This is a genomic window from Micromonospora nigra (assembly GCF_900091585.1).
GTDB lineage: Bacteria > Actinomycetota > Actinomycetes > Mycobacteriales > Micromonosporaceae > Micromonospora > Micromonospora nigra.
In genome coordinates, this window is record NZ_FMHT01000003.1 from 2,456,172 (window position 1) to 2,571,514 (window position 115,343).

Sequence of the window (115,343 nt, forward strand, 5' to 3'; positions counted from 1 at the left end):
CTACGAGGCCCGGCGCGGCTCCGGCATCGAGCAGGGCTCGATCTCGCTGCACCCGTCCGGCTTTACGCACGGCCCGCAGCCGGGCGCGGCGGAGCGTTCCATCGGGGCGGACTTCTTCGACGAACTGGCCGTCATGGTCGACACGTTCCGCCCGCTCGACCTGTGCGACGCGGCCGGAGAGTGCGAGGACGACGGCTACGCCTGGACGTGGTCCCGCCGCCCCTGACCGCGCCGCCGCCCCTGACCAGGCTGCCGCGCCGACGTCGTCCCGGTCAGCGGGAATCGAGGGCGCGGGAGAAGACGGCCAGCTCGGCGACGGTGGCCGCCGCGATGGCCAGGACCAGCGGCCACGGCGTGCCGACCAGCGCGTAGAGCAGGATCAACGCGGGAGCGGCGGCCGTGGCGTAGACCGCCACCGCCAGGGTGCGGTCGGAGCGCAGCAGGCTCGGCAGGACGGTCCGGGCCAGGCCCGGCAGTTTCGCCGCGGACCGCCACACCACCAGGCCGCCGATGCCGGCCGCCAGCACCGCCACCACCCGGGAGGTCCCCCACCCGTGGCGGCGGCGCAGGCCACCACCACGGCGGCGATCAGCGACCAGCCCGCGCCGTACAACACGAGCTGGCGGATGCCGGCGGAGATGGTACGGCCCGAATCCACCCGCCCCGGGCTCATCGCCGCCGCCTCGGCCAGGTGTTCCAGCGCCTCGCTCCAGCGCCGCTGCTCCATCCGCAGCACGCCGATGTCGTGTCGCGCCTCGGCGAGCTGCGGGTCCAGCCGCAGCGCCTCCCGGTAGGCCCGCTCGGCCAGGTCGAACAGCTGCATGTTGGCGGCGACCAGTCCGAGGACCAGGTGCGCCTGTGGCTCCTCGGGGGCCAGTTCCACCCCGCGCCAGGCCGCGTTCAGCGCCGGCTGCCCGTTGCGGGAGCCGGCCAGGATCGCCGCCGCGCTGCGCTGGGCGTACGCGTCGTCGGGCCCGAGCGCCAGGATCTCGTCGGCCGTACGCGCGGCCTCGGCGTACCGCTCCAGGTCGCCGAGGGCCAGCCCTCGGGCCACCAGGGCGTACAACAGACCGGGGGCGGCGGCGCAGGCGGACTCGGCGGCGGTGAGCGCCTCCGTCGGGCGGCCGGCCGCCAGGTGCACCCGGGACAGCATGGTCAACGCGCCGGCGTCGGCCGGGTCGAGAGCGACCGCGTACCCGAGTTCCTCGGCGGCCTCGTCGTAGCGGCCGAGTTCGGCCAGGAGCTGGGCGCGTTGCAGGTAGCCCTCGGCGGAGGAGCGGTCGGAGTCGGCGTCGCTGGACATCGCGGCGAGCCTAGGCGGCCGGGGCGTCGTAGACCAGCGCCACCGCGATCCCGGTGAGCCCTTCGCCACGGCCGGGGAAGCCCAGTCCGTCGGTGGTGGCCGCGGAGACGGTGACCGGGGCGCCGACCGCCTCCGACAGCACTCGCTGCGCCTCCTCCCGGCGCGGGCCGATCTTCGGCCGGTTGCCGATCACCTGCACGGACACGTTGCCGATCGCGAACCCGGCCGCCCGCACCCGACGCGCGCTCTCCCGCAGCAGGGCCACCCCGCTCGCGCCGGCCCACTCCGGCTGACCCACCCCGAAGTTCGACCCGAGGTCACCCAGGCCGGCGGCGGAGAGCAGGGCGTTGCAGGCGGCGTGCGCGGCGACGTCGGCGTCGGAGTGGCCGGCCAGGCCGTCCTCGTCGGGCCAGTGCAGGCCCGCCACCCAGCACGGCCGGCCGGCCTCGAACGCGTGCACGTCGGTGCCGATGGCCACCCGAGGAACGATCATGGAATCGAGGGTACGCGTCAGGCGCCGGTCGCCAGCAGGTGCTCGGCCAGCGCCAGGTCGAACGGCCGGGTGATCTTCAGCGCGTGGTCGGAGCCGGGCACGCAGAAGACCGGCACGCCCTGCTTCTCGACCAGCCCCGCGTCGTCGGTCAGCGGATCACCGGCGGCGGCGTGCGCGGCGGCCAGCACGGCCCGACGGAAGCCCTGCGGGGTCTGCACGGCGCGCAGCGCGCAGCGGTCGACGGTGCCGAGGACCCGCTCAGCCGCGTCGACCTCCTTGATCGTGTCGACGACCGGCAGCACGGGGATCACCGCGTCGTGACCGGCGCGGACCGCCCCGGCGACGGACTCCACGAGCCCCGGCGGAGTCAGTGCACGGGCCGCGTCGTGCACCAGCACGATGTCGGGACCGGGCGGCACGACGGCCAGGGCGGCGGCCACGGACGCCTGGCGCTCCGCCCCGCCGGGCACCACGGTCACCGGGGCGACGGGAGCCAGCAGCTCGCGCACATCGTCGACGTCGGCCGCCGGAGCGGCCACCACGATCGTGTGCACCGAGGCCGCGGCAGCCAACCGCCGGACCGCGTGCACCAGCAGCGGCTCACCGCCGAGCAGGCGCAGGGCCTTGGGACGGCCGGGGCCGAGGCGTACGCCGGCACCGGCCGCAGGCACGAGGACCGCGACGTCACCGCGCGGATTGAGCTGCGCGGTCACGTCGCGGTCCTCGGTGGTTTCTTCGCCAGGAATCGGGTACGACGATGCTGTGCGGACTAGGCCTCGGTCAGCACCTTGTCGAGCAGCGTCTCCGCCTCGTCCTTGGTGCTCTTCTCCGCCAGCGCCACCTCGCCGACGAGGATGTCGCGGGCCTTGGCGAGCATGCGCTTCTCGCCCGCGGACAGGCCCCGCTCCCGCTCCCGGCGCCACAGGTCACGGACGACCTCGGCGACCTTCAGCGGGTTACCGGAGGCCAACTTCTCCAGATTCGCCTTGTAACGCCGCGACCAGTTGGTCGGCTCCTCGGTGTGCGGAGCCCGGAGAACGTCGAAGACCTTGCCCAGGCCCTCTTCGCCGACCACCTCGCGCACACCCACGATCTCGGCGTTCTCGGCGGGCACCCGGACCGTCAGGTCACCCTGCGCGACCCTCAGGACGAGGTACTGCTTGGGCTCGCCCTTGATCACCCGAGTCTCGATTGCCTCGATGAGTGCGGCCCCGTGGTGGGGGTAAACAACGGTCTCGCCGACACTGAAAACCATAGGTTCGAAACCCCTTTCGCTGTGTCTAGGGTAACACGCTCAGGCACCGATGTCTCACCGCTGTCCTGATCGTTGGCGCAGCTCAGGGGCCCTGTGAGAGGTATTTCTTCGGCTTGACAGGTCGCCAAACCAATGGTTCGAACACTCTCCGTAAGGAAGTTATGACACCCGGCACGGAGGGAAGAAACGTCGAGATCAAGGGCTATGCGCTCGTCCCATGGTAGCCCGCCCGTCGCGACCCCGCCGAGGTGTGGCGGGAGCAGGCCCGGTGCGGGACGCTGGAGGGCGACCGCTGTCGGCTCACCGAGACACTCCAGGGGGTCGGTATGGGCAAGGCGGACGCGGACGGCCCCGAGCTGCCCGACCTGCCCCCGGAATGGGGCCGGGTCGTCGTGCCGGACGATGCCGCCGCGCTGGCGGCGGAGGCCGCCCAGGTCCGCCGTGAGCTGCGCGGGGCGGCCCGCGGCCGCACCCGACGGCCCGCCCTCGCGTACCCCGCGCTCGTCATCGTGGTGGCACTGCTGACCACGATCGGCGGGCTGCTCGTCGCCACCTGGCCGCGCACCGGACGCTCCACGGGCCTGACCACCACGACCCCCGACCCGACACCCGCCGGGCTCGCCGGCCGGCCGCTGCCCGCCCTCGACCTGGTCGACGCCGGGCAGGCCCCGGTGCCCCTGCGCGGGCTGCTGCCCGCCGTCGTCCTCCTGGTCGACGGGTGCCCGTGCCCGGACCGGGTGGTCGAGGCCGCCGCCGCCGCACCGCCCGGCGTGACGGTGGTCACCGTCTCCGGTGGGCGCACCCCCACCGGCCCACCTCCGCCGGGGGTACGGGCGCTGGCCGACCCGGCCGGCGGGCTGCGGGCCTTCGTGAACCTGCCCGCCCGGCCGGACAGCGCGACCGTGCTGCTGGTGGACCGCGGTGGCCTGCTCGTGCGGGTCGTCCCGGCGGCGAGCACCGTCGAGGAGTACCGCGCCGACCTGACCCGCCTCGCCCCGGCCGCGACCCCGACCGGCTGACCGCCGGCGAACCGCTCAGGGCAGGGCGACCAGTTGGGCCTCGACCTCGACCCCGGCCGTCTCGGACGACAGACCCACCAGCACCCAGGTGCCGGCACCCACCACCTCCGCCCCCGTGACCCGCCCGTCACAGCTGACCCGGTGCTGCTCGCGAGCCGTACGCCCACCCTCGACCCGCACCGTCAGCCAGCCCCGCCCGGCGCAGCGGAACTCCAGCAGCAGCCGGTCGCCGTCCCGCGCCCGCACCTGCCGGGTGATCTCGTTGCGCGGCGTCAGCGGGGCCCGCTCCGTCCACAGGGTGTTCGGCAGCCGGGCCATGCCCAGCGTGCGCTCCAACGGGTCGGCCAGCAGGGCCTCACCCGTACGCGGATCCACCTGCCAGACCTCGCCGGAACGCGCCCCGGGCACCCCGGACCCGTCCGCCGCGTCCGGCTGCTCGTCACCGAACCCGGTGCGGGTCGTCTCGCCCGTCGCCGGATCGACCTCCCACACCTCCGAACGGTGCGGCCCGGCCGGCACCCCGCCGCCGGCCGGCCCACCGTCAGGTTCCACGGCGCTGCGCGGCACCGCCGGAACGAAGCGCAGCCCGGCGGTCGCGATGTCGACGGAGGACGCCGGGACCGGGGCGTTCGCCTGCCACCACGAGCCGCCGCCGGCCACCGCCAGCAGACCCGCCACGGTCAGCACGGCCCCCCGGGCCCGGCGGGCGACATCGACGTCCATATCTTCGAGCGTAGCCCGGAACTCGCACGTGGCCCCGGAGTCAGTCCTCGCGCTCCAGCAACGCCGCGTACAGGGTCAGGCCCGGACCGAAGGCCAGCATCACCACCTGCCGCGGCGGCACGTCGGCGCGCAGCAGCCGGTCCAGGATCAACAGCACCGTCGGCGACGAACAGTTGCCGTGCTCGTCGAGGGTGGCCCGCGAGGCGGCCAGCGCCGCCTCCGGCAGCCCCAGCTCCCGCTCCACCACGTTGAGGATGCGCGGGCCCCCCGGGTGCACCGCCCAGCCGTCCACCCCGGACAGGGCGTGGCCGTGCCGTGCCAGCAGCTCGTCGACCAGGGCGCGGACGTGCGTGGACAGCACCTGCGGCACCTTCGGCGACAACCCCATCCGGAAGCCCGTGTCGGTGACGTCCCACGTCATGTGGTCGGCCGTGGAGGTGTCCGTCACCGAGGTGACCTCGCGCACCGCGTACCCCCGGCCCCCCGGGACGAGCACGGCGGCGACCGCCGCGTCCGAGAAGAGCGCGTGGGAGATGATCTGCTGGGTGTCCACCCGCGCCGACGACGGCTGGATGTGCAGGCTGGTCAGCTCGGCGCAGAGCAGCAGCGCCGGACGCCCCCGGGCGGTCACGAAGTCGCCCGCCGCGCCCAGCCCCGGCAGCGCCGCGTAGCAGCCCATGTGGCCGACGAACATCCGCTGGGTGGCGGGCGCCATGCCCAGGTCACGGGCGAGCATGATGTCGAGCCCCGGGGTGGCGTACCCGGTGCAGGAGCACACCACGAACAACCCGACGTCCCCGGCGGAGAGCCCGGCGGCGGTCAACGCCCGCCCCACCGCCTCCTTGCCCAACGGCAGCGCCTCCACCTGGTAGCGGCGCATCCGCCGCTCGGTCGACCAGTCCGAGACGTCCTCCAGGAGCGGGTTCACCGCCGCCTGCCGCCGGCTCACCCCCGAGTTCGCGAAGATCCGCTCGGCGAGCGCTCTGGTGGTGCCGGAGAAGTGCCGGGAGAAGAAGCGGTCCCACAGCTCGCCCTGCGCGGCGGACGGCGGATGCGCCGTACCCAGACCCGCGATCACCGGTACGGACACGGCCCCACCTCTCCCTCTCGCCTACGTCCCACCGTCACCAACGAGGGGCCGTCCCGTCCCGGTCCGGGTCGCCGCCCAGAGCGGCCACCCCCAGCCAGTCGGCGCACACGTCGGACGTCGCCGGATGCAGTGAGCCGCACCGGGCGTCCCGGTAGAGCCGCTCCAGCGGGTGGCCCCGCCGGGTCGCCGACGTGCCCGCCGCCTCCAGCACCGACGCGGCCACCTCGGCGGCGGTCGTGCCGGCCAGCAGCTTGGCCCGCCACACCCAACGGTTGGTCTCCGCGTCGCCGGGGGCCTCGTCCACCCGGCGGGCCGCCTCCGCCACCGTCAGGTGCGCCGCCGCCACCGCCGCGTCGGCACGCCCCAGCCGGGCCCGCACCGCCGGCAGGCCGGCCAGGTTCCGGGTGTTGGCGTGCTCGGCCGCCGCGTCGACGGCCGCCCGCGCCACCCCGACGTAGACGGCCGCGTAACTGGCCACCAGCCAGTGCGGCATGAGCTGGGCGACCACCAGGGCCAGCCCCTCCACGCCGCCGAGCAGCCGGTCCGCCGGGACGGTGACGTCCAGGTGCAGGTCGTGCGAGGAGGTGGCCCGCATGCCCAGCGAGTCCCAGGTCGGCTCGACGGTCAGGCCGTCGCCCGCCGGCACCAGGAACTGGGAGACCAGCGACGGGTCGGCGGCGCTGCGTGCGGCGACCAGGTAGCCGTCGGCGTGCCCCGCGCCGGAACAGAACGTCTTGCTGCCCTTGACCCGCCAGCCCCCCTCCACCGGCTCGTAGACGGTGCTCAGCTGGGAGAGTCGGGCCCCCGCGCCGCGCTCGCTCATCGCCACCGCGTACCAGGATCCCTCGGCCGCCGCCCGCAGCAGCCGGTCGCGGGCGGCCAGCGCCTCGTCCGGTACGCCCAGAGCCTCGGCCAGTTCCTCGGTGACCGCGCCGAGGGCGCCGGTGACCGAGGCGTGCATGTTGAACACCAGCGCGGTCGCCCCGTTGCCCCGGGCCAGCTCGGTCGCCACCGCCGCGTACTCGGCGAACGTGGCACCCGCCCCGCCCAGTTCCCGGGGGACCATCAGCCCGAACAGGCCGGCCTCCCGCAGGTCGCGGAAGTCCTCGACCGGGAACGCGCCGTCGCGGTCGTACTGTCCGGCCCGGGCGGCCAGCCGCGGCGTCAGCCGGCGGGCCGCCTCCAGCGCGTGCACCGTCATGGAACCCCCTTCTCACCCAACCCTGTACCCCCGCGTCGGCCCGCTACCCGCCGCGGACCCCACGACCCTGGTAGAGCACCGCCGTCGACCACGTGGGCACCATGCGCGGCACCCGCCGGGCCGGTCGTGCGCCGCCACGTGCCCGCCGGACCAGCCAGCCCACCAACCCGCGGATCTCGGGCCGTACGCCGCGCACCCGCAGCGTCACCCCGTGCCGGGCGCACTCGGCGACCAGCTCACGGTCGTCCACGAACAACCGTGGATCGTGGATGCCACGCGGCACCGTCGGCAGCCGCTCGCCGACCTCCACCGCGACCAGCCGGGCCAGCAGGGTGTCGTTGAGGGTGTCCAGCACCAGCAGGCCGCCGGGACGCAGCAGGCGGCAGGCCTCGGCCACCGCGCTGCGCCAGTCCGGTACGTGCTCCAGGATCTCCCCGGCGGAGACCACGTCGGCGCAGCCGTCGGCCAGCGGCACCGCCGTGGCGTCGCCGTTGACCACCGTCACCCCGTGCGCGGCGGCCTGGGTCAGGGCCGAGCGGGTGAGGTCGACCCCCACGTGGGTGTAGCCCCTGCCGGACAGGTGCGGGGCGAGCAGACCGGCACCGCAGCCGAGGTCGACCAGCACCGCCCCGGGCCGGGTGGCCGGGGGGACCAGCGCCGCCCGCGCCGCCGCCAGCCAGTGCAGCATCGCGAACGCTCCGTCGGGACGCCACCACTCGCCGGCCAGGTCGTCGTACTGGCGCGGATCGTTGCGGGGCAGCGTACGACCTGCGATCGGCATGCCCCCGAGCGTGGCACGACTCCCCGGTAACGACCAGACTTCCGTTATGTCGTCGAGGGTGTTAGGGCTGGTCAGAGCAAGTCATCCGGAACCCGCCGCCGCGGTCACCACAGTGGCCGGACTCCTGGCCGTCGGGGTCGGACACTCCCCGCGGGGGGTCGTCACCGTGGTGGTGACGGTGGCGGCCAGTCAGCTGGCGGTGGGCTGGAGCAACGACGCCCTCGACGCGGGGCGGGACGCGACGGTGGGGCGTACCGACAAGCCGGTCGCGGCGGGTGTGGTCGGCCGCCGCGTCACGGCCCTGGCCGCGCTGGTGGCCGCGGTCACCACCGGCGCGGTCGCCCTCACCACGAACCCGGTGGCGGCGTCGTGGGCCATGGTCGGCCTCGTCTCGGCGCTGCTCTACAACTGGCCGCTGAAGTCCAGTCCCGTGTCGGTGCTGCCGTACGCGGTCTCGTTCGGCGCGCTGCCCGCCTTCGTGGTGCTCGCGCTGCCCGACGCCCCCGCGCCGCCGGCCTGGCTGGTGGCCGCCGCGGCGTGCCTGGGGGCCGGGGCGCACTTCGCCAACGTGCTGCCCGACCTGGCCGACGACGCCCGCACCGGGGTCCGTGGGCTGCCGCACCGGCTCGGCCCGGTGGGCAGCCGCGCCGCCGCCGCCGGGCTGCTGCTGGCCGCCACCGCCACGCTGGTCCTGGGGCCGCCGGGGCCACCGTCGGGCGTCGGCCTCGCCGCCGTCGCGGTCGCCGTCGTGGTGCCGCCCCTGAGCTGGTACGCCGGCCGTGCCGCCACCCGCCCCGTGGCCGCCTTCCGGGCGGTCATGCTGGTGGCGCTGATCGATGTCGTCCTGCTGGTGACGGCCGGCCGGGTGGGCTGAGCGTCACCGTGGCAGGTGGCTTCGCCGGGTCCGCGTGCGGGCCCCGATCAGGCCCCACTACCCTGGAGCGCGGTCTGCGCGGGCATGGCCATCGTGCCCGGCGGCGTACGACCGGGTGTGATCGTGACGAGGAGGACCGACGTGACGGGCTCGATCAGGGGGCGGGCGGCCCTGCTGCTGTCCGGGATGGCGGCGGCCGGTCTGCTGCTGTCCGGGTGCGGCGCGGGTCAGATCTCCGAGACCGCCCTCAAGGAGCCGTCCATCCAGGGCGTCAACCTTGAGGCCGAAGACGGCGAGTACGCCATCCGTGGCCTGCTGGTCGCGTTCCCCGGCATCGACGGCTACGAGGCCGGCGACAACGCCGTGCTCAACGCGGTGATCTACAACGACTCCCGGGATCCGGTCACGGTGACCATCACCACCGAGGACGCCCGCGACGTCGTGATCGTCGACACCGACACGGCCACCGCCAATCCGTCCGTCGTGCCGTCGCCCACCCCCACGGAGAGCGGGGCACCGTCGCCCACCCCGACGGAGCCGGGGGCGACCAGCCCCACGGCGACGCCGAGCCCGTCCGGGTCGCCCGCGGCCCCGGCCGGTCAGCCCGCCCGGATCGAGATCCCGCCGTTGAGCTTCGTCCAGCTCAACACCGAGGGCGAGCAGGTGCTCGGGCTCATCGGCCTGCGGGAGAGCCTGCGCTCCGGCCAGAACGTCATGATGACGTTCGACTTCGGCAACGGCGTCGTCATCACCGGCCCCGCCCCGGTCGCCGTGCCGCTGACCGCCCCGCCCGCACCGCCGCCGGTGATCGAGCGGCACACGGAGTTCGAGGGCGAGGACGGGCACTGAGCGCCACCCCCTGATCGTCCGACGCCGTCGGCGTGGTGAAGGCCACGTCGGCGGCGTCTTCGTCGTACCGGCGGGTTAGCGTCCGGGGGTGAGCACCTCCCGAGCGACCCCCGCGCGGGGCGCGGCCGGCGGGCGCGGCCGGGCCGCCGCCCGCGAGCCCCGTCCCGCCTACGAGTGCGACGCCTGCGGCCACCAGCCCCCCAAGTGGGTCGGCCGCTGCCCGGAGTGCGGCGAGTGGGGTTCGGTGGTCGAGTGCACCGTCACCGGCCCGACGGTGTCCGGCCGCGTGGTCAGCTCCCGGGTGCCCGCCGAGCCGGCCCGGCCGATCGCCACCATCAGCGCCGCGCCGGCCCGCGCCCGGCCGACCGGGGTCAGCGAACTCGACCGCGTGCTCGGCGGCGGTCTCGTGCCCGGCGCGGTGGTGCTGCTCGCCGGCGAGCCCGGGGTCGGCAAGTCCACCCTGCTGCTCGACGTGGCGCAGCAGTGGGCCGCCGGGGCGGGCAGCCCGTCGTTGGTGGTCAGCGGTGAGGAGTCGGTCAGCCAGGTGCGGCTGCGCGCCGAGCGGATGGGCACGCTGCACGACCAGCTCTACCTGGCCGCCGAGAGCGACCTGGCGGCCGTGCTGGGTCACCTCGACGCGGTCAAGCCCGGTCTGCTGGTGCTCGACTCGGTGCAGACCATCTCCACCACCGGCACGGAGGGCGTGCCCGGCGGGGTCACCCAGGTCCGCGCGGTCACCGCCGCGCTGGTCGCGGTCGCGAAGGAACGCGGCATCGCCACCGTGCTGGTCGGCCACGTCACCAAGGACGGCCAGGTCGCCGGTCCACGCGTGCTGGAGCACCTGGTCGACGTGGTGCTGCACTTCGAGGGCGACAAGCACTCCTCCCTGCGGATGGTGCGCGGGGTCAAGAACCGGTTCGGCGCGGCCGACGAGGTGGGCTGCTTCGAGATGCACGAGGGCGGCATCAGCAGCCTCGCCGACCCGTCCGGGCTGTTCCTCACCCGCTACTCCGAGCCGGTCCCCGGCACCTGCGTGACGGTGGCGATGGAGGGGCGTCGGGCGCTGGTGACCGAGGTGCAGGCGCTGATCGGAGCGACGGTGGCCGGGTCTCCCCGGCGCACGGTCTCCGGGCTCGACTCGGCCCGGCTGGCGATGGTCCTGGCCGTGCTGCAACGTCGCACCGAGCGGCTGACCCTGCACGACCGGGAGGTCTTCGCCGCCACCGTGGGCGGCATCCGGGTGGTCGAGCCGGCCGCCGACCTCGCCGTGGCCCTCGCGGTGGCGTCGGGCGGCCTCAACCTGGCCATCGCCCCACACCTCGTCGCGATCGGCGAGGTCGGGCTGACCGGTGAACTCCGGCGGGTGGGCGCGGTGCCCCGGCGGCTGGCGGAGGCGGCCCGGCTGGGCTTCCGGCTGGCCCTGGTGCCACCCGGTTGCGGCCCGGAGAGCACCGGCGCCGGCCCCGAGCAGATGCGCGTGATCGAGGTCACCGACGTGCGGGCGGCGTTGCAGGCGGCGGCCCGCGCCTCGGCGGAGTGACCGCGGTGACGACACACCCAGGTCAGGCCGGGACATCGTGACACATCACAGTAACCACGACAGCACCCACCGCAGGGCAGTCCGTAGACTGTGCCAGTGCCGATTGACCGCGACACCACCAAGCCTGCCGGCGCGACGCCCCACGCCCGCACCGGTGCTGTGGGCTCGCCGGCCCGTCCGATCAACGTGAGCGTGACCGGGGGCGGCGGCGCCGGCGACCCGCTGCGCGCGAACCTGGCCCTCATGGCGCCGGGCACGGCGCTGCGCGACGGGCTGGAACGCATCCTGCGCGGCCGGACGGGTGCCCTGATCGTGCTCGGCTACGACAAGGTGGTCGAAGGGCTGTGCACCGGCGGCTTCCCGCTGGACGTCGAGTTCTCCGCCACCCGCGTCCGCGAGCTGTGCAAGATGGACGGCGCGGTGGTGCTCTCCAGCGACGGCACCCGGATCGTCCGGGCCGCCGTGCACCTGATGCCCGACCCGACGATCCCCACCGAAGAGTCCGGCACCCGTCACCGGACCGCCGAACGGGTCGCCCGCCAGACCGGCTACCCCGTCATCTCGGTCAGCCAGTCGATGCGGATCATCAGTCTCTACGTCAACGGCCAGCGACACGTGCTGGACGACTCCGCAGCCATCCTGTCCCGCGCCAATCAGGCGCTGGCCACCCTGGAACGCTACAAGCTGCGGCTCGACGAGGTCTCCGGCACGCTGTCGGCGCTGGAGATCGAAGATCTGGTCACCGTCCGTGACGCGGTGGCGGTCGTGCAGCGGCTGGAGATGGTCCGCCGGATCGCCGACGAGATCGCCGGGTACGTGGTCGAGCTGGGCACCGACGGCCGGCTGCTCGCGTTGCAGCTCGACGAGCTGATGGCCGGCGTGGACGCCGACCGCACCCTGGTCATCCGCGACTACCTGCCCACCGGCCGGAAGCCCCGCACGCTGGACGAGGCGCTGGTCGAGCTGGATCTGCTCTCCGCCACCGAGCTGATCGACCTGGTCGCGGTGGCCAAGGCGATCGGCTACCCGGCCGCCTCCGACGCCCTGGACGCGGCGGTCAGCCCGCGCGGGTTCCGCCTTCTGGCCAAGGTGCCCCGACTGCCGGTGACGGTGGTGGACCGCCTCGTCGTGCACTTCGGCAGCCTCCAGCGGCTGCTCGGCGCGACCGTGGAGGATCTCCAGGCCGTCGACGGCGTCGGCGACGCCCGCGCCCGGGGCGTCCGCGAGGGCCTGTCGCGGCTCGCCGAGGCGTCCATCCTGGAGCGGTACGTCTGACCGGCGGCCCGCCCGCGTCGCTCAGCCGGTGAGGGTCAGCTTCACCGGAGCGCTGAGCTTGGTGCCGACCCGGGCGAAGACCTCGTAGCTGCCAGCCGGCGGGGTCGGCCCGTTGGCCACCCCGTCGGCGCACCGGGTGCTCGCCCGGCCGTTCCAGGTCACCTGGTACGAGCGTTCGAAGCCGGCGGTGAAGGACTGCACGTCCGACCCGTTGGCGGTGCCGCACGTGTCCGAGGACCAGACCTTCTCCGCGCCGGACTTGATGAACAGTTCCTGCTCGTCCGCGCCGACATCCCGGCTGCACGTCCGCTCCGCCCGGTTGCGGATCCTCAGTTTCAGGTCCACGGGCGCGCCCCGCACCACGGTCGCGGGCAACGGCACCGCCGTCACCGTCAGCTCGGCGTCCGCGCAGGCGCCCGCGTCGGCCACCGGGGCGACCGGGGCCGGGGGGTTGTCGGTCAGGCTGGGCTCGACCGACGGGTCGGTGCCCGGTTCGGCCGACCCGCCCGGCACCGGCAGACCGGTCTGCGGGGTGAGCGCCGAACCGGTGGCCTCCGGCGTCGTCCCGCCGGACGCGCCCGAGTTCGGCTGCCCGTCCTTCGCGTCGCGATCCGGATCCGGACCGTTACAGGAGTAGAGCAGAACAATCAGGAAGAGCAGACCTGCTCCGAGCACGACGGCACGACGCCGCCAGTACACGGCAGGGGGCAGGGGGCCGACCGTCAGACGCATGATGCCCCACCGTAGCGGCGTGGCGCGTCGCCGGCAGCAGCGACGCGCCGGGACGCGCCCGACCCGCTCCCGGCGACCATCCACATGCGACAGTCAGCCGGCCGAGTGGTCACCGGGAGTCACCACCGCAGCCTGACCGCCGCCCGGCCGTCATCAGAGGTAGACCTTGCGTTGGTAGACGGCGTGAGCCCCCGCCACCCGGTCGAGGAACAGCAGACCGGCACAGTGGTCGATCTCGTGCTGCAGCGCCCGCGCCTCGAACGCGTCCGTCGCCAGGCGCACCTTCTCTCCCGTGCCGGGCAGCATGCCCTCGACCACCAGCCGACCGGCCCGCTTCACGTCGCCGGTCAGGTCGGGCACCGACATGCAGCCCTCCCGCCCCGCCTTCCAGCGGGACGCCTCCACCACGCGGGCGTTGCACAGCACGAACGTCCCGTGCACCGTCACCGCCTTCGGGTGCCCGGTGACGTCCACCGCGAAGACCTGGGCCTCCACGCCCACCTGCGGGGCGGCCAGACCGACGCAGCCCGGCGACACCCGCATCGTGGCGATCAGGTCGGCCGCCAGCCGCACCGTCTCGTCGGCCGTCGGATCCACCTCGCCGGCCGCCCGGCTGAGCACCGGATTCGGCGCCGACACCACCGGCAGCACGCACCCCGGCACCGTCAGCGCCTCCGGCGTCCAACCGCCGAGCCCCACGTACCCCGTGGTCGTCTCCCCGCCGCTCACAGCAGGTCCGGATCGGCCGGTCGGAGGGTGACGTCGACACCCAGCTCGGCCGCAGCCGTCGCGAGTCGGGCGGCCAACCCGCCGGCCACCCCCGGCGGCAGGTCCACCTCGGCCACCACGACGTAGAGCGCCCCGGCCAGCCGGGTGCTCAGATCCGTCACGTTGCCGCCCTCGTCGGCCAGCACCCGGGTCATCGCCGCGACGATGCCCATCCGGTCCGCGCCGTGCACCGCCATCACGTACGGCTCGCCGGCCGACTCGGCAGCACCGTCCGGGGTGACCGCGCGTACGGTCGCCAGCAGCTGGCCGTCGGCGGCCAGCGGCACCAGCGCCGCCTCGACCTCGACGGCGGCCGGCCCGACACAGATCAGGGTCATCGCGAAGTGCCCCCGCAGCCGCGTCATCGTGCTGTCGGTGAGGTTCGCCCCGAGCCGGGCGAGCACCTCCGCGACGTCGGCCACGATGCCCGGCCGGTCCCGGCCGATGACAGTGATCGCAAGCTCGTTCATCCGGGCATTCTGCCCGATCGGGCCGGCACTCCCCGACACGCCCCGCCCGGACCGCCCACCCAGCGGGACCTGCACGCATGGGATCATGGACGACGCGATGACAGAACCCGATTTCGCCACCCTGGTCAGCCGGTGGTACGAGCGCAACGCCCGCGACCTGCCCTGGCGCAAGCCGGACGTCGGCGCCTGGGCCATCCTGGTCAGCGAGGTCATGCTCCAGCAGACCCCCGTCGTGCGGGTGGTGCCCGCCTGGGAGGCGTGGATGGCACGCTGGCCGGTGCCGGCCGCGCTGGCCGCGGACAGCCCGGCGGAGGCGATCCGGATGTGGGGCCGGCTCGGCTACCCCCGGCGCGCGGTCCGCCTGCGCGACTGCGCGGTGGCGATCGTGGAACGGCACGGCGGCGACGTCCCCGACCGGCTGGACCACCTGCTGGCCCTGCCCGGCGTCGGGACGTACACCGCGCGGGCGGTTGCCGCCTTCGCGTACGGGCAGCGTCATCCGGTGGTCGACACCAACGTTCGCCGGGTCGTCTGCCGGGCGGTGGCCGGTGAGCCCGACGCCGGACCGGCGACCCGCCCCGCCGACCTGGTGGCCACCGAGGAACTGCTCCCCGTCGAGCCGGCCGCCGCCGCCCTCACCAGCGCGGCCATCATGGAACTCGGTGCCGTGGTGTGCACCGCCCGCTCGCCCCGCTGCGCCGGGTGCCCCGTCGAGGGCATCTGTGCGTGGCGGGCCAGCGGTCGGGTCGCCCCCGAAGGCCCCAGCCGCCGCCCCCAGCGGTACGCCGGCACCGACCGGCAGGTCCGCGGCCTGCTGCTCGGCGTGCTCCGCGAGACGACGGGCCCGGTTCCGCGCCAACGTCTCGACCAGGTGTGGACCGACGACGTGCAACGATCCCGAGCCCTGGCCGGCCTCGTCACCGACGGACTCGTCGAACCGGTCGGCGAGGCGTCGTACCGCCTGGTCGGCGACGGTCCGCCGGCCGCCCCGGCGCTCGCCTGATCCCGAGGGCCCGCGCACCGGTGGGCGGGTGAGCGGCCCCAGGAACGGCGGTGGCCCGGTGGCTGCTGCCACCGGGCCACCGCACTTCTCGATCAGCCGGCTTGCTGCTCGTCCGCCCCTGCGGCGGTGCCGCTGAGGTCGGCGGGGACGGCGTCCGGTACGTCTACCGGACGGTCCGAACCCCGGAAGACGAGCTTCGACTTGTCGACGTCGTTCGGATCGCCCTCGCAGTCCACCACCACGATCTGACCCGGGGTCAGCTCGTTGAACAGGATCCGCTCGGACAGGTTGTCCTCGATGTCCCGCTGGATCGTGCGACGCAGCGGACGGGCACCGAGCACCGGGTCGAAGCCCTTGGTCGCCAGGTACTTCTTGGCGCTGTCGGTCAGCTCCAGGCCCATGTCCTTGTTGCGCAGCTGGGTCTCGATCCGCTGGATCATGATGTCGACGATCGACAGGATCTCGTTCTGGCGCAGCTGGTGGAAGACGATCGTGTCGTCGATCCGGTTCAGGAACTCGGGCCGGAAGTGCTGCTTCAGCTCGTCGTTGACCTTCTGCTTCATCCGGTCGTAGTTCGAGTCCGCGTCCTCCGACGCCTGGAAGCCCAGCGACACGGCCTTCGCCACGTCACGGGTGCCCAGGTTGGTGGTCAGGATGATGACCGTGTTCTTGAAGTCCACGATCCGGCCCTGACCGTCGGTGAGACGGCCGTCCTCCAGGATCTGGAGCAGCGTGTTGAACACGTCCGGGTGGGCCTTCTCGATCTCGTCGAAGAGGACCACCGAGAACGGCCGACGCCGCACCTTCTCGGTCAGCTGCCCACCCTCGTCGTAGCCGACGTAGCCGGGAGGGGCACCCACCAGCCGGGACACCGTGTAACGGTCGTGGAACTCGGACATGTCCAGCTGGATCAGCGCGTCCTCGCTGCCGAACAGGAACTCGGCGAGCGCCTTCGACAGCTCGGTCTTCCCGACGCCGGACGGGCCGGCGAAGATGAACGAGCCCGACGGGCGCTTCGGGTCCTTCAGGCCGGCCCGGGTACGCCGGATCGCCTTCGAGACCGCCTTGACCGCGTCCTCCTGGCCGATGACGCGCTTGTGCAGCTCGTCCTCCATGCGCAGCAGGCGGGAGGTCTCCTCCTCGGTCAGCTTGTAGACCGGGATGCCCGTCCAGTTGCCGAGGACCTCGGCGATCTGCTCGTCGTCGACCTCGCTGACGACGTCCAGGTCGCCGGCCTTCCACTCCTTCTCCCGCTGGGCCTTCTGGCCGAGCAGCTGCTTCTCCTTGTCGCGCAGCTGGGCGGCGCGCTCGAAGTCCTGCGCGTCGATCGCGGACTCCTTGTCGCGACGCACCTGGGCGATGCGCTCGTCGAAGTCCCGCAGGTCTGGCGGGGCGGTCATCCGGCGGATGCGCATCCGGGCACCGGCCTCGTCGATCAGGTCGATCGCCTTGTCCGGCAGGAAGCGGTCGGAGATGTACCGGTCGGCCAGCGTCGCGGCAGCCACCAGGGCGGCGTCGGTGATCGAGACGCGGTGGTGCGCCTCGTACCGGTCGCGCAGGCCCTTGAGGATCTCGATGGTGTGGGCCAGGGACGGCTCACCCACCTGGATCGGCTGGAAGCGGCGCTCCAGCGCGGCGTCCTTCTCCAGGTGCTTGCGGTATTCGTCCAGCGTGGTTGCGCCGATGGTCTGCAGCTCGCCGCGGGCCAGCATCGGCTTGAGGATGCTCGCCGCGTCGATCGCGCCCTCGGCGGCACCCGCGCCGACCAGGGTGTGGATCTCGTCGATGAACAGGATGATGTCGCCGCGGGTGCGGATCTCCTTGAGCACCTTCTTCAGGCGCTCCTCGAAGTCACCGCGGTAGCGGGAGCCGGCGACCAGGGCACCCAGGTCGAGGGTGTAGAGCTGCTTGTCCTTCAGCGTCTCGGGCACCTCGCCCTTGATGATCTTCTGGGACAGCCCCTCCACCACGGCCGTCTTCCCGACGCCGGGCTCACCGATCAGGACCGGGTTGTTCTTGGTGCGGCGGGAGAGCACCTGCATGACCCGCTCGATTTCCTTCTCGCGCCCGATGACCGGGTCGAGCTTGCCCTCGCGGGCGGCCTGGGTCAGGTTCCGGCCGAACTGGTCCAGCACCAGGCTGGTCGACGGCGCGGCCTCACCCGGTGCGGCGCCCGCCGCGGCGGGCTCCTTGCCCTGGTAGCCGGAGAGCAGCTGGATGACCTGCTGGCGGACCCGGTTGAGGTCGGCGCCGAGCTTGACCAGCACCTGGGCGGCGACGCCCTCGCCCTCGCGGATCAGGCCGAGCAGGATGTGCTCCGTGCCGATGTAGTTGTGGCCGAGCTGAAGCGCCTCGCGCAGCGACAGCTCGAGCACCTTCTTGGCTCGCGGCGTGAACGGGATGTGCCCGCTGGGCGCCTGCTGGCCCTGGCCGATGATCTCCTCGACCTGCTGGCGCACGCCCTCCAGGGAGATGCCGAGGCTCTCCAGAGCCTTGGCGGCGACACCCTCACCCTCGTGGATCAGGCCCAGCAGGATGTGTTCCGTACCGATGTAGTTGTGGTTGAGCATCCGGGCCTCTTCTTGGGCCAGGACGACAACCCGTCGCGCTCGGTCGGTGAACCGCTCGAACATGCCCTCGTGCTCCTCACGTGCCGTGCGCACTCGATCTTGATGGTCAAGACTCTCGGCGGGGCCGGGTGCGCGGACGTCCGGGACGGGCGTCCGTGCCTCATTACTCTATCGCCGCGAACCGACTCGGCTGACCTCGTGTGTCCGCGCCGGGGGCCTGGTACGCGCCGTTTTGCACAACCCTGCGCGCTCAGCGCATGTTCCGGGCCCCCCGCCTGTACGCGCAGAGCGAAATTCGCCGACCCCCGAAACCCCCCATCGACACCCTCGGCCGCCCCGGCGGACACCCCGACTCGTCCACAGCCTGTGGACAACTCGTCCACGGCCTGTGGACAACCGACTGGGCCTGTGGACGCCCCGGAGCGCCGGCCGCCACGAGGGCGAGTGACGGCAGGCACCGGAGGACGGTGCCACCGCGCGCGCCGGCACGTCGGCACGCACGGCCCGGCGACATGACAGGCGCGGGAGGTCCGGGTCGCGGCAGGGCGTCGCCGCACCGACGTGACAACGGCCACACGCGCGACCAAGGGCCCAGGCCCGCTGCCGGGCGGGGCCGCCGCCGGGCACGGGGGCCCGACGCCGGCACGGGAGCCGACGCCGGGGGCGCAGCCCCGCCGCCGGGCACGGGCCCGGGGCCGGCCACAGGTCCGAGGCAGGCCACAGGCACGAGGCAGGCCACAGGTCCGACGACGCCGGGCCCGGAGATCGTCTCCGGGCCCGGCGTCGAACACCCTCGGGTCGGTCTCAGTGACCGGCCTTGGAGTGGAACTCGTCGACGATCTCCTGCGGGATCCGCCCCCGGTCGGAGATGTCCTTGCCCGCCTTGCGGGCCCAGGCCCGGATGGCCTTGTTCTGCTCGCGGTCGGCGGTGGCGCCACCCCGACCCCGGGCCGCTCGACCGCCGACCACCACGCCGCCCCGACCCACCTTGGTGCCGTGGGCGACGTACGGCGCGAATACCTCGCGCAATTTATCGGCGTTGGAGTTCGACAGGTCGATCTCGTACTGAACACCATCGAGCGCGAACTTGACGGTCTCGTCAGCGTCCCCGCCGTCCAGGTCATCGACCAGCTTGTGAATGATCTGCTTGGCCACGTCCCACAATCCTTCCGAGCAGGGTGATCCTGCGAACTGGAAGCACAATAACCCGTCAGATGCTTGTCGCGTCAACAGGATGCCGTAACCAAGTGGTCGAAGGGCCCCAGGCGACTACTCCGGTCGGACCAACGGGAAGAGGATGGTTTCCCGAATTCCCAGGCCGGTCAACGCCATCAGCAGCCGGTCGATTCCCATTCCCATACCACCGGCGGGCGGCATTCCGTACTCCATCGCCCGGAGAAAGTCCTCGTCGAGCCGCATGGCCTCGTCGTCGCCGCGGGCCGCGAGCTGCGCCTGGGCCACCAGCCGCTCCCGCTGCACCACCGGGTCCACCAGCTCCGAGTACGCGGTGCCCAGCTCGAAGCCGAGGACGTAGAGGTCCCACTTCTCGGCCAGGCCGGGCTCGCTGCGGTGGGCCCGGGTCAGCGGGCTGGTCTCCTCCGGGTAGTCCCGGACGAAGGTCGGCGCCTGCAGGCCGGGGACGACCAGTTCCTCGAAGAGCTCCTCGGCCAGCTTGCCCGGACCCCACTTCGGGTCGACGGCCAGGCCGACCTTGTCGGCGTACTCCACCAGGCGGGCGCGCTCGGTGCGGACGGTGACCTCCTCGCCCAGCGCCTCCGAAAGCACCCCGAACAGGGTGACGGACCGCCACTCGCCACCCAGGTCGAACTCCCGGCCGTCGGCGTGAGTGACCACCGTCGAGCCGCCGACCGCGATGGCGGCCTGCTGCACGATATTCCGGGTCAGCTCGGCCATGGTGTCGTAGTCGCCATAGGCCTGGTAGGTCTCCAGCATCGCGAACTCGGGCGAGTGCGATGAGTCGACACCCTCATTACGGAAGTTGCGGTTGATCTCGAAGACCCGGTCGACCCCGCCGACCACGGCCCGCTTGAGAAATAGTTCGGGGGCGATTCGTAGATACAGATCGGTGCTGAGCGCATTGCTGTGGGTCACGAATGGCCGGGCGGTGGCCCCACCGTGTAGAAGTTGCAGCATCGGGGTCTCCACCTCGATGAAACCCCGACCGTGCAGGGAATCCCGCAGGCTGCGTACGGCCGTTGCCCGGGTGCGCACCATCTGCCGTGCCTGCGGACGCACGATCAGGTCGACGTAACGCTGCCGGACCCGGGCCTCCTCGCTGAGCGGCTTGTGGGCCACCGGCAGCGGGCGCAGCGCCTTCGCCGTCACCGCCCACTGCTCGGCCAGCACCGACAGCTCGCCCCGACGACTGGTGATCACCTCACCGGTGACCCCCACGTGGTCGCCGAGGTCGACCAGCCGCTTCCAGTCGTCCAGTCGCTCGGGGCCGACCCGGTCGAGCGAGAGCATCGCCTGGAGTTCGGTCCCGTCGCCGTCCCGCAGGGTGGCGAAGCAGAGCTTGCCGGTGTTGCGGACGAAGATCACCCGGCCGGTGACCGAGACCCGGTCGCCGGTGGCGGTGTCGGTGGGCAGTTCGGCGTACTTCCGGCGGATCTCCACGAGGGTGCTGGTGCGGGGGAAACCGACCGGGTACGGCTCGACGCCCTCGGCGAGCATCCGGTCCCGCTTCTCCCGGCGGACCTTCATCTGCTCCGGAAGGTCGTCGGCGGGGTCGACTGGCACGGGCGTCTGCTCGGTCACGGCACGCTTCCTCGGAGGGAGATATCGGGCGGGGTCAGAGCACGAGCGTACTCAAGCGGTTTGACCGGTGTTACGGGATAACCTGCCGCCATGACGGACCCCACTCAGGCCCTCTCCTTCGGCGCTGCCGCCGCCGAGTACGACCGGTACCGTCCCCGATATCCCGAGGCCGCGCTGCGCTGGGCGCTCGACGGGCTCGCGGCCTCCGCGCGGGTCGTCGACCTGGGCGCGGGCACCGGCATCCTGACCCGGGGCCTCCGCGACCTCGGGTACGACGAGGTGACCGCCGTCGAACCCGACCCGGGGATGCGGGCCCGGCTGGTCGAGTCCACCCCCGGCGTGACCGCCCTGGCCGGCAGCGCGGAGGAGATGCCACTGCCCGACGGGTACGCCGACGCGGTCGTCGTCGGCCAGGCGTACCACTGGTTCGACCGCGACCGGGCACACCCGGAGATCGCCCGGGTGCTGCGCCCCGGCGGTGTGCTCGCCCCGATCTGGAACCTCCGCGACGAGCGGGTCGCCTGGGTGACGGAGCTGAGTCGGATCGCCGAGGTCGGCGACACCGTCGACCACGTCCGGGCGTACGTGACCGGCTTCGGGGCGGCCTTCGACGCAGGCGAGTGGGCCGAGTTCGGCCACGCCACCACGCTGACGCCCGACGAGCTGCTCGGGATGGTCCGCACCCGCTCGCACTACCTGACGGCCTCCCCCGAGCAGCGGCAGAAGGTAGACCGGGAACTCCGCGACCTGCTGGCCGCCCACCCCGACCTCGCCGGGCGGGACACCCTCGACCTTCCCTACCGCACCCTGGCCCTGCGCGCCCGGCGCCGGTGACGCTCAGAGGTTGCGGTCGTAGACCATCCGCAGGCCGATCAGGGTGATCATCGGCTCGTGGGCGGTGATCGTGCGGCACTCGTTGACCACCAGCGAGGCCAGCCCACCGGTGGCGATCACCGCCTTGACCTCGCCCAACTCCTCGACCATCCGCTCGACGATGCGGTCCACCTGGCCGGCGAAGCCGAAGTAGAGGCCCGACTGGAGACACTCGACCGTGTTCTTGCCGATCACCGAGCGCGGCTTCGTCGCCTCCACCTTGCGCAGCTGCGCGGCTCGGGCGGCGAGCGCGTCGAAGGAGATCTCGATGCCCGGCGCGAACGCGCCGCCGAGGAACTCACCCCGGCCGCTGATCACGTCGAAGTTGGTGGTGGTGCCGAAGTCGACCACGATCGACGGCCCGCCGTAGAGGGTGTACGCGGCCAGGGTGTTCACCACCCGGTCCGCGCCCACCTCCTTCGGGTTGTCGATCGCCAGCTGCACACCGGTGCGGACGCCCGGCTCGACGATCACGCTGGGCAGGTCGGCGTAGTACCGCGACAGCATGGTGCGCAACGAACGCAGGGCCGCCGGCACGGTGGAGCACGCCGCCACCCCGGTGATCTCGACGGCGTCGCCCGCGAGCAGCCCCCGGAACATCAGGCCCAGCTCGTCGGCGGTCGACCGGGCATCCGTCTTGATCCGCCACGAGTGCACCAGCTTGTCGCCTTCGAAGGTCGCCAGCACGGTGTTCGTGTTTCCGATGTCGATGCAGAGCAGCACGCACGCAGCCTAGACGGCGCGGCGCGAAGGACCCACCGGCGTACGGAGGTCCAACGCGATGTCGAGGATCGGTGACGAGTGGGTCAGCGCACCCACCGACAGGAAGTCCACGCCGGTCGCCCCGACCTCCGCCGCCACCTCCAGGGTCAGTCCGCCCGTCGCCTCCAGCTCCGCGCGGCCCCCCACCGCCGCGACCACCTCCCGCAGCACCGCGGGGGGCATGTTGTCCAGCAGCAGGAACTCCGCACCGGCCGCCACGGCCTCCACCGCCTCGGCCACCGTGTCGACCTCCACCTGCACCGACACCTCGGGAAACGCCTCCCGGACCCGGCGGTAGGCCGCGGTGATCCCGCCGGCGGCGAACTTGTGGTTGTCCTTGACCATCGCGACGTCGTACAGACCCATCCGCTTGTTCGTGCCGCCGCCGGCCCGCACCGCGTACTTCTCCAGGGCTCGCAGGCCGGGCGTGGTCTTGCGGGTGTCGAGCACCATCGCCCTCGTGCCGGTCAGCGCGTCGGCCCAGGCCCGGGTGTGGGTCGCCACCCCGGACATCCGGCACAGCAGGTTGAGCGCCGTGCGCTCCGCGGTGAGCAGCAGCCGGGTCGGGCCGGTCACCGTGGCCAGCACGTCGCCGCGCGCCACCCGCTCGCCGTCGCGGGCCACCACCGACACCTCGACCGTACGCCCCGCCCCGGTCACCTCGCCGACCAGCTCGAACGCGGCGGCGGCCACCGCCAGCCCGGCCACCACGCCGTCGGCGCGGGCCACCAGGTCGGCGGTGTCGGTCTGGTCGGCGGGGATCGTGGCGACGCTGGTGACGTCGCGGAAGTCCGGGCCCAGGTCCTCCACGAAGGCGGTCTCCACCACCGCCCGCACGTACTCCGGGTCCAGCCCGCGCTCGCGCAGCGCCCGTTCCGTCGAAGGCGTCATGACCTCTCCCATCGTTGCGTCAGGCGTCCCTGGGGTCCGAGCGACGCCACGAGGTGACCGTGCCACCGCCCGTCGGCCGTCGGGAAGTCCTCCCGCCAGTGGCAGCCCCGCGTCTCCTGCCGGGCGTAGGCGGCAGCGACCAGCGCCGACGCCACGGTGACCAGGTTCGTGGCCTCCCAGTCCGCGGTACGCGGCACACCCCGGCCCGCTCCCACGTCGACCAGTGTCGCCGCCGCCTGCCGGAGGGTCGCCGCCGAGCGGAGCACTCCCGCACCCCGGGTCATCGCCCGTTGCAGCACCGGCGTCGTGCCCGCCGGCACCACCCGGCCCGCGCCGCCGCGCCAGGCCCCCGTGTCGGCCGGCTGCGCCTGTTCGGGCAGTCCGGCGGCGATGTCGTCGGCGATCCGGCGGGAGAAGACCAGCCCCTCCAGCAGCGAGTTGCTGGCCAGCCGGTTCGCGCCGTGCACGCCCGTGCAGGCGACCTCGCCGCAGGCGTACAGGCCGGGGATGGAGGTGCGGCCACGCAGGTCGGTGCGCACACCCCCCGAGGCGTAGTGGGCGGCCGGAGCGACCGGGATCAGGTCGGTGGCCGGATCCACGCCGATGGCCAGGCAGGACGCCACGATGGTGGGGAACCTCCCGGCCAGGAAGTCGCCGCCGAGGTGCCGGGCGTCGAGGAACACGTGGTCGGCGCCGGTGGCCAGCAGCACCCGGTGGATGCCCTTGGCGACGACGTCGCGGGGGGCCAGCTCGGCCAGCTCGTGTTGGCCGACCATGAACCGCTTGCCGTCGCCGTCGACCAGGTGGGCGCCTTCGCCGCGCAGCGCCTCGGAGACCAGGGGCTGCTGGGCGTGGCCCGCGCCGGGCAGCCGGGCGTGCTCGGGGACGATCAGTGCCGTCGGGTGGAACTGGACGAACTCCACGTCGGTGACGGCCGCGCCGGCCCGCATCGCCAGCGCCACCCCGTCGCCGGTGGACACCGCGGGGTTGGTGGTGGCCGCGAACACCTGGCCCAGACCGCCGGTGGCCAGCACCACCGCCCGGGACAGGATCGCGCCCACGCCGTCCTCGCTGCCCTCACCGAGCACGTGCAGGGTGATCCCGCAGGCCGGGCCGAGCCCTCCGGAGCCGTCACCGGGTGCCCGGAGCAGATCCAGCACCAGGGCATGCTCGACCAGCCGGATCCACGGATCGCGGCGGACGGCCGCGTGCAGGGCGCGCTGCACCTCCGCGCCGGTGGCGTCGCCGCCGGCGTGCACGATCCGGTCCGCCCGGTGCCCGCCCTCCCGGGTGAGCATCAACGAACCGTCCGGATGCCGGTCGAACTCGGCCCCGACCCGCATCAGCTCCCGCAGCCGGGTCGGGCCCTCCTCCACCAGCACCCGCACCGCCGCCGGGTCGCACAGCCCCACCCCGGCGACCTCCGTGTCCGAGGCGTGCGCGGCCGGGGTGTCGTGCGGGTCGAGCACCGCCGCGATGCCGCCCTGCGCCCAACGGGTCGACCCCTCGTCGATGTCGACCTTGGTGACGACGGTGACGTGCAGCCCCGCCTCACGAAGGTGCAACGCCGCGGTCAGGCCGGCCACGCCGGAACCCACCACGATCACGTCGGTGGTCTCCACCCAGCCGGGCGCGGGAGCGGCCAGCAGCGGGGGCGGCGTCGGCAGGTCGACGGTCGCAAGGTCCATGCCGACAGTCAACCCGAAGGAACCTCCCCCGGGGCGGCGGGGGCGGTACGAGTGGTTTCGGCTACGACGCCGGGCTACTTCGTCCGCACCGGCAGACCGGCCGGACCGGCACCCTTCAGCGAGGCGGTCACCGTGCGGTCGCTGAGCCAGAGGTAGCAGCGGACACCCCGGTCGCCGACCCGCCAACGGCCCGGCCCGGGCGGACGGATCACCACCCCGCTGCGGAAGGGCAGGTCGACGTCGTCGGGGACGCCCACGTACCGGCCGAGCACCGTGCGGCAGCCGGTGTACAGGGGAACCCAGTCCCCGTCCTTCGTCGGGTACGGACGGTCCGGCGCGGGCCACACGCCGACGAACTCGGCGTCGTGCCGGGTGCCGCAGTCCACCGGCACCAGGGTCTGCACGCCGCCGCCCCGCCCGGCGCGGGTCTGCTGGCAGCCGAGCCGTAGCGGGGAGGGTGCCTTCAGGGCGTCACGCAGGCTTCCGGTGCGGGTGACGACGGTCGCCGCCGCCTCGACGCCGGTCACCTCGGCCAGGTCGCAGCGGTACCAGCGGGCACCGGCCGCCCAGCCCGGCCCGGACGGCAGCGCGACGGCCAGCCGGAGCCGACCCGCGCGCCAGTTGTCCCCCACGTGACCGTTCGCCCGGGTGTCGCAGTCGGCGAAGGCCCCCCGCAGTTCCGTCGAGCCGGTGGCGGGCGGTGCGGCCCGCTCGGCCGGGAAGGAGCCCACGTGCACCGTCTCGATCCCGTGCGGGTCGGCGCAGTCGACCGGCTCGTACGCGTCGAGCGGCACCACGTCGGCGAACGTCGCGTGACAGACCCCCGCGGCCGGGGTGAACGGACCGGGCACGGGCAGCGCCCCCCAGTCGTCGACCAGGTCGCCGTCGGTGCCCGGCACCGAGCCGCACCCGACCAGGAGCGCGGTCGCGGCGACCGCCGCTACCAGGGCCCCGATGGCACGCTGCTGCCTCACCCGGCCTCCCCCAGCCAGCACCGTCACCCGACGGCGCCCCCAGGCTAACCGAACATCACCCTCCGGTGACAGACCGGAACAACCCTCCCCACCCGGGGTCAGACCGCCGCGAGGGGATTCGGGACGGGGGCTCCGGCGGTGCCGGGGGCGGCGACCGACGGGTCCGCGCCGAGGTCGACGACCCGGTTGTCGGCGTCGACGTGCACCACGACCGGTCGGTAGGTGCGCGCCTCGGCGGAGTCCATCTGCGCGTACGAGATGAGGATGACCAGGTCGCCCGGGTGCACCAGGTGCGCCGCGGCGCCGTTGATCCCGATCACGCCGCTGCCCCGTCTCCCCGGGATCACGTACGTCTCCAGCCGCGCGCCGTTGGTGATGTCGACGATCGCGACCTGCTCACCGGGGAGCAGATCGGCGGCGTCGAGCAGGTCCTCGTCCACGGTGACCGAGCCGACGTAGTGCAGGTCTGCCTGGGTCACCGTGGCCCGGTGGATCTTCGACTTCAGCATGGTCCGCAGCATCGGACAGCCTTTCCGCAGGTGGGGGTGTGTGAAGGTCAGGGACGGGGAGCGAGGTGAACCGCCGCGTTGTCGATCAGCCGGGTGCCGCCGACCCACGCCGCGACCAGCAGCCGCGCCGGGCCGGCGACCGGCCCCGGCTCCAGGTCGGGATCGGTGAGCACCAGGTAGTCCAGGTCGGCGCCGGGCGTACCCGCGCCGAAGGCCGCGTGCGCGGCGGCCAGCACCGCCCCCGCGTCGGCCCCGGCCTCGGCGGCGTCGACCCCGGCCCGCAGTGCCGCCGACAGAGTCAGCGCCGCCTCCCGCTCCCCGGCCGAGAGGTAACGGTTGCGGCTGGACAGCGCCAACCCGTCCGGCTCGCGCACGGTCGGCACCCCGACCACCTCGACCGGCACGTCCAGGTCCCGACACATCCGCCGCACCAGGGCCAGTTGCTGGTAGTCCTTCTCGCCGAAGAACGTCAGGTCGGGCCGGGTGAGCTGGAGCAGCTTCAGCACCACGGTGAGCACCCCGTGGAAGAAGCCGGGCCGGCTCAGGCCCTCCAGGTCCGCGCCGAGCGGGCCCGGGTCGATGCGCACCGAGGGTTGGCCGTCCGGGTACATCTGGGTCACCGAGGGCGCGAAGACCACGTCCGCGCCGGCCCGACGGCACACCTCCAGGTCGGCGTCGAGGGTGCGCGGATAGCGGTCGAAGTCCTCCGTCGGGCCGAACTGCAACGGGTTCACGAACACCGTGACGATCACGTGGTCGGCCCGTTCCCGGGCGGCCCGCAGCAGCGTCTCGTGCCCGGAGTGCAGGGCCCCCATGGTCATCACCACGCCGACCGTGCCCTTGCAGTCGGCCCGGGCCGTCGCCAGGTCCGCGCGGGTGTGCACCAGTTCCGTCATCAGGCTGCTCCCTTGGCTCGCGACTGCGGGGTCCGCAGGCCCGGCCCACGTTCCGTACCCGCCGCGACCCCGGTGCGGGTGGCGGCCAGGACGCCGAGCAGGGACTCCGCGTCGACCGGGCGCAGTCGGCCGGCGGCGATGGCCCGGTCGGCGGTACGGCGGGCCAGGGCCAGGTAGGGGGCGACCGACTCGGGGGCGGTCGCCGCGAGCCGGGTCAGGTGCCGCGCCACGGTGCCGGCGTCGCCCCGGGACACCGGGCCGGTCAGCGCGTCGTCGCCGAGTCGCAGCGCGTTCTCCAGGGCCGCGCGCAGCAGCGGGGCCAGCACCTTCTCCGGCTGTCGCACCCCGGCGTCACGCAGCCGGTCGGCCGCCTCGTTGACCAGGGTCACCAGGTGGTTGGCGCCGTGCGCCAGCGCCGCGTGGTAGAGCGGGCGGTCCGCCTCACCGATCCACTCCGGCACCCCACCCAGGTCGGCGACCAGTCGGGCGGCCAGCGGGCGCAGGTCCGCCGGGGCGGTCACCCCGTACGAGATGCCGGCGAGGCGGCCCAGGTCGTCGGGCGTACCGGTGAAGGTCATCGCCGGGTGCAGGGCGAGCGGCCGGGCACCGACGGCGGTGGCCGGATCGAGCACGGTCAGCCCGTGCGCGCCGGAGGTGTGCGCGACCACCTGACCGGGACGCAGCGCGCCCGCCTCGGCCAGCCCGGCGACCACGCCCGCCAGCGCGTCGTCGGGAACCGCCAGCAGCAGCAGGTCGGTGGCGGCCCGCGCGACCGAGGTGGCGGAGCGGCGGGGCACCCCCGGCAGCAGCAGGGCCAGCCGGGCGCGGGACGCGTCGGAGACCCCGGCGGCGGCGACCACCCGGTGTCCGGCCGCCGTGAGTGCGGCGCCCAGGGTGGCACCGACCCGCCCGGCACCGATCACGCCGACGGTGAGCAGACGGGAGGTGGTGGGCGGGGTGGCGGCCCGCGACGCCGTGGCAGGCCCCTGCGGGGCGGCCGGGCGCGGGCGCAGCGGTGCGCTCATTCGACGATCCAGTCCTCGAGAAGGGGTACCGGTCGAGGGCAAGTATGCGCCGTCTCGGCAGATCCGAAACAAGGATGTGTGAAAACGTTCACCGGCGGCGCGGGGTCGGCGGGCGCGGCGTCCGCCGGGGTTCCGGCCGGCGGCAGGGGTACGACCGCCGGGGATCCCTGACCGTAGGGTCGGCACGGTGACGGACCTGATCGAGGGATGACCTGATGTCGATGCGGTGGCGCGACGCCATGGACCGGGCACTCTACGGACCGGGCGGCTTCTTCGTGTCCGGGGCCGGGCCGGCGGCGCACTTTCGCACCAGCGTGCACGCCTCCCCCGCCTTCGCCTCCGCGGTGCTGCGCCTGCTCGCCGAGGTCGACGCCACCCTGGGGCATCCGCCGGTGCTCGACGTGGTCGACGTCGGGGCGGGCAGGGGGGAGCTGCTGCGGGCGCTCGCCGGGCAGATGTCGGCGGCACCCACCCACGCTGGGCGGTCGGGCCTGCTTCCCGCGGGTCCGGGCGGCCCGGACCCGACCACCGACCGCCCGTCCCGGTCGCCCGGCTCCCATCCCGCGGGACCACCGAACCAGGTATCCCTGGCCGACCGGGTACGCCTCACCGCCGTGGAGCGGGCCGCCCGCCCCGCCGACCTGCCGGCGGCGATCGGATGGCTGGACGAGATCCCGTCGGGCGTCTCCGGGCTGCTGATCGCCACCGAGTGGCTCGACAACGTGCCACTCGACGTGGCCGTACCCACCGGCGAAGGTTGGCGCTACGTGCTCGTCGACCCGACCACGGGCACGGAGACCGTCGGCCCCCCGCTCACCCCGCAGGACGCCGACTGGCTGCACCGGTGGTGGCCCGAGGCGGAGAACGGGGTCAGGGTGCGGGCCGAGATCGGGCGGGAACGGGACGAGGCGTGGGCGGATGCCGTCGGCAGGGTCGACCGGGGGCTGGCGGTGGCCGTGGACTACGGGCACCTCAGGGCGGGTCGACCGGTCGACGGGACGCTGACCGGTTACCGGGGTGGGCGGCAGGTGCCACCGGTGCCGGACGGGTCCCGGGATGTCACCGCGCACGTCGCCGTCGACTCGGTCGCCTCCTGCGGCGAGCGGGTCGCCCGGTGTGCGTACTCCCTGGTGTCGCAGCGGGAGGCGTTGCGGGCGCTCGGGGCCGACGGCGCACGACCGCCGCTGAGCCTGGCCGCCACCGACCCGACCGGATACGTGCGGGCGCTGGCCGCCGCGTCCACGGTGGCCGAGCTGACCGATCCGGCCGGGCTCGGCGGGCACTGGTGGCTCCTCCAGCCGGTCGGAAGCGCACCTGATCCGTGACCCGGCCGGTGCCCTTCCGCCCGGCCCGCGTGGACGGCGGCACGGGTTTCGCCCTCTCGCAGCGTCCGCGTCTCCTGACGGATCGGATCGCGGCATCTCGCGGTGAACCCACGCCGGGAGCCCGCGACCGTCGATGGCCCCGCGTGGCACGATGACGGGCATGACCACCGACGCCGACCTTCGCGAACTGACCGTCGGCACCGGAGCCGGCGGGGAGCAGCTCGGCACCGACATGGTGCTCAACATCGGCCCCCAGCACCCGTCGACGCACGGCGTGCTGCGGCTGAGACTGGTGCTCGACGGGGAGCGGGTGGTGGCCGCCGAGCCGATCGTCGGCTACATGCACCGGGGTGCGGAGAAGCTGTTCGAGGTACGCGACTACCGGCAGGTCATCGTGCTGGCCAACCGGCACGACTGGCTGTCGGCGTTCTCCAACGAGCTGGGCGTGGTGCTCGCCGTGGAGCGGCTGATGGGCATGGAGGTGCCCGAGCGGGCGACCTGGCTACGGATGGCGCTCGCCGAGCTGAACCGGGTGCTCAACCACCTGATGTTCCTCGGCTCGTACCCGTTGGAGATCGGCGCGATCACCCCGATGTTCTACGCCTTCCGCGAGCGGGAGACCATCCAGACGGTGCTGGAGGAGGTCTCCGGTGGCCGGATCCACTACATGTTCAACCGGGTCGGTGGGCTCAAGGAGGAGGTGCCCGCCGGCTGGACCGGCCGGGCCCGTGCCGCCATCGGCGAGGTGCGCCGCCGGATGCCCGACCTGGACAACCTGATCCGCCGTAACGAGATCTTCCTGGCCCGTACCGTCGGCGTGGGCGTGCTGTCCGCAGCCGACGCCGCCGCCTACGGGGCGTCCGGGCCGGTGGCCCGCGCCTCCGGGCTCGACCTCGACCTGCGCCGCGACGAGCCGTACCTGGCCTACGACCAGCTCGACGTGCCGGTGGTGACCCGCACGTCCGGGGACTGCCACGCCCGGTTCGAGGTGCTGCTCGACCAGGTGTACGCCTCGCTCGACCTCGCCGAACAGTGCCTGGACCGGGTGGACCGGCTCACCGGCCCGGTCAACACCCGACTGCCGAAGGTGCTCAAGGCCCCGGAGGGGCACACGTACGCGTGGACGGAGAACCCGCTCGGCATCAACGGCTACTACCTGGTGTCCCGCGGGGAGAAGACACCGTGGCGGCTCAAGCTGCGCACCGCGTCGTACGCGAACGTGCAGGCCCTGGCCACGTTGCTGCCCGGCTGCCTGGTGCCGGACCTGATCGCGATCCTCGGTTCGATGTTCTTCGTGGTCGGCGACATCGACAAGTGAGTCCGGCGCGGGCCCCGGTCAGCGCCAGCGCTCCGCGCCGGCCCGGGGACCGTCGTCCTGCGGCGGGTAGCCGTAGCGCGGCCCCTCGACGTGGCCGTGGCGCGGCTGCTCGCCGTGCCCGTATCGCGACCCCTCGGGGTGGCCGTAACGCTCGGTTTCCGGTTGGTACCCCCACTGCGGCTCGGGGGCAGGGCCCCACTGTGGCTCGGGCTGCCGGCCGCGCTGCTGCGGCACCCGCCACTCCTGCGGCACCGGTACCCCGCCGACGGGCAGCGCCGGGCGGTCCTCCGGTTCGTCCCAGCGACCGCGCCATTCCTCGCCACCGTCGTGGGCCTGCCAGGCTTCGTACCCCTCGGCGTCCCGCCGTGGCGCGGGCCCGTCGTCGTGGCGGCGAGGTCCGGGCCCCTCCTGGACGCGGCGGGGCTCGTCGTGCCGGACGGCAGCCCACCGGTCGGCCATCCGGTACTCGGTGCCGGAACCGTCGGCGTGCACCTCCGCACGTCGCTCCCCGACCCGCACCTCCCGCCCCCGGTCGTCCTCGCGTACCGCGGCCCACCGGTCGCCCGCGCGCAGCTGCGCCCAGTACTCCCCGGTGTCGTCCGGCCCGGCCGCCGGCGCCGGCCGACCCGCCGTGGCCTCCCAGTCCTGCGGACCGTCGCCCCGCTGGTCCGCCCCGGGCGACCAGGACCGGTCGTGCCGGGCGCTCCAGGTCTGTTCGTCCGCCGGGGCCGACCACGCCCGGTCGTCCCCGGTCCCGGCCCTGACCTGCGCCTCGCGGGGAGTCCAGCTCTCCTGGTGGGAAGCGGCCCGGCCGCCGGCGCGCGGGGCCGACCAACCGCGGTCCGCGTCGTGCGGCGACCCACCGGCGCCTGCTCCGGGTGCAGGGGCGCGGCCGTCGACACCGCTCCGGGCACCCCGGCGGCCGCGCTCCGGATCGTCGCCGGAAGCGCCGTCGTGCCCGGCCCACGGCCGGGCACCCTGCTCCGTCGACCAGCGGTCGTACCCGCCGTAGGCGCCACCCTGCTCACCCGACACCCCACCGTCCACGATGGTGTGGCGGGTGGTGACGTGCACCGTCTCGGTGTGCCGCACCACGCCCAGCGGACGCGGTGCCGGCTCGGTGCGCGGCTCCCGTTCCGGCCGCGCCGCGCCGTACACCCCGGCGGCGGCCCGTGCCGTGCCGTGGCCGCCCGGAGCGGGACGGTCCGCGCCGTGGCCGGCGGGGGTGAAGCGGTCCGCGCCGGGCCCGCTCGCGCCGTGGCGGCCAGGGGCGGAACGGTCGACCCCGGGCACCCCGACGGAACCGGCCGCCGGTCGATCCGGTGCCGGCGGGACGGCGCCGTGGCCGCCTGCCTGACCGGCCGGGCCTGCGCCGCCCTGACGCACCGCTGGCTCGGGTCGGCCAACAGCCCGGCCCGGCACAGCAGCAGGGTCATCCGGCACGGGCACCCGGGCCCGGCCCGGACCCGCGGGTTCCTCCGCCGGCACACCAGCGCCCTCCGCCGCCAGCCGCCGGTGCAGCCCAGCGACCGCGTCCTGAGCCCGCTGGGCCTGGTCGAGTGCCTGATTGCCGCGCTGGGCGGCGGCGACGATCTCGCTGCGCAACTCCCGACGGAGCTGCTCGACCTCGTCCGTCAACTCCTGGACGCGGGCCCGCCCGCCCTCGTCCGTCCGCAACGCGATCGACAACCCGATCAGCACGACGGCGACGATGGCCAGCACCGCGGCGAGCCGCAGCGGGCCGTTGCCGTCGGCGACCAGAAGGATCAGCGCCGCGATCGGGGCCAGCCCCACCCCGCCCCAGAAGAGCACGGTCAGCAGTTGCGGGGCACGGGTGTCGGCGGCGACGTCCGAGGCTGGCATGGCTGTGCAGCCTACCGAGAGTTGTCCCACCTGGGAACGGCCCCGGACGTACCGGGCGGGCGTCGGCCACGAGGGTCGACGCCCGCCCGGCTTCCGTGTCTCAGCCCGCCAACGCGCCGTCCGAGGAGAAGACCAGACCGACGCTGGCCGCCCCGGTGGTCAGCGCGTTCTTGGTCTGCGGGCCTCCCGCGTCGAGCGAACTGAACGAGCCGGCCCGGAAGTCGTAGACCTCGACCAGCCCGGCCTGGCACTTCGGCCGCTGCGGGCACTCCGGCGGACCGGCCAGCACCGTCTCCTGGCCCGAGCAGGTGGCGGCCAACTCGGACAGGGTCCGCACGCCGTACCTGTCGGCGAAGGCCCGGGTGACGGCGAACGCGTTCTGGTTCTGCGCGGCCGACGGGGACCCGAAGCTGATCCCCACCGTGGAACCGGCCTTTGTCAGCGCGGACATCGTCTTGTCCAGTGCGGACGAGGAGACCGGCTCGGCGTCCTTGCCGTTGATCTTCGTGTTGAGGAACTCGGCCATGGTGGCCGCGTACTCCGGGACGACCTGGATCTCGCCCTTCTCCAGCGCCGGCTCGTACAGCTCGCGGCTGCCGATCTGCTGGACCCTGACCTCGTAACCGGCGGCCGTCAGCACGATCCGGTACAACTCGCCCAGCGTCTGGCTCTCGCTGAAGTTGCCCGCCCCGACCACGATCTCGCCACCGGGGCCCTTGGTGATCCCGGCGGTCAGGTCGTTGGCGGCGGCGAACTCCGTCGCGGCCGCCTCCGGCGTCTTGCGATCCACGTCGACGGCCTTGTTGAGCGCGACCAGCTTCGGGGTGTCGAGCGCGGCGGAAACCTTGTTCAGCGCCGCGAAGACCTCCGGGGTGGCCGCCTTCGCGTTGACCGCCGGGACGATGTTGTCGGTGTTCTGGAGCTTCTTGTCGTCCTCGAGAACGACGAGCTGGTCGCCGGCCACCGGGGCGCAGCCCGCGCCGGTGGCACCCGCCTCGGGCGCCTCGGTGCCGGAGGAGCCGGCGTCGCCGCAGCCGGTCAGCAGCCCCGCAGCAGTGAGGGCACCGACCGCCCCGACGGCCAGCCGTGTACGTGTGCGCATCATGCCCGCCTTCCGTGTCCCGGCCCGACCCGTCCGGGTCGGCCGCGTGTCCGACGGGCGGGCCTGCACCGGCCGCCCGCGATCTCATAGCCAACATCTTCCGACAAGGCACCGACAACCCAGGGCGGCGTTCGTCACCGGATCGTCACCCGGCGTCGGCACCACCCGGGCGGTGTGCCCTGAGAACGCCGCCAGGTAGCGGCAGGTCAGCCGCCGATGACCGCGTCGGCGGCGCGGCGGTCGCCACGTCGCCGGCTGCGGCGCAGCGGGCGGGGGGTGGCGAACCGTTCCCCGTACGCCAGCACCAGCTCCACCGTCAGAGCCAGGCCCGCCACCAGCAGGCCGCCGGCCAGGATCTGCCCCTGGCCGGCAGCGATGTCGAGCCCGAAACCGGCCCGGATGATCTGCCCCAGACCGCCGCCGTTGACGAACGACGCCAGCGCGGCGGTCGCCACCACCTGCACGGCGGCCGTGCGGAACCCGGCCGCCAAGTAGGGCACCGCCAGTGGCAACTCGACCCGGCGCAGCACCTGCCCGCCGGAGAAACCCATCCCACGGGCCGCGTCCCGGGCCTCCGGATCGGCCTGCCGCACCCCCGTGTACGCGTTGGCCAGCAACGGTGGCACCGCGAAGACGGCCAACGCCACCACCACCGCCGGCCGGCCGAAGCCGAGGAAGGTCAGCGGCAGGATGGCCAGCAGCGCGAGCGTGGGAACGGCCAGCGTGAGGTTGGCGACGAGCACCACCAGCCCACCGCCACGGCCGGTGTGACCGAGCCACAGCCCGACCGGCCAGGCGACCAGGCAACCCAGCAGCACCGCCGCCGCCGACATCGACAGGTGCTCGCCGAGCCGGTCCAGCACGCCGCCCGGGTTGGTCCAGTTGAGCGGATCGTTGAGCCAGACGTACGCCGCCTCGACCGGGTTCACGCCGTCCTCCGACGCAGCCACGGGGTGAGCAGCCGGCCGACCCCGGCCAGCAGCAGGTCCAGCACCAGCGCGAGCAGCACACACAGCAGCGTGCCCGTCATGATCTGCGCCTTGTAGAAGTTGTTCTGCAGGCCGGCGAAGATGAGCTGCCCGAGGCCACCGCGACCGATGACCACACCCACCGTCACCAGAGCCACTGTGGAGACGGTGGCCAGCCGCAGCCCGGTGAGGATGCCCGGCAGCGCCAGCGGCAACTCGACACGGAACAGCCGCCCCCACCGGCCGTACCCCATCCCCTCGGCGGCCTCCCGCACCTCGGGTGGCACCTGGTTGAGCCCGGCGACGGCGTTGCGCACGATGACCAGCAGCGCGTACAACACCACGACGCTGAGCACGGTCACCGCCCCGATGCCCAGGTAGGGCGCGAGGAACGCGAACAGGGCCAGGGAGGGGATCGTGTAGAGCACCCCGGTGACGGCGAGCACCGGCCCGGCCAGTGGCCGGAACCAGTACGCCAGGACCGCCAACGGCAGCGCGACCAGCGCGGCGATCAGCACCGCCCGGAGGGTGAGCGTGGTGTGCTCGCGCACGGCGGCGAGGATCGTGTCAGAGTTGTCCCGCACGTACTGCCAGGAGAACCACGGATTGCCCGGGTCGGCCCGGTAGCTCAGGCGGAAGGACATACGTGGACGGTACCCCGACGGGCGGCGGTCAGCGCGCCGCGTCGATCACCCTCGACGGCATCGGCAAGCGTTACCCGGACGGCACGGTGGCCGTCGACGAACTCAGCCTGGACATCGCGGCCGGCGAACTGGTGGTGCTGATCGGCCCGTCCGGCTGCGGCAAGTCGACGGTGCTGCGGATGGTCAACCGGCTGGTCGAACCGACCGCCGGGCGGATCCTGCTCGACGACTCCGACGTCACCCGGGTCGACCCGGTGCGGCTGCGCCGCCGGATCGGGTACGTGATCCAGAACGTCGGGCTGTTCCCGCACCAGACGGTCGCCGCGAACGTGGGCACCGTGCCCGGCCTGCTCGGTTGGACCCGCGAGCGAACCCGGCAGCGGGTCGGTGAGCTGCTGGAACTGGTCGGCCTCGACCCGGCGCGCTACGGCCGGCGCTATCCGCACGAACTGTCGGGCGGCCAGCGGCAACGCGTGGGGGTGGCCCGCGCGCTGGCTGCCGACCCCGTGGTGCTGCTGATGGACGAGCCCTTCTCGGCCGTGGACCCGATCGCCCGCACCCGGTTGCAGGAGGAGTTCCTGCGCCTGCAGGCCGAGGTGCGCAAGACCATCGTGCTGGTCACCCACGATCTCGACGAGGCCGTCCGGCTCGGCGACCGGATCGCGGTGCTCTCCCAGGGCGGGCGGCTGGAACAGTACGACACCCCGGCGGTCCTGCTCGGCGCACCCGCCACGCCGTTCGTACGCGAGTTCGTCGGTGCCGACCGGGGCATCCGCCGGCTGGTGGTCACCCCGGTCACCCGGGACGTGGTGGAGCCGATGCCGGGGACCGGACACCAGCACCTGCCGACGGTGCCGCTGGGCGGCTCGGCGTACGACGCGCTCGCCGTCATGCTCACCTCGGCGGCGGACCGGGTGGCGGTGCTCGACGACGACCGGCCGGTGGGAGTGCTCACCCGGGCCGGGCTGCTCGACCTGGGCCGGCCCGGCGGCTGACGAATCCGCCCGGCCGACGCCGCCTGCTGCTCAGGCCCGGCCGCCGAGGCTGGCCAGACCCACGATCCAGCCGACGAGGAAGCCGTACGACGCGCCGGTCCCGGCGGCCTGGAGCGCGCCGAGCAGCGACGGGTCGGGGCCGAGGAACGCGGCGAGCAGCGAGGCCGTGCCGGCGGCCAGGGCGTAGGCGCCCCAACCGGAGCAGAACTGGTCGACCGACCCCTGCACCCGGGCCACCTGCGGCGTCGGCAGGAGGTAGAGCAGCAGGGCGGCGAATCCGACCAGCAGCACGGCCCGCAGGTTGGCGGCCAGCAGTCCGCCCTCCGGGCCGGCGTCGAGCTGCCAGGCCGGCCAGGCGAGCAGACGCAGGTACCAGCCGCCCGCCGAGTTGGGGTCGGTGCCGTCCTGGGCCCAGGCCACGTACGCGGGGCTACCACACACGGCGACCAGCACCAGCGCGGCGAGGGTGCCCGTGCCGGCCGCCGTGCCGTACCGGGCGGTGCTGCGCGGACGGTTCGAGATCGCCATGATCAACCTGTTTCCCGACGGGTCGCGGGAGGAAACCCTACGGGTGTTTCATCAGGTAGTCGATGAAGGCGGCCCGCAGCAGCGGCGCCGACTCCTCGTAGCCGTGGCCGGTCATCTCCCGCCACAGGGCGACCGCCTCGTCGACCGTCGGCCCGACGGAGTTGGGTGCCCCGTCGAGGGCCGCCGCCTCGTCCGCGTTGGGCAGGTGACGCAGCACCGACCAGAAGAACCCGACGTCGCGGCGTTCCCGGGCGCGGGCGAACGCCTGCTCCCGCAACTCCTCGGTGGTGAGTGCGTCGAGTTCGGCGAACGACCGGCCGGTTCCGGGTGAAGGTGTGTCGGTCATGCCGCCGAGCCTAACCGCAGAGATCACCGTCGGCGCGCCGGACGCGTCACCGGTCCTCGGCGTCCCACCGTCGCGGGCCGGTGTCCCAGCGCGGCGCCTGCCACGGGTCCGCCGGGCCCTCGAACGACCGGTCCGGCACGGCCGGTGCCCACGTGTCGACCGACTCGGCCCGGGGGATCGCCCAGCCGGCGCTGATCCGGCCGTCACCGGCCACTGACGGCCGCTCCGCCGTTGTCCCCGCCGCAGGCCGCCCCCATGTCTCCACCAGCCGGGTGACGGCGAGCCCGACGCCCAGCGCCGCTCCGCCCACCAGCCATCGACTCACCTCCCACCCCCGGGTCCGGGCGTACTCGAGGAACAGCACGACCAGGCAGACCACCAGCAAGGTGCCGAACACGCCGCCGCGTCGGCCGTAGCCGCTGGTGCCGGCCAGCAGCGCCATGCCCACCGCGAGCACCGTCCAGTCCATCCCGACGACGGGTGCGACCGTCGCGGCGCCGCCGGTCGCGACGATCGCCCCGGCCAGCACCGCCATCACCGTCGAGCAGACGAACGCCGCGGCCACCACGGCACCGGCCACCGCGCCGCGTCGGCGGGCCGGGTCGGCGACCGACCGGAAGCGGCCGACCAGCCGGCGCACCGGCCGGATCGCCCCGAACAGGCCGCCCAGCACGGCCACGGCGGCGAAGCCGGCGAACAGCTGCCCCGCCCCGGTACGCGGGTCGTAACCGGCCTGCACCAGAACCGGGGTGGCCCGCTGCTCGATGTAGACGACCACCCCCGCCGCGCCGCCGAGGCTCGCCGCCCAGGCCGGTACGTGCAGCGCCACCACGACCAGCGCCACGGCCAGACCACCGAGCGCGGCGACGGCGGCGGCCTGGCCGAGGGCCGTCGGCAGACCGTTGTCGCCCTGCTCGGCCACGTGCAGGGCGGCGGCGACAGCGACCGGACCGATCGCGAGGTTCACCGCGGCCGTCCGCAGGCTCAGTCCGGCGGCCAGCGCCAGCAGCCCCAGCGCCACCGCGTCTACCAGGAGGGTTCGCAGCCCGTCGCCGCGCAGGGTCGCCGGCGCCTCCCGCCACAGCAGGTACGCCACGACACCCACAGCGGCCAGCAGCACCGTCTCCCAGACGACGTGCACGCCGATCCGGTCCCGCCCCGGTTCGCCGTGCGCGGGGTCGTCGAACACGTTCTCCAGCACCGCGGCCGGCACCGTCGGGGCCGGTTCGGGCTGCCCCGCCCGGCCGGGTTCCTCGTACCCCATGCTGCCGCCCTCCAGGGCCGCCCCTGTCGACGCGCGGGCGGACCGGCGGCGGCCATTGCTGTCCGGTCGCTGCGCACCGTACCCGCGACCGCGACCCGGGCGGAACCCTCCCGGTCAGCGTCGAGGGGGGTGGTCGCCCCAGTCGTCGGGTTCGCGCTCGTCCTCCGGGCGCTCGGGCACCCGGCAGGACCGTTCCAGCCACAGTGCGGCGACGACGAGGGCGACGGAGGCCAGCAGGCCCGCGCCGGCGGCCGGTCGGTCCTCCGTGGCGGCCCGGGTGGTCTGCACGAACAACCAGCTCGTCAGGCCGGCGTAGAACCCGGTGAAGATGGCACCGACCAGTGCGGACGCCTTGGCCAGCACCACGAACCGGGCCACCACCAGCGGGTTGACCGGTTCCCGGCCGGGTTTCCGCTCGATCCGGCTCCGGGTGTTGATCGCGAAGTACGCCTCCAGCACGGCCAGCGCGGCCAGAGTCACCACCGGCAGCCAGGGCAGATCCGGCAGGTCGCGGTAGAAGCCACTGACCAGCAGCCAGGCGATCGCGGCGGCGGCGAGCGCGGCCACCACCAGAGTGGAGATGCGGGTGGGACCCATCCGCGGCCCGTCGGGGCCCGGTCCACCGGGCGGGCGGGACTGCGCCTGTGTCATGCCGGTCGCCGCCGTCCGGGCCCGGCGCCGGTCGTCGTCAGCTCGCTCGGCTCGGCCTGGCTCATGCCGTCGACTCTAACGCCAGATCCGGCCGGGGGCGCAGCTGCGGCGCGTCGGCGGCAGCCGGACCGGTGGTGAGCAGGTCGGTCAGCCAGCCGTGCCCCGGCAGTCGGCCGTAGGGCTGGATGTCGATCCACGGCCGGAGCACGAAGGCCCGCAGGTGGGCCCGCGGGTGCGGCAGGGTCAGCTCGGGGTCGTCGCGCAGCACCGGCTCGCCGTCGTCGGTCCACACGGCGATCACGTCGACGTCCAGGGTGCGGGGCCCGAAGCGCCGCGCCGGGTCGCGGGTGCGCCCCGCGAACCGCTCCGCCGCGCGGGCCCGCTCCAGCCAGTCGTGCGGGTCCGCCGTCGTGTCCTGCGCCAGCAGCGCCGCGTTGAGGTAAGCGGGCTGGTCGGCGTCACCCCACGGCGGGGTCTCGTACACCCCCGAGACGACCAGGACGCTCTCGCCCAGCGACGCCACGGCTGCGCGCAGGTGGGCGAGCCGGTCACCGAGGTTGCTGCCCAGCGACAGCACGGCCAGGGTCACCTGGCCCGCCGCCTGGTCATCGTGACGGCCACGTCGGAGAAGGTGTGCGGCACCGGCGCCTCCGGCTTGTGGACGGTGACGGTGGCGACGTCGACCCGGGGGTCGGCGAGGCAGACGGCCAGCAGCCGGTCGGCGAGGGTCTCGATGAGGTCGACCGGTTCCCCGGCGACCACGGCGACCAGCCGCTCGGCCAGTTCACCGTAGTGGACGGTGTCGGCCACGTCGTCGGTGCGGGCGGCGGGCGTCAGGTCCAGTTCGAGCACGGCGTCGACCACGAACTCCTGCCCCCGGGCGCGTTCGAAGTCGTACACGCCGTGCCGGCCCTGGGCCCGCAGGCCGGTCAACTGGATGCGGTCGGCCGGTGTCGCGCTCATCGGACGGCTCCGGGACGGGTCTCGTGGGCGGACATCCCGGCGGCAGTTCCGGGAACGGCGCCGCGGGGGGCGGGGTGCAGGTGGGGACTGCCGGTGGCCTGCCAGACGGCGAGAGCGTCCACGGTGGCCCGGACGTCGTGCACGCGTACCCCCCAGGCGCCCGCCGCCACCGCGAGCACGCTGGTGGCGACGGTGGCCGCCTCCCGACCGGCGGTGGGGCGGGGGTTCCCGTCGGGGTCGGCCAGCAACCGACCCAGGTAGGACTTGCGGCTGGCCCCGAACAGCACCGGGTAGCCGAGGTCGAGCAGTTCCGGCAGGCGGGCGCTGAGCTGCCAGTTGTGTTCGGCGGTCTTGGCGAAGCCGAGCCCCGGGTCGACCACGATGCGGTCGGCCGGCACGCCCGCACGCAGCGCCTCGTCGATCCGGCCGGCCAGTTCGGCGCGGACGTCGACCACCACGTCGGCGTAGCTGGCCAGTTCGCCCATCGCCCGGGAGTGGCCCCGCCAGTGCATCAGCACCCAGGGACAGCCGGCATCCCGGACCACCCGCGCCATGTCGGGGTCGGCCAGCCCACCCGACACGTCGTTGACCACGACCGCCCCGGCGGCCAGGGCGGCCTCGGCCACCCGGGCGCGGGTGGTGTCGATGCTGACCGGAACCCCGGCGGCGGTCAGCTCGCGGACCACGGGCAGCACGCGGGCGGCCTCCGTCTCCGCGTCGACCCGGTCGGCGCCGGGCCGGGTGGACTCTCCACCGACGTCCACCAGGTGGGCGCCGTCGGCGCGTAGCCGCACGCCGTGTGCGACCGCGGCGGAGAGGTCGGTGTAGCGTCCGCCGTCGGAGAAGGAGTCGGGCGTGACGTTGAGGACGCCCATCACCACCGGGGCCGGGGCCCGTACCAGATCGGTCACGACTAGACGGTACCGGTCGCACGGGAGGGCCGGGTCGGGCCGGGTCGGGGGTGCTGACATGCACATTCGTACACGTGTACGATCGGACGCCGAGGTCCTGTCGGGCACACTCCTCGCGGGTTGTCGCAAACAGGGCCGGCCCGTACGCTGTGGAATCGTCCAGCATCGAGATGGTGACGCCTGGAGGGAGGGCCTAAGCGGGGCAATTCGCCCAAAACTCGCCACCCTGAGTGGCGGGTGACGCACGCAGGGTCCGCAGCGCTGCGGAGAGTGAGCCCGTTCCCGCCCAGGCATTCCTATCTGCACCGCCGCGGTGACGCCGGCCGCGACTTGGGGAGGTTTCAGTGATCGCCATCGAGCTGATGGAGACGGCGTCGTCCGGCACCGCCCAGCTGTTCTCCACTCTGGCGTCCGCGATCCCGCTCGCCGCCGAGCCGGAGCCCAAGGGCATCGACACCGAGGGTGTCGTCACCTTCTTCGCCAGCAAGATCGCACCGATCCTGCTGGCCGTCCTCGGCGTCATCTTCATCGGCCGGGCCAGCCGGGGCGAAATCTCCAAAGTACTCACCAGCTCGGCCATCGCGATCGTCGGGCTGGCCTTCATCGCGGGAGCCGCCACCCTCTTCTTCATCGGCGACTTCCTGATCGACCTGATCTTCGAATAGGCGCGGGCAGAGATGCGACTGCGCACCGACGACGACATCTACCGGGCCCGCCTGGTCTATCTCGGGCCGCCCGGCTACACGCTTCCGGTCCACCTGCCCTACGCCCAGTACGGGCTGTTCATGGTGCTCGTCCCCCTCTACATGTTCATCCACTGGCTGTTCACGTTGCAGGTCGAGCTGTTCCCCGCCTGGGAGATCGCCCTCGCCATCGTGACCACCTCGTTCATCTTCCGGCACGTCGATCCGGACCGGCCGGCGCGCATGGTGATCCGCACCGCGCTGACCGACTGGCGGCGCACCCGGGAGCCGGCCGCCGAACAGCGCGATCCGCGTCTGGTCGGCAGCCGGATCAGGATCCGTGAGGAGCTGGCATGACCGGGCGTACGCCGAACGGGCAGAGCACCGACAAGGGCGAGGCAGTCGCATGAACCGCTCCTCCACGCCGGGTTCCCCGGCCGGGCGTCCGACCGCACCACACGGTAACCGTGCGCGGTCGTTCGACTACCCCGACCTGCCCGACCCGGACGACGAGACCGCGCTCGACCCCGCGCTGGCCACCAGCCCCGGGCACGGTGCGGTCGGCGTCTTCCAGGCACCCCGTCCCGCGCCCCTGCGGACTCCGCCCACCGAGCCGGCACCGCTCCCGCCGGCCACCCGGGACGGTGCCGACATCGACTCCCCCTTCCTCGACCTGTTCGGCGGCGCGTACGGCCGGCCGGCAGTCCCGCCCCGGCGGATCCGTGAACAGCCGGCGATTCCGGCGCAGCCACCCGGCCCCGGCGAACTCACCGCCGCCGCCGGGCCGGCTCCCACGACGCCCGTACCGACGGGCCACGAGCCGGACGCCGGCAGCCGGAACTTCGCCTCCCCTGTCGACGCGGTCTGGGTTGATCCGCCCATCGCCGCCCCACCCACCACCCGCCGGCTCGACCCGCCGCCCGTGCCGGCGCAGTCCCGGCCCGCCGACGCGGCGCCCACCGCCGAGCCGTCACCGGGCCGGCCCCGCACGCGGCAGGCCGGGCCGGCCGACGAGCCGTCCACCGCAGAGCCACCCCGGGCCCGCACCAGGCAGTTCCGGCCGGTCGACGAGCCGGCCGCCGTCGAGGTTCCCCCGACCCGGCCCCGGGTTCCGCATCAGCCCGTCGACGCGACCGGAGGGCTCGCGCCGGCCGCGCCCGTCGAGCGCCCCACCGATACGCCGCACAGCCCGCGCCACGACGCCCTGCCGGCCGAGCTGCCGGCGCGGAGCCCGCACCGGGAGGCGGAACCGCCGGCCACCCGGGCCCGGAAGCGGCCCGCCGAACGCCGCAACCAGCCCACCAAGCCGGTCAGGATCCGCCCACCGAAGATCAAGTTCGGGGACCGTGACCCGTCGATCGAGCTGGCCATCACCGAGATAGCCGGGCACCTGACCTTCACCCCGAACACCGTCACGGCCTGGTACTGGCTGCCCGAGGTGCGCTGGGCGTTCCGGCCGGACGCCGAACGCGAGGCGCTGCTCTCCGCGATCAGCGAACAGTACGCCGGTCTCGCCGGCTTCCGGCTACACCTGCGCCGCACCACCCGGCCCTTCCCCGCCGACGAGTGGGCGCGCACCATCGACGCGCACACCGCCGCCCCGCTGCCCGACGTACCCGGCACCCCGGCCTGGGCGGACCACCTGGTGGCCGCGCAACGGCACCTGCTGTCCGTCAACCACGCCGAGGGCCAGACCTACCTCGGCGTCACCTTCGCCCGTCGTTCCCTCGGCGACTCCTTCACCGAACGGCTGCTGCGCACCTTCGGCCGGGGGGTAGCCGAGGGCGAGCGACGCAAACTCGGCCGCACCGTCGAACAGTTCGACGAGGTGCTGGGGGCGTTCGGGATGCGCGGACGCCGCGTCACGGCCCAGGAACTGGAGTGGCTGCTCTACCGGTCGGTCGCCCTGTGCATGGCCCCGCCGGGCGCGCTCTCCCCCGTCACCGACGGGCGGTGGGAACGCGGCGACCTGCTCGCCCTCACCGAGCAGGTGGAGCGCTACCGCACCCCGTACGGCTCGACGGTGAAGCTGGTCAACCGGATGACCGGCGAGGAGCGGCACGTCGCCGTGCTCGCGGTGGGCCGGATGGAGCCGCTGGAGATTCCCGAACGACACGAGCCCTGGCTACACTTCCACGAGCGCCTGCCGTGGCCCATGGAGCTGTCCACCCGGGTCGACATCCTCGGCTCGAAGGACTCCTTCCGCAACCTCGAACACCGCCTGCGGATGATCCGCTCCCAGCAGCTCGACTACGCCGAGCACGGCATCGACGCCCCGCCGGAGCTGGAGCGGCTGGCCAAGCGGGCGCTGGTCATCGGCGACGAGATGACCACCGGCCTGCCGGTCGACTCGGCCCGGGCCCACGGCTGGCACCGCATCGCCGTCGGCGGGCGCACCCGCGAGGAGTGCCTCGAACGGGCCCGCCGGCTCATCCAGCTCTACTCCCGGGAGCTGCGCATCTCCCTGCAACACCCGAAGAACCAGGACTGGCTGGCCCGGGAGTTCATCCCCGGTGAGCCGATCGCCAACACCGGGTACGTCCGGCGGATGCCGGTCAACCTGCTCGCCGCCGCGCTGCCGCAGGCCGCCTCCACCGTCGGCGACCGGCGCGGCGACCTGATCGGCCGTACCGCCGGCACCTGCCGCCGGCCCGTCTTCCTCGACCTGCACTTCCCCATGGAGGTCCGGGAACGCTCCGGGTTGGCGGTCTTCGTCGCCGAGCCCGGCGGCGGCAAGTCGACCCTGCTCGGTGCCCTCGGCTACCTGGCCGCCCGGCGTGGCGTGCAGGTGACCCTGCTCGACCCGTCCGGCCCGCTGGCCCGGCTGTGCAACATGCCCGAGCTGCGGCCGTACTCGCGGGTGCTGAACCTGACCGGCTCCGAACACGGCACCCTGGCACCGTACTCGCTGATCCCGACACCACTGCGCAGCGAGTTCGGCAGCGGCGCGGCCGGCGACCGTGAGTTCGAGATCGCTGTCTCCAACGCCCGCGCCGAACGCCGGATGCTGGTGCAGGACATCTGCATGATGCTGGTGCCGCCGCAGGTGGCCCGGGAGGCGTCCACCGCCACTCTGTTCCGGCACGCCGTCCGCCGGGTGCCCGCCGAGGAGACCTCCACCCTGGACGACGTGGTCACCTGTCTCGCGCAACTCGACGACGACGCCGGCCGCGAGCTGGCCAACCTGCTGCTCGACACGGCCGAGATGCCGTTGGCCATGCTGTTCTTCGGCCGGCCGCCCGAAGGGTTGCTCGGTGCGGACGCGGCGCTCACCGTGATCACCATGGCCGGGTTGCGCCTGCCCGACCTCAAGATCGAACGTGAGTACTGGTCGGCCGAGGAGGCCCTCGCCCTACCCATGCTGCACACCGCCCACCGGCTCGCCGTCCGGCGCTGCTACGGCGGGTCGATGTCGTCCCGCAAGCTGGTCGGCCTGGACGAGGCGCACTTCATGGAGGGCTGGCGCTCCGGGCGCTCCTTCCTGGTACGCCTCGCCCGGGACTCCCGCAAGTGGAACCTCGCCGCGCTCGTCGCCTCGCAGAACCCACGCGACATCCTCGGACTCGACGTGCAGAACCTGGTCTCCACCGTCTTCGTCGGCCGGATCGCCGAGGACGCAGAGATCGCGTCCGAGGCACTGCGCCTGCTGCGCGTGCCGGTCGACGACGGCTACGAGGCCACCCTCGCCTCGCTCTCCACTGCTGACGCGACCTCCGCCAGCCGGCTCGGCTTCCGCGAGTTCGTCATGCGCGACGTCGACGGCCGGGTGCAGAAGGTCCGCGTCGACGTCTCCTACGTCGAGGGGCTGCTGGACCACCTCGACACCACCCCCGCCGCCATCGCCGCCGCCGCCGGGGTGCTGCCGACCGTCCTGCCGGATCTGGAGGCGTGACATGGCAAGGGCCCGGGCACGGATCACGGCGCTCCTGCTCGCGCTCGGCGTAATCGCCGGGGCCACGATCGGCTGGCCGGTGCTGCTCCCGACACCGGCGTACGCGGCCCCGGTCGAATACGCGGCCCAGAGCGACCTGTGCACCACCGCAGAGTGGCAGGCCGACTTCCGCGCCTGCGTCGCGAAGCTGAAGTCGGTCGCTGAGGACGACGTGAAGTGCCGGAACGCGCCCACCCCGGGTGCCCCGGACTCGGGCCTCGCAGGCTGGTTCGCCTCCCGGCCCGACTCAGCGAAGCAGCCCGGCCCCAAGGGCCTCTACAGCGACTACGGCTACGCCGGCTACAGCTTCATCACCTACGACGTCGACGGCGGCTGCGCGTCCTCGGTGCTGCACCCGGACTACCGCTTCACCACGATGGTCGCCAACGGCGAGTTCATGATCGCCAACGCTGTCGTCGGCGCGTCGAACGCCCTACGGGAACGCGCCTGGGATCCGCGTTCCATGTGGGACTGGGCAGACCCGCTGGTCGACCAGGCGACCAAGGCGGTCTACCAGAAGGTGTTCAGCGTCTTCGGCATCGTCACCCTGTGCGTCGTCGGGCTCTACCTGCTCTGGCGGTCCCGCCAGTCGGACATGAGCAACGCGATGACCACGGCAGGCTGGGCGGTCCTGGTGATGGTGGCGGTGACAGCCCTGGCCGCGTGGCCGGTGAAGTCCGCCAACCTGGCCGACGGCACACTGGTCACCACCCTCGGCGTGGTCCACGACGCCGTAGGACCGGCAAGTAGGGACATCCCGGCGGACAGGTGCGCCGTTCCGAATCCAGATGCCTGCGTCGACCATCGACCCCCGGCGGTACGGGCCAGTGACACGGCGACCGAGTCGATGCTCTACCGCAACTGGCTACGCGGAGTGCTCGGTTCCGCAGACAGCGAGACCGCCAAGAAGTACGGCGCGGCACTCTACGACGCCAAGTCCCTGTCCTGGGACGAGGCGGAGAAGCTCCGCGCCAACCCGGAGACCCGAACCGCCACCATCGCGGCGAAGCAGCAGCAGTGGGCCCGAGTGGCACAGCAGATCGAACAGGAGGACCCGGAGGCCTACGAATACCTCAAGGGCGTCCGGGACATGGACCGGGTGGGCGCGGGTTTCATCGCGGTGCTGGCCGCGGTGCTGTTCGCGATGTTCGACCTGACCGCGTCGTTGCTGGTGCTGCTGGGCTTCCTGATCTTCCGGTGGGCGGTGATCGCGGCCCCGATCCTGGGCACCGTCGGGCTGCTCCGTCCGGCCAGTGCGGGTCTACGCCGGCTGGGCAACGCTGTGGTCGCCGCGATCTTCAACATCGCCATCTTCGGCACCGGAGCAGCTATCTACCTGTTCGCGGTGGACCTCATCATGAGCACTCCGACCCTGCCGGGCTGGCTCCAGGTGGTGCTGGTGTGGTTGTGCGGGGTGGTCGGCTGGCTGCTGCTGCGCCCGTACCGACGAATCACCCAGCTCGGCGGCAAGGACAGCAGCGAAGCGGTCGGCTCGGCCGGTTCCTGGCATCGGCGCTTCTTCCGGGACATGCGCACCGCGGCACGGCTCGACCCGGCGGAGCCCGGCGGGACGGCCGAGCCCACCGTGGGCCGTCGACGCGGCGTGGTGGGCGAGCAGACCCGACTCCGGCCCGAGGCCCGGCGCGAGGACCCGGTGTCCACCAGCACAGCGATCCGGGAGCCCGAGCATTCGGACGACGGCACGGCGACGGATGGGGCTGTTGTGCCTGAGCAGCGCCGGGAGTCGGCCCGACCCGGGCCACCCCGGCCTCGACGGCGGCAACCGGCGAGCTGGACGGAACCAGACGTGCCGGACGAGAGCCCGTCCTTCGTCATCTACCGGCCCGGCACGGCTGAGCGGACCCCGGAGAAGCCGACGCCCCGGATCCGCTCCGAGGCACGGTGAGTGCGATGCGGCGAACTGTCGAGTTCCTGTTCACCCGGTTGCTGCGGTCCCGCGTCGGTGTCGCCCTCGGCATCGTCGTCCTGGTGTTGGGGGTGATCGGGGCCGCGCGGCTGGTTGCTGGCCCCGGCGATCCTGCGGCCGGGCTGAGCAACCGTCCCCGCGAGCCGATCACCACCGTGGATCCAACGACGGGTGACGACGGGGTGCTCGCCACGCTGGCGCCGCCCTCTCCGAGCACCCGGCCGGGTGAGTTGACCCCGGAGCAGACCGCCGACAGATTCGCGCTCGCCTGGCTGGGCAGGCCAGGGTTGACCCCCGAACGGTGGCACGAGGGGATGCGGCCGCTCTCCAGTGCGGCGCTGACCGAGAAGCTGGCCGGAGCCGAACCGGAAGGGGTGCCGGCGGCAGAGGTCACGGGTGAGGTCACTCTTCGCCCCCGGAGCACGACCTTCGTCGAGGCGCTCGTCCCGCTCGACACCGGGCGTCTCCGGCTCGAACTGGTGGCACCCGAGGGACGGTGGCTCGTCGACGCGGTGGACTGGGAGCAGGAATGACCGACGCCAACCGACCCCCGCGCCCCAAGCTTCGGCTCGGCGCCCTCGCTGCCGCCCTCACCGCGACCCTGGCGCTGCTCTGCTGCACCGGCGGCACCGGCGCCTTCTTCCTGACCGAACTCGGCGGCGAGGCCGCCGAACAGTTGACCCCGGCCAGCATGGAATGCACGGGCGACTTCAAGGTCGAGGTCGCCGGCGACATGCCCCGGCTGCCCGGCTACGGCGACAACCAGCTCCGCAACGCCGCCGTGATCATCACGGTGGGTCAGGAGATGAAGGTGCCGCCGCGCGGGTGGGTGGTCGCCGTGGCGACCGCGATGCAGGAGTCCCGGCTGCTCAACCTCGCCAACAGGACGGTCGCCCAGTCCAGACGGATCCCCAACCAGGGCGTCGGCGCCGACCACGACTCCGTCGGCCTGTTCCAGCAACGGGCCTCGTGGGGCACCGTCGAGCAACGAATGACGCCCGAGTACGCCGCCCGGAAGTTCTACGAGAAGCTCGTCCAGGTGCCTGGCTGGCAGACCATGCCGTTGACCAGGGCCGCTCAGCGGGTGCAGATCAGCGCGTTCCCTGACGCGTACGCCAAGCACGAGGACCTGGCGGCCCGTATCGTCGACGCTCTCGCCGGCGGTGCCGCCCGCACCACCCTCGTTGGTGACCGGGACGTCTGCGACTCCGCCGCAGGCGGAGAGGTCGCCGCGTCCGGTTGGACCGCCCCGATACCCGGCGGAGTCGGCTCGGGCTTCCGCACGGCCAGCCGGCCCGGTCACAACGGTGTCGACATCGCCGCGCCCAAGGGCACCCGGATCCGGGTCACCACCGCCGGTCGGGTGCTGGTCTCCCGCTGTGACCCCGACCGATTCGGCAGGCTCAGCTGCAACGTCGACGGTTACCCGGGCAAGGGTGGTTGCGGCTGGTTCGTCGACGTGCTGCACGCCCGGGGCATCGTCACCCGCTACTGCCACCTGGTCAGCCGGCCGCTCGTGTCCGAGGGGGACGACGTCAGGGCCGGCCAGGTCATCGGTGAGGTCGGCAGCAGTGGCAACTCATCCGGCCCTCACCTGCACTTCGAGGTGCACACCGACGGCGACCGGAGCAGCGCCAGCGCCATCGACCCGGTGCCGTTCATGCGGTCCCGGGGTGCACCCCTGAAGGGTGCCGGGTAAGCGCCAGCTCATGAACGAACCGCTGCCCGACCCCTTCGCCGACCAGCCGGACTGGGCACCGCTGCCGCCCCGGCCGATCGAGGTCGTACCCGCAACCAGCCGTGTCGAACTGCGCGGTCGGCGGGTGCTGGTGGGGTTGCCCGGCCTCGGCTGGCGCGGCGACCTGCGGGCCGATGAACGGGTCGTGCAGGGCAGCCGCACCTTCGTCCCCGTCATCCCCGAGCACGAGTGGTACCGGGCAGAGTCGGACCAGGTGGAGGTGTTCGCCCCGCTGGTGCCGGTGGAACGGGTGTGGGTGGAAACCGTCGCGTCCAGCCGTCCGGCGCCCGCCGGTGCGCGTGAGCCCGGGGTCCGGCTGGTGTCGTTGGACGCGCCGGCCCACCGCGCCCCGACCCCGGTCTTCGAGGCCGACTCGGTCACCGGACGCCGTGTCGTGCACGTGGTCGGCCAGGCCGAACACCGGGACCTGCGGGCCGTGACCGAGACCTACTCCGGCACGGACGGGGACATCTGCGTCCGCATCACCCCGGAGATGGAGTGGTACCGGTGGGCCTGGCGGGGACAGTCACCGACCACCCTGGAGGTTCCGGTCCATCTGCTCTGGCTCGAATGAACCAGTCAGACCCTGCTCCCGGAACACACCCGCCAATCGTCGTCGAGCTTGGTCGTGAAGCGCCACGGCTGGCGGTCGCTCTGCGTGATCCCATCCACGTAAGCCGAGATGATCAGATCTACCTGCACCTCGGCGACGTTCCCCTCGCGCTGGACCCGCAGCCTTCCCCAGCTCACCGACAACGTGGTGACGAATCGTTGTTCACGCGCCACGATGTCGTCCCTGAGCACTCGGAGTGGACCCGGGGATTTGGTGCCTTCGCAGGTGAAGAGTTCGGCGCGGACATCGTTGCGGTCCACGAGAAAGGCACGCAGATAGTTGTCGACCACGACATCCGGGGCGCTGCGATCCGGAGTCGTTGCCTTGTCGTACAGGACGTATCCGACTGCGACGCCGCCCAGGCAGAGCGTCGCCACCACCGCCGCGACCACGGTCAACACCGTGCGGATTCGCCGCTTCGGCCGCTGGGGTGCCGGCGTGGCGACGGGCGGAGCCGGCTGCTCCGGCGGGGTCCGTTGCGCCGGTACGCGGGAGACCTGGGAACCGGCGGGGGGCGGCACTGATTCCACCCCCTGAGGCTAGCGGTCAAACGCCCCGGACCCAATGCCCCAGATTCAGCGGATCGTGACGTACCGCTGCCCTTCGGTGAGATCCCTGACAACCTCGGCGCATCGCCGTCGTACCTCCCGGGCTGCCGGCTCGGGCTGGGATACGGTCTGGCTCGGGGGTTGCCAACCTCGGCAGAGGGGGTGGAGACGGTGGCCGGTCCGAAGGCCCGTACGCATCGCGCCGCAGCCCTGCACCGCCGGGCGGCGGCCACCGCCGTCGTCGCCGCCACGGTCCTCGACGAGACCCGTCCCGCCCCCGCCGACCAGCATCGACAGCATGCCGTGGCGGAGCGGCTGGGTGCCGCGGCGGCCGTGCTGGCACCGGGTTGGGCCGGCACGCCACTGGACTCGGTGTCCTGGGACGCGCCGGCTGGGGACGGGCCACCGCCCTTCGTCCGGGTGGGCACGGCGGTACCGCTGGACGACGCCCGGTTCCCCGTGGTGGTGCCGCTGTTCGGCACCGGCCATCTGACCGTGGACGCCGACGCACGGGATCCACAGGTGGCCGGGCTGCTGCGGGCCGTGCTGCTGCGGCTGCTGGCGGCGACACCGGCCGGAGCACTGTTGGTCCGCGCGGTCGACGCGACGTGCACGGCAACCACGACAGGCACCGCGAACACAACTGGCACCGCGAACTCAACTGGCACGGCAACCACGACGCCCACCGCGAACACCGAGCCCGCCGCGAGCCGGCTGCACACCGCACAGGCCGTCCTGTCACCGTTCGGGGCACTCGCCGACGCGGGACTGCTGCCGCCGCCGGTGTCGGACGTCGCCGGGTTCCGCGCCGTGCTGACGGAGGCGGAGCAGTGGGTGGCACCCGGCCCGGAGGGCCGCCGTGGGCATGACCGGTCGCTGCTGCTGGTCGTCGCCGCGCTGCCCGGGTCCGCCGGTGTCGGTGACCTGGCCCGCCTGGAGGCGCTCGCCGAGGCAGGTCCGGCGGCGGGGCTGCATCTGCTGGTCGCGGGGTGGCCGACGGCGGGGCGGGCGCCGCTGCCCCGGGCCACCACAGTGGCGATACGCACGGCGTACGCGCTGGTCGGGGATCCGCCGGGCACCTCGTTCGCGGGTCCCGGCGCACCGCCGCCGGGTGGGTTGAACTCGCCGGTGCGGGTGGAGGAGGATCCGCCGCCGGGCCTGGTCGAGGCGGTGTGTCGACGGCTCGCCGCGCAGGTGGAGGCGGGCTCCCGGCTCGCCCTGTCGGATCTGCTGCCGCCGGACGAGGGGGGTTGGTGGCAGGCCGACTCGGTGGACGGGTTGTCCACGACCGTGGGCGACGCGGGTGGGCGGCCGGTGTCGCTCGGCTTCACGGAACTCACTCCGCACTGGTTGGTGAGCGGCCGGTCGCGGGGTTGCCGGTCGACGTTCCTGACCACGGCGCTGCTCGGCCTGGCCGCCCGGTACGGGCCGGACGATCTGGCGCTGTACCTGGTGGATCTGGCCGAGGGTGAGTCCTTCGTGGAGTTCCTCCAGACCGAACGGGACCGGTCCTGGGTGCCGCACGTCCGGGCGGCGGCGATGGCTGCGGACCGGGAGTACGTGCTGGACCTGTTCGACCAGCTCACCGCCGAGGTGAACCGCCGTGCGGAGGCCGCCCGCCGGGCCGGCGGTCAACGGTTCGCGGAGTTGCGCCAGCACCAGACGTTGCCCCGGGTGGTCTGCGTCGTCGACGGCCTTCCGCTGCTGTTCGCCGAGCGGGACCGGCTGACCGCCGACGCCGCCGGCCGGCTGGACGCGCTGGCCCGCTCCGGGCGGGCGTACGGCGTCCACCTGGTGCTGGCCGGCGAGGGTGACCTTGGCCTGGGGTCACGGGCGGACAGCGGCCGGGACTCGGTGCTCGGGCAGTTCCCGGTGCGGGTGGCGCTGCCGGGCGGGGGTGCGGTTCTGGAACCGAGGAACGATGCGGCGGCGGGACTGCCGGTGGGCAGCGCGGTGGTGAACACGGCGGGCGGGCTGGGAGGCCCACGGGGAGCTATCCGGGGGCACGAGCGGATGGTGCGGTTCCCTGATCCGCAGGACGATCCGGCGGCGGTGGAGCGGCTGCGCCACGGGCTCTGGTCGGCCCGGCCGGCGGACGCCGTCGCGCCGGTGGTCTTCGCCGGGTACGCACAGCCGGCACTGTGCAACGATCCCCGGTGGCGGTCGGCCTGCGCGGGTCGGGAGTCGTCGCCGGCGGCCCTGCTGGGCCGGGCCGTCGACGTCGCGCGTACCACGGTGGCGGTGCCGTTCGGGCCCGCCGCCGGTCGTAACCTGGCCGTGCTGGGGCCCCGACCGGTCGCGGCTCGACTGCTGGCGACCGCGGTACGCGGCACTGCCGCCCACCACCCGCCGGGAACGGCGCGGTTCGTGGTGGCGGTGCCGGACGAAGAGTCCCGCCCGCTCGCCGAGGCACTTGCGGGGGATCTCGCGCAGCGGCATCCGGTGGACGTGGTGGACGGGCCGGGTCTGCTGGCCGCGTTGGACGCGGGCGGGCCGGGTTACCTGGTGGCCTTCGGTCTGGACGTCCCGGTGCCGGAGCTGTCCCCGGCTCGGCTGCGGGTGTTCCTGCGGGAGGGGCCGCCGACGGGCCGGCACCTGCTGGGTTGGTGGCGGACGGTGCCGTCGTTCGCGGCGTTGCTGGAGCCGGAGGAGACGGTGGACAAACTGGCGGCGGTGGTCGCGGCGGGGGTGCCGGGGGCGCAGCTGTCTCCGGTGTTCGGCCGCCCCGTGGAGTGGCGGCCTCGACCTGACCGGGCGGTGTTGTGGGACGGTCCGGGTGAGCGGGGTCTCGTGCTGGTCCCGTTCGCCGAGGAGAGGGAGTTCGCCGAGCAGGGGGGGCGGTCGTGAGCCGCGCGGCGGAGCGGACGGGGCCGGGTCGGCAGCGTTCCGGCGCGGACGCGCCGACGTCGGCCGGTGATCCGGTGTCGGCCGCCTGGGTCGACTACCTGGCCGCCGCCCGCCAGCTCGACGGGATACGCCGGGAGGCGGCGATCGCCGCGGGTGAGCAGGCCAGGACGGTGCAGGCGGCCCGGGAGGAACTGGCGGCGGTACGCACCCGGCTCGCACCTCAGGAGGGCAGGCTGCGGGAGTTGGACGTACCGCCGGTGTCGTTGGCCCCGTCGCCGCCGGAGTTGCAGGAGGCGGCCCGGTTGACCGCGGGCGGGCCGGCGGCGGTGCTGGCGGCGCTGCGGGAGGCACGGGTTCGGGCGGAGGCGGCGGAGGCCGCGCTGTCGGCGGGCGGTCTGCTGCGCCCGGGTGGTTGGCCTGCGCCGCTGCGGAACCTGCTGGTGTACGGGCCGTTGGCGGTGCTCGTTCCCCTGCTTCAGGTGCTGGTGCTGGCGGTCACGGGCCCGGGGGCGGTCACGGTGGCCGCACTGGTGTGCGGGCTGCCCATGCCGGCGGTGGCGTTCGCGGCGGGCTGGTTGGGGGTGTGGCGGCTGTTCGGCTCCGATCCCGCGGTGCCGGTGGACCGCACGGCGCGGCTGGGTGCCCTGGTCTGTCTGCTTCCGGCACTCGCGGCCACCACGGTCCTCCTGCTGGCCCTCCTGGCCGCCTGACGCCCCGCTGACGGCTGCGCGGGGCCCCGGCCGCCGCCCCCACCGTCAGCGGGGGATGATGAGGGCCATCGCCTCCGCGCGCGACTTGGCGTCGTGCTTGAGGGTGCCGCGTACCGCCGAGGTGATGGTCTTGGCCCCGGACTTCTGGATGCCGCGCATCGCCATGCACATGTGCTCGCAGTCCAGCACCACCACGACTCCGCGCGGGGCCAGGCGGTCCATCAGCAGGTCGGCGATCTGCGAGGTGAGTCGTTCCTGCACCTGCGGCCGACGGGCGAAGACCTCCACCAGGCGGGCCAGCTTCGACAGGCCGGTGATCCGGCCGTCGGGCCCGGGGATGTAGCCGATGTGTGCGGTGCCCCGGAACGGCAGCAGGTGGTGTTCGCAGAGGCTCATCACGTCGATGTCCCGCACGAGCACCAGTTCCTCGTGGTTGGCCTCGAAGGTGGTGGTGAGCACCTGGGCCGGGTCGACCCGGAGACCGGCGAAGAGTTCGGCGTACGCGCGGGCGACCCGGGCGGGGGTCTGCCGGAGTCCGTCCCGGTCCGGGTCCTCGCCGACGGCGATGAGGATCTCGCGTACCGCCTTCTCGATCCGGCCGAGGTCCATCGTGTCCTCGACCGGGCGGCCGGTGAGCCGACCGCTGATCAGCCGGGCGGCGACATAGTCCATCGTGTCGTCGCTGTCGGGTTCGGTGGCGGAGGCGGCCAGCCCCCGGTGAGGGCTGGCCGCCGTGTCGTCGCTGCTCAGTGCGTACCGTCCGAGTTGTTCGAGGAGGCGCTGCCGACGGATGCGCCGTCGGCCTGGGCCTGCGCCTTCAGTGCGTCCTTCTCGGCGGGGGTGAGCACGGGCGGCTCGGTGGACGGCTGCCGCTTGCCGAAGCCGTTGTACGGGGCCATCGGCGGCCGCTTGGCCACCCGCGCGCAGATCCGGGCCATGTCGGCGGTGGAGAGGGTCTCCTTCTCCATCAGCTCCAGCACGATGTTGTCCAGGACGTCCCGGTACTCGACCAGGATCTCCCATGCCTCGTCGTGGGCCAGCTCGATCAGCGCCCGCATCTCGCCGTCGATCTCGGCGGCGACGACGTCGGAGTAGTCCCGCTCGTGGCCCATGTTGCGGCCGAGGAACGGCTCGTCACCGCTGGTGCCGTACTTGATCGCGCCGAGCTTGGAACTCATGCCGTACTGGGTGATCATCGCGCGGGCCAGTTGGGTGGCCTTCTCGATGTCGTTGCCGGCACCCGTGGTGGGCTCGTGGAAGACGAGTTCCTCGGCGGCCCGGCCGCCCAGCGCGTACGCCAGGGTGTCGACCATCTCGGCGCGCGTCTGGGTGTACTTGTCCTCCGTGGGCAGCACCAGGGTGTGGCCCAGCGAGCGACCCCGGGACAGGATCGTCACCTTGTGCACCGGCGCGGCGTGCGGCAGCGCCCAGGCGACCAGCGCGTGCCCACCCTCGTGGTACGCGGTGATCTTCTTCTCCTGGTCGCTCATCACCCGGGTGCGGCGCTGCGGACCGGCGATCACCCGGTCGATCGACTCCTCCAGGGAGTCGTTGGTGATCGCCCGCTGGTCCTTGCGGGCGGTGAGCAGGGCGGCCTCGTTGATGACGTTGGCCAGGTCGGCGCCGCTGAAGCCCGGGGTACGCCGCGCCACCGAGTCGAGGTCGACGTCGGGGGTGAACGGCTTGCCCTTGGCGTGCACCCGCAGGATGGCCTTGCGGCCCTCCATGTCGGGGGCGTCGACCGGGATCTGCCGGTCGAACCGGCCCGGGCGCAGCAGCGCCGGGTCGAGGATGTCCGGCCGGTTGGTGGCGGCGATGAGGATGACGCCGCCCTTGACGTCGAAGCCGTCCATCTCGACGAGGAGCTGGTTGAGGGTCTGCTCGCGCTCGTCGTGGCCGCCGCCCATGCCGGCGCCGCGGTGACGGCCGACCGCGTCGATCTCGTCGACGAAGACGATCGCCGGCGCGTTGGCCTTGGCCTGCTCGAACAGGTCCCGGACCCGGCTGGCGCCGACACCGACGAACATCTCGACGAAGTCGGAGCCGGAGATCGAGTAGAACGGCACTCCCGCCTCACCGGCGACCGCGCGGGCCAGCAGCGTCTTACCGGTGCCGGGCGGGCCGAAGAGCAGCACGCCCTTCGGGATCTTCGCGCCGAGCGCCTGGTATTTCGCCGGGTTCTGCAGGAAGTCCTTGATCTCGTGCAGTTCCTCGACGGCCTCCTCGGCCCCGGCCACGTCCGCGAACGTGGTCTTCGGGGTGTCCTTGGTGATCATCTTGGCCTTGGACTTGCCGAAGTTGAGCACCCGGGAGCCGCCGCCCTGCATCTGCGACATGAAGAACAGCAGCAGGAGCACCAGCAGCACGATGGGGAGCAGGTTGACCAGCAGGCTGACCCAGATGCTGTCGGACGACACCTCGACGTCGGCCGGACCGGTGATCCGGTTGTTCGCCTTGGCCTCGAGGATCTCGTTCCAGACCTCGTCGCCGACCTCGTAGGGGAACTGTGCCTCGATCCGGTCGGTGGTGGTGTCCCCGAACTCGGCTTCCTCGGCCAGGTCGAGCCGGATCGTCTGTTCCTTGTCCTGGAAGACGACCTTGTCGATCTTGCTCGTATTCAACTGGTCGAGCGCAACGGACGTGTCCACCCGATGGTAGCTGGGACCGGAGGTGAACACCTGACTGAGCACGACGGCGCCGAGGATGACCAGGATGACCCAGAACACCGGTCGGCGGAAGAAACGCGTACGTTCCATGCTGTTGTCGAGCGCCGAGACGCCCGCATCCTCCTGATCGACGTCCTGACCGACTGTGGGTGTCGCCGCCTGCGGCGGCGGCCGGGGCCGCCGTGCGGGCCGGCCTCGACCCCGAGGTGCGAAACCGCCGCACCACGGTCATTCGACGGTACACCGTATGGGGAAGAAGTGAGCTGGCGAGGCCAGCACTTACGCGTACGGCGAACCGGCCGGCAGCCGGCGTGACGCGGCGGGGGTGCCACGTCACCGCCACTAAGCTAACCCGCAGAGCTGAGAGCCCGCTGAACGTCGGCTCGACGGACACCGCCAGGTGGGCCGGAACGGGACCCGGTGTCAGTGGGCCGGCCGGTGGTGTTCAGGAGCGGGCGTAGACCTCCGGCTTGAGCACCCCGACGTAGGGCAGCTCGCGGTAGCGCTCGCCGAAGTCGAGCCCGTAGCCGACCACGAACTCGGTGGGGATGTCGAAGCCGACGTACTTCACCGGCACCGGCACCTTGACCGCGTCGGGCTTGCGGAACAGGGCGACGACCTCGACGCTGGCGGCCGACCGCGACTCCAGGTAGCGCAGCAGCCAGGACAGGGTCAGACCGGAGTCGACGATGTCCTCGACGACGACCACGTGCCGGCCGGCGATGTCGCGGTCGAGGTCCTTGAGGATGCGCACCACGCCGGACGAGGTGGTGCCCTGGCCGTACGAGGAGATGGCCATGAAGTCCAGCTCGGCGGGCGGACCCTGGCGGCCGAGCGCGCGGGAGAAGTCGGCCATGAACATGACCGCCCCCTTGAGCACGCAGACGAGCAGGAGCCCGTCCTGGACGTGCGCGTAGTCCGCCGACACCTGCTTGGCCAGTTCCGCGGTCTTCTCGCGGATCTGCGCCTCCGAGATGATCACGTGGTCGATGTCGGCGTCGTACCAGGAGCCGTCTGCCATGACTCCTAGCCTGCCGTACGCCGTCGGCCTCCCGTCGGCGGGGCCGCCCCTTTCCGGGGCGGCCCCGCCGGGGATTTCCGGCCGAAAGGAGTCAATTGCCGCAGCACGTCCGCGATGTCCAGCGTCGACCGCCGTCGGTCGGCTTCCAGTCGGCCGAGTCCCGGCTGTCGACGGTGATCCCGGCGGCCGACAGCACGGCCAGCAGGACGAGAAAGAGCAGGAACAACAGGATCTCCATGGCGGCGCTCGCTTTCGCGTGGATTCGGGTGGTTCTCGCCGCCGGTGCGCACCGGACCAACCCAGTCTGCGGCTGTCCCGGACCGCCGGACAGTGGCAGGGATGCCATCACCCCTCGATTTCCTGCCACCTGTCGGGTTACCCTCGTCACATGCTCCGATCGGTCGCGGTGGTGGTGATGGACGGGGTCGCCACCTTCGAGTTGGGCGTGCTCGCCGAGGTCTTCGGCACCGACCGCACCGACGACGGCTTTCCCGGCTACCACTTCCAGGTGTGCGGGCCCGAGCGGGCCGCCGTGCGTACCTCGTCGGGGTTCGACCTCGTCCCCCACGCCGACCTCGGGCCGGTCGCGGAGGCCGACCTGGTCGCCGTGCCCGCGCACGCCACCGGCACCACCGCGCCGCCGGCGGTCCTCGACGCGCTGCGCCACGCCGCCGAGCGGGGCGCCTACCTGTTCAGCGTCTGCTCGGGCGCGTTCACCCTCGGTGCGGCCGGGCTGCTCGACGGCCGCGAGTGCACCACCCACTGGCGGCACGTCGACGACCTGCAACGCCGCCACCCGAGCGCCCGGGTCCGGTGCAACTCGCTGTACGTGCAGGACGGCCGGTTGATCACCAGCGCGGGCACGGCCGCCGGCATCGACGCCTGCCTGCACCTGGTTCGTCAGGAGCACGGCTCCGCCACGGCCACCCGGCTCGCCCGACGGATGGTCGTGCCCCCGCACCGCGACGGCGGGCAGGCCCAGTACGTCGAGGCGCCGATCCCCCGGACCCCGCAGGCCCCCACCCTGGAGCCGGTGCTCAACTGGCTGATGGGCCACCTGGACCGGCCGGTGACAGTCGACGAACTGGCCTCGCAGGCGGGCATGGCACCGCGCACCTTCGCCCGCCGGTTCCGCGCCGAGACCGGCACCACCCCGCACGACTGGCTGACCAACCAGCGGGTGCTGCTGGCCCGGCGGCTGCTGGAGGACACCACGTTGACCGTTGAGGCGGTGGCCGACCGGGCCGGGTTCGGCGACGCCGCCGCCCTGCGGCACCACTTCGCCCGGCGGCTCGGTGCCACCCCGCACGGCTACCGGGCCACCTTCCGGGACCGGATGACCGTGCCGGCCTGACCCGCCCGCCCGTCACCAGCCCAGCGCCGCCCCGTCGACCCGCGACTCGGTGCCGGCCACGTACCCGCCGCCGGGCCGGCGCCAGATCGCCTGCCCGTACCCGAAGACCGACGGCTCGGGCGCGACGGCGACCTCGTGGCCCCGGGCCCGCAGCCCCGCGACCGTCGCCCGGTCCAGCGTCTCCTCGACCAGCACCGTGCGCCCGGCGTGCCAGTACCAGCGGGGCGCGTCCAGGGCGGCCTGCGGGTCCAGCCCACCGTCGAGGGTCGCGGAGACGAGCTGCACGTGCCCCTGCGGCTGCATGTGCCCGCCCATCACGCCGAACGGCCCGACCGGTGCCCCGCCCCTGGTCAGGAAGCCCGGGATGATCGTGTGGAACGGACGTTTGGCCGGACCGACCACGTTCGGGTGGGCCGGGTCGAGGCGGAAGCCCAGCCCCCGGTTCTGCAACGCGAAGCCGTGCCCGGGGAGCACCACGTGCGAGCCGAACGTCAGGTACGTCGACTGGATGAGACTGACCATCATGCCGCCCGGGTCGGCGGTGCACAGGTACACCGTGCCGCCCCGCTCCGGGTCCCCGGCCACCGGGTCGCCCGCCCGGTCGCCCACCAGCGCCCGGCGGGCCGCCAGGTACTCCGGTGCGAGCAGCGCGGCCGTCGGCACCCCGGCCAGGTCCGGATCGGCGACGTGGGCGTGCGCGTCGGCGAAACCGAGCTTGACCGCCTCGACCTGCCGGTGCAGCCGCTCGGCCGGGTCCGCGCCGGCCAGGTCGAGGCCGTCCAGCACGCCCAGCGCGAGCAGCGCGGCGAGGCCCTGCCCGTTGGGCGGCAACTCCCAGACCTCGTGCCCCCGGTACGGCACGCGGATCGGGTCCACCCAGGTCGAGGTGTGCCGGGCCAGATCATCGGCGGTGAGCAGGCCACCGGTGCGGGCGGCGTACGCGGCCAGCGCCTGCGCGGTCCGTCCCCGGTAGAAATCCTCGGCCCCGCTGTCGGCGATCCGCCGCAGCGTGCGGGCGGCGTCCGGGTTGCGCCACCGCTCGCCGGCCCGGGGCGCCCGGCCACCCGGCGCGAAGACCCGGCCGAACTCCGCGTACTCGTCGCCCACCAGGCCGGCGTGCCCGGCGACGGCCCGCGCCCAGGTCGCGGCCGTACCGGCGGACACCGGATGACCGTGCTCGGCGTAGCCGACGGCGTCGGCGAGCAGGTCGGCGAACGGCAGGGAGCCGAACCGGTCGTGCAGGTCCCGCCAGCCGGCCGGGGCACCGGGCACCGTCACCGGCAGCCAACCCCGGGCCGGCATCGTCGGCCCCACCGACTGGGCGCCGCCGAGCGCGTCGACCGGGGTCGCACCCCGCCCGCCGGTCGCCGCGAGCACCCGCTCCCGGCTCAGCGCCGCCGGGGACCGGCCGGAGGCGTTCAGGCCGTGCAGCCGCTCGCCGTCCCAGACCAGCGCGAACAGGTCACCGCCGATGTCGTTGGAGGGTGGCTGCACCACCGTCAGGGTGGTGGCGGCGGCCAGCGCCGCGTCGACGGCGTTGCCGCCGCGCCGCAGCACGTCCAGACCGGCCGCCGCCGCCAGCGGGTGGCTCGTCGCCACCGCGCCGTGCGCGGCGAAGAGAGGCTTTCGGGGGTACGCCATCCGACATGTCTACCGCCTCCGGCGGCTCCCGCACCGGTTCGGGTGGCCGAGGATCAGCAGCCGACCGCCACGAGCCGCCCCGCGCGGCGGACCACGCGCAGCCCGCCGGGAAGGTACGCCGCGCCCTGCCCACGCCACTCGGTGACCAGCGCGTCGAGGGCCGCGACGTGCCGGTGGGACAGGGCGGCGGGCGGCGCGCCGAGTTCCCGGGCCCAGCAGTGCAGCACCCGGCCACGCAGCGCGGACGGCAGACTGGTGAGCGCCTCGACCCGGAGCCCGCCCCCGGTGTGCCGCGCACCGCCCAGCGCCTCGCCGGCCAACTGGTCCAGCACGGCGTTGTCCGCCGCGACCTGCCGCGCCGTCCTTGCCAGGTTGTCCACCACCCCCGGCCCGAGGGCCCTGACCAGCGTCGGCAGCACGTCGGCACGAATCCGTGAGCGGGCGTACGACGGATCTCGGTTGTGCGGATCCTCCCAGGGTGCCAGGCCGAGCACCTCGCAGGCGCTGCGGGTCTGCTCCCGGCCGACACCCAGCAGTGGGCGCAGCAGGGGCACCCCGTCGGCGTCCCGCCGGGCCGGCATCCCGGCCAGCCCCCGCGGCCCGGCTCCCCGGGCCAGGGCGAGCAGCACCGTCTCCGCCTGGTCGTCGCGGGTGTGCCCGGTGAGCAGGGCCGCCGCCTCGTGCCGCCGGGCCGCCGCGACCAGAGCCTCGTAACGGGCCGCGCGGGCGGCAGCCTCCGGTCCCCCCGGACGGCCGGCGACCTCGACCCGGACGCACTCCACGGGGGCCAGGCCGATCCCCTCGGCCCACGCCGCCACGGCCGCCGCCCGCTCGGCCGAACCGCCCTGCAACCCGTGGTCGACCGTCACCAGGCCCGCTGACCGTCCGAGGCGGGGTGCGACAAAGGCGGTGGCGGCGGCCAGGGCGAGCGAGTCGGCCCCACCGGAGCAGGCGACCAGCACCGGACCACCGGCCGGCAGGCCCGTCAGGGCCCGGCGGACCGCCACCCGGATCGTGGCGACCGGTGGGGCGAGCGCGGGCACGAAGCCCGTCAGCCGGCGGTCGGCACGGGGCCGGCCGGCCCGTGCACCCGGGCAACCCAGGCGTCGGGGTCACCCAGCTCGGTCAGCCGGGGCAGGGTCAGCGGCGAGTCGAAGACCCGGTTGAAGCCGGCCATGCCGACCCGCTCGACGACGCCGTGGACGAACCTGCGCCCCTCGGCGTACTGACGCATCTTCACGTCGACGCCGAGCAGCCGGCGGATGGCCTTCTCCAGCGGGTTCCCGGTCTCCCGACGCCGGTTGAACCCGGCCCGGATCCGGTCGACGCTCGGGATGACCTGCGGACCCACGCCGTCCATCACGAACTCGGCGTGCCCCTCCAGCAGGGTCATCAGCGCGGTCAGCCGGTCCAGGACGGCCCGCTGGGCCGGGGTCTGCACGATGTCCAGGACGCTCGACCGGCTCTCCGGGTCCCGCACCGCGTCGGCGAGGGTGGACACGCCCCGGCGGAGCCGCTCCACCAGGTGCTCGCCGCCCTGGGAGGCGTCCACGAACGCCTGCACCTCGCCGAGGAAGTACGCCCGCATCCAGGGCACGGCGGTGAACTGGGTGCGGTGGGTGACCTCGTGCAGGCAGACCCAGAGGCGGAAGTCCCGCGGATCGGCCTCCAACTTGCGTTCCACCTCGACGATGTTCGGCGCGACGAGCAGCAGCTGACCGGGGTCGGCGGAGAAGACCTCGTACTGGCCGAGCACCCGCCCGGACAGGTACGCCAGCACCGTGCCCGCCTGCACCCCGGTCACCCGCGACCCGATCGCCTCGGTCACCGCACCCGGCCGCTTGTCCTTCGTCAGCCGGCTGACCAGCGGGGTGATCACCGTACGCAGGCCGGCGATGTTGGTCACCGCCCAGTCCCGCCGGTCGACCACCCGCACCGGCGGATGGGACACCTGGGAGGTCAGCCCCGTGTAGTCGGCGACGTGACCGGCCGCCTCGTCGGTCAACCGTCGCAGGTCGCCGACCACGTCGGTGGCCTCGGCGTACGTCACCTTCGGCCCCGACTTGCCCAGCGCCCCCGCGGTCGCGGCGGCCAGATCCCAGTCCACGAACTGCGCCATGGACCCACCGTACCCGCGCCGGAGGCGTCCGACCCGGGGCCACGGATGCCGCGGTGGCTGCGCGGCCGGTCCGCACGGCCCGGCTCGGGTCAACGGCAGCCGCAGGCGGCGAGGGTGGCGGCGATCCGGTCGAGGGCCCTGCGGGCGGCCACCAGCCCGTCCGGCGGCACGTCGTCGGTGAGCACCGCGAAGGTGAGCAGGCGTCCGTCGGCCGTGCTGACCAGCCCGGCGATCGCGTGCACCCGGGTCAGGGTTCCGGTCTTCGCCCGCACCGCTCCCGCGCCGGTGGTGGTGGCCGTGGCCCCGTACCGGTCGGCGAGGGTGCCGGACCAGCCGGCCACCGGCAGGCCACCGAAGACGGCGGCCAGTTCGGGGTGACTGCCGTTGCCGGCCAGCGCGATCAGGTCGGTGAGCAGCGACGGACTGATCCGGTTGGTGCGGGACAACCCGCTCCCGTCGGCGAGCGCCATCTCCTGCGCCGGAAGACCCAGTTCCGCGGCCACCGTGTCCATCGCCGCGGCGGCGCCGGTGAAGGAGGCGGGCTGGCCGCGGGCGAGCGCCACCTGGCGGGCCAGCGCCTCGGCGACCACGTTGTCGCTGTCGCTGATCATGATGTCGACGAGCCGCACCATGGGCAGCGACTCGACGCTGCCCAGTTCGCTGCCGGGCGTGCCCGCCGCGGCGGTCGGTCCGGCCACCGGCGCTGTCCCCGCAGCGACCGCGTCGGCGGGCAGACCGAGCAGGCGGGCGAACGCCTGGCCGGCGACGACGTCGGGCTTCGCCACCCGCACCGCACCGTGCTGACCGGCCGCCGCGGCCTTACGGGCCTCGACTGGGTCGCGACGAGCGCCGTCGGTCATCAGCGCGGTGATCGACGCACCGTAGCCGCCGGTCGGGATGTCGTCGTCCCAACCCGGCTCGTGGACGGGGCCGGCGTAGAGGGACGTGTCGACCAACACTCTCGTCGGGGCGGTTCCGCCGAGCGCCGCCGTCACCTGACCGGCGAGATCGTCGAGTCGGGCGGCACCCGGGTAGAAGCCCTTCGCGTCGACGGCCAGCGTCGGGTCACCCCCGCCGACCAGCACCACCTCGCCCGGGTTCGGGCCGGCGACCGCCCGGGTCGTGATCCGGTACGCCGGACCCCGGGCGGCGAGCACGGTCACCGCGGTGACCAGTTTCGTCACCGAGGCGGGCACGGTCGGTACGTCCTCGCCCCAGCTGAAGACCGGTTGGCCGGTGGCCACGTCCGCCACCGCGAGGTTGACCCGACTGCCCAGCTCGGGCACGCCCACCAGCGGGGCGAGCGCAGCGCGTACCCCCTCGGTGGATGGCAGCGGAGCGTTCGGGTCAGCGCCGGGCAGCACCGCGACGGGCGTGGGCTCCGGCACCGCCTCGGCTGTTGCTGGCGGGTTTCCACCGCCCAGCCAGTCCGCCACCGGCCCCGGCCGGACCACCAGGACCACCGCGGCGACGAGAACGAGGGCGAGCGCCGCCGCCAGCGCCACGGGCAGCACCCGACGTCGCCGGCCAAGCAAGGGCGGGGTGGCCGCCGGTGGCCCCGACGGAGCGGGAGTCGCCGACGGGACCGGCGGAAGGCCCGGAGTTGTCGACCCCGCCGGGAGGCCGGGAGTCGCCGACCCCGCCGAAGGGCCGGGAGTTGACTGTCCCGCCGAGGGGGCGACGGGCGGAGCCGGCGCGGCGGGCGCTGCCGGGGCGGCGGGCGCTGCCGGGGCGGCGGGCGCTGCCGGGGCGGCGGGCGCTGCCGGCGGAACAGGCGGCGGGACAGGAGCAGCCGGCGGAACAGGCGGAGCCGACGCAGCGGGAGCGGCGGGGGCGGCCGGTGTGGCGGGTGTGGCCGGTGTGGCGGATGTGGCGGGTGTCGCCTCCGACAGCGCGGGAGCCGCCGCCGCAGGCGACGGCGCGACGGGAGCAGGCGGTGGGGACGACCCGACGGCGGCGTTCGCCGGGGGCGACGAGACCTCCGGAACGGCCGGCGCGGGGGAGGATGGTGTGACAGCCCTCGGCGCGGGGGACGACGGGGCGACGGCGGCTGCCCCGGCGGTGTCGCGCCCCGCCGGCTCCAACACGACTGGCGATGCCTCGGCGGCCGGTGGCGGCACGGCGGCCGGCGGGGTGGCCGGCGGGGTGGAGTCGCGGCCGGCGGCCGAGGTCGTCCGCGCGGCGCGGCCCGGCCAGGGCGGCGGTGGGCCCGGCGCGACCGGGGGCGACGGTGGCGCGCTCCGAGGGTCGGCCGGTGGAGGGGCCGGGACGGCGGCCGGTGGAGGGGCCGGGACGGCGGCCGGTGGAGGGGCCGGGACGGCGGCCGGTGGAGGGGCCGGGACGGCGGCCGGGGGATGCACGCCGGGGACGGCCACCCGACCCACGGCGTCGCCGCGAGCAGACGGACCCGTACCACGTCCAGCAGAGGGACCCGTACCACGTCCAGCGCCGTCGTCCGGACGGTAGTGTGAATCTTCCCTCCTCACGCCCCCCTCCTCCCCCGTCGGAAACCGGCCTGGGTGACACTACTTCGGTCCGAACACTAAGCGTCGACCGGAGTCGGTGGGTGGGCATTCATCCTGCCGGGGTGGTGGTGCCGGTGGTTCGGTTGGCCAGCGTGGGCAAACGAGGGAGCGTGCAGATGGATTTCGACGTCACGGTTGAGATCCCCAAGGGTCACCGCAACAAGTACGAGGTGGACCACGTCACCGGCCGGATCAGGCTGGACCGCACCCTCTTCACCTCCACGCAGTACCCGGCGGACTACGGGTTCATCGAGGGCACCCTGGGCGAGGACGGCGACCCGCTGGACGCCCTGGTGCTGGTGCCCGAACCCACCTTCCCGGGCTGCCTGATCCGCTGCCGGACCATCGGCATGTTCCGGATGACGGACGAGAAGGGTGGCGACGACAAGGTCCTCTGCGTGCCCTACGAGGACCCGCGCCAGGAGCATCTGCGCGACATCCACCACCTGGGCGAGTTCGACCGCCTGGAGATCCAGCACTTCTTCGAGGTGTACAAGGACCTGGAGCCCGGCAAGTCCGTCGAGGGCGCGACCTGGGTCGGTCGCATCGAGGCGGAGGCCGAGATCCGGGCGTCGTACCGGCGCGCCAAGGAAGCCGAGGAGCGCGGCGAGACCCTGCACTGACGACCTGCACGACGGGCCCGGGGGTTGCTCAGCTGAGCAACCCCCGGGCCCGTTCGTACCACCCCAGCACCGCGCAGGCGACCGGCACCACGGAGACCACCAGCGCCGTGTCGGTCAGGTCGGCGAGCCGGCCGAGGTACGGCGAGACCGGCCGACGGGCGTACGTGGTGCCGGCGGCGACGCTCAGCAGGGCCACCACGAGCCCGCCCCCGACCAGCACGAGTTGCCCGGCCGTACCGGCCGAACCAGCCAGCACCGTGCCGAGCACGGCGTATCCGGCCAGACCGGCGAGAACGGTCGGCACCCGGTGTCGTACGGCCACGAACAGCCGGGCGCGCAGCAGCAGCACCGCCGACACGACCGCCACGAGCACCCGACCGGCGGTGCCCCCGGCGACGCTCAGCACCACCGCGGCAGCCACCACCAGCACGGCATGCCCGAGCAGCATCCCCGTCAGCATCTCCTCGGTGCGGGCGACCGCCGCGTAGACCCGGCCACGGTCGGGCAGGTCCCGGGCCCGTCCGGCACCGGGGACCTCGGCCGCCTCGGTGGGCAGGGTGATCGGCGGCAGCGGCACCTTGCCCAGCCGGATGGCCAGCAGCGGCACCGCACCGACAGCGAAGACCAGCAGGCAGAGCAGGACGGCGGCCGTGCCGGCCGGGGTGAGCAGCAGCCCGCCGAGCGAGGCCAGTGCCCCCACCGCGCCCACGACGACGCCAGCCACGAACACCCGTAGCCGGGTGGCCACCCCGAACAGACCGAGCACCGAGATCAGCAGGAGCGCCACCGAGCCGGTCAGCAGTTCCGGGGCACCGACCCAGGGCAGCGGTGGGAACGGGCCCACGGGGTCGCCGGAGCTGACGGCCAGCGCCCCGGCGACCGCCGCGTACGGCAGGGCGTACCCGCCGAGGGTGCCGCCGAGCGGACCGTCGCCCTGGGCGCGGCTGGCCGCGGTGGCGGCCAGCAGGAGCAGCAGGGCCGCCAGCACGGCCAGCACCCAGCCGCCACGCTGGGCCGGCCCTCCGGCGAGCAGGGCGGCCAACCCGACGGCGAGCGGAACGGCGGCACCGGTGAGGGCGACCGCGCGGGTGGCGGTGGGCGACCAGGCGCCCCCGCGCCGGCGGGCCCCGTCGGCGATGGCCTCGACGACGTCGTCGTACTCCAGTTCCGGCCACTCGGCGCGGGCCGGCACCAGGTGCAGCACCTCGCCGTCGCGGACCCCCTGGGCCAACAGCGCCTGGCCGGCGGCCAGGACCACGCCGTCGGTGCGCCGCAGCACCCAGCCACCGTGCCGCTCGCCGTCGTCGGCGAGGCCCTCGCCGGCGTGTCGCAGCACCTCGGGCAGCAGTTCGGCGAGGGGCACCTGCTCCGGCAGGGCCACGTCGACCCGGCGCTGGGGGGCGCTGATGGTGACCCTGGCCAGCCCGATGGTCATCGACTGAATCTCCGTATCGAGCGGTGGAGGCTGCGCGGACGACAGCACTTTACCTACCATGAGCCAGGCTCGGGTTACCGAGCGCTGTCGGGAGGTCGAGTGTCCACTGTCGTCATCAAGCGGCCACCCCGACGCCCCGCCCCGGAGATTCCGGTGGGGGAACTGCCGGTGGAGGCCCCGCCGGAGATTCCCGCGGTCACCGGCGGCCGGTGGCAGCAGATGCTCATGGTGCTGCCCATGCTCGGCGGCAGCGTGGCGATGGCGATGATGTTCGGCCGGGGCGGCGGGGCCTACTCCTACGTGGTCGGCGGGATGTTCGGCCTCTCCTCGCTGGCGATGCTGGTGACGTCGTGGGGTAGTTCCTCGGGCACCCCGCGCAAGTCCGAGATGATGGCCGCCCGGCGGGAGTACCTGCGGCACCTGACCGCGCTGCGCCGACGCGTCCGGCAGACCGCCGGCCGGCAGCGCGCCGGCCTCTACTACCGGCACCCGGACCCGGGGCGGCTGTGGTCGACGGTGGACAGCCACCGGGTGTGGGAGCGCCGGCCCGCCGACCCCGACTTCGGGGTGGTCCGGGTCGCCGTCGGGCCGCAGACCCTGGCCACCCCCTCGTCCCGCCGGTCACCCGCCCGCTGGAGGAACTGGAGCCGATGACGGCGGGCGCGCTGCGCCGGTTCCTGGACGCGTACTCGGTGGTGCCCGACCTGCCGGTGGCGCTGTCCCTGCGCAGTTTCGCCCGGGTCTTCGTGCGGGCCACGCCGGCCGGGCCCGCCGGTTCGCCGCCCGCCCAGGCACTGGCCCGCGCGATGCTCACCCAGTTGGCGGTCTTCCACGCCCCCGACGAACTGCTCGTCGCCGTCTGCGCCGGGCCGGAGCGTCGGGCCGACTGGGAGTGGGTCAAGTGGTTGCCGCACGCCCACCACCCGACCCGCACCGACGCGTTGGGCGCGGTACGGCTGGTCAGCAGTTCCGCCGTCGAGCTGGAACGGCTGCTCCACGACGTGCTGGGCAGCCGCTCCCGGTTCAGCCCCGCCGGTCCGGCGACCGACGGGCCGCACGTGGTGGTGGTGCTCGACGGCGGTGACCTGACCGGGGCGACCGAACTCGCCGGTGACGGCGGCATCGACGCCGTCACCGTGATCGACCTGGACACTCCGCCGCCCCGCCTGCTGGACAGGTTCGCGCTGCTGCTGGAGCTGAGCGACGGCCGGCTGCACTCACGCTCGGCCGACGGGCCCGCCGAGGTGGGCACCGCCGACCGGTTGGAGCTGGCCGAGGCCGAGGCGGTGGCCCGGCGGCTGGCACCGCTGCGACTGGCCGCCGCCGTCCGGAGCGCGGACGCCCCGCCCGGCGCGGAGCTGGGCCTGCCGGAGCTGCTCGGCATCGGCGAGCCGGAGGGCTTCACCGCCGAGCAGGGCTGGACCCCCCGTGCCCCCCGGGACCGGCTGCGGGTGCCCGTCGGCGTCGGCGCGGACGGTGGCGCGATCGAACTCGACCTGAAGGAGTCCGCTCAGGACGGCATGGGCCCGCACGGGCTGCTGATCGGCGCGACCGGCTCCGGCAAGTCGGAGCTGCTGCGCACCCTGGTGCTGGCGCTGGCCGCCACGCACTCCTCGGAGAGCCTCAACTTCGTGCTGGTCGACTTCAAGGGCGGCGCGACGTTCGCGTCGTTCGACCGGCTCCCGCACACCGCCGCCGTGATCACCAACCTGGCCGACGCCCTGCCGCTGGTCGACCGGATGACCGACGCCATCAACGGCGAGCTGGTGCGCCGGCAGGAGCTGCTGCGCCGGGCCGGCAACCACGCCAGCCTCCGCGACTACGAGCGCGCCCGCGCCGCCGGCGCGCCGCTGGCCCCACTGCCCAGCCTGCTCGTCATCTGCGACGAGTTCTCCGAACTGCTGTCCGCCAAGCCCGACTTCATCGACCTGTTCGTGCAGATCGGCCGGCTGGGCCGGTCGCTGGGCGTACACCTGCTGCTGGCCTCGCAGCGGCTGGAGGAGGGCCGGCTGCGCGGCCTGGACACCCACCTGTCCTACCGGATCGGCCTGCGGACCTTCTCGGCGCTGGAGTCCCGGACGGTGCTCGGGGTGCCGGACGCCCACGAGCTGCCCCGCACCCCCGGCCACGGGTATCTGCGCTTCGGCACCGAGCCGCTGGTGCGGTTCAAGGCCGCCTACGTCTCCGGGACGCTGCGGCGTCGCGGCGCGGCGGCCGGGGCGGCCGGCGGGGGCAGCCCGCGCCTGCTCGCCTTCACCACCCACCACACCCCCGCACCGGAGCCGCCCGCCCCGCCGCCCGAGGAGGACGAGAGCGGTGCGGAGAGCCTGCTGGACCTGCTGGTCGGCCGGCTGGCCGGGCAGGGCCCACCGGCGCACCAGGTGTGGCTGCCGCCGCTGGACCGGGCCCCCGCGCTCGACGAGCTGGTCGGCCCGCCGGTGGTGGACCCGACCCGCGGGATCACCTTCGGCAACCCGGAGCTGCACGGTGCGCTCCAGGTCCCGGTGGCGGTGGTCGACAAGCCGTTCGAACAGCGCCGCGACCTGCTCTGGCTGGCGCTGGACGGCGCGGCCGGGCACGTCGCGGTGGTCGGCGGTACGCAGAGCGGCAAGTCCACCGCGCTGCGGACCCTCATCTGCGCGCTGGCGCTCACCCACACGCCGACGGAGGTGCAGGTCTACTGTCTCGACTTCGGTGGCGGAGGGCTCGCCGCGCTGCGGGAGCTGCCCCACGTCGGCGGGGTCACCGGGCGGACCGACCCGACGGCCGTGCGCCGTACCGTCGGCGAGATGGCCACCCTGCTGGCCGACCGGGAACGGCGCTTCGCCGAGCTGGGGGTCGACTCGATGGCCACGTGGCGGCGACGCCGGGCCGCCCGGACCGACGCCGACCACGCCCCCGCAGCCGGGCCCCGAGGAGCCGACCGACCCGGCGCCGACCCGTTCGGCGACGTGTTCCTGGTGGTCGACGGTTGGTCCACGCTGCGCAACGAGTACGACGACCTGGAGCCGCTGATCACCGACCTCGCCACCCGGGGCCTGTCGTACGGGGTGCACGTGGTGGCGACGGCGGTGCGCTGGCTGGACTTCCGGCCGGCCATCCGGGACCTGTTCGGTTCCCGGCTGGAGCTGCGCCTCGGTGATCCGTCCGACTCCCTGGTGGCCCGTCGGGCGGCGGCGGACGTGCCGGTGAAGACACCGGGCCGGGGCATCACGGCGGAGAGCCTGCACTTCCTGACAGCCCTGCCCCAGGTCGCCGAAGGGGAGACCGCCGACCTGGTGGAGCGGGTCGGCGGGGCCTGGTCGGGTGCGTCCGCGCCCCGGGTGCGGCTGCTACCGCCGGTTCTCCCGTACGCCGATCTCGACCTGTCCACCACCGACGGCCTGCGGATCCCGGTGGGCATCGCCGAGGCGGACCTGCGGCCAGTCGTCCTGGACTTCGCCACCGAACCGCACTTCGTGGTGTTCGGCGACGCCGAGTGCGGCAAGTCGTCGTTCCTGCGCGCCCTGGCCGCCTCGATCGTCGCCCGCTTCACCCCCGAGCAGGCCCGGATCATCCTGGTGGACTACCGGCGCAGCCTGATGGGCGCGATCGAGACCCCGCACCTGATCGGGTACGGCACCGCCGCGCCGCACACCGGCGACCTGATCGAGTCGGCGGCCGGCTACCTGCAGGGCCGCGCCCCCGGTCCGGAGGTCGGCCCGCAGCAGCTGCGGGACCGTTCCTGGTGGTCGGGGCCGGAGCTGTTCGTGCTCGTCGACGACTACGACCTGGTGGCCGGCGGCCCGACCAACCCGCTGCGCGCGTTGGAGGAGCACCTGCCGCACGCCCGCGACGTCGGCCTGCACCTGGTGCTCGTACGCCGTTCCGGCGGCGCGGGCCGGGCCCAGTACGAGCCGGTCGTGCAGCGGCTGCGCGAGCTGTCCACGTCGGGGCTGGTGATGTCGGGCAGCCCCGACGAGGGTGCGCTCGTCGGGCCGGTGCGGCCAGGTCCGCTGCCCCCGGGGCGGGGCCGTCTGGTCACGCGCCGCGAGGGAGTCCGCCTCGTTCAGCTGGCACATCTGCCGCCGACATGACCGGAGTCGCCGGATCGCCCCTCAGGAGGGTGTGGAACCGGTAATCTCCCATCGTCCAATTCTACCGTCGCGACGAATGGCTGAGGATGTGACCAGGGTGCGGCACAGCGGTCCGTCGACGGCCCGACGGCTCGCCCTCCGGGCGCTGTTCGGCGTGGCGGCGACCGTCGCGTCGGTCGCGTCGCCGGCCGTCCCGGCGGTCGCCGTACCCGGTGCCCCGGCGGTCGCCGTGCCGGCTGCCCCGGCCGCACCGCCCGGGTTCACGCCGCCCCGGTTCGCGCCCGTCGACGCCCAGGGCCGCCCCGACCAGATCCGCGACGAGCAGTGGCAGCTCGACGAGTTGGGTGCCCGGATGGCCTGGCGTACCTCCACCGGGCGCGGTGTCGTCGTCGCCGTCATCGACTCCGGAGTGGACGCCTCCCACCCCGACCTGGCCGGTCAGGTGCTGCCGGGGCTCGACCTGGTCTCCCCCGCCGGCACGGCCGACCCGGATCCGGTGGGCCACGGCACCACGGTCGCCGGTCTGATCGCCGGGCGTCACGACGACAGCCGGGGCGTGGTCGGGCTGGCTCCGGAGGCGAAGATCCTGCCGGTGCGGGTTCTCGACGAGGAGAACCGCTACGACGACGCGCTGATCGTGGCGAAGGGTGTCCGCTGGGCCGTCGACAACGGGGCCCGGGTGGTCAACCTGTCGCTCGGTGGAACCGGCGACAGCCCGGCCCTGGCCGCCGCGCTCGACTACGCCTTCGCCCGCGACGTGGTGGTGATCGCCTGCACGGGCAACGTGGCCACCTCGTCCAACGCGAAGGTGTGGTATCCGGCCCGGGAACCCGGCGTGATCGCCGTGTCCGGTCTGGAACGTGCCAGCGAGAACCTGTGGAGCGGCGCGATCACCGGCCGCGCCACCGCGCTGACCGCGCCGGCCACCGGTCTGGTGGGTGCCCGTCCCGGTGGGTACTGGCGGGTCCAGGGCACGAGTTTCGCCGCGCCGCTGGTCGCCGCCACGGCCGCCCTGGTGCGGGCCCGCTATCCGGAGATGCCCGCCGGGGAGGTGGTCAACCGGCTGCTGGCCACCGCCCGGGACATCGGCCCCGCCGGCCGCGACGACCGGTTCGGGTACGGTCGCGTCGACCCGGCCGCCGCCCTGACCGCCGACGTGCCGCCGGTGACCCGCAACCCGTTGGACGACAACTCCTCCCCCGGCATCGTCGGTTTCGGCACGGCCCCCGGGCTGGAGCCCGCCGACGCGGCGGGTGCCGGCAGCGACCCGCTGGGTTTCACCGCTCCGCGGCAGCAGACCCGGTGGCGGGCCCAACCGGCGGGCGTGCAGGACGAGTCGACGCCGGAACGGCTCTGGGTGGGTTCCACGATCTTCGTCGCCCTGCTCACGGGGGCGGCGCTGATGGTGCGCCGGTTCCGGCAGACCCCTCGCTGACCGTATCCGGCGGGTACGCCCGTTTCCCCGGTACGCGCTCCCCGATCCGGGTACAACGATGGCCATGGGCAGCTCCGGCCAGCGCATCCTCGTACCGTCGACGTGGCGTGACCGTCGCCTCCACCCGGACGACTCGCGCGGCCTGCGGCTGACTCTCGCCGTCGGTGCCGGCGGTCTGGTCCTGGTGCCGTTCACGCTGCTCGCGGCCCTGGTGCTGGCCGGCTGGGCCCCGCTGCACCGGCTGGACGGCGCGGTGGCGGACGCCCTCCACGGGTACGCGCTCGACGAGCCGTCGTGGACGGCGGCGATGCGGTTGTGGACGGACGTCTTCGGGCCGATGCCGCTGCGCGCCGCCGCTCTCCTGCTGGTGTGGTGGCTGCTGCGCGACGGCGCCCGGCGGCTGGCCGCCTGGGTGGCTGTCACCATGCTGCTGGGTGGGCTGCTGGGTCCGGTGCTCAAGCTGCTCGTGGGCCGACCCCGCCCCGACCTGCCGGACCCGGTGGCACAGGCCCCGGGGTTGGCCTTCCCGTCGGGGCACGCGCTGAACGGCATGCTGGCCGCGGGGGTCCTGCTCGTGGTGTTCCTGCCCCGGGCACGGCAGCCGGTCACCCGCCTGGCGGTGTGGACGGCCGCCGCGCTGCTGGGGGTGGTGACGGGCTTCAGCCGGGTGGCCCTCGGCGTGCACTGGGCCAGCGACGTGCTCGCCGGCTGGGTGCTCGGCGTGGCCGTGGTCGCCGCGACAGCCGCCGCCTTCACGATCTGGCGGCCCGAGGCGCTGCGGTCCTGACCGTCAGGTGCACTCGCCGGTGCCGACGCCCCGGGTGCTCTCGGCACCGGCCAGGGCCACCGGGCGGGCCTCGGCGGCGGTCACCGCGAAGCCGGTGTTCGGGTCGTCCGCCGCCGCCGCGAAGATCACCCCGAGGACGAGCCCGTTGGAGGACACCAGGGGGCCGCCGGAGTTGCCGCTGCGCACCAGCGCACGGATCGTGTAGATCTCCCTGGTGACGTCGCCCGCCGAGTAGATGTCCGGCCCGGTGATCCGGTCGACGTCGCGGATCCGCGCCGACTGGGCGTTGTAGGGCCCGTCGAGGGGGAAGCCGAGCACGATGGCGTCCGCGCCGCTGCCGGCGTTGCCCGCCGCGAACCGCAGCGACGGGCCGGGCAGCCCGGGCACGTGGAGCACCGCGAGATCCCGGTCCGGGTCGTACACGACGACCTCTCCGTCGTACCGTTCGCCGCGCAGTTCCACCGACACCGATCGGGTGCCGGCGACGACGTGCGCGTTGGTCATCACCCGGTCGTCGGCGTACACGAAGCCGGAGCCCTCGATGCGGCGGGAGCAGCTCGGCGCGGAACCCAGCACCTTGACCACCGAACGCTGCCCGTTGGCCACCACCTGGGAGCCGGCCAGGGCCGGGTCGGGCGGCTCGACCTGGCGGGCCCGGGTGCGGGTCAGGCCGTCGAAGACGTCCGGGAAGCCGTTCGTGTCGACCGTGTCACGCAGTGCGGTGGACAGCCGCTGCGCCTCGTCCGGCATCACCCCGTCGACGACGTTCAGCAGGGCGCTGCTGCGCACCGAGGCGGCCAGCCAGGGCAGCGAGGACGACCCCAGCGGCACCGCCACCAGCCAGGCCACCAGCAGCACCGCGAACAGGGAGACGAAGGCGCCGCCGATGTCGTCGGCCCGCTTGGCGACGTCGCTGTTGATCGTGCGGCGCAGGTGTGACCCGAGCCACCCGGCGAGGGCCTGACCGACGACCGCCAGCCCGAAGACGGCGACCAGCGAGATGAGCACCCGGGTGCCGCTGTCGACGAACTGCTGGGCGAACAGCGGCCCGATCTGGAGCCCCAGCAGCGCCCCCAGGAAGAACCCGGAGAACGACAGCACTCCGATCACGAAGCCCTGGCGGTATCCGCTGATCGCGAACACGAGCATGAGCAGCAGCAGTACGAGATCCACGGCGGACACGCGTCCAGCGTACGGGCACCCGGCGCGAGGGATGACCACCGCTTGCGGAAGGTGACCGCCGGATCAGCGCACCGGCGTCTCGTCGACCTCGTCGGTGCCCGCCGACGGGGCCGGCGTCGCCCGGGTCGGCGGAAGGTCCACCACCCGCCCACGGGGCCAGGGCCGGTTCCAGCCGCCCATCTCCAGCAGCGTGGCGATCACCCCGGCGGTGAAACCCCAGACCAGCATCCCGCGGACGGAGAACGCCGGCCCCACCCAGCCGCTGGGGTGCCGCACCTGCATCCGGTTGTCGGGGTCGACCAGTTCGGCGACCGGGAGCCGGGCGACGTGCGCCACCTCGGCCGGTTCCCTCGGGTGCACCGGGTGCGGGTCGTGCCACCAGGCGAGCACCGGCGTCACCACGAAGTCGCTGACCGGGATCCACAGCCGGGGCAGCTCGGCCAGCACCGTGACACTGGCCGGGTCGAGCCCGACCTCCTCGTTGGCCTCCCGCAGCGCGGTGGCGCGGGCGTCGGCGTCCTCCGGGTCGGCCGCGCCGCCCGGGAAGGCGGGCTGGCCGGCGTGGTTGCGCAGGGTGGCGGCCCGCTGGAGGACCAGCACGTCGGGCCCGGCGCCGGGGTCCTCGCCGAGCAGCACCAGCACGGCGCTTTCCCGCCCGCCGCGTTCCGGGGTGGCCAGCCGGGTGAAGTCCTCGGTGCGCGCGGTCCCCAGCCGGTCGAGCAGCGGCCGGGTCCAGGCGGGGGTGGCAGGTTCACGCCGGCACCCGTGGGCAGGTGCGGTACCCGACCGGCGGGCCGGTTCGGCGGCTCACGCCGGCACCGCCACGTCGAGGTGCCGACGGACCAGGTCGGCGAGTCGCGCGTCGTCCAGGGCACCCGAGGTGTCGAGGTGCCGGACGCGGCCCTGCGCGTCCACGAACAGGGTGAACGGGATGGCGGTGCGCCGCACGGCCCGCTGCACGGCCTCGCCCTGGTCGACCAGGGTGGGGAAGCGCACGCCGAAGTCCTCGCCGATGGCCTGGGCGCCGCTGCGGCTGTCCCGGGCGTTGACGCCGACGACCCGTACCTGCCCGGCGGCGCGCTCACTGAGCCGCTGGAAGGCCGGCAGTTCCTTGCGGCACGGTGGGCACCAGGAGGCCCAGACGTTGACCACGACGGGTCCGCGGATGTCACGCAGCGCCACCGGCGCCCCGCCGGTGAAACAGGTCAGGGTCAGCTCGGGCAGCAACTCGCCGGAGCTGCCCGACCCGGCACCGGTGGGCGGGCCGGCATCAGCCGGCGCCGCCGGGTTGTCGGCCTGCGCGGGGGCGGTGGCCTGCGCGGGGGCGGTGGCCTGCACGGGGGCGGTGGCCTGCACGGGGGCGGTGGTCAGCGCCGCACAGTCCTCGAAGGGCGAGGGCCGCCCGGCGGCGGCGCTCTCCCGGGTCGGCGCGGTGGTCTCCGGTTCGGCGGTGCACGCCACCACGGCCAGCAGCAGTGGCACCAGCAGCAGGGCGGTCGGACGTCTCACGGCGCCTCCGCCCGTACGGCCTGCACCGGCACCAGGTCCGGGTCGACCCCGGCGGCGACCGCCAGGTCCCGGGCGCGGGGGCCCTTGAGCAACTTCGCCGCAGCCGCCGGCTCGGTGGGGCCGGTGCCGTACGCGGGGCAGACCTTCGTCAGCGTGCACGCACCGCAGGCGGGCTTGCGGGCGTGACAGACCCGCCGGCCGTGGAAGATGATCCGGTGCGACAGCATGGTCCAGTCGCGCCGGGGGAACATCGCCCCGATCGCGTGCTCGATCTTGACGGGGTCGGTCTCGGTGGTCAGCCCCCAGCGGTGCACCAGCCGCTGGAAGTGGGTGTCGACGGTGATGCCGGGCACGTCGAAGGCGTTGCCGAGGATGACGTTGGCGGTCTTGCGGCCGATTCCCGGCAGGGTCACCAGGTCGGCCAGCCGGCCGGGGACCTGACCGTCGTACCGCTCGACGAGGGCCTGGCCCAGCCGGATCAGCGAGGCGGCCTTGTTCCGGTAGAAGCCGGTGGGCCGGATCAGCTCCTCCAGCTCGGCCCGGTCGGCACCCGCGTAGTCGGCGGCGGTGGGATACCGCGCGAACAGCTTCGGGGTGACCTCGTTGACCTTCTTGTCGGTGCACTGCGCCGACAGGATGGTGGCAACGGCGAGCTCCAACGGGCCGCGGTGGTCGAGTTCACAGTGGGCGTCGGGATGCGCCTCGGTGAGCAGCCGGCCGATCCGCCGGGCACGGCGTGTACGCCCGAGGTCGGTCTCGGGGGAACTGGTGGTCACGCCGGCCAGCCTACGTCGCCGTGCCGACAGCGCCACGGCCCACACGGCGTCGCCGTGCCGACAGCACGACGCCCCACACGGCGTCCCGGTGCCGACGGCGCGACGCCCAGCCGGCGTCGCCGCCGGACGCGGTGGCCCGACCGGTGGTACCGGCGACACGGACCGGGGGTCACTCCCCGTCGGGCGGGCTGATCTTCCCGGCGTCGTCGAACCGGGCTCCCGTCTCCGGGAAGTCGAGCTCCGTCAGCTCGCGGATCAGGCCCAGGCCGCGGTCGTCCCGGTCGATCGTCGGCTTCCCGATCCCGTTCATGTACGTCGACGCGAACGAGCCCCCGGCCCAGCTCCCGTCCGGGTTCAACGAGACCTTGAGGACCCCGCCCCAGCCCAGCCGACCGCTGTTGCTCAACGAGCCGCCACCGCCGGCGAAGTTGCCCAGGCTGTAGGCGATCAGTCGGCCCTTGTAGAACTCCATCCCGCGCAGCACGTGCGGGCCGTGTCCGACGATCAGGTCGGCGCCCGCGTCGATCATCGCCCGGGAGAACTTGATCGGATCGCCCCGGTTCTCGCCGAGGAACATCTCGGTGCCCGGCCGGGTGCGGGTCTTGTCCGACCCCTCGCCGCCCATGTGCACCTGCACGACGACGATGTCGGCCATGGTCGCCGCCTTGGTGATCACCTTCTTCGCCTTGGCGATGTCCACCAGGCTGTTCGACCAGACGTACGACGAGAAGCCCGCCACGGCCACCTTGACGCCCTCGACCTCGACCACGGTGATCTGGTCGGGCGCCCCGGTGTGCGCCAGGTCGTGCTCCTCCAGCGCCTTCTGGGTGTTCTCGTAACCCTTCGGGCCGAAGTCGTAGCCGTGGTTGTTGGCCTGGTTGAGCAGGTCGAAACCGGCGTCGGCGAGGTGGGCGGCGTACTCCGGCGGGGCCCGGAACTGGAAGCAGCGGGTCGAGTTCGGCCCGCACTTGCCGGTGCCGGTGTCGACCGTCAGGGGCTCCTCCAGGTTGCCCATCACCAGGTCGGCCGCGAGCGCCTTGCGGACCGAGTCGAAGAACCCCTCGCCGCCGTTCGGCGGCAGTCGGTTGGGGGCGTTGCCCATGATGATGTCGCCCGTGGCGGAGAGGGAGATCGCCTTCGGCTCGGGGGCCGCGGAGGAGGCCGGGGCACCGCCGCCCGCGCCGGGTTGCCAGACGGGGCTGGCCGCCGGGTCGGCGCAACCGGCCGCGAGCAGGGTGGCGAGCAGCGCGCCGAGCGCGAGAGCGGCACGGCGGGACAGAGGCGCGAAAGCGTACATCGCCCGCGACCCTACCGGCCGAAAACCGACCACACGAGGCCCGATCGGACGACGTTTCAGTCCGTCTGCCGTTCCGACCACGGGACGGTGTCGGTGCCGCCGGCGAGCACGGCCGAGTGCACCGCGCGGGCCAGCGGCGCTCCCCAGGCCGAGCGTGGGCCGCCGTACGGCTCGGCCGGGCCGTCCGGCGGGCAGAGCACGGTGACCGCGTCGGTGGGGGTGCCGGTGCCGGGCAGGCCCAGTTCGCCGATCGCCTGCGTCTTCGCCTCGGTGGCGGTGGCGACCGCGTTGACCAGCGCCGCCTCGCCGAGCCGGGTCGGGACGTACACGACGAGGTTGACCGTGCCCACCCGTTGGGCGGGTGCGGTGCGGACGGCCCGGTCCACCGGCACGACGGCGGGCGTAGCCGCCGGGATCGGGGTGCCCAGACCCACGGTCGCCCAGACCCGTACGCCCGTGTCGGCCCGCGCCACCACCTCTGCGACGTCGACGCCGGTCAACAGGCCCACCCCGGGGCCGTCGAGGTGGAGCCGGTCGGCCAGTTCGGCGAGGTGGGCGGCGGGGTCGTCCCGGTCGTACGACATCGGCACGGTCGCGTTGAGCACCCACCGGCGGATGCCGAGCCCGCCGCCCAGCGGCCCCGAACTGACCGCGAGCAGGGGAAGGTCGGCCTGCCAGACCAGCATGGGGATGTCCCGCCCGTGCTCGGGACGGGTGGTCAGCAGGGGCTCGCTCAGCACGCCGTGACCCTACGGCCAGCCGCGGCCGGCGCGGCCGGGGCCCGGCGACGCGCGATCCTACTGGTGAAGGACTGCGGGAACGTTACGCCCAACGATCAAGATTCCAGGGGTGCGCCTCTGATTCCTGCTCACGTGCGCCTAGACTGGGCGGCGCGCGAGGGATCAGCGGACGGCGGACCCGGCCGAGAAGACGGCACGCGCAACCGGAGGTGCGCGATGGACGAGGTACTGGCCCGCAGCGGGATCTTCCAGGGGGTCGACCCGGAGGCTGCCGAGGCGCTCGCCAAGGAGATGGAGACGATCGAGGTCCGCAAGGGCGAGGTCGTGTTCAACGAGGGCGAGCCCGGCGACAGCCTCTACATCCTGCTGTCCGGAAAGATCAAGGTCGGTCGCCGGGCGGCGGACGGCCGGCAGAACCTCATCGCGGTGATGGGTCCGTCGGACATGGTCGGCGAGCTGTCGCTGTTCGACCCGGGCCCGCGTACGGCCACGGCCACCGCCGTGACGGACACCCGCCTGGTGCGGCTGCGCAAGCAGGCGTTGCGGCCGTGGCTGAACAACCGCCCCGAGATCGCCGAGCAGTTGCTGCGGGTGCTCGCCCGCCGGCTGCGCCGCACCAACGACTCCCTGGCCGATCTGATCTTCACCGACGTGCCGGGTCGGGTCGCGAAGAACCTGCTCCAGATGGCCGGCCGGTTCGGCACCCGCGACGGCGGCGTGCTGCGGGTGACCCACGACCTCACCCAGGAGGAGATCGCCCAGCTCGTCGGCGCCTCCCGGGAGACGGTCAACAAGGCCCTGGCCGACTTCGCCTCGCGCGGCTGGCTGCGCCTGGACGGCAAGAGCATCATCATCCTCGACCCGGAGCGCCTGGCCCGCCGCGCCCGCGTCTGACAGCTCCGCCTCCACCAGAACCCGCGCTCCCGGGCCACCCGGCCCGGTCCCCGCGGGCGTCCCGGCCCGTCCCCGCGGGCGTCCCGTCGATCGAGGCCGGTCGCACGACCCCGCCGAGGCGGCGCGGGCTCCCGCGATCCACTTCCAGCCGTCGGCGCACCCTGCTCGGCACTGACCCTGCTCGGCATCGACCCTGCGCCGAAAAAAGTCAAGCTTGACTGATTGTTTCTCCGGCGGCACGCTGACATTCGTGCCCCCCTCCACCCGCGTCCCGCAGCAGGAACGCAGCCGCGCCACCCGGGCCCGGCTGCTGGAGGCGACCGTCGACTGCCTCGTCGAACACGGCTGGGCCGGCACCACGACCACCGTCGTCGCCGCTCGGGCCGGCGTCTCCCGGGGCGCGCAGCTGCACCACTACCCCACCAAGGCCGCGTTGGTCACCGCCGCCGTCGCGCACCTGGCCGACCGCCGGGCGGCGGAACTGCGCACCGAGGCCGAGGCGCTGCCGGCCGGACCGCAGCGCCTCGACCGGGTCATCGACCTGCTCGGCGCGGCCTTCACCGGGCCGCTGTTCGTCGCCGCCCTCGAACTCTGGGTGGCCGCCCGCACCGACCGGGAACTCCGCGAGGCCCTCGTTCCGCTGGAGGCGCGGGTCGGTCGGGAGATGTACCGGCTCACCGTCTCGCTGCTCGGCGTCGACGAGCGGCGGCCCGGCGTCCGCGAGGCCGTCCAGGCCACCCTGGACCTGCTGCGCGGCCTGGGTGTGGCCAACCTGCTCAGCGACGACACGTCCCGCCGGGTCGCGCTCCTTCACACGTGGAAGCGCCAGCTCGCCGCGCTGCTCACCCCCGAGCCGGGCCCGCCGATGCCCGCCGCCCCCGAGCCGGGCCTGCTGGTGTCCGCCACCCCCGACCACGCGCCGGCGACCCCCGACCACGTGCCCGTCACCCCAGACCACGCGCCCGCCGTCCCCGAACGCGACAGGTAGCGAACCGCACGCCCTGCCCGGCCCACCCCTCCCGGAGGCATCATGGTCGACCTGACAGCCCTGCTAGCGGACCTGGCCGCCGAGTCCGACGACCTGGACGCCCTGGTCGCCGGGCGTCCGCCGGTCGACTGGTCGAAGCCGACACCCGCGCCCGGCTGGAGCGTCGCCCACCAGATCGCCCACCTCGCCTGGACCGATCACGTGGCGCTGCTCGCCGCCACCGACGCCGACGGGTTCCTCGCCTCCGTCCTGGCTGCCCCGGATCCGGCGAGGCTCGTCGACGACGGTGCGGCGGAGTTCCTCGCCCCACCGGCCGAGCTGGTGGAACGTTGGCGGGTCGGCCGCGCGGCGCTCGCGGCGACACTCGCCGCCGCCCCGGTCGGGGTGAAACTGCCCTGGTACGGCACCCGGATGTCACCGGCCTCGATGGCGACCGCCCGGATCATGGAGACCTGGGCGCACGGCGAGGACGTGGCCGACGCGCTCGGCGTCGACCGGCCGGCCACCGCTCGGCTACGGCACGTCGCGCATCTCGGCTTCCGTACCCTCGGGCACGGATTCGCCGTCCACGGTCGTCCGGTCCCGACCTCGCCGGTCCGGGTCGAGCTGGCCGCGCCCGACGGAGAAACCTGGGCGTACGGGCCGGCCGACGCCGCCGACCGGGTCACCGGCCCGGCGCGGGACTTCTGCCTGCTGGTGACCCAGCGCCGGCACCGGTCCGACCTGGCGTTGACCGCCACCGGGCCGGTGGCCGACGAGTGGCTCGACGTCGCGCAGGCCTTCGCCGGCCCGCCCGGCGCGGGCCGGGCACCGGCCGGGGGCACCACCGACGGCGGCGCCCCCGACAACCCGGCGGGTCCGAGCCACCCCGCAGGCCCGAACGCAACGGCGGGCACGAACGACCCGGCGGGCACGAACGCAACGGCGGGCACGAACGACCCGGCCCGCCCGAACGAAACGGCGGGCACGAACGAAACGGCGGGCAGGAGCGGCTCGGCGGGGCCAGGGGTGCCGGCGTGAGCGGGGTGCTGCGGATCGGCAACGCGTCCGGCTTCTACGGCGACCGGTCCAGCGCCTGGCGGGAGATGCTCGACGGCGGCGAGGTCGACGTGCTGACCGGCGACTACCTGGCCGAGCTGACCATGCTGATCCTCGGCCGGGACCGGCTGCGCGACCCCGACCTGGGATATGCGAAGACGTTCCTCCGCCAGATGGAGGGTTGCCTCGGCACCGCGCTCGACCGGGGCGTGCGGATCGTGACCAACGCCGGCGGGCTCAACCCGGCGGGGCTCGCCGCCGCGCTCGGCGTGCTCGCCGGGCGGCTCGGTCTGCCGGCCCGGATCGGGTACGTCGAGGGCGACGTGCTCCCGCGTCCGGACGCGCTGACCGCGAACGCCTACCTGGGAGCGTTCGGCATCGCAGCCTGCCTCGACGGCGGCGCGGACGTGGTGGTCACCGGCCGGGTCACCGATGCCTCCCTGGTGGTCGGTCCCGCCGTCGCCCGGTTCGGGTGGGGCCGTGACGACCTGGACGCGCTGGCCGGCGCCACCGTCGCCGGTCACCTGCTGGAGTGCGGCGCGCAGGTCACCGGTGGCAACTTCAGCTTCTTCACCGAACTGCCCGACGGTGGACACCGGCCCGGCTTCCCCCTCGCGGAGCTGCACGCCGACGGCTCCTCGGTGATCACCAAGCACCCGGGCACCGGGGGCGCGGTCACCGTCGAGACGGTCACCGCCCAACTGTTGTACGAGGTGGGCGGCCCCGAATACCTCGGCCCGGACGTGGTCACCCGGCTGGACTCGGTGACGCTGCGCCAGGACGGCCCGGACCGGGTCCGCGTCGGCGGGGTCCGGGGCACGCCTCCGCCGCCCACGCTCAAGGTGGGCGTCAACAACCTGGGCGGGTTCCGCAACTCGATGACCTTCGTCCTCTGCGGGCTGGACATCCCCGCGAAGGCGGCGCTGGTCCGCACGCAGGTCGAGGAGGCGGTCGGCGGGGCGGGACTCGAGTTCGTCCTCGCCCGCACCGACCACCGGGACGCCGCCGACACGGAGACGGCGAGCGCGCTGCTGCACGTACACCTGCGCGACGGCGACCGGGCGCGGGCCGGGCGGGCGTTCTCGGCCGCCGCGGTGGAGCTGGCGCTGGCCTCCTACCCCGGCTGCACCCTGACCACCCTGCCCGGCGACGCCACGCCCTTCGGGGTGTTCACGGCCGACACGGTGCCGCAGGGGGCGGTGGCGCACGTGGCGGTTCTGCCCGGCGGCGAGCGGGTGCCGATCGCCCCGCCGATCCGAACGGCCGCGCCGGACCCCGACGGAGGCGCCCACGCGCCGGACCCCGACGCAGACGCGCACGCCCCCGAGCCAGACGAAGGCACGCACACCCCGGACCCGGACGGAGGTCCGCGCGCGCCGGCGTCGGCGCGCAGCGTTGTCGGACCGGACGACCCCGCGCGGCCGACCCGGCGTGCCCCGCTCGGCGAACTGGTCGGGGCCCGCTCCGGCGACAAGGGCGGGGACGCGAACCTCGGGGTCTGGGCGCGCACGGACCCGACGTGGGCGTGGCTGCGGGGCTGGCTGACCGTCGACCGGCTGGCCGAGTTGCTGCCGGAGACCGCGCCGCTGGCCGTCGAACGGTACGAGCTGCCGAACCTGCGGGCCGTGAACTTCGTCGTGCGGGGGCTGCTCGGCCAGGGGGTGGCGGCCTCCACCCGGTTCGACCCGCAGGCCAAGGCGCTGGGCGAACTGCTGCGCGCCCGGCTGGTCGACCTGCCGGCGGACCTGCCCGCCGGGCCACCGGCGACGGAGCGCCGGGAGACATCGCCTGACGGTTCGGCCCGGGTCGCCGTCGGGGAGGGCCGCGGGTGAGCATCCCCGACACCGCGGAGCGGCGGCAGCTACGCGAGCTGACGAGGGTCTTCGTGACCCGGGAGGTGCTGCCGCACCTCGACGGGTGGGAGCGGGCCGGCGAGGTGCCCCGGAACCTGCACGCCGCCGCCGCGGCGGTGGGGCTGCTCGGCGTCGGTTTCCCCGAATCCGTCGGCGGCAGCGGCGGGGACCTGCTCGACTCGGTCGTGGTCACCGAGGAGATCATCCGTGCGGGTGGCTCGTCGGGTCTGGTCGCGGCGCTGTTCACGCACGGCATCGCGCTGCCGCACATAGTCGCCGCCGCGCGGGACGACGATCCGGGCGCGCACGACCTGGTCGACCGGTACGTGCGACCGACGCTGGCCGGGCGGACCATCGGCGCGCTGGCCGTCACCGAGCCGGACGGCGGATCGGACGTCGCGGGCCTGCGCACCACGGCTCGACGCGAGGGCGACCACTGGGTGGTGAACGGGTCGAAGACGTACATCACCAGCGGCCACCGGGCCGACTTCGTGACCACCGCCGTCCGTACCGGCGGGCCGGGCGCGGGCGGCCTGTCCCTGCTGGTGGTCGACAGGGCAACTCCCGGCTTCACGGTGGGGCGGCGGCTGGACAAGCTGGGCTGGCACTGCTCCGACACCGCCGAGTTGTCCTTCGTCGACGTGCGGGTGCCCGTGGGCAACCTCGTCGGCCCGGAGGGTGGTGGCTTCCTGGCGATCGTGCGCAACTTCGCCGCCGAGCGGATCTCCCTGGCCACCCAGGCGTACGCGACGGCACAACGCTGCGTCGAGCTGGCGACCGTCTGGTGCCGGGACCGGTCGACGTTCGGTCGCCCGTTGGTGGGCCGGCAGGTGGTGCGGCACCGGCTGGCGGAGATGCACACCCGCGCCGAGGCGGCCCGCGCGTACGTACACGCGGTGGCGGCCCGGGTGGCCGACGGCGAGCCGGCACTGACCGAGGTGGCGATGGCGAAGAACGTCGCGGTGGCCGCCTGCGACCACGTGGTGGATGCGGCACTGCAACTGCACGGCGGCTTCGGCTACCTGCGCGACGCCGAGGTGGAGCGGCACTACCGGGACGCCCGCATCCTCGGCATCGGCGGCGGCACCACCGAGATCATGAACGAGATCATCGCGAAAGGCCTGGGCCTGTGAGTGCGAGGAGTGAGCCGGGTCTGCGAGCCCCGCAGTCACGAACGAAGGAGGCACCGTGAGTGCGAGGAGTGAGCCGGGTCTGCGAGCCCCGCAGTCACGAACGAAGGAGGCACCGTGAGTGCGAGGAGTGAGCCGGGTTCGCGAGCCCCGCAGTCACGAACGAAGGAGACGCCATGACCACGCTGGACAGCGCGATCGACCCGTCCTCGCCGGCCTTCCTCGCCAACCGGGCGGCCCTGCTGGAACGGCTCGGCGAGTTGGACGCCGCGTTGGACCAGGCACGGGCCGGGGGCGGCGAGAAGTACGTGGCCCGCCACCACCGGCGCGGCAAGCTGCTGCCCCGGGAGCGCGTCGAGCTGCTGCTGGATCAGGACAGCCCGTTCCTGGAGCTGTCGCCGGTGGCCGCCTACGGGACGGACTTTCCGGTCGGGGCCAGCGTGGTGACCGGCATCGGCGTCGTCGAGGGCGTGGAGTGTCTCGTCGTCGCCAACGACCCGACGGTGCGCGGCGGCGCGGTGAACCCGTGGTCGCTGGCCAAGACGCGGCGGGCCGGGGAGATCGCACTGGCCAACCGGCTGCCGATGATCAACCTGGTGGAGTCGGCCGGGGCGGACCTGCCCAGCCAGGCGGAGATCTTCATTCCGGGCGGCCGGGTGTTCCGCGACCTGACCCGGCTCTCGGCCGAGAAGATCCCCACGGTCAGCGTGGTGTTCGGCAACGCCACCGCCGGCGGTGCGTACGTGCCGGGGATGTCGGACTTCACGATCATGATCAGGGACCGGTCGCAGGTCTACCTGGCGGGGCCGCCGCTGGTGAAGATGGCCACCGGCGAGGACGCCGACGACGAGTCGCTGGGCGGCGCGGCGATGCACGCCACCACGAGCGGCCTGGCCGACTTCCTGGCCGCCGACGAGCGGGACGGCATCCGGCTGGCCCGGCAGTGTGTCCGCCGGTTCAACTGGCGCAAGCAGGGGCCGGCGCCGCGCAACCCCGTGCCGCAACCGCCGAAGTACGACCCGGAGGAGCTGCTCGGCATCGCCAGCGCCGACCTGAAGGTCCCCTTCGATCCGCGCGAGGTGCTGGCCCGGGTGCTCGACGGCAGCGAGTTCGACGAGTTCAAGCCGACCTACGGCACCGCCCTGGTCACCGGCTGGGGTGAGCTGCACGGCTACCCGGTGGGTGTGCTCGCCAACGCCCGGGGTGTGCTGTTCAGCGCGGAGGCGCAGAAGGCGGCCCAGTTCATCCAGCTCGCCAACGCCGCCGGCACCCCGCTGGTGTTCCTCCAGAACACCACCGGCTACATGGTCGGCACCGAGTACGAGCAGCGCGGCATCATCAAGCACGGCGCTCTGATGATCAATGCGGTGTCCAACTCGAAGGTGCCGCACCTGACGGTGAACCTGGGCGCGTCGTACGGGGCCGGCAACTACGGCATGTGCGGTCGGGCGTACGAGCCGAGGTTCCTGTTCACCTGGCCCAACGCCAGGTCGGCGGTGATGGGGCCGGCGCAGCTCGCGGGCGTGCTGTCCATCGTGGCCCGGCAGGCGGCCGCCGCCCGGGGGCGCGAGTTCGACGAGGACTCCGACGCCGCCATGCGGATGATGGTCGAGCAGCAGATCGAGTCCCAGTCCGGGGCACTGTTCCTGTCCGGCCGGCTCTACGACGACGGGGTGATCGATCCCCGGGACACCCGGACCGTCCTCGGGCTCTGCCTGTCGGCCGTCCACAACGCACCGGTCGGAGGCGCCGACGGCTTCGGCGTCTTCCGGATGTGACCGTGCCCACGATCCAGGCCGCGCAGCGGAGGCCCGCAGCCGCGAGGCGGAGTCCCGCAGCCGCGATCCACGCCGCGAGGCGGAGGCCCGCAGCCGCGAACGAAAGGCAGGTCCAGTGGCGATGATCCACCGACTTCTCGTTGCCAACCGTGGGGAGATCGCCCGCCGGGTGTTCGCCACCTGCCGCGCGCTCGGCGTCGCGACGGTGGCGGTGCACTCCGACGCGGACGCCGACGCACCCTTCGTCGCCGAGGCCGACCAGGCGGTGCGCCTGCCGGGGAACACCCCCGCCGAGACGTACCTGCGGATCGACGCCGTCCTGGCCGCGGCCCGCCGGTCGGGCGCGGACGCCGTGCACCCCGGCTACGGTTTCCTCGCCGAGAACGCCGAGTTCGCGGCGGCGGTGACCGACGCGGGCCTGACCTGGGTCGGCCCGCCGGCGAAGGCGATCGCCGCGATGGGCGACAAGATGGCCGCGAAGGCGCTGCTCGCCGAGGCGGGCGTGCCGATGCTGCCGACCTGGACCGACGAGGACCAGGTGACGGACTTCCCGGTGCTGGTGAAGGCGTCCGCTGGCGGCGGTGGGCGCGGCATGCGGGTGGTCCGCGACGCCGCCGGGCTGGCCGGGGCCGTCGCCTCCGCGCGCCGCGAGGCCGCCGCCGCGTTCGGCGACGGCACGGTCTTCGTCGAGCGGTACGTGGAGCGCGGCCGGCACGTCGAGGTGCAGATCTTCGGCGACTCCCACGGCACGGTGGTGGCGCTGGGCGAGCGGGACTGCTCCGTCCAGCGGCGACACCAGAAGATCGTCGAGGAGGCGCCGGCGGTGGTGTCGCCGGAGCTGCGCGGGCGGCTGCACGCCGCAGCGGTGGCCGCCGGCCGCGCGGTCGACTACGTGGGCGCCGGCACCGTCGAGTTCCTGCTCGCCCCGTCCGGCGAGTTCTTCTTCCTGGAGATGAACACCCGCCTCCAGGTGGAGCACCCGGTCACCGAGGCGGTCACCGGGCTGGACCTGGTCCGGCTGCAACTGCTCGTCGCCGAGGGCGGACCCCTGCCGTTGGCGTCGACCCCGCCGACCGACGGCCACGCCATCGAGGTACGGCTGTGCGCCGAGGAGCCGACGCAGGGCTACCGGCCCGCCACCGGCACCCTGCACCGGTTCGCGGTGCCGGGGGTGACCGGCGCGTTCGCCCCGACGCGGGGCCTGCGTCTCGACTCCGGCGTCGAGGACGGTTCGGTGGTCGGCGTGCACTACGACTCGATGCTCGCCAAGCTCGTGGCGTGGGCCCCCACCCGCGCCGAGGCGGTCCGTCTGCTGGCGGGTGCGCTGGCCCGCGCCGAGTTCCACGGTGTCGCCACCAACCGGGACCTGCTGGTCCGGGTGCTGCGCAGCCCGGAGTTCGGCGCGGCGGAGGTCGACACCGGCTTCCTGGAGCGCCACGACGAGGTGTTCGCCGCACTGCTGCCCGCCGACGAGTTGCCCGTGGCCGCGCTGGCCGCGACGCTGGCCACTGCCGCCGCCCGGCGCGCCGGCGCCCCGGTGCTGGCCGGGCTGCCGTCGGGCTGGCGCAACGTGCCCGCTGTCCCGCAGGTCACCCGTCTCACCGGCCCGGACGGCGAGATCGAGGTCCGCTACCGCCTGGACCGCCGGGGCGCGCTCGCCGAGTGGTCCACGGACCCGGCGAGCGACGCCGTCGTCACCCTGGTCGAGGCGTCCCCGGAACGCGTCGTGCTCGACGTCGACGGGGTGCGGCGGGCGTTGCGCGTACACCGGGCGGGGTCGGCGGTGTTCGTCGACGGCCCGGACGGTTCGGCGGGCCTGGTCGAGCTGCCCCGGTTCCCACCACCCACCGCGGAGCTGGCGGCCGGGTCGCTGCTCGCGCCGCTGCCCGGCACGGTGACCCGGGTGTACGTCGAGGTCGGCCAGCGGGTCGCCGCCGGTGACCTGCTGCTGGCCCTGGAAGCGATGAAGCTCGAACACCCCGTGCTCGCCCCCACCGACGGCGTGGTCGCCGACCTGCCGGTCGCCGCCGGCGGCCAGGTCGACACCGGTGCCGTGCTGGCCGTGGTCAACCCCGAGGAGGCCCCGCAGTGAACTTCGACCTCACCGAGGAGCAGGACCAGCTCCGCGACGCCGTCCGGGCGCTGGGCCGCAGGTACGGCCACGCCTACTTCGTGGAGAAGGCCCGCTCCGGCGGGCACACCACCGAGCTGTGGGCCGAGGCCGGCCGGCTCGGCTACCTGGGCGTCAACATCCCCACCGAGTACGGCGGCGGGGGCGGCGGCATCACCGAGCTGGCGATCGTCTGCGAGGAACTGGCGGCGGCCGGCTGCCCGCTGCTGTTGCTGGTGGTCTCGCCGGCGATCGCCGCCACGGTCATCGACCGGCACGGCACCACCGAGCAGCGCAAGCGGTTCCTGCCCGGCCTGGCCGACGGGTCCCAGAAGATCGTCTTCGCGATCACCGAGCCGGAGGCCGGGTCGAACTTCCACCGCCTCGGCACGGTGGCCCGCCGCGACGGCGACGACTGGGTGATCTCCGGCCGCAAGTGCTACATCTCGGGGGTCGACGAGGCCCAGCACGTGCTGGTGGTGGCCCGCACGGAGGACTCCGCGACCGGAAAGCTGAAGCCGGCGCTGTTCGTCGTGCCCACCGACGCCGCCGGGCTGACCAGCTCCCGGCTGGACATGGAGATCGTCTCGCCGGAGAACCAGTTCCTGCTCTACCTGGACGACGTGCGGGTGCCCGCCGACGCGCTGGTCGGCGAGTCGCTCGACGCCGGCCTGCCGGCGTTGTTCGCCGGGCTGAACCCGGAGCGCATCACCGTGGCGGCGATGGGTGCCGGCACCGGCCGGTACGCCATCGAGCGGGCCAGCGGGTACACGGCCACCCGCAAGGTGTGGGGTGGCCGGACCATCGGCTCCCACCAGGGCGTCTCGCACCCGCTCGCGCACGCCGCCGTGCAGGTGGAACTGGCCCGCTTGATGATCTACAAGGCGGCCACCCTGTACGACGCCGGCCGTGACCTGGAGGCCGGGGTGGCCGGCAACATGGCCAAGTACGCGGCCGGGGAGGCCGCCGCGCTCGCCGTGGACACGGCCGTGCAGGTGCACGGCGGGGCCGGCATGACCACCGAGTACGGCGTGGCCACCCTGCTGGGTGCGGTGCGGGCCGGCCGGATCGCCCCGGTCAGCCGGGAGATGATCCTCAACTTCGTCGCCCAGCACGTCCTCGGCCAGGACAAGTCGTACTGAGCGGGCCCGGGGTGCGGCGGTCGACCGCCGCACCCCGGTGTGCTCAGCGGACGGTCAGGGTGCCGACCGCCGGCAGCGGCGGCACCACCGGCGGGAGCTGCTTCGGCTCGCCCGGACGCGGCTCGCCCTGCTCGGCGAGGGCACTCTTGGACGTCTCCGCGCGCCGCAGCTCCGGCCCGGCCGGCGGCGCGAACGGCTGGACGTCACCCACGCAGACCGTGCCGCGCCGGGGCAGGGTCAGCCGGACCAGGTACGCGTCGATCGCGCCGGTCGCGCACGCCGACGTCCCGTAGGCGGTGTGGCCCCAGTTGTCGCTGGACAGCAGGCGGCTGTTCGGCAGCGTCCGGGCGGCGCTCACCGCGCCCGCGTAGTTGGTGGCCGGGTCCCAGTAGTTGCCGACGACGAGCACCGGGTTGGTCGTGTAACGGTCGAACGGGCCGGTGTAGCGGTCCTCGTCACGGACCGTCCAGGTGTTGCGGGCACACGGCGACGTGGCCCAGGCCCAGATCCGGCCGAAGTACGGGTCACGCCGGTCGGCCTTCGCCGCCCGCGCCGGCCAGGTGCCGGCGTTCTTCGGGTGGTTGCCGTCGGTGCAGTCGACCCCGAGGAACGTCTCCAGGCCGTTGTCGTACGGGAAGTCGTACGCCCGCTGCTGCTTCGCCTGCGCGGCGACCCGCGCCACGGCGGCGCGGGCCCGCTGCCGGTCCGCCTTCGCGGTCGCCGGGTCGGTCAGCACCAGCAGCTCGGCGGTCAGCCCGACCACCTGCTCGTAGCCGTACTGGTCGTACAGCCCGCTGAGGGTGGCGGAGACGAAGTCGGCGTACGTGACGGTGTACGAGCCGAAGTCCGGGTCCTCGATCACCAGCGGGTTCTTCTTGAGCCGCCTGGCGACCAGCTCGTACGCGGCCAGCGGGTCACCCGTCCCGGCGAGCGCACACAGCTCCGCACCGGCGTCCGCGCAGCGGCGCATGATCTCGCGCAGCGCCGCGTACGCGCCCTGGGCGCTGCGCAGCCGGTCCTCCTGGACCTGGTTGCGGGCCCGGCCCCTGCCGACCCACGCGTTCGGGTCCAGCACCCCGTCGACGACGACGGCACGCACCCGGTCCGGGAACATGTTCGCGTAGTACTGCCCGAGCACCGAGCCGTAGCTGAAGCCCAGGTAGCTCAGCTTCCGGTCGCCGACCGCCCGGCGCAGCACGTCCATGTCGCGGGCCACCTCGGCCGTGGACATCGCCCCGGTCAGCGGGCGGCCCGTGGTGGAGCAGCCCTTGCCGACCCGCTTCGAGGCGGCGACGTACGCCTTCTCCTCGGCCTTCGTGTACGGGAAGGCGACGTTCAGTCCCTCGTACGCCCGGGTCTGGTCCTTCACCGACGGGAAGCACCTGACCTGCTGGCTCGCGTTGACGCCGCGCGGGTCCACACCGACGACGTCGAAGCGGTCGAGCACCTCGTCACCGAGGAAGTACGGCGCGGCGAGCGCGATGTTGGTGCCCGACCCGCCCGGCCCACCGGGGTTCAGGAACAGGCTGCCGATCTTGTTCTTCTGGTCGCGGGCCTTGACCCGCAGCACGGCGACCTCGGTCGTCGCGCCGTTCGGCCTGTCGTAGTCGAGCGGCAGCCGGACGGTGGCGCACTCGGCGTAGTCGTAGCAGGCGTACCAGTCGAGCTTCGGCGTCGGCACCCGGTCGACGCGGCGCGCCTCCTCGGGGCTGGTGCGGTGGGAGGTGACCAGGCGATCCCGCCCGATCGGGGTAGGATCGGCAGCGGCGGGCGCGACCGCCGAACCGGCGAGGAGGACACCGGCGATTCCGGCTGCGGTCAGTGCCCGGATTGGTCGTGGCATGTGGACGCCTTCCGGTGGAGGACGGGACAGGTCGGCAGTGGACGGCCGACCCCCGTCACTCTAGGGATCAGAGGCAATGGATGTCGTCCCCTGCGGTGCCTCCACCTTTCCCGGCCCCGGCGGCGGGAGGTCGCCTGCCGGGACTGTTGACAGCCGGCACTTTCGGGACATGCTTGTCCCGTGAGGCGGATTACCGAACCCGACGCGCGAACCGTCGCGCTGATGGCGGCGCTGGCGTCGATCGGGCTGCTGGTGATGCTGATCGGGTGGCCCCGGCAGGATCTCGTCGGTGTGGCGATGGCCCTGGGGTGTGTGCTGCTGGCCACGATCTCGGGGGTCGCCGTCGCCGCGGAGCGGCAGCGTGCCGAGGCCGAAGCGACGCAGCCGGTGCCGCCGCCCGTCCCGCAGTTCGGTGGACTGCACGGCATCGACGCGGACACCCTGGAGACGCTGGGCGACCGGGAGGCCGTCCGCGCGGTTCGCGAACGCTACCGGCGACACGACGACCTCGACACCCGCTGAGCAGGCAGGCGCACGGCCGGCTCACGCGCTGCCGGCTCGGTTACCGCGGTGGAGGCCGCCTGCCGGCTCAGGCGCCTGCCGGCTCAGGCGACTGCCGGCTCAGGCGACTGCCGGCTCAGGCGACTGCCAGCTCAGCGGCCGGTCAGGGTGGGCGAGGCCAGGGCGTCGAGCCCTCGCCCGGCCAGGCAGCGGTACGTCCGGTCGGAGCCCGACCCGGCCGGCGGCAGGACCTCCAGGTTCCACCCCGCCGGCTGGGCGATCCCGCTGATCAGCCGGAACGTCGCCTCGTTGCACACCCGGCGCACGCTGGGATCGGTGCTGACCTCGTCGTGACCGGCCCCGACCAGGGCGGCGGGCAGGTCGCCCTGCGCGTAGCTCTCCCAGGTGTGCCTGCGGTTGCACGGCACGCGGGTCGCATCCGCCCGTTGCCCGCGCACCTGCACCGGCCCGAAGCACTCCAGCTCGGTGGCGCATCGGGCGCCCGCCGGCAGCGCATCGTCCGGCAGTCCCGCGCAGCCGGGCCGGACCATGCTGGTGACGGCCACCGTTCCGGGAGGCAGGGAGGGTGACGGCGCGGTACCCGTCCCGGCGACCCACGCGCCGGCCCCCGCCGACCCGGCCAGGGCGAGAGCGGCAGCACCGCCCAGGAACCAGCGCCGCCGCCAGCTCTGGCTGCCCGAAGCCGCCGGGCCCCGATCCGCCACCGAGGGACGCGGCTGTGGCTGTCCTCCCGTGCTGGTCGGGCGCGGGCCGGGAGCGACCGGACCGCCGCCGGCCGGTGCCCCCGACACGGGACCGGAAGCCCCGCCCGCCGACCTCGGCTCCGAGTCGAGCGACAGGGCGGCGAGCATGCCCCGCAGCTCGGCGGCCGAGGGACGGTCACCCGGATCGTTGACCATGCCGGCGCGCAGCACGTCGACCAGCCCGTCCGGGATCCCGGGCAGGCCGGGAATGGGCTGGTGGAACATCTCCAGAACGGTGACCAGGCTCGGGTTCCGCTCGGACTGCCAGCGTGGCGGGCGGCCGTGCATGACCGCGTAGAGGGTGGCGCAGAGGGCGTAGACGTCGACGGCGGGCGAGGGCGGGCTGTGGCTGAACATCTCCGGCGGCGCGTAGGCCGGGGTGAGGACCTCCAGCGCGACCGAGGCGTCACGCATCTCGGCCACCACCGCGAGGCCGAAGTCGGCCAGCACCGCCGGGTTGAAGTGGGAGTAGAGGATATTCGCGGGCTTCACGTCGCGGTGCAGCACCCCCGCCGCGTGCGAGTGGGCGATCGCATCGGCGATCTTGACGCCGAGGTCGCGCGCCTCCGCCGCGCCCAGCGGCGAGGTCCGCATCCGTTCGGCGTACGAGCCCTCGCAGAGTTCCATGATCAGGTACGGGTGCTGGTCGACGGTCACGCCCACGTCGAACAGATCGACCACGTGCGGGTGCGACGACATCCGACCGGCGGCCCGCGCCTCGCGCAGGAAGCGCGCCTGGTCGTGCTCACTGACCAGGGTGCGGTTCTCGACCTTGACCGCCACCTCCCGACCCACGGAGATCTGGGTGGCCCGGTAGACGGTCGCGTACCCACCCCGAGCAAAGACCCTCAGATCGGTCAGACCGGGCACGAGGGGTGTCGGCAGGGCACCGGGCGGGGTCTCGGTCACAGTCTCGAAAATACCCAACCGGACCGGCTGCTCAGTGAACCGCATCGGCGGCGGACCCGGTTCCCGACCCGTCGACGACCGGTCCCGCGCTTCCGCCGGCTGATCCGTCCGCACCTTGACGACCCCTCCCAGCAGCGGCCACGGCCGGCTTCGCACTCCCACGACCCGAGCCGCCACCGGCCGAAGACGAACGACGGGCATCCCACCACAGGCCGACTGCGGTCGCCAACGCGCCCACACCCTCCCAGGCCGCGACGCCGAAGAAGCGCCCGGGTGCCACGTCGGCCAGCACCGCCAGGGTGAACACGCTGAAGGTGACCAACCGGAACACCACCGTGAACCGGAAGAAGGCCCGCCACTCGGTGGCGGTCGCCAGCAGGTAGTAGACCCCCATGTTGAACGAGGCCATCGACGACGCCATCAGGAACGTTCCGGTGTGGTCACCGGCCGCCCGCGACGACGGCACCTCGAAGCCGAGCATCCGCAGCAGCATCTCGGGCATGAGCAGCCCGACCGCGCCCATGGCGAGGGCGAGCACGCCGAACACGGCGACCGTCCAGCCGGCGCCGGAGCGTGGCAACCTCACGTCGGCCCTCCCCCCATCGAGCACGACCACGCCAGTGGCCAGCCGCATGGAACTGACAACCTAACGCCCACCCCCGACACCGTGCATCCCCGGAACCGCCAGTCCACCCCCGCCACCCAGTCACTCACCTGGATGCGGAGCACGACGGCGTCAGCCGGCGCGGAGGCGGGCGAGCAGGGCGTCGGCCGCCGCGCGTTCGCTGCGCTGCCCGGTGGCGTACGCGAGCCGGACCGCCTCCGCCGCGCTGTCCACCGCCTCGACGGGACGATCGCAGGCGGCGAGGGTCTCGGCGAGCACGCTCGCCGCGATCACCTGGCTGCGGACGTCCTCGGCGGGGGCGTCGATCGCCCGGCGCGCCCAGACCAGCGCCTGTTCCCGCTGGCCGTGGGCGAGCAGCGCGCAGGCGTACCGGGCCATGGTCTGCCGGCGGGAGAACAGCAGCGACGGCGTGCTGGCGGCGGCGGTGGCGACCGGGGCGAGGAGCCCGACGGCGGTGGCCGAGTCGCCGGCCGCGAGCCGGGCCATGGCCAGCAGCACCCGGGGCCCGACCTGGGCGGGCGCCTGCGGGTTGTGGGGCTCCACGGTGGTCAGTACCGCCCTGGCGTCCCGCTCGGCGGCCTCCCGGTCACCCAGGTCGAGCGCGACGAAGCCACGCAGCGTGCCCGCCATGCCGGTGAGCAGCGGATGCGAGGTGCGGTCCCCGTAGGTCAGGGCGTCGGTGAGCAGGTCGGCGGCGTGTTCGGGCTCGCCCAGCCCGCGCGCCACGACCCCCCGGGCGACCAACGCGAACCCCTGCCCCCAGTCGTCGGAGGCGGCGGCGAAGTCCCGGTACGCCCGGCGGGCCTCCCGGTCGGCGTCGACCAGGTCACCGAGTTCGGCGGCGGCGTACGCCTCGACCGCCCGGAGCGTGCCCACCGCCCACGCCTCGCCGACCCGCTCGCCGAACGGCAGGAACACCCCGGCCAGGCGGCACGCCTCGCGCAGCCGGCCGGCGAGCAGCCGGGCGAACGCGGTGGTGCCGCGCAGCCAGGCCCGCCCGTACGGGTCCTTGAGCTCGGCGAACAGCCGGGCGGCCCGGCCGAGGACGGCGTCGGTGCCGGCGAAGTCGCCCCGGGTCGTGGTCACCCAGGCCAGGTTCTGCAACGACCAGGCCTGTCCACGTCGGTCCTGTACCGCCCGGCTGACCTGGTAGGCGGCGGCGAGCCGGCTGCTGGCCTGGCCGAGGCGGCCGGAGATGAAGTCGGCCATGCCGAGCCGCCGCATGGCGGACGCCCGCAGGGTGGGCAGGCCACCGTCGGTGGCCACCTGCAACGCCTCCTGCCAGCAGGACACGGCGCGGGGCAGCTCCCCCAACGCCTGGTGGGCCTGGCCGGCCAGGAGCAGTGCGCTGGCCCGGGTGTCCGCCTGGTCGCCGGAGTTCGCGGCGATCTTCTCGGCCGACGCGAGCGCGTCGGTGGACCGGCCCACCTGGAGCAGGGCGCGGGCGTGCACCACCCGGTCGGCGGGCGGCACACCGTCGCGGGCGAGTTCGGTGGCGCGTTCGGCGTACTCGACGGCCAGCGTCGGCTCGCCGGCCTGGAGGAGGCGGCGGGCGGCACGGCCGAGGGCGGCCACGCCGAGGGAAGCGACGGCGCGGGCGGGGGCGTCGGGGCGGAGCTTGACCGCGTCGGCGAGGGTCGTGGCGCGTTCCACGTGCTCGGCGACGAAGTCGTCGCGGGCGGCGTCGGCGAACCCGCCGGGCGGAACCGCCCCGCCGGCGGTCTCGGGGGCGGCCCACCGGGCCAGCGCCGCGTGCCGCTCGGCCAGTTCCGCCTTGCTCACCCCCGCGTACGCGGCCTCGCGCATGAGCGGGGTGGCGAAGGCGTAGCCCACCCGCGTGCGGTGCAGCATGCGGCGTTGCAGCAGCTCCTCGACGGCGCGGTCCAGTTCCACGGCGACCACCGCCGCCGGGCGGCCGTCCCGGCCGGTGCGCTGTTCCCGCAGCGCCTCCAGGGCGCCGTCGGGCACCGCGTCGCCGACCACGGCCGCGTCCCGCAGCACCGAGCGGGCGTCGACGGGCAGCGCGTCGATGCGGGCCGCCAGCACGGCCGCCAGGTCGCGGGAGAGCAGGCGGCTGCCGAGAGAGCCGGGGGCCAGTCGCCAGGTGCCGGGCCCCGCCCCGCTCCGGTCGGTGGCGGGGGTCAGCGCCCCGCGCTCCATCAGCAACGTGACCAGTTCGGCCAGGTAGAACGCGTTGCCCTGGGCGGTGGCGAGCAGCCGGTCCGCGTCCGGTTGCGGCAGCCGGCCGCCGCCGAGGTAGGTGGTGAGCAGCCGGGCGGCGTCGGCGCCGCGCAGCGGGGGCAGCGCATGCACCTCGGCGTCCGCGACCCGGGTCAGCGCCCCGGCGGTACGCACCAGCTCGGGCCGGCCCAGCAGCAGCACCAGCACCGGGCCGCTGAGCCGGGACAGGGTGACCCCGAGCGCGCGGATGGTCTCGGCGGTGGCGTCGTGCAGGTCGTCCACGACCACCACCAGCGGGGCCTCCACGGCCAGGGCGCTGAGCAGGTCGGCGACGGCGTTGGGCACCGCGTCGACGTCGGCGGAGGGTTGGCTGCTGCTCCACTCGCCCTGGTCGGTGGGGCTGCCGCTGGGCAGTTCGGCGTACCCGAGCAGGGCGAGCAGCTGGTCGACGGCGACGGGGGCGGGTTCGGCGCGGGAGCGGGTGAGCCGCTGACCGAGGCGGCGCAACCGCTCCTCGACGGCCGGCCGGGTGAGCGCGGTGGCGGCGTCGTTGGGCAGGCCGGCCGCGGCCCGGACCAGGTCGGCGAGGGGTGCGAGGCGGCGGCGTTCGCCGAACGCGGCGCAGCGCACCGACAGCACCCGCGCGCCGGTGTGTGCGGCGTACCGGCCGGCGCCCACGTCGTAGCCGGCGGCCAGGCGTTCCACCTCGGCGGCGAACCGGGACTTGCCGATGCCCGCCTCGGCGGTCATCAGCAGCACCCGGGGCTCGGCCCGGTCGATGATCTCGGCGAGGCGGCCGGCGACGCGGCCGATCTCGGTCTCCCGGCCGACGAAGGGGGCCTCGTCGCCGAGGCCGGACCGGGTGCCCGGCGCGTCGAGCAGGCCCAGCAGCTCGTACGCCTCGACGGGTTCCCGCTTGCCCTTGAGCCGCAGGGGGCGCAGCGCCCGCCAGGAGGCGACGTGCCGGGTGGCGGTGGAGGTCCGGCTGCCGGCGTAGACCGCGCCGACGGCGGCGGCGTCGGCGAGCCGGGCGGCGGTGTTCACCGTGTCGCCGATGACGGTGTATTCGATGGCTGCCTGGATGCCGGCGATCACGTCGCCGGTGTTGAGGCCGACCCGCAGGCCGAGCGGCGCGCCGCCGCCCCGCTCGTCGTCGAGGACCCGGCGGACCGCCCGTTGCATGGACAGGGCGGCGCGCACGGCACGCTCGGCGTCGTCCTCGTGGGCGACGGGCGCGCCGAAGACGGCCATGATGCCGTCGCCGGTCAGCTTGTCGACGTGTCCGCCGAAGGTCTTCACCGCCCCGGCGAGGGCGGCGAGCACCCGGTCGGTCACCGCACCGACCCGTTCCGGGTCGAGGTCCTCCGACCAGGAGGTGAAGTCGGACAGGTCGCCGAAGAGCACGGTGACCACCCGCCGCTCGGCGGCGGGCAGCGTGGCGGCGGCGGGCAGCGCGGCACCGCAGTTGTGGCAGAACCGCGCGCCGGGCACGGCGACGGTTCCGCACACCGGGCAGGTCACGGCTGCTCCAACCCGCTCACCCCCGGGGTGGATTCCCCGGCGTCGACGCCGAGGTGTGCCAGCTGGGCGCGCACCGACCACTCGGCGGCCCACCACAGGGAGCGGTCGACGTCCGCGTAGATCCGCGCCACCACCTCGCCGGGATCGGTGAGCCCTTCGGCGACGACGGCCCGCACCTGGTCGAGCCGGGCCCGGCGGTGGGCGAGGTAGAAGTCGGCGGCGGCCCCGCAGTCGGCCAGCGCCGGGCCGTGCCCTGGCAGGGCCGGGATCCCGCGGTACGCGGAGAGCAGTTCCAGGCTGGTCAGGTAGTCGCCGAGGTGGCCGTCGGGGTGGGCGACCACGGTGGTGCCGCGGCCGAGGATGGTGTCCCCGGTCAGCACCACCCGTTCGGTGCCGTGCCCGGCCAGGAAGCAGACCGAGTCGGCGGTGTGGCCGGGGGTGGGCACGAGCCGGATGTCCAGGCCGTGGCCGTCGAGGTCGTCGCCGGCCAGGGCGGCGCCGCCGACGGTGTGGGCGGGGTCGGCGGCCCGGACGGGGACGCCGCCGAGCAGGTGGTGCAGGCGCGGGACGCCGTCGGTGTGGTCCGGGTGCCCGTGGGTGATCAGCACCAGCCCGACGGGCCCGTGCGCGGCGATCGCCGCGAGGTGGCCCTCGTCGGCGGGGCCCGGGTCGACCACGACCGCGTGGGAGGCCCCGGGTGCGCGCAGCACCCAGGTGTTGGTGCCGTCGAGCGTCATCGGCCCGGGGTTGGGTGCCCGCACCAGCGTCACCCACCCCGGCACCTGATCGGCCAGCGCCGCTGCCGCTCCCGTCACATGCCCTGCCATGCCAGCGATCGTACGACCCCGCCGGGCGACCCTTGCGATCATGCGGTCCCGGCCCCCGGTTTGCCCCTGTTCAGGGCTTCCGTCCGGGCCGGAACCGCACGATCGCCGGGCGCGGTCGAGCCGGGCGCGGTCGAGCTTGGCTCGATTCAGGCCGGGCGCGATCCGGGTCGGGCGCGGTCCGGGTCGGACGCGGTCCGGGTCGGACGCGGTCCGGGTCGGGCGCGGTCCGGGTCGGGCTTCGGGTTGTCAGGCGACCTCGACGATGAGCTCCACCTCGACCGGAGCGTCGAGTGGCAGCTCGGCGACGCCGACGGCGCTGCGGGCGTGCCGGCCCGCCTCGCCGAAGACCGCGCCGAGCAGGTCCGAAGCGCCGTTGATCACGGCGGGCTGACCGGTGAAGCCGGGCGCGCTCGCCACGAAGCCGGTCAGCTTGACGATCTTGACGACCTTCTCCAGCCCGACCAGCGCGTCGACCGCGGCCAACGCGTTGAGCGCGCACCGCTGTGCCAGGTCCTTGGCCTGCTCCGCCGAGATGCCGGCACCGACCTTGCCGGTGGCCAGCAGCCGGCCCTCGGCCATCGGCAGTTGCCCGGAGACGTAGACGTGCTGGCCCGACTGCACGGCGGGCACGTAGCTGGCCACCGGCGGCACGACCTCGGGCAGGGTCAGTCCGAGTTCCGCCAGCTTCCCGTGCGGCCCGTTGCTCATGCCGTCACCCCGCCGTGCCCGCTCGTCCCGCTCACGACTTCGGCCGCTTCAGGTAGGCGACGAGCTGCTCCGGGTTCGGCCCCGGCACCACGGACACCAACTCCCAGCCGTCCTCGCCCCAGTTGTCGAGGATCTGCTTGGTCGCGTGGACCAGCAGCGGGACCGTGGCGTATTCCCACTTCTGCATCGGTGGAGAGCTCCCTCGTCAGCGTCGACTGTTCTCCGACAGCCTACGATCCGGCGGTCGGCCGGGGCGCGGGACGTCGCTGCGCGGCGTCGGGCGGCTCGCCGCAGGGCCCCTCGTGGTCGAACCGCTGCGGGCACCGCGACCGGTCGGGCAGCAGCAGGTCGCAGAAGACGCGGTGCCGGTTGTTCTGGTCGTCGGCGCCCGACACCTCGGTCTCCCCGGCGTCCAGTTCGTAGAGGAAGCCGAGCGAGGTCGCCACCCGGCCGGCGAGCGCGGTGGCCGAGGCCAGGTCCCCGACCCGGATCGGCAGATGGATGACGTACCCGGGCACCTCCTCGTCCCGACCTTCGACGGATCGAGCCGTCGGGACGAATGATCGAGGGCTGTCGTCCGCGTCGCGCATGCACTGCCTCCGGGCGTCGTACCTGGTCACGTCCTTGTCGTCCGGCTGCGGGGCCCGCCCTCCGGGGAGCCCTGCACGCCGGTGCGACGCTAGGGCTGCGACCACCCGGGCATCAACAGGACGCGCACTTTTAGGAATCATCAGTCACATATGCGACACCCGATCGTCGGGATGCCGACGACTTGGATCCCCGTCGTCGGCCACTCCGACGGGCGGGCCGCCCCCGGTGGGCGGGCCGGCTCGGTCCTCGTCATCGCGTATCGACCGCTACCCTCTCGGTCGGACGGGCGCGCAGGACCCGCCCGCACGCTCGACCACGCGCGTCGCCTGGGCGACGACACGCCGCATCCCCGGGGGGACCACATGACCCAGCCACCCAGCAGCGGCCCGTCCGGGCCGGCCACCCCGCCGCCGGCCGGTCGGCCCGGCGAGGACCAGGCCGCGTTCCCGCCGGCCCCGCCCGGCTACCCCCCGTATCCGGGTGCCGCCCCGGCTCCGAAGAGGAAGCGCGGTGCGCTGATCGCCGCGCTCGCGCTCGCGGTGGTGCTGGTGCTCTGCGCCGGCGGTGGCGTCGTGGCGTTCCTGACGCTGCGCGACGCGGGGGCCGGCGAGGGCGCGCAGGAGCCGGCGGTGGCCGTCGACCAGTTCCTGACGGCCGTCTACACCGACCGCGACGCCGGGGCGGCCGCGAAGCTGGTCTGTTCCTCGGCCCGGGACGAGGACAGGATCGCCGCCAAGATCGCCGAGGTGGAGAAGTACGCCCAGACCCACCGCAACCCCCGGTTCCGGTGGAGCAGCCCGAAGGTGGACAACCAGACCGGGGACCGGGCCACGGTCAGCACCACGGTCACCGTGACCACCGCCGACGAGAAGGTCGCCGACCAGAACCTGCGGTTCACCGTGGTGCAGACGACGGGTTGGTGGGTCTGCGAGGTCGCCTGAGCCGGTCGGCTGGATAGGCTCGACGGGTGGGAGCAGCGCAGCGACCGGGCGAGCCGGCCGGCACGGGATGGCCCGCCCGCCTGCACGTGGTGACCGGTAAGGGCGGCACGGGCAAGACCAGCGTGGCGGCTGCGCTGGCCCTGGCGCTGGCTGCCGGGGGCCGGCGCACGCTGCTGGTGGAGGTCGAGGGGCGGCAGGGCATCGCCCAGCTGTTCGGCACGGATCCGCTGCCCTACGAGGAGCGGCACCTCACCGACGCTCCGGGCGGCGGCGAGGTGCGCGCCCTGGCGGTCGACGCCGAGGAGGCCCTCCTCGAGTACCTCGACATGTTCTACAAGCTCGGCGCGGCAGGTCGCGCGCTGCGCAAGCTGGGCGCGATCGACTTCGCCACCACCATCGCACCCGGCCTGCGCGACGTGCTGCTCACCGGCAAGGTCAAGGAGGCCACCAGCCGCAGGGCCGGCCAGCGCCGGGTGTACGACGCGGTGGTGCTGGACGCCCCGCCGACCGGGCGCATCGGGCGCTTCCTCAACGTCACGGCGGAGACCGCCCGGCTGGCCAAGGTGGGCCCGATCAAGACCCAGAGCGAGGGGGTGTCGGCGCTGCTGCGTTCCCCGATGACCGCCGTGCACGTGGTCACGCTGCTGGAGGAGATGCCCGTGCAGGAGACGGTCGACGCGATCGCCGAGCTGACCTCGCTCGGCTTCGGGGTGGGTCGGGTGATCGTGAACGCGACCCGGCCGCCGTTGCCCGCCGGGCGGGTGGTCACCGAGGCCGAGCTGGCCGACGGGCTGCGGGCCGCCGGGCTGCCCACCGACCCGGCTATCCTGGCGGGACTGCGGAACGAGGCACGCGACCAGGTGATCCGGCGCGAGCTGGAGGATTCGCTGCGAGCCGACCTGGTGGAACTCGGGCTGCCCCTGATCGAGCTGCCGCTGCTGCCCGACGGGGTGGACCGGGCCGGCCTCGAAACGCTGGCCGAGGCGCTCGTCAAGGCGGATTGACTCACACCTGACCTCGGCCCGGCCGCACGGACGGCACCGGCCCGATACGCTCGATTGGTGCCTTCCGACACCGCGGCGCCGCAGCTCGACGTCGACCAGATCCTCGCCGACCCGGGCGTGCGCATCGTGGTCTGCTGCGGGGCGGGCGGGGTGGGCAAGACGACCACGGCCGCCGCGCTCGCGCTGCGCGCGGCCGAACAGCACGGCCGGCGTACGGTGGTGCTCACCATCGATCCTGCCCGCCGGCTGGCGCAGTCCCTCGGTCTGACCGAGCTGGACAACACGCCCCGGCAGGTCAAGGGCATCGACGTCGAGGACAGCGGCGGCGAGTTGCACGCCATGATGCTCGACATGAAGCGCACCTTCGACGACGTGGTGCTCCAGCACACCGATCCGGCGAAGGCCGCGGAGATCTTCGCCAACCCCTTCTACCAGGCGATGAGTTCGACCTTCGCCGGTACGCAGGAGTACATGGCGATGGAGAAGCTGGGTCAGCTGCACGCCCGGGGCGAGTGGGACCTGATCGTGGTCGACACCCCGCCGTCGCGGTCGGCGCTCGACTTCCTCGACGCCCCGGCGCGGCTGTCGCGCTTCCTGGACGGGCGGATGCTGCGGCTGCTGCTCGCCCCGGCGCGCACCGGCGGGCGGAGCATGTTCAGCCTGGTGACAGCCTCGTTCGGGATGTTCTCGAAGGTCGTGCAGAAGGTGCTGGGCGCCCAACTGTTGACCGACCTGTCGGGCTTCGTGGCCGCACTGGATTCGATGTTCGGCGGCTTCCGGCAGCGCGCGGAGCAGACGTACCGCATCCTCCAGGCGCGGGAGACAGCGTTCCTGCTGGTCGCGGCGCCGGAATCGGACGCGGTCCGGGAGGCCGCCTACTTCGCCGGCCGGCTGCGCGAGGAACGGATGCCGTTGGCCGGTCTGGTGCTCAACCGGGTGCACCTGTCGGCGGTGCCGGCCCTCGACGCGGCGCAGAGCCTGGCGGCGGCGCGGCGGCTGGCCGCAGCCGGCGGCCACGAGGGCACGGCGGACATGCTGCGGGCACACGCCGCACTGGCCCAGCAGGCGGACCGCGAGCGGCGGGTGGCGGCGCGCTTCACGGAGGCGTTCCCGCAGGTGCCCGCGGTGTCCGTGCCGGCGCAGCCCGCCGACGTGCACGACGTCGACGGGCTGCGGACGATCGGCGCGGCGATCAGCCGCGGTTGAGCCGGGCGATCGACCGCGATGAGCCGGCGGTCAGCCGCGACCGAGCCGGGCGATCGACCGGCCCGGCCCAGGTGACACGGCCGGTCGACCGGCCGAGGCAGTGCGGCGGTCAGCCGGCCGAGGTGACGAGGATCTTGTCCTTGCCGGTCTTGTCCCTGGCGTTCTTCTTCATGGCGGCCTCGAACATCTTGCGCCAGCTCGTCACCTGGGGGTGACGACGCAGCAGCGCCCGGCGTTCGCGCTCCGTCATGCCTCCCCACACGCCGAACTCGATCCGGTTGTCCAGTGCGTCGGCCAGGCACTCGTACCTGACTGGGCAGCTTCGGCAGATCCGTTTCGCCACGTTCTGTTCGGCGCCCTGTACGAACAACGCGTCCGGGTCCCCGTTCTGACACGCCGCCAGCGACGGCCAGTCAGTGATCATGCCCATGTGTACACGTCCCCCCTTGCAGTACCTACCGACGTCGTCGCGGACCAGCCGGCAATCCCCCCTCGCCGCCCGACCGGACCTTCCCCAAGGCGGCACGGACGACATGTGGCGCTTTCGCCGCCACCATCATGCTCTGTAGTCACCCGATTACGCAACGTTGTCGGCTAAATCCATCATTCCGGACACTCCCGGCTTCCCGGGCTTCGCGACCGCCGGTTACCCCGCCGGATCGCGTGAAAACGCTGCGGGTCGACTCCCGGCTGGAGGAGACTCCAGGCGCGTCCACGCAACCACCCACCGGGGGTCGTGCGTTTAGCACAACGAGGCCGGCGCGCGCAGGAAATGGGGAAAAGACGCCCCAGCGCCCCTCGTTACCTGTTCGCGTACCCTGACGAGGTGACCTGGATGCGGAAACGTGACCACAACGTACTGACCAACGCCGCATCGCTGCTCATCTGTGGCCTGTTGGCCGGTGTGGTGGTCGCGGCGGCGGCCTTCCCCGCGGTGGCGATGTCCGGCCTGGCCGCGAAGGCCGGTGCGGAGACCTTCGGGGCCCTGCCCAAGGAGCTGACCGTGGCCCGCGCGCCACAGATCAGCTACCTGCTGGCCTCCGACGGCAAGACCCCCCTCGCGACCATGTACGACGAGAACCGGCGCGACGTGAAGCTCGACGACATCTCGATCAACATGCGCAACGCGATCGTCGCCGCCGAGGACCACGACTTCTACAAGCACAACGGCGTCGACCTCAACGGCGTCGCCCGGGCGTTCGTCAACAACAGCACCGCCGGCGCCGACCGGCAGGGCGCCTCGACGCTGACCATGCAGTACGTCCGGATGGGCATCGCGTACTCGGCCACCCACCCGGCCGACGTGGTGGCCGCCACCGAGGACACCAGCGCCCGCAAGCTGCGCGAGATGCGGTACGCCATCCAGCTCGACAAGGAGCTGTCGAAGGACGAGATCCTGGAGCGCTACCTGAACCTGGCCGCGTTCGGCAACGGCGCGTACGGCGTCTACGCCGCCAGCCAGGTCTACTTCAACAAGCCGCCGAAGAAGCTCAGCATCGACGAGGCGGCCATGCTGGCGGGCCTCGTCAAGGCCCCCACCTCGTTCGACCCGACCACCAAGAGCGGCTACCCGCAGGCGGTCGCCCGGCGCGACTACGTGATCGACAACATGGTCAAGACCGGGGCGATCACCCAGGAGCAGGCCGAGGAGGCCAAGGCGGTCAAGCTGGTCGTCAAGGGCAAGCGGGCCCCCAACGGCTGCGTCGCCACCAACGAGAAGGGCTGGGGCTTCTTCTGCGACTACTTCTACCGCTGGTGGATGTCGCAGGAGACCTTCGGCTCGACCTCGTACGACCGGGAGCGGCGGCTCAAGAGCGGCGGCTACACGATCGTCACCACCCTCGACGCGCAGGCGCAGCGTGCCGCGGACAAGGCCGTCCGCAGGGCGAAGAAGGAGACCGCCAAGGAGGCCGCGATGGTGGCCGTGGTGGAGCCCGGAACCGGCCGGGTGCGGGCCCTCGCGGTCAACCGCAACTTCAAGCTCGACAACCCGAGCGACCCGAAGAACAAGCCGCACAGCGACCCCGTCCAGCGCAAGCGCAAGCGCCTCGGCAACTACCCGAACACGGTGAACCCCCTGCTCACCGGCGGTGACGGCATCACCGGCTACCAGGCCGGTTCGACCTTCAAGATCTTCACCGTCGTGGCCGCGCTGGAGAAGGGCATCCCGCTCAGCTACACCATCAACGCGCAGAAGCAGTTCAAGTCCGACTACATCATCGACAGGAACAGTCCGGCCGCCTGCCCCGGCACCAACCTCTACTGCCCCACGAACTCGGTGGAGAGCATGGCCGGCGTACACAACATGTGGAGCGCCTTCGGCCGGTCGGTCAACACCTACTTCGTGCCGCTCCAGCAGCAGGTCGGGGCCGACAACGTGATCGACGTGGCGCAGCGGATGGGCATCCAGTTCCGGGAGAGCGGCGACGCCCGCCGCGCCACCAAGGAGGGCGGCGCCGAGCAGTGGGGCGCGTTCACCCTGGGCGTCTCCCAGACCACCCCGCTGGAGCTGGCCAACGCCTACGCCACCCTCGCCGCCGACGGCAAGTACTGCGAGCCGATCCCGGTGCAGGAGATCCGCGACCTCGACGGCAACAAGCTGGACATCGCCGACCCGCGCTGCGAGAAGCGGCTCAGCACCGAGGTGGCCAGGGCCGCCGTCGACGCCGCGCGCTGCCCGGTCGGTGACCGGTCGTCGACGTCGCGGTGCACCGGCGCCACCGCCGGAAACGTGCGGGGGATCGTCGACGCACCGGTCGCCGGCAAGTCCGGCACCACCGACTCCGAGAAGTCCGCCGCGCTGGTCGCCATGACCAAGCAGTACGCGGTGGCCGGCATCATGGCCGACCCGGACTGGCCGCAGACCAACGTCAAGATGGGGCACAACGTGCCCGACGGCATCAATCCGCCGGTCTTCGAGACCCTCCGCGACGCCATGAAGGGCAAGAAGCGGATCAACTTCGAGCCGCCCGGCCAGAAGATCTCCGAAGGCGACCAGCGCAGCATCCCCGGGGTCCGGTGCATCTCGGTCGACCAGGCCAAGTCCCGCATCCAGGGGGCCGGCTTCACCGCTGTCGTCTCCTCCGCCCGGGTGCAGTCGGACTGCCCGGTGGGTCAGGCCGCCGGCACCAGCCCCGACGGGCGCACCATCAAGGGCGGCGTGGTGACCATCCAGGTCAGCGCCGGCAGCGGCCGCAGCGAGCCGAGCAGCGGCCCGCCCAACGGCGGCGGGCCCACCAACCCCGGCCGCCCGCCGGGCCGCGACGACTGAACCCCGGCCCATCCCGGCCAACGCGACGGGCGGGCATCCCTGACAGGGGGTGCCCGCCCGTTCGTCGTACCGGAATCTCGTCAGGCCGGGAGCTTCGGCCTCGGCGCTGCCGGGAGCTTGAAGCCCCGGCGTTGCCGGGAGCTTCGGCCTCGGCGTGCCGGGATCCAGGGTGCTCGTGGCGGTCAGAGGCCGAGCTGGCGGCGTACCTCGGCGGCCACCCGGCCCCCCTCGGCCTGGCCGGCCACCGCCGCCTGGGCCGCCTTCATGGCCGGGCCCATCTGCGCCCTGCCGGTGAACCCGCCCGCGGCGAGCGCCCCCGCCACCGCCTCGGTCAGCTCGGCGTCGGAGAGCTGCTTCGGCAGGTAGCGCTCCAGCACCTCACCCTCGGCCGTCTCCTTCGCGGCCTGCTCGGCGCGACCCGCGTCGGCGAAGGCGGTGGCCGCCTCTCGACGCTTCTTCGCCTCCTTCGTCAGCACGACCAGCACCTCGTCGTCGGTGAGCTCGCGCTTGGCCTTGCCGGAGACCTCGGCGGTGCCGACGGCCGCCAGGGCCATCCGCAGGGTGGAGGTGGTCAACTCGTCGCGCGCCTTCAGGGCGGCACGCATGTCGGCGGTCAGGCGGTCCTTCAACGTGCTCATGGACGGTCAAACTACCCTGGTGCGCATGCGAAAGCGCACACTATTCCGGCTCGCGACCGCCACCGTCGCGACGGGTGCCGCCGCCCTGGCGTACGCGGCGCTCGTCGAGCGCAACATGTTCACCCTGCGGCGGTACGACGTGCCGGTGCTCCCCGCCGGCGCCGAGCCGCTGCGCGTGCTGCACCTGTCGGACCTGCACATGACGCCCGACCAGACGCGCAAGCAGAACTGGGTGGCCTCGCTGGCCGCCCTCGACCCGGACCTGGTCGTCGTCACCGGGGACAACATGGCCCACCCGGCGGCGGTGCCGGGGGTGCTGCGCGCCCTGCAACCGCTGCTCGACTTCCCGGGGGCGTTCGTCTTCGGTTCCAACGACTACACGGGGCCGGTCTGGAAGAACCCCTTCACCTACTTCCTGCCCGACCGGGAGTACGCCGAGGGTGCCGAACTGCCCCACGCGGAGCTGCGGGACATCCTCACCGGCACCGGCTGGCTCGACCTGAACAACCGCCGTACCACCGTCAAGGCCGGCGGCCGGGAGATCGAGATCGTCGGTGTGGACGACCCGCACATCGAACGCGACGACTACGCGGCGGTCGCCGGCCCGGTAACCGGGGCAGCCGACCTGTCGATCGCCCTGACCCACTCCCCCGAGCCGGCCTTACTCGACCAGATGGCCGCCGACGGCTTCGGACTGCTGCTCGCCGGCCACACCCACGGCGGGCAGGTCTGCGTGCCCGGCTACGGGGCGCTGGTCACCAACTGCGGGCTGCCCCGCTCGATGGCCAAGGGGCTGCACCGGTGGCCGGGCTCGGACTCGTGGCTGCACGTCTCCGCCGGCCTCGGCACCCACCCGACCGCGCCGATCCGGTTCGCCTGCCCCCCGGAGGCCAGCGTCCTCACCCTGATCCCACGCTGACGGTTCGCTCTGGCGGCTGCCTGGCAGCGTTTCCCGGCGGCTGCCCTGCGCGGCTCCCCTGGCGGTGGGTACCGAGTTTGACCGTCGGAGCGGGTGAGCTACTATTTGTCGGCACGCCTCGGGGTGTGGCGCAGCTTGGTAGCGCGCTTCGTTCGGGACGAAGAGGTCGTCGGTTCGAATCCGGCCACCCCGACCGAGATCAGGGGCCACTCTCCATCGATGAGAGTGGCCCCTGATGCATTCGTACAGCAGTCGAGTACAGCAGCGGCGGTCACCGCAAGCTCTCCCCCAGGCGCTTGAGGGCGTCGCGGGTGGCGCCCGAGGACGCCTGCGAGTAGATCTCCATCGTCACCGACACCTCCGCGTGCCGGAGCACCTGCATGATGACGCGCGGGTGCACGTCCAGGTCGACGAGCAGGGTCGCGCAGGTACGCCGGGCGTCGTGAACGGTGATCTTCCGGATCCCGGCACGGGTACAGCGGGCGTCCCAGGAACGATTCACGTTGCGCGGCTCCACCGGGGTTCCGTAGCGGGTGGTGAACAGCAGCCGCGACCCCTGCCAGGCAATGCCCGCCTGATCGCGGTCGTTCCGCTTCGCCTGCTGGCGCAGTTCGAGCGCCGCCGCGCAGATGTCCGGCAACGGGAGTGTGGCGTCCGAGGTCTGCGTCTTGGTCTCCCGGTGCAGCAGTTGGCCGCCGACCCGCTGCAACTGCCAGCCGATCGACAACTCCCCCGCCGCCAGGTCGACGGCGTCCTCGGTGAGGCCGAGCACCTCGCCCTTGCGCAGGCCGAGCACCAGGATCAACACGTACGCGGCGTAGAGCGGATCGCGGTCGGCCCGCGCGGATTCCAGGAAGCGACGTGCCTCGTCGCTGGTCCAGGCCCGGCCCCTGTGGCGGCGGACGGGTGGGAGCTTGACCAGGGCGGCGGCGTTGCGGGTGACCAGTTCCTCGGTGGCGGCGTGGTTGAGCGCCGAGCGCAGCACGCCCCGGACGTCCTTGACCGTGCGGGCGGACGGCGTGTCACCGCAGCACCGACCGAGCGAGCAGCACCGCCGCCTGAGTTCCGGGCGACGGGCGTCCTTGCCCTGCGCGCAGCACTGGCAGGTGCGGGCCACCTCGTTGATCCACGTCTGCACGTCGCGCACCTGGAGCCGGTCGAGCCGCTTCCACCAAGGCCGGGGATCACGTACAACCGGAGGATCGTCTCGTACGTAGCGCAGGTCAGCGGCGCGAGGTTGGGGCGCACCACTTCGCGGTGCCAGTACGCCAGGTAGTCGCCGAGGGTCGGAACCCGGGTGGCGACCGGCCCGGCCTTGGCCTGCTGGTGCAGCTTGATCCACTTGTCGTGGACGATCTCGCGGGTCTGGCCGTAGACATACTTTCGGGTCCGCTTGCCGTCGGGCTTGGTGACCCAGACGTAGGCGGCGAAGCCGTTGCGGTAGGGGAAGATCGAGCCTTCGCCGTTGGCGCGTGCACGCCCCGGCATCAAGCGGCCTCCTGCCGCTCGACCTGCTCACGGATGTACTCGTCGACCCACTCGGGCAGGATGCGGCGGTACTTGCCGTCCTTGATGGAGCGCAGTTCGCCGGTGGCGATCTTCGCCTTGACCTTGGACAGGCCGAAGCCGAGCAGGACGGCGACCTCGGCGGGTGAGTACCAGCGCGGGGTGAGTTCTCGGCTCATGCGGCGACCCCGCTCAGCCACGCTTCGTGGGCGAGTTCTTCCCGACCGATGCGTTGGCGTTCGCGGTATTGGGCGGCGGAGGTGTTGGCGAGCAGGGTGTCTCCGTTGGTCAGCCAGCCGGAGCCGACGAATGCCAGCGTGCCCACGGTGACCGTGCCGGCGGTGACCGTGCCGGCGGTGTCGGGGGTGTCGGCGTCTTCGGTGCGGCGGTAGACGGCGCGGGTGTCGCGGAGCAGGCCGAAGGTGACCGAGTAGCGGCGGGCCTTGGTGAGGAAGTGGCCGCCGTAGCCGAGCATGTGCGCCCAGCGGCGCAGACCGGCGTAGGGGTTCGGTTTGCTGTCAAGGTCGCCTTGACGCTCGCCGGTCAGGGTGGCGGTGGGGTTGCTGTGGCGGTGGGTGGGGCGGCCGAGTCGCCAGCAGGAGTCGATGAGCCGGGCGAGGTGGTCACCTTCCGGGTCGGCGTAGGCGTCGATGGTGTCGGGGTTGAGTCGGGTGGAGCAATGGCCGGTGGCCTCGGTGGACTTGGTGGCGTACTTGGCCAGGTAGGCGGCCACCTTCCCGTCGGTTACGTCCCCGTCGCCGGCGCCGATGCGACGTACGTCGACCTGCTCACCCCAGGCGACCGGCCAGCCCCGTGGCCGGTCTGGGTGGGCGGGGGTGGTGACGGTGATCTGCCGGGCGGCGGCGTGCACGGCGTCGTCAAGGTCATCGGCGGTGATGCCGGCCGGCGGCGGGACCAGGGCGTGCCGGTCGTGGGGGTCGACGCCGTCGAGACGCAGCAGGACGTGGAAGTGCACCGCGCCCCGGCGCTGCATCTCGGCGACCTTGCCGTGCGACACCCGCACCGGAGGCACCCGACGCACCTTGCCGGAGTCGGTGACGACCTGGACGGGGGCGATGCCTCGTCGCCGGCACAGTGCGGTGAGGTGACGTTCGATGGCCTGCTTGGTGCGCCGCCACAGCTCGCCGGAGAAGGCGTTCCAGACAACCTGGTGATCGTGGTCGTAGCAGGCCAGGCACAGTGGCCGACCGAGCTGTGGATCATTGGCGTCGTGTCGGGTGAAGCAGGCTGCGGGCTGCCCGTGCGGGCAGGTGCCGGCGGTGCGGCGGGCGTGGCAGGGTGCCGGTCGACAGTCGCAGCGCCGTCGGTCTCCGCAGGTGTGCCGGGGGATGTGCCGGTGGTGCACCGCCCCGAAGGACGGCGCGGTGAAGGTGGCTAAGACGACCGGATGCGCGGCGACGGTGGCGGGGACGGTCTTGCCACCGGTCAGGCCGCAGCGGACGACCTGGAAGGCGTCACCGGCGTAGACCCAGGCGCAGTCGGGGCACTGGGCGGCACGGCGGTTGCCGCACGCCTTGTACAGCGTCCGGTCAGGCAACTCGTCGGTATGCCGCTCCCCAACGACGCGGCCCGTGCCGGGCTCGACGGCGGTGAGGGTGCCGGTCAGGCGGACCGGCCGGGTGCAGCCGGCGGCGGCGCGGGTGTGCTCCAGCCAGCCGAAGAAATCCGGCGCGGCAGCACGTTGCAGGGCTTGAGCGTCACGGCCGGCGGCGAGGCCGGGGCGGTGCAGGGTGAGCGGGGCAGACACGGTTCTCTCCTCGGGGCGGTGGCAGGGACAGCGGACGAACTGCCACCGGACGCCGGAGCGTTCTCCGTCGGTGGTGTTCGTGGTGTCTCCTGGCACCGCTGGGGAGAGCGGCTGACGCCGGAGGGCGGAAGCGTGGCCATTGCCAGCGACCGCCGTTGGGGCATGTCCTTCCGGTTGCTGATCCGTAGGTGATGCCGAGGCGGGTGGGGTGCCTGATCGTCGGCTTCCGGCGGGTTGCCGCAGGCGATCCCCACCCGTCGAGGTGCGCGAATCCGGGCCATCGTGGACGGCGGGAAGGCCGTGCTGGGCCGCTCAGCGGATTACGTGGCCAGCACAGTGGCCGGTGCGATCGAGAGCCGGCGGGACGTGGCCCGCATCAGCGACAGGAAGGCCGCTCGGCAACTCCGAAGTCGAGTCCAGCGATTCGGCGGGAAGGCCGCGCTGGCGTGCTCGACGAGGGCCAGAGTAGCACCGGGTACCGACACGTCAACCCGCCGTGACCCCGCAACATCGAGCGGACCGGCCGGCTGCCGGCTGGTGTGGGAGGACTTTCTGTACGTCTATCAAGGCGGCCCTGAACGGGCCGCACGCGCCGCCGCCTGGGCGCGCGCCGGCCGCTGCCGCTGTCGCTCTGCGGCCGTCACGCCTGATGCCCGGCTGCTGGCGCGGAAGGCGGGAAGCCCGGAGGGCCGCCGCAGAACGACAGGGGCGGTGACCGTGGTTTGGTGGGCCGGCTGCCGGCCGGGTCGCGCGGCCACGAGCCCGCGCGGCATAGGGGAGCGCACGCCGGCCGCGTCGGCGAGTTGGCGGCGGTCGCGGGGTTGCGGTTAGTGCGCCTCCGGCGGGGGCGCTCCGGCTCCAGGATGGCCCGGGCTTCGTCGGCGGGTCCAGGTCCGTGGGTGGTTGCGGTGGGGAGCCATCCCGCCTGCCGTCGACCCGGGCGAGCCGAGCAGACCACCGCCCGACCCGCCAGCGTCCGTACGAGCCGTCAAGGTCCGCTTGACGTGCCGGGCCGGGCGGCAGCCCGCTCCCCATGCGGGCGGGTCGATGGCAAACGGGATGGCAAGCAAGCCTAGGTGGAGCGCATTGTGTTGGGCAGCAGGATCTCTTTTGCGATTCGGTACAAGTAATCGCAGTTCTTGCCTGTAGCCTTCAATTCCCCGCCGACGTTCGAGCCACGCCCGCCGCCGCCACTAAATTTAATCCGCATCCGCGCCGAAGAGTCATTCTCCTCGCCCGGTTCGAAATCGGCCTTCTTGATGTTCAGGAGAATTATGTTCTCAGTGAATTGAAAAAAGTCGACCTCGTCATCGGTCAAGAAATGATGAGCCTCCGAAATGAAACCGGATGTGAAGAACCAGGCAGCCTCATAGATCCTTCCCTCCTTGCCTGCCGTCTCGCTAATGAAGATGCGGCTGATGCTCTGCCCCTCGGGCAACAGGTCTTGGGTGAAGTTAAGCAGCTTGGAGATCCGCGACATTACATGTACCGTAACATCGATATCTTCGAGATAGCGCTGCATGTCTTCAGAAAATGTCATGTTGCAGCCCCACGCTTGCGGACCTCCATAATCATTCCTTCCACATAGTGCAGTATGTGACCCAGATAGTTTGGCAGAAACTCTGGACTTTCGTAGTCCCATTGCCATTTCTTGTCCCGTGAATCGGGCAGGGACCGCCGCCGCTCGTAGTAATCGTGCGTCAGCTTTCGTATTACGTCTTGAAGCTGTGTCGTGACTTGGATCTCTAGCCGGACACGAACAACCTCCGTGTCCCAGTCCAGCTTGGGAACCTCTACCTCGAAGCAGAGATAGCAATGGGCTGCGTAATAGCCTTCGTCGCGCGCCTCGAAGTCGACGGAGAACTCATGTCCCCTCTCTTCGGCAATCGCCTCCAGCTTCTTTGCGAGGAAGTCAACGCCATCCAGATACTTAACGACAAGAGTTGTTCGAACAATGTCATTCGTCAACTGGTACCAGTTGGCAGGCGTAATCCAGCCCGACTCTGGAGGCTCCGGCCATTGCTTGTTGTTCACGACGTTCTTGCGATAGCTCTTATCCAAGAGTGAATCGTAGGGCTTTAGATATATCTTTGGCGTATCGCGGCTGGCCAAGAGCTGGTAGCCCGTGGCGATTGTGTACTCGTCATTGAATTCGCGTAGGCGCTCAAGAATTTCCTTCCACGCCCCAGAGGCCGAGACGTCGGTCTGAATCTTTGCACCTACCGTCTCGTGGCGGCTCCTAGTTGCAAGCGCGGCCCCTGCTTCAGCATCCTTGGATGCAAGCCACTCTGGGTATTCAGCAAATGTCGGACGATCAGGCTTTGCCGGATCCTTCTCGATATCTACCACCGAACACGCCCTTCCCGGCGCACATGTCTACTTCCGGCATCCTCTGCACGTGCCTGTTGCTCGCGAGCCAAATCTGCCTCGACGAAGGGACAGCCCGGTGGTCAAGCCACGAGTCCCTCGCGCCGGTTGCCCGACTCTACAACCCGGCGCCCACCAACGCACGTCCACTGAGGATGAAGCGCGAGTCAGCAGATGCCCTATGCGCGATCGAGTGCTCGGTCTAGACAGAAAGGCCTGGCACAACGAGAACCCGAAAGACCATCTGGGACGTCGAGCGACCATGAGGACCGGGGACCGGTCCAATTTGGCTTGGCTCTTCCCTGCCCTCGTGGTCTTGGAGTTCAGGTCCGCGTCACCGCCTCGCGGTCGGTCAGGACGAACAACTGGATGGCGACGGACGCAAGCAAGGTTGGATGTGCAGGGACGTTGACGACCTGCCGTCAAGCCGCGCCAGCTGTGGGCGAGGCATCAACGCACCCCCGCCACCCATGACAGCAACGGCGACAGCAACCGCAGCGAACGACGGCAGGCCGGCCGGCGCCGAGATGGATGTCGTTCCGAGTTGACGACTGTTCCCAGACGCGGGCGGACCTCATGCACAGAGCTTGTAAGCGAGGCGTCCGCGCCTCAGAAAGCGACCCCGGCTTACCGGGGAAGCGGGTTGGCGACGTAGACGCCCTTGCCCTGCCGGCCGTCGATCAGCCCTTCGGCCTTGAGCAGGAGCATGGCGGCGCGGATGACGGTGTTGCTGACCTTGTAGTGCTCACAGAGGGCGGCGAACGAGGGCAGCTTGTCACCCGGCTTCAACTGACCGGAGCTGACTTGCTCGCGGATATCCCGGACGACCTGTAGATAGGCAGCTTCAGACATCGGTGGTGCTCCCAGCTTGGCGGCTGGTGCAAGCAGACCACACCCAAGACCCGACTTACAACGCT

99 protein-coding genes, 1 tRNA gene and 5 pseudogenes (1 of these 105 only partly in view) are annotated in these 115,343 nt (G+C 73.4%); 41 read left to right on the forward strand and 64 right to left on the reverse strand.

Features of this window, described 5'->3' with window-relative positions; translation table 11 throughout:
* Positions 1-226: the 3' portion of a homogentisate 1,2-dioxygenase gene (locus GA0070616_RS10445; RefSeq protein ID WP_091080106.1), read on the forward strand. 941 nt of this gene lie to the left of the window's left edge; only the last 226 of its 1,167 coding nucleotides appear in the window; its start codon lies beyond the left edge, outside the window; it ends in the stop codon at positions 224-226.
* 46 nt (positions 227-272) lie between these two features.
* On the opposite strand, the pseudogene GA0070616_RS10450 reads toward GA0070616_RS10445, so the two are convergent.
* From GA0070616_RS10450 to GA0070616_RS10465, 4 genes and pseudogenes are all read right to left on the reverse strand, one after another.
* A pseudogene (locus GA0070616_RS10450) lies at positions 273-1,303 on the reverse strand (tetratricopeptide repeat protein).
* Between the two features lie 10 nt (positions 1,304-1,313).
* Positions 1,314-1,796, reverse strand: coding sequence for a 2-C-methyl-D-erythritol 2,4-cyclodiphosphate synthase (gene ispF / locus GA0070616_RS10455; protein WP_091080110.1), 483 nt, complete (start codon positions 1,794-1,796; stop codon positions 1,314-1,316).
* A 17-nt stretch (positions 1,797-1,813) separates the two neighbouring features.
* Complete coding sequence (ispD, locus tag GA0070616_RS10460; protein WP_091080113.1) at positions 1,814-2,509, reverse strand: 2-C-methyl-D-erythritol 4-phosphate cytidylyltransferase; 696 nt, start codon at positions 2,507-2,509, stop codon at positions 1,814-1,816.
* Between the two features lie 56 nt (positions 2,510-2,565).
* Entirely contained in the window at positions 2,566-3,051 is a 486-nt protein-coding gene (locus GA0070616_RS10465) for a CarD family transcriptional regulator (protein ID WP_007073334.1), read from the reverse strand.
* Between the two features lie 326 nt (positions 3,052-3,377).
* On the opposite strand from GA0070616_RS10465, the gene GA0070616_RS10470 reads away from it, so the two are divergent.
* Entirely contained in the window at positions 3,378-4,070 is a 693-nt protein-coding gene (locus GA0070616_RS10470; protein WP_091090433.1) for a hypothetical protein, read from the forward strand.
* 15 nt (positions 4,071-4,085) lie between these two features.
* On the opposite strand, the gene GA0070616_RS10475 is transcribed toward GA0070616_RS10470, so the two are convergent.
* Genes GA0070616_RS10475 through GA0070616_RS10490 form a run of 4 tightly spaced genes read right to left on the reverse strand, consistent with a single transcriptional unit; the run spans position 4,086 to position 7,865 of the window.
* Positions 4,086-4,793 (reverse strand): hypothetical protein, encoded by a 708-nt coding sequence (locus GA0070616_RS10475; RefSeq protein WP_091080116.1) that lies wholly within the window; start codon positions 4,791-4,793, stop codon positions 4,086-4,088.
* Between the two features lie 40 nt (positions 4,794-4,833).
* The gene (locus GA0070616_RS10480; protein WP_091080120.1) at positions 4,834-5,883 is read right to left on the reverse strand and encodes a type III polyketide synthase; all 1,050 of its coding nucleotides are present in this window, start codon (positions 5,881-5,883) and stop codon (positions 4,834-4,836) included.
* Positions 5,884-5,917: 34 nt separating this feature from the next.
* Positions 5,918-7,084 carry an acyl-CoA dehydrogenase family protein gene (locus GA0070616_RS10485; RefSeq protein WP_091080124.1) on the reverse strand — a complete coding sequence of 389 codons (1,167 nt, stop codon included), beginning with the start codon at positions 7,082-7,084 and terminating at the stop codon, positions 5,918-5,920.
* 43 nt (positions 7,085-7,127) lie between these two features.
* Positions 7,128-7,865 carry a methyltransferase domain-containing protein gene (locus tag GA0070616_RS10490; RefSeq protein WP_091080127.1) on the reverse strand — a complete coding sequence of 246 codons (738 nt, stop codon included), beginning with the start codon at positions 7,863-7,865 and terminating at the stop codon, positions 7,128-7,130.
* Between GA0070616_RS10490 and GA0070616_RS10495 the strand changes: the two genes are divergently transcribed.
* From GA0070616_RS10495 to disA, 4 genes are all read left to right on the forward strand, one after another.
* On the forward strand, positions 7,864-8,739 hold the full coding sequence (locus GA0070616_RS10495) for a UbiA family prenyltransferase (RefSeq protein ID WP_425412937.1): 876 nt from the start codon (positions 7,864-7,866) through the stop codon (positions 8,737-8,739). The genes GA0070616_RS10490 and GA0070616_RS10495 overlap by 2 nt on opposite strands.
* Before the next feature lie 141 nt (positions 8,740-8,880).
* Positions 8,881-9,588: an RAD23 family protein gene (locus GA0070616_RS10500; RefSeq protein ID WP_091090438.1), complete on the forward strand. Its 708-nt coding sequence runs from the start codon at positions 8,881-8,883 to the stop codon at positions 9,586-9,588.
* A gap of 88 nt (positions 9,589-9,676) precedes the next feature.
* Complete coding sequence (radA, locus tag GA0070616_RS10505; RefSeq protein WP_091080134.1) at positions 9,677-11,128, forward strand: DNA repair protein RadA; 1,452 nt, start codon at positions 9,677-9,679, stop codon at positions 11,126-11,128.
* Between the two features lie 96 nt (positions 11,129-11,224).
* On the forward strand, positions 11,225-12,403 hold the full coding sequence (disA, locus tag GA0070616_RS10510; RefSeq protein WP_091080137.1) for a DNA integrity scanning diadenylate cyclase DisA: 1,179 nt from the start codon (positions 11,225-11,227) through the stop codon (positions 12,401-12,403).
* 21 nt (positions 12,404-12,424) lie between these two features.
* Here disA and GA0070616_RS10515 read toward each other — a convergent pair whose 3' ends face one another.
* The 3 genes from GA0070616_RS10515 to GA0070616_RS10525 form a co-directional block, all read right to left on the reverse strand.
* Positions 12,425-13,135: a hypothetical protein gene (locus GA0070616_RS10515; RefSeq protein ID WP_091080141.1), complete on the reverse strand. Its 711-nt coding sequence runs from the start codon at positions 13,133-13,135 to the stop codon at positions 12,425-12,427.
* A gap of 153 nt (positions 13,136-13,288) precedes the next feature.
* Positions 13,289-13,864 carry a peptide deformylase gene (locus GA0070616_RS10520; RefSeq protein ID WP_091080144.1) on the reverse strand — a complete coding sequence of 192 codons (576 nt, stop codon included), beginning with the start codon at positions 13,862-13,864 and terminating at the stop codon, positions 13,289-13,291.
* Complete coding sequence (locus GA0070616_RS10525) at positions 13,861-14,373, reverse strand: glycine cleavage system transcriptional repressor (RefSeq protein ID WP_091080148.1); 513 nt, start codon at positions 14,371-14,373, stop codon at positions 13,861-13,863. The genes GA0070616_RS10520 and GA0070616_RS10525 overlap by 4 nt, the downstream gene beginning before the upstream one ends.
* A 97-nt stretch (positions 14,374-14,470) precedes the next feature.
* Here GA0070616_RS10525 and GA0070616_RS10530 point away from each other — a divergent pair, with 97 nt between their 5' ends.
* Entirely contained in the window at positions 14,471-15,376 is a 906-nt protein-coding gene (locus GA0070616_RS10530) for an HhH-GPD family protein (RefSeq protein WP_091090441.1), read from the forward strand.
* A 92-nt stretch (positions 15,377-15,468) separates the two neighbouring features.
* Here GA0070616_RS10530 and GA0070616_RS10535 read toward each other — a convergent pair whose 3' ends face one another.
* The 3 genes from GA0070616_RS10535 to lysS all read right to left on the reverse strand — a co-directional run bounded on the left by GA0070616_RS10535 (position 15,469) and on the right by lysS (position 20,724).
* The gene (locus GA0070616_RS10535; protein WP_091080150.1) at positions 15,469-18,009 is read right to left on the reverse strand and encodes an ATP-dependent Clp protease ATP-binding subunit; all 2,541 of its coding nucleotides are present in this window, start codon (positions 18,007-18,009) and stop codon (positions 15,469-15,471) included.
* 741 nt (positions 18,010-18,750) lie between these two features.
* Entirely contained in the window at positions 18,751-19,101 is a 351-nt protein-coding gene (locus tag GA0070616_RS10540) for a histone-like nucleoid-structuring protein Lsr2 (RefSeq protein WP_091080152.1), read from the reverse strand.
* A 114-nt stretch (positions 19,102-19,215) separates the two neighbouring features.
* Positions 19,216-20,724 carry a lysine--tRNA ligase gene (gene lysS, locus GA0070616_RS10545; protein ID WP_091080154.1) on the reverse strand — a complete coding sequence of 503 codons (1,509 nt, stop codon included), beginning with the start codon at positions 20,722-20,724 and terminating at the stop codon, positions 19,216-19,218.
* A gap of 90 nt (positions 20,725-20,814) precedes the next feature.
* Here lysS and GA0070616_RS10550 point away from each other — a divergent pair, with 90 nt between their 5' ends.
* Positions 20,815-21,558 (forward strand): class I SAM-dependent methyltransferase, encoded by a 744-nt coding sequence (locus tag GA0070616_RS10550; protein WP_091080156.1) that lies wholly within the window; start codon positions 20,815-20,817, stop codon positions 21,556-21,558.
* A 3-nt stretch (positions 21,559-21,561) separates the two neighbouring features.
* On the opposite strand, the gene GA0070616_RS10555 is transcribed toward GA0070616_RS10550, so the two are convergent.
* The 7 genes from GA0070616_RS10555 to GA0070616_RS10585 all read right to left on the reverse strand — a co-directional run bounded on the left by GA0070616_RS10555 (position 21,562) and on the right by GA0070616_RS10585 (position 28,342).
* Positions 21,562-22,320 (reverse strand): type III pantothenate kinase, encoded by a 759-nt coding sequence (locus GA0070616_RS10555; protein WP_091080160.1) that lies wholly within the window; start codon positions 22,318-22,320, stop codon positions 21,562-21,564.
* A 9-nt stretch (positions 22,321-22,329) separates the two neighbouring features.
* Complete coding sequence (gene nadC, locus GA0070616_RS10560; RefSeq protein WP_091080163.1) at positions 22,330-23,250, reverse strand: carboxylating nicotinate-nucleotide diphosphorylase; 921 nt, start codon at positions 23,248-23,250, stop codon at positions 22,330-22,332.
* Complete coding sequence (locus GA0070616_RS10565; RefSeq protein WP_091080166.1) at positions 23,247-24,938, reverse strand: L-aspartate oxidase; 1,692 nt, start codon at positions 24,936-24,938, stop codon at positions 23,247-23,249. Before GA0070616_RS10565 ends, nadC begins: the two co-directional genes overlap by 4 nt.
* A 74-nt stretch (positions 24,939-25,012) precedes the next feature.
* Positions 25,013-25,912 (reverse strand): septum formation family protein, encoded by a 900-nt coding sequence (locus GA0070616_RS10570; protein WP_091080169.1) that lies wholly within the window; start codon positions 25,910-25,912, stop codon positions 25,013-25,015.
* A 98-nt stretch (positions 25,913-26,010) separates the two neighbouring features.
* Entirely contained in the window at positions 26,011-26,433 is a 423-nt protein-coding gene (gene panD / locus GA0070616_RS10575; protein WP_091080172.1) for an aspartate 1-decarboxylase, read from the reverse strand.
* 35 nt (positions 26,434-26,468) lie between these two features.
* Complete coding sequence (gene panC, locus GA0070616_RS10580; protein ID WP_091080175.1) at positions 26,469-27,317, reverse strand: pantoate--beta-alanine ligase; 849 nt, start codon at positions 27,315-27,317, stop codon at positions 26,469-26,471.
* Complete coding sequence (locus GA0070616_RS10585; protein ID WP_091080178.1) at positions 27,317-28,342, reverse strand: Rossmann-like and DUF2520 domain-containing protein; 1,026 nt, start codon at positions 28,340-28,342, stop codon at positions 27,317-27,319. The genes panC and GA0070616_RS10585 overlap by 1 nt, the downstream gene beginning before the upstream one ends.
* A 215-nt stretch (positions 28,343-28,557) precedes the next feature.
* On the opposite strand from GA0070616_RS10585, the gene GA0070616_RS10590 reads away from it, so the two are divergent.
* Complete coding sequence (locus GA0070616_RS10590) at positions 28,558-29,667, forward strand: SAM-dependent methyltransferase (protein WP_091080188.1); 1,110 nt, start codon at positions 28,558-28,560, stop codon at positions 29,665-29,667.
* 151 nt (positions 29,668-29,818) lie between these two features.
* The gene (locus GA0070616_RS10595; protein ID WP_175440030.1) at positions 29,819-30,985 is read left to right on the forward strand and encodes an NADH-quinone oxidoreductase subunit D; all 1,167 of its coding nucleotides are present in this window, start codon (positions 29,819-29,821) and stop codon (positions 30,983-30,985) included.
* Between the two features lie 18 nt (positions 30,986-31,003).
* Here GA0070616_RS10595 and GA0070616_RS10600 read toward each other — a convergent pair whose 3' ends face one another.
* From GA0070616_RS10600 to GA0070616_RS10615, 4 genes are all read right to left on the reverse strand, one after another.
* Positions 31,004-32,848, reverse strand: a complete 1,845-nt coding sequence (locus tag GA0070616_RS10600) for a hypothetical protein (RefSeq protein ID WP_175440031.1) — start codon at positions 32,846-32,848, stop codon at positions 31,004-31,006.
* Between the two features lie 100 nt (positions 32,849-32,948).
* Positions 32,949-33,950: a glycine betaine ABC transporter substrate-binding protein gene (locus GA0070616_RS10605; RefSeq protein WP_091090444.1), complete on the reverse strand. Its 1,002-nt coding sequence runs from the start codon at positions 33,948-33,950 to the stop codon at positions 32,949-32,951.
* A 206-nt stretch (positions 33,951-34,156) separates the two neighbouring features.
* Positions 34,157-34,879 carry an ABC transporter permease gene (locus GA0070616_RS10610; RefSeq protein ID WP_091080194.1) on the reverse strand — a complete coding sequence of 241 codons (723 nt, stop codon included), beginning with the start codon at positions 34,877-34,879 and terminating at the stop codon, positions 34,157-34,159.
* Complete coding sequence (locus GA0070616_RS10615) at positions 34,876-35,562, reverse strand: ABC transporter permease (protein ID WP_091080198.1); 687 nt, start codon at positions 35,560-35,562, stop codon at positions 34,876-34,878. Before GA0070616_RS10615 ends, GA0070616_RS10610 begins: the two co-directional genes overlap by 4 nt.
* A gap of 2 nt (positions 35,563-35,564) precedes the next feature.
* On the opposite strand from GA0070616_RS10615, the gene GA0070616_RS10620 reads away from it, so the two are divergent.
* Entirely contained in the window at positions 35,565-36,557 is a 993-nt protein-coding gene (locus tag GA0070616_RS10620) for an ABC transporter ATP-binding protein (protein WP_091080201.1), read from the forward strand.
* Between the two features lie 30 nt (positions 36,558-36,587).
* Here GA0070616_RS10620 and GA0070616_RS10625 read toward each other — a convergent pair whose 3' ends face one another.
* The 7 genes from GA0070616_RS10625 to folP form a co-directional block, all read right to left on the reverse strand.
* Entirely contained in the window at positions 36,588-37,085 is a 498-nt protein-coding gene (locus GA0070616_RS10625; protein WP_091080205.1) for a hypothetical protein, read from the reverse strand.
* Positions 37,086-37,122: 37 nt separating this feature from the next.
* Entirely contained in the window at positions 37,123-37,431 is a 309-nt protein-coding gene (locus GA0070616_RS10630) for a hypothetical protein (protein ID WP_091080208.1), read from the reverse strand.
* A gap of 46 nt (positions 37,432-37,477) precedes the next feature.
* Positions 37,478-38,695: an ABC transporter permease gene (locus GA0070616_RS10635; protein WP_091080211.1), complete on the reverse strand. Its 1,218-nt coding sequence runs from the start codon at positions 38,693-38,695 to the stop codon at positions 37,478-37,480.
* Positions 38,696-38,809: 114 nt separating this feature from the next.
* On the reverse strand, positions 38,810-39,346 hold the full coding sequence (locus GA0070616_RS10640) for a DUF3180 domain-containing protein (protein WP_091080214.1): 537 nt from the start codon (positions 39,344-39,346) through the stop codon (positions 38,810-38,812).
* A gap of 61 nt (positions 39,347-39,407) precedes the next feature.
* Positions 39,408-39,935, reverse strand: coding sequence for a 2-amino-4-hydroxy-6-hydroxymethyldihydropteridine diphosphokinase (folK, locus tag GA0070616_RS10645; RefSeq protein ID WP_091080218.1), 528 nt, complete (start codon positions 39,933-39,935; stop codon positions 39,408-39,410).
* Positions 39,932-40,309 (reverse strand): dihydroneopterin aldolase, encoded by a 378-nt coding sequence (gene folB / locus GA0070616_RS10650; RefSeq protein ID WP_091080222.1) that lies wholly within the window; start codon positions 40,307-40,309, stop codon positions 39,932-39,934. The genes folK and folB overlap by 4 nt, the downstream gene beginning before the upstream one ends.
* Complete coding sequence (folP, locus tag GA0070616_RS10655) at positions 40,306-41,220, reverse strand: dihydropteroate synthase (protein ID WP_091080226.1); 915 nt, start codon at positions 41,218-41,220, stop codon at positions 40,306-40,308. The genes folB and folP overlap by 4 nt, the downstream gene beginning before the upstream one ends.
* Positions 41,221-41,564: 344 nt before the next feature.
* Between folP and GA0070616_RS10660 the strand changes: the two genes are divergently transcribed.
* From GA0070616_RS10660 to GA0070616_RS10690, 7 genes are read left to right on the forward strand one after another with little or no spacing between them, the layout of a single operon-like run.
* The gene (locus tag GA0070616_RS10660; protein WP_091080229.1) at positions 41,565-41,885 is read left to right on the forward strand and encodes a hypothetical protein; all 321 of its coding nucleotides are present in this window, start codon (positions 41,565-41,567) and stop codon (positions 41,883-41,885) included.
* Positions 41,886-41,897: 12 nt separating this feature from the next.
* Complete coding sequence (locus GA0070616_RS10665) at positions 41,898-42,260, forward strand: hypothetical protein (RefSeq protein WP_091080233.1); 363 nt, start codon at positions 41,898-41,900, stop codon at positions 42,258-42,260.
* A 49-nt stretch (positions 42,261-42,309) separates the two neighbouring features.
* Positions 42,310-45,795 (forward strand): ATP-binding protein, encoded by a 3,486-nt coding sequence (locus GA0070616_RS10670; RefSeq protein ID WP_091080237.1) that lies wholly within the window; start codon positions 42,310-42,312, stop codon positions 45,793-45,795.
* A gap of 1 nt (position 45,796) precedes the next feature.
* A complete protein-coding gene (locus GA0070616_RS10675; protein WP_091080241.1) occupies positions 45,797-47,740 on the forward strand; it encodes an MFS transporter in 1,944 nt (647 codons plus the stop codon).
* Complete coding sequence (locus tag GA0070616_RS10680; protein ID WP_091080244.1) at positions 47,737-48,294, forward strand: hypothetical protein; 558 nt, start codon at positions 47,737-47,739, stop codon at positions 48,292-48,294. Before GA0070616_RS10675 ends, GA0070616_RS10680 begins: the two co-directional genes overlap by 4 nt.
* Positions 48,291-49,460: a M23 family metallopeptidase gene (locus GA0070616_RS10685; protein WP_091080248.1), complete on the forward strand. Its 1,170-nt coding sequence runs from the start codon at positions 48,291-48,293 to the stop codon at positions 49,458-49,460. The genes GA0070616_RS10680 and GA0070616_RS10685 overlap by 4 nt, the downstream gene beginning before the upstream one ends.
* Positions 49,461-49,470: 10 nt before the next feature.
* The gene (locus GA0070616_RS10690; RefSeq protein ID WP_091080252.1) at positions 49,471-50,073 is read left to right on the forward strand and encodes a hypothetical protein; all 603 of its coding nucleotides are present in this window, start codon (positions 49,471-49,473) and stop codon (positions 50,071-50,073) included.
* 5 nt (positions 50,074-50,078) lie between these two features.
* On the opposite strand, the gene GA0070616_RS10695 is transcribed toward GA0070616_RS10690, so the two are convergent.
* Positions 50,079-50,633, reverse strand: a complete 555-nt coding sequence (locus GA0070616_RS10695) for a hypothetical protein (protein WP_091080257.1) — start codon at positions 50,631-50,633, stop codon at positions 50,079-50,081.
* Positions 50,634-50,822: 189 nt separating this feature from the next.
* Here GA0070616_RS10695 and GA0070616_RS10700 point away from each other — a divergent pair, with 189 nt between their 5' ends.
* Positions 50,823-53,507 carry an FtsK/SpoIIIE domain-containing protein gene (locus tag GA0070616_RS10700; protein ID WP_091080260.1) on the forward strand — a complete coding sequence of 895 codons (2,685 nt, stop codon included), beginning with the start codon at positions 50,823-50,825 and terminating at the stop codon, positions 53,505-53,507.
* The gene (locus tag GA0070616_RS10705) at positions 53,504-54,217 is read left to right on the forward strand and encodes a hypothetical protein (protein ID WP_091080264.1); all 714 of its coding nucleotides are present in this window, start codon (positions 53,504-53,506) and stop codon (positions 54,215-54,217) included. Before GA0070616_RS10700 ends, GA0070616_RS10705 begins: the two co-directional genes overlap by 4 nt.
* Positions 54,218-54,262: 45 nt before the next feature.
* Here the strand turns inward: GA0070616_RS10705 and folE are convergent, their stop codons facing one another.
* From folE to GA0070616_RS28050, 4 genes are all read right to left on the reverse strand, one after another.
* Entirely contained in the window at positions 54,263-54,928 is a 666-nt protein-coding gene (folE, locus tag GA0070616_RS10710) for a GTP cyclohydrolase I FolE (RefSeq protein ID WP_091090447.1), read from the reverse strand.
* 35 nt (positions 54,929-54,963) lie between these two features.
* A complete protein-coding gene (ftsH, locus tag GA0070616_RS10715) occupies positions 54,964-56,973 on the reverse strand; it encodes an ATP-dependent zinc metalloprotease FtsH (protein WP_091080267.1) in 2,010 nt (669 codons plus the stop codon).
* A gap of 355 nt (positions 56,974-57,328) precedes the next feature.
* Positions 57,329-57,904 carry a hypoxanthine phosphoribosyltransferase gene (gene hpt, locus GA0070616_RS10720; protein WP_091080271.1) on the reverse strand — a complete coding sequence of 192 codons (576 nt, stop codon included), beginning with the start codon at positions 57,902-57,904 and terminating at the stop codon, positions 57,329-57,331.
* A gap of 91 nt (positions 57,905-57,995) precedes the next feature.
* Positions 57,996-58,142 (reverse strand): hypothetical protein, encoded by a 147-nt coding sequence (locus tag GA0070616_RS28050; protein WP_175440033.1) that lies wholly within the window; start codon positions 58,140-58,142, stop codon positions 57,996-57,998.
* A gap of 150 nt (positions 58,143-58,292) precedes the next feature.
* Here GA0070616_RS28050 and GA0070616_RS10725 point away from each other — a divergent pair, with 150 nt between their 5' ends.
* Positions 58,293-59,258, forward strand: a complete 966-nt coding sequence (locus GA0070616_RS10725) for a GlxA family transcriptional regulator (protein WP_091080275.1) — start codon at positions 58,293-58,295, stop codon at positions 59,256-59,258.
* 12 nt (positions 59,259-59,270) lie between these two features.
* On the opposite strand, the gene GA0070616_RS10730 is transcribed toward GA0070616_RS10725, so the two are convergent.
* The 4 genes from GA0070616_RS10730 to dacB all read right to left on the reverse strand — a co-directional run bounded on the left by GA0070616_RS10730 (position 59,271) and on the right by dacB (position 64,553).
* Positions 59,271-60,899: a gamma-glutamyltransferase family protein gene (locus GA0070616_RS10730; RefSeq protein WP_091080279.1), complete on the reverse strand. Its 1,629-nt coding sequence runs from the start codon at positions 60,897-60,899 to the stop codon at positions 59,271-59,273.
* A gap of 53 nt (positions 60,900-60,952) precedes the next feature.
* A complete protein-coding gene (gene tilS, locus GA0070616_RS10735; RefSeq protein WP_091080283.1) occupies positions 60,953-61,942 on the reverse strand; it encodes a tRNA lysidine(34) synthetase TilS in 990 nt (329 codons plus the stop codon).
* A gap of 8 nt (positions 61,943-61,950) precedes the next feature.
* Positions 61,951-63,018: a zinc-dependent metalloprotease gene (locus GA0070616_RS10740; RefSeq protein WP_091080287.1), complete on the reverse strand. Its 1,068-nt coding sequence runs from the start codon at positions 63,016-63,018 to the stop codon at positions 61,951-61,953.
* Between the two features lie 89 nt (positions 63,019-63,107).
* Positions 63,108-64,553 carry a D-alanyl-D-alanine carboxypeptidase/D-alanyl-D-alanine endopeptidase gene (dacB, locus tag GA0070616_RS10745; protein WP_217628183.1) on the reverse strand — a complete coding sequence of 482 codons (1,446 nt, stop codon included), beginning with the start codon at positions 64,551-64,553 and terminating at the stop codon, positions 63,108-63,110.
* A gap of 17 nt (positions 64,554-64,570) precedes the next feature.
* Here dacB and GA0070616_RS28440 point away from each other — a divergent pair, with 17 nt between their 5' ends.
* Both GA0070616_RS28440 and GA0070616_RS10750 read left to right on the forward strand, forming a co-directional pair.
* Positions 64,571-65,032, forward strand: coding sequence for a hypothetical protein (locus tag GA0070616_RS28440; protein ID WP_217628184.1), 462 nt, complete (start codon positions 64,571-64,573; stop codon positions 65,030-65,032).
* A gap of 627 nt (positions 65,033-65,659) precedes the next feature.
* Positions 65,660-66,166: an inorganic diphosphatase gene (locus GA0070616_RS10750; RefSeq protein ID WP_091080291.1), complete on the forward strand. Its 507-nt coding sequence runs from the start codon at positions 65,660-65,662 to the stop codon at positions 66,164-66,166.
* A 28-nt stretch (positions 66,167-66,194) separates the two neighbouring features.
* Here GA0070616_RS10750 and eccD read toward each other — a convergent pair whose 3' ends face one another.
* A complete protein-coding gene (gene eccD / locus GA0070616_RS10755; protein WP_091080296.1) occupies positions 66,195-67,601 on the reverse strand; it encodes a type VII secretion integral membrane protein EccD in 1,407 nt (468 codons plus the stop codon).
* A gap of 99 nt (positions 67,602-67,700) precedes the next feature.
* On the opposite strand from eccD, the pseudogene eccCa reads away from it, so the two are divergent.
* The 3 genes and pseudogenes from eccCa (at position 67,701) to GA0070616_RS10770 (ending at position 73,899) form a co-directional block, all read left to right on the forward strand.
* Positions 67,701-71,677, forward strand: a pseudogene (eccCa, locus tag GA0070616_RS10760) (type VII secretion protein EccCa).
* A gap of 76 nt (positions 71,678-71,753) precedes the next feature.
* Positions 71,754-73,112, forward strand: coding sequence for a type VII secretion-associated serine protease mycosin (gene mycP / locus GA0070616_RS10765; RefSeq protein WP_091080300.1), 1,359 nt, complete (start codon positions 71,754-71,756; stop codon positions 73,110-73,112).
* 64 nt (positions 73,113-73,176) lie between these two features.
* The gene (locus GA0070616_RS10770; protein ID WP_091080304.1) at positions 73,177-73,899 is read left to right on the forward strand and encodes a phosphatase PAP2 family protein; all 723 of its coding nucleotides are present in this window, start codon (positions 73,177-73,179) and stop codon (positions 73,897-73,899) included.
* A gap of 3 nt (positions 73,900-73,902) precedes the next feature.
* Here the strand turns inward: GA0070616_RS10770 and GA0070616_RS10775 are convergent, their stop codons facing one another.
* The 6 genes from GA0070616_RS10775 to GA0070616_RS10800 all read right to left on the reverse strand — a co-directional run bounded on the left by GA0070616_RS10775 (position 73,903) and on the right by GA0070616_RS10800 (position 79,403).
* Entirely contained in the window at positions 73,903-75,081 is a 1,179-nt protein-coding gene (locus tag GA0070616_RS10775; protein ID WP_091080308.1) for a MarP family serine protease, read from the reverse strand.
* A 63-nt stretch (positions 75,082-75,144) separates the two neighbouring features.
* Positions 75,145-75,804: an NUDIX hydrolase gene (locus GA0070616_RS10780; RefSeq protein ID WP_091080312.1), complete on the reverse strand. Its 660-nt coding sequence runs from the start codon at positions 75,802-75,804 to the stop codon at positions 75,145-75,147.
* An 84-nt stretch (positions 75,805-75,888) separates the two neighbouring features.
* On the reverse strand, positions 75,889-76,590 hold the full coding sequence (locus tag GA0070616_RS10785; RefSeq protein ID WP_091080314.1) for a TlpA family protein disulfide reductase: 702 nt from the start codon (positions 76,588-76,590) through the stop codon (positions 75,889-75,891).
* Positions 76,587-77,366, reverse strand: coding sequence for an endonuclease III (gene nth, locus GA0070616_RS10790; RefSeq protein ID WP_091080315.1), 780 nt, complete (start codon positions 77,364-77,366; stop codon positions 76,587-76,589). Before nth ends, GA0070616_RS10785 begins: the two co-directional genes overlap by 4 nt.
* A 169-nt stretch (positions 77,367-77,535) precedes the next feature.
* The gene (locus GA0070616_RS10795; RefSeq protein WP_091080317.1) at positions 77,536-78,663 is read right to left on the reverse strand and encodes a CapA family protein; all 1,128 of its coding nucleotides are present in this window, start codon (positions 78,661-78,663) and stop codon (positions 77,536-77,538) included.
* A 56-nt stretch (positions 78,664-78,719) separates the two neighbouring features.
* Entirely contained in the window at positions 78,720-79,403 is a 684-nt protein-coding gene (locus GA0070616_RS10800) for an adenosylcobinamide amidohydrolase (RefSeq protein WP_091080321.1), read from the reverse strand.
* 216 nt (positions 79,404-79,619) lie between these two features.
* Between GA0070616_RS10800 and GA0070616_RS10805 the strand changes: the two genes are divergently transcribed.
* From GA0070616_RS10805 to GA0070616_RS10840, 8 genes and pseudogenes are all read left to right on the forward strand, one after another.
* Entirely contained in the window at positions 79,620-80,297 is a 678-nt protein-coding gene (locus GA0070616_RS10805) for a Crp/Fnr family transcriptional regulator (protein WP_007073398.1), read from the forward strand.
* A 250-nt stretch (positions 80,298-80,547) separates the two neighbouring features.
* A pseudogene (locus GA0070616_RS10810) lies at positions 80,548-81,147 on the forward strand (TetR/AcrR family transcriptional regulator); the annotation flags it as partial.
* A gap of 180 nt (positions 81,148-81,327) precedes the next feature.
* Positions 81,328-82,113, forward strand: a pseudogene (locus GA0070616_RS10815) (TIGR03084 family metal-binding protein); the annotation flags it as partial.
* 257 nt (positions 82,114-82,370) lie between these two features.
* A complete protein-coding gene (locus tag GA0070616_RS10820; protein WP_245712956.1) occupies positions 82,371-84,155 on the forward strand; it encodes an acyclic terpene utilization AtuA family protein in 1,785 nt (594 codons plus the stop codon).
* A complete protein-coding gene (locus tag GA0070616_RS10825) occupies positions 84,152-85,309 on the forward strand; it encodes an acyl-CoA dehydrogenase family protein (protein ID WP_091080328.1) in 1,158 nt (385 codons plus the stop codon). Before GA0070616_RS10820 ends, GA0070616_RS10825 begins: the two co-directional genes overlap by 4 nt.
* A gap of 173 nt (positions 85,310-85,482) precedes the next feature.
* On the forward strand, positions 85,483-87,084 hold the full coding sequence (locus tag GA0070616_RS10830) for an acyl-CoA carboxylase subunit beta (RefSeq protein WP_091080332.1): 1,602 nt from the start codon (positions 85,483-85,485) through the stop codon (positions 87,082-87,084).
* Between the two features lie 121 nt (positions 87,085-87,205).
* Positions 87,206-89,176, forward strand: coding sequence for an ATP-binding protein (locus GA0070616_RS10835; RefSeq protein WP_091090454.1), 1,971 nt, complete (start codon positions 87,206-87,208; stop codon positions 89,174-89,176).
* Entirely contained in the window at positions 89,173-90,336 is a 1,164-nt protein-coding gene (locus tag GA0070616_RS10840) for an acyl-CoA dehydrogenase family protein (RefSeq protein ID WP_091080335.1), read from the forward strand. The genes GA0070616_RS10835 and GA0070616_RS10840 overlap by 4 nt, the downstream gene beginning before the upstream one ends.
* 43 nt (positions 90,337-90,379) lie before the next feature.
* Here the strand turns inward: GA0070616_RS10840 and GA0070616_RS10845 are convergent, their stop codons facing one another.
* A complete protein-coding gene (locus GA0070616_RS10845; RefSeq protein WP_091080339.1) occupies positions 90,380-92,179 on the reverse strand; it encodes an alpha/beta hydrolase in 1,800 nt (599 codons plus the stop codon).
* Between the two features lie 180 nt (positions 92,180-92,359).
* On the opposite strand from GA0070616_RS10845, the gene GA0070616_RS10850 reads away from it, so the two are divergent.
* On the forward strand, positions 92,360-92,701 hold the full coding sequence (locus GA0070616_RS10850; RefSeq protein ID WP_139128870.1) for a hypothetical protein: 342 nt from the start codon (positions 92,360-92,362) through the stop codon (positions 92,699-92,701).
* 131 nt (positions 92,702-92,832) lie between these two features.
* Here the strand turns inward: GA0070616_RS10850 and GA0070616_RS10855 are convergent, their stop codons facing one another.
* The 7 genes from GA0070616_RS10855 to GA0070616_RS10885 form a co-directional block, all read right to left on the reverse strand.
* The gene (locus GA0070616_RS10855) at positions 92,833-94,353 is read right to left on the reverse strand and encodes a serine/threonine-protein kinase (protein WP_091080345.1); all 1,521 of its coding nucleotides are present in this window, start codon (positions 94,351-94,353) and stop codon (positions 92,833-92,835) included.
* Between the two features lie 31 nt (positions 94,354-94,384).
* Entirely contained in the window at positions 94,385-94,939 is a 555-nt protein-coding gene (locus GA0070616_RS10860) for a hypothetical protein (RefSeq protein WP_425412938.1), read from the reverse strand.
* A gap of 150 nt (positions 94,940-95,089) precedes the next feature.
* Positions 95,090-98,680, reverse strand: a complete 3,591-nt coding sequence (locus GA0070616_RS10865) for an adenylate/guanylate cyclase domain-containing protein (protein WP_091080350.1) — start codon at positions 98,678-98,680, stop codon at positions 95,090-95,092.
* The gene (locus GA0070616_RS10870; protein ID WP_091080354.1) at positions 98,677-99,507 is read right to left on the reverse strand and encodes an MBL fold metallo-hydrolase; all 831 of its coding nucleotides are present in this window, start codon (positions 99,505-99,507) and stop codon (positions 98,677-98,679) included. The genes GA0070616_RS10865 and GA0070616_RS10870 overlap by 4 nt, the downstream gene beginning before the upstream one ends.
* A 246-nt stretch (positions 99,508-99,753) precedes the next feature.
* On the reverse strand, positions 99,754-100,215 hold the full coding sequence (locus GA0070616_RS10875; RefSeq protein ID WP_091080357.1) for a RidA family protein: 462 nt from the start codon (positions 100,213-100,215) through the stop codon (positions 99,754-99,756).
* A gap of 31 nt (positions 100,216-100,246) precedes the next feature.
* Positions 100,247-100,402: a Sp36 family protein gene (sp36, locus tag GA0070616_RS10880; RefSeq protein ID WP_091080361.1), complete on the reverse strand. Its 156-nt coding sequence runs from the start codon at positions 100,400-100,402 to the stop codon at positions 100,247-100,249.
* Between the two features lie 43 nt (positions 100,403-100,445).
* A complete protein-coding gene (locus GA0070616_RS10885; RefSeq protein ID WP_175440035.1) occupies positions 100,446-100,805 on the reverse strand; it encodes a hypothetical protein in 360 nt (119 codons plus the stop codon).
* A 363-nt stretch (positions 100,806-101,168) separates the two neighbouring features.
* Between GA0070616_RS10885 and GA0070616_RS10890 the strand changes: the two genes are divergently transcribed.
* From GA0070616_RS10890 to bagB, 3 genes are read left to right on the forward strand one after another with little or no spacing between them, the layout of a single operon-like run.
* Positions 101,169-101,747, forward strand: coding sequence for an Rv0361 family membrane protein (locus GA0070616_RS10890; RefSeq protein ID WP_091080370.1), 579 nt, complete (start codon positions 101,169-101,171; stop codon positions 101,745-101,747).
* 26 nt (positions 101,748-101,773) lie between these two features.
* Positions 101,774-102,751, forward strand: a complete 978-nt coding sequence (gene bagA / locus GA0070616_RS10895) for an ATPase BagA (protein WP_091080374.1) — start codon at positions 101,774-101,776, stop codon at positions 102,749-102,751.
* A 54-nt stretch (positions 102,752-102,805) separates the two neighbouring features.
* On the forward strand, positions 102,806-103,957 hold the full coding sequence (gene bagB / locus GA0070616_RS10900; protein WP_175440036.1) for an ArsA family ATPase: 1,152 nt from the start codon (positions 102,806-102,808) through the stop codon (positions 103,955-103,957).
* Positions 103,958-104,066: 109 nt separating this feature from the next.
* Here bagB and GA0070616_RS10905 read toward each other — a convergent pair whose 3' ends face one another.
* Positions 104,067-104,387 carry a WhiB family transcriptional regulator gene (locus GA0070616_RS10905; protein ID WP_091080383.1) on the reverse strand — a complete coding sequence of 107 codons (321 nt, stop codon included), beginning with the start codon at positions 104,385-104,387 and terminating at the stop codon, positions 104,067-104,069.
* Positions 104,388-104,792: 405 nt separating this feature from the next.
* Here GA0070616_RS10905 and GA0070616_RS10910 point away from each other — a divergent pair, with 405 nt between their 5' ends.
* On the forward strand, positions 104,793-107,228 hold the full coding sequence (locus GA0070616_RS10910) for a penicillin-binding protein (RefSeq protein WP_091090457.1): 2,436 nt from the start codon (positions 104,793-104,795) through the stop codon (positions 107,226-107,228).
* A gap of 182 nt (positions 107,229-107,410) precedes the next feature.
* On the opposite strand, the gene GA0070616_RS10915 is transcribed toward GA0070616_RS10910, so the two are convergent.
* A complete protein-coding gene (locus tag GA0070616_RS10915) occupies positions 107,411-107,866 on the reverse strand; it encodes a GatB/YqeY domain-containing protein (RefSeq protein ID WP_091080387.1) in 456 nt (151 codons plus the stop codon).
* Between the two features lie 25 nt (positions 107,867-107,891).
* Between GA0070616_RS10915 and GA0070616_RS10920 the strand changes: the two genes are divergently transcribed.
* Both GA0070616_RS10920 and GA0070616_RS10925 read left to right on the forward strand, forming a co-directional pair.
* On the forward strand, positions 107,892-108,785 hold the full coding sequence (locus GA0070616_RS10920; protein ID WP_091080391.1) for a metallophosphoesterase: 894 nt from the start codon (positions 107,892-107,894) through the stop codon (positions 108,783-108,785).
* Between the two features lie 119 nt (positions 108,786-108,904).
* Positions 108,905-108,978, forward strand: a tRNA-Pro gene (locus tag GA0070616_RS10925).
* A 78-nt stretch (positions 108,979-109,056) separates the two neighbouring features.
* Here GA0070616_RS10925 and GA0070616_RS10930 read toward each other — a convergent pair.
* From GA0070616_RS10930 to GA0070616_RS10950, 6 genes and pseudogenes are all read right to left on the reverse strand, one after another.
* Positions 109,057-110,273, reverse strand: a pseudogene (locus GA0070616_RS10930) (tyrosine-type recombinase/integrase).
* Positions 110,273-110,470, reverse strand: a complete 198-nt coding sequence (locus tag GA0070616_RS10935; protein WP_091080394.1) for a helix-turn-helix domain-containing protein — start codon at positions 110,468-110,470, stop codon at positions 110,273-110,275. Before GA0070616_RS10935 ends, GA0070616_RS10930 begins: the two are co-directional and overlap by 1 nt.
* Positions 110,467-112,059: a replication initiator gene (locus GA0070616_RS10940; protein ID WP_091080397.1), complete on the reverse strand. Its 1,593-nt coding sequence runs from the start codon at positions 112,057-112,059 to the stop codon at positions 110,467-110,469. Before GA0070616_RS10940 ends, GA0070616_RS10935 begins: the two co-directional genes overlap by 4 nt.
* A gap of 1,072 nt (positions 112,060-113,131) precedes the next feature.
* A complete protein-coding gene (locus GA0070616_RS10945; RefSeq protein ID WP_139128871.1) occupies positions 113,132-113,581 on the reverse strand; it encodes a hypothetical protein in 450 nt (149 codons plus the stop codon).
* Positions 113,582-113,595: 14 nt separating this feature from the next.
* Positions 113,596-114,408, reverse strand: coding sequence for a hypothetical protein (locus tag GA0070616_RS27555; protein ID WP_139128872.1), 813 nt, complete (start codon positions 114,406-114,408; stop codon positions 113,596-113,598).
* 645 nt (positions 114,409-115,053) lie between these two features.
* Positions 115,054-115,278, reverse strand: a complete 225-nt coding sequence (locus GA0070616_RS10950) for a winged helix-turn-helix domain-containing protein (RefSeq protein WP_091080404.1) — start codon at positions 115,276-115,278, stop codon at positions 115,054-115,056.
* Between the last annotated feature and the right edge of the window lie 65 nt (positions 115,279-115,343).

Coding starts and splice junctions, on each gene's coding strand:
- GA0070616_RS10525 (WP_091080148.1), bottom strand. CDS start 14,373: ATGAACGAGCTTGCGATCACTGTCATCGGCCGGGACCGGCCGGGCATC.
- GA0070616_RS10530 (WP_091090441.1), top strand. CDS start 14,471: ATGACAGAACCCGATTTCGCCACCCTGGTCAGCCGGTGGTACGAGCGC.
- mycP (WP_091080300.1), top strand. CDS start 71,754: ATGGCTGAGGATGTGACCAGGGTGCGGCACAGCGGTCCGTCGACGGCC.
- nadC (WP_091080163.1), bottom strand. CDS start 23,250: ATGACGCCTTCGACGGAACGGGCGCTGCGCGAGCGCGGGCTGGACCCG.
- GA0070616_RS10635 (WP_091080211.1), bottom strand. CDS start 38,695: ATGGGGTACGAGGAACCCGGCCGGGCGGGGCAGCCCGAACCGGCCCCG.
- GA0070616_RS10915 (WP_091080387.1), bottom strand. CDS start 107,866: ATGAGCACGTTGAAGGACCGCCTGACCGCCGACATGCGTGCCGCCCTG.
- GA0070616_RS10640 (WP_091080214.1), bottom strand. CDS start 39,346: ATGACACAGGCGCAGTCCCGCCCGCCCGGTGGACCGGGCCCCGACGGG.
- GA0070616_RS10805 (WP_007073398.1), top strand. CDS start 79,620: ATGGACGAGGTACTGGCCCGCAGCGGGATCTTCCAGGGGGTCGACCCG.
- GA0070616_RS10685 (WP_091080248.1), top strand. CDS start 48,291: ATGACCGACGCCAACCGACCCCCGCGCCCCAAGCTTCGGCTCGGCGCC.
- GA0070616_RS10470 (WP_091090433.1), top strand. CDS start 3,378: ATGGGCAAGGCGGACGCGGACGGCCCCGAGCTGCCCGACCTGCCCCCG.
- GA0070616_RS10920 (WP_091080391.1), top strand. CDS start 107,892: ATGCGAAAGCGCACACTATTCCGGCTCGCGACCGCCACCGTCGCGACG.
- GA0070616_RS10890 (WP_091080370.1), top strand. CDS start 101,169: ATGACCCAGCCACCCAGCAGCGGCCCGTCCGGGCCGGCCACCCCGCCG.
- GA0070616_RS10950 (WP_091080404.1), bottom strand. CDS start 115,278: ATGTCTGAAGCTGCCTATCTACAGGTCGTCCGGGATATCCGCGAGCAA.
- GA0070616_RS10585 (WP_091080178.1), bottom strand. CDS start 28,342: ATGAGCGCACCGCTGCGCCCGCGCCCGGCCGCCCCGCAGGGGCCTGCC.
- sp36 (WP_091080361.1), bottom strand. CDS start 100,402: ATGCAGAAGTGGGAATACGCCACGGTCCCGCTGCTGGTCCACGCGACC.
- GA0070616_RS10730 (WP_091080279.1), bottom strand. CDS start 60,899: ATGGCGTACCCCCGAAAGCCTCTCTTCGCCGCGCACGGCGCGGTGGCG.
- GA0070616_RS10535 (WP_091080150.1), bottom strand. CDS start 18,009: ATGTTCGAGCGGTTCACCGACCGAGCGCGACGGGTTGTCGTCCTGGCC.
- GA0070616_RS10630 (WP_091080208.1), bottom strand. CDS start 37,431: ATGACCGACACACCTTCACCCGGAACCGGCCGGTCGTTCGCCGAACTC.
- GA0070616_RS10905 (WP_091080383.1), bottom strand. CDS start 104,387: ATGGGCATGATCACTGACTGGCCGTCGCTGGCGGCGTGTCAGAACGGG.
- eccD (WP_091080296.1), bottom strand. CDS start 67,601: ATGACCATCGGGCTGGCCAGGGTCACCATCAGCGCCCCCCAGCGCCGG.
- GA0070616_RS10910 (WP_091090457.1), top strand. CDS start 104,793: ATGCGGAAACGTGACCACAACGTACTGACCAACGCCGCATCGCTGCTC.
- GA0070616_RS10665 (WP_091080233.1), top strand. CDS start 41,898: ATGCGACTGCGCACCGACGACGACATCTACCGGGCCCGCCTGGTCTAT.
- GA0070616_RS10615 (WP_091080198.1), bottom strand. CDS start 35,562: ATGTCCTTCCGCCTGAGCTACCGGGCCGACCCGGGCAATCCGTGGTTC.
- GA0070616_RS10605 (WP_091090444.1), bottom strand. CDS start 33,950: ATGCGCACACGTACACGGCTGGCCGTCGGGGCGGTCGGTGCCCTCACT.
- GA0070616_RS10515 (WP_091080141.1), bottom strand. CDS start 13,135: ATGCGTCTGACGGTCGGCCCCCTGCCCCCTGCCGTGTACTGGCGGCGT.
- GA0070616_RS10475 (WP_091080116.1), bottom strand. CDS start 4,793: ATGGACGTCGATGTCGCCCGCCGGGCCCGGGGGGCCGTGCTGACCGTG.
- GA0070616_RS10625 (WP_091080205.1), bottom strand. CDS start 37,085: ATGGCGATCTCGAACCGTCCGCGCAGCACCGCCCGGTACGGCACGGCG.
- GA0070616_RS10675 (WP_091080241.1), top strand. CDS start 45,797: ATGGCAAGGGCCCGGGCACGGATCACGGCGCTCCTGCTCGCGCTCGGC.
- GA0070616_RS10945 (WP_139128871.1), bottom strand. CDS start 113,581: ATGCAGCGCTATCTCGAAGATATCGATGTTACGGTACATGTAATGTCG.
- GA0070616_RS10820 (WP_245712956.1), top strand. CDS start 82,371: ATGCTCGACGGCGGCGAGGTCGACGTGCTGACCGGCGACTACCTGGCC.
- GA0070616_RS10725 (WP_091080275.1), top strand. CDS start 58,293: ATGCTCCGATCGGTCGCGGTGGTGGTGATGGACGGGGTCGCCACCTTC.
- GA0070616_RS28050 (WP_175440033.1), bottom strand. CDS start 58,142: ATGGAGATCCTGTTGTTCCTGCTCTTTCTCGTCCTGCTGGCCGTGCTG.
- GA0070616_RS10830 (WP_091080332.1), top strand. CDS start 85,483: ATGACCACGCTGGACAGCGCGATCGACCCGTCCTCGCCGGCCTTCCTC.
- GA0070616_RS10845 (WP_091080339.1), bottom strand. CDS start 92,179: ATGCCACGACCAATCCGGGCACTGACCGCAGCCGGAATCGCCGGTGTC.
- GA0070616_RS10590 (WP_091080188.1), top strand. CDS start 28,558: ATGTCGATGCGGTGGCGCGACGCCATGGACCGGGCACTCTACGGACCG.
- GA0070616_RS10875 (WP_091080357.1), bottom strand. CDS start 100,215: ATGAGCAACGGGCCGCACGGGAAGCTGGCGGAACTCGGACTGACCCTG.
- folB (WP_091080222.1), bottom strand. CDS start 40,309: ATGAGCGCGACACCGGCCGACCGCATCCAGTTGACCGGCCTGCGGGCC.
- GA0070616_RS10670 (WP_091080237.1), top strand. CDS start 42,310: ATGAACCGCTCCTCCACGCCGGGTTCCCCGGCCGGGCGTCCGACCGCA.
- panD (WP_091080172.1), bottom strand. CDS start 26,433: ATGCTGCGGACCATGCTGAAGTCGAAGATCCACCGGGCCACGGTGACC.
- GA0070616_RS10600 (WP_175440031.1), bottom strand. CDS start 32,848: ATGCCAGCCTCGGACGTCGCCGCCGACACCCGTGCCCCGCAACTGCTG.
- GA0070616_RS10770 (WP_091080304.1), top strand. CDS start 73,177: ATGGGCAGCTCCGGCCAGCGCATCCTCGTACCGTCGACGTGGCGTGAC.
- GA0070616_RS10465 (WP_007073334.1), bottom strand. CDS start 3,051: ATGGTTTTCAGTGTCGGCGAGACCGTTGTTTACCCCCACCACGGGGCC.
- GA0070616_RS10740 (WP_091080287.1), bottom strand. CDS start 63,018: ATGGCGCAGTTCGTGGACTGGGATCTGGCCGCCGCGACCGCGGGGGCG.
- GA0070616_RS10870 (WP_091080354.1), bottom strand. CDS start 99,507: ATGGCAGGGCATGTGACGGGAGCGGCAGCGGCGCTGGCCGATCAGGTG.
- GA0070616_RS10595 (WP_175440030.1), top strand. CDS start 29,819: ATGACGGGCATGACCACCGACGCCGACCTTCGCGAACTGACCGTCGGC.
- GA0070616_RS10495 (WP_425412937.1), top strand. CDS start 7,864: ATGCCCCCGAGCGTGGCACGACTCCCCGGTAACGACCAGACTTCCGTT.
- GA0070616_RS10490 (WP_091080127.1), bottom strand. CDS start 7,865: ATGCCGATCGCAGGTCGTACGCTGCCCCGCAACGATCCGCGCCAGTAC.
- ispF (WP_091080110.1), bottom strand. CDS start 1,796: ATGATCGTTCCTCGGGTGGCCATCGGCACCGACGTGCACGCGTTCGAG.
- GA0070616_RS10550 (WP_091080156.1), top strand. CDS start 20,815: ATGACGGACCCCACTCAGGCCCTCTCCTTCGGCGCTGCCGCCGCCGAG.
- GA0070616_RS10795 (WP_091080317.1), bottom strand. CDS start 78,663: ATGTACGCTTTCGCGCCTCTGTCCCGCCGTGCCGCTCTCGCGCTCGGC.
- GA0070616_RS10750 (WP_091080291.1), top strand. CDS start 65,660: ATGGATTTCGACGTCACGGTTGAGATCCCCAAGGGTCACCGCAACAAG.
- ftsH (WP_091080267.1), bottom strand. CDS start 56,973: ATGGAACGTACGCGTTTCTTCCGCCGACCGGTGTTCTGGGTCATCCTG.
- GA0070616_RS10835 (WP_091090454.1), top strand. CDS start 87,206: ATGATCCACCGACTTCTCGTTGCCAACCGTGGGGAGATCGCCCGCCGG.
- GA0070616_RS10485 (WP_091080124.1), bottom strand. CDS start 7,084: ATGACGGTGCACGCGCTGGAGGCGGCCCGCCGGCTGACGCCGCGGCTG.
- GA0070616_RS10885 (WP_175440035.1), bottom strand. CDS start 100,805: ATGCGCGACGCGGACGACAGCCCTCGATCATTCGTCCCGACGGCTCGA.
- hpt (WP_091080271.1), bottom strand. CDS start 57,904: ATGGCAGACGGCTCCTGGTACGACGCCGACATCGACCACGTGATCATC.
- GA0070616_RS10690 (WP_091080252.1), top strand. CDS start 49,471: ATGAACGAACCGCTGCCCGACCCCTTCGCCGACCAGCCGGACTGGGCA.
- GA0070616_RS10565 (WP_091080166.1), bottom strand. CDS start 24,938: ATGGACCTTGCGACCGTCGACCTGCCGACGCCGCCCCCGCTGCTGGCC.
- panC (WP_091080175.1), bottom strand. CDS start 27,317: ATGACGGAACTGGTGCACACCCGCGCGGACCTGGCGACGGCCCGGGCC.
- GA0070616_RS10935 (WP_091080394.1), bottom strand. CDS start 110,470: ATGAGCCGAGAACTCACCCCGCGCTGGTACTCACCCGCCGAGGTCGCC.